Consider the following 109953-nt stretch of genomic DNA (forward strand, 5'->3'; position numbering starts at 1 on the left):
GGATTTGCAATCCGTGCCCACAAACAAAGTCAATAACTCAAATAACTTTACCCTCAAAACCAAACCAAACCACCTTCCAGCGGTTTTTTTATACTTTAAAAACACCTTCAATTATAACGTTAAACAATACATTAATACATTGTCAAATAACCATCAGCCAATGTATTACGTGGCTAATCCTCGCAGAGTTTTAAAACCTGCGAGGATTTCGCTTTTAAAAACCAAAACCATTTCATTTTTAGCCATTTCATCTAAAATCCTGTAGTAACTCCATCCAGTAAAAGAAGAGTAAAAAAGGTTTAAAACACATAGTTTTTTATAAGAGTAACAATCTAGTTTTATTAGTTAAAATATATTCAGTATTTATTCATTTTTAGAAAGTTAGAGAAAAAAATAAATTTTTTATAAGAAAAGTAATTAAAAAGGTAAGAAAAAATAAAAAATAGCAATTCAGTATTTTAATAAAATAAATAAAAAATCCTCAATTAAAGTGTTTAATAAAATTAATTTGTTAAAAAATAATTAATAAAATTACTATTTAACATTAATTTTAATAAAAATGCATTTGAAGTTTGTTTCGTATTAAAAAACTCGTTTAGCTTTTTAACATGCTGAAAGTCAGACGTAGTACCCAAACTACTATTTACTAATTTAAAAACTATTATTATGGACGCTAGAAAAGAAAACACTTTCTCTATGCAAAGAAGTGTGGTATCGTTCAACTTAACGGTACCAGAAACAATCAAAGCCTTAATGCCTGATTACGTAACCCTATTAGACGAACTGGAGAACAAAAACGCTCAAATCGGTACGCTAAACGGTTTACAAAGCTCAAGCAACAAAGGATTTCATGCCGACAAGATCGACACAAAAGTAGAGTTAATTGAGCTAACCCTCGATGTAGTTGCGGCATGTAGAGCGCTGGCGCTCAAACAAAAAAACAACGTCCTTTTAGCCAAAATGGACCAAATGCAAAAATCCAAACTCGAAAGAGCAAGAGATTCAACCACCGCCGATTATTGTGAAGAAGTCCACAATATCGCTTTCAACATCCAGCCAGACATCCAGCCTTATGGTGTAACCGTTACAACATTAGCGGAACTGTCTGCTAAACTCACTCTTTTCAGAGAAGAGTTGTCAAAACCTCGTAACAAAATCGTTTCTCGCAAACAAATCAATAGAGAAATCGGTGAGTTATTCATAGAATGTGCAGAAATTTTAGAAAACCTTGATGCACTTGTAAATACAGTCGCTAGAAGACAACCAGCCTTCAAAAACGAATACTACGATAATAGAAAAATTATCGATTACCACGGCAAAAAACTTTCCCTTCGTGGTTTCGTTTACGATGTAAATGGTTTACCTATCGAAAATGTAGAAGTAACAGCACTAAATGCAAAACTCTCTACACTTACAACTGCCAAAGAGTATTTTGAATTCAAAAGCCTTCCTGCCGGTTTAGATTCCTTTACGTTCAATAAAGTACTATTCCAAACGGTCAACCAAGCCATCGGAATAGTGAAAAACGAAAGAATAGATATTAACATCACCATGGCAAACGCTTCTTCTCAACAAGAATCTGCTTAATAATTTGTAAAACCAAAAGAAAAAATCCGCCAACCAGCGGATTTTTTCATTTCACAACAAACCATTTATATAATCTAATATTGTTTTCTAATTTAATATTCAAAATCTTGACAAGCTTTTTAAAGCTTTTCAATAGGGTTTAAAAACTTTTCAATTTCAACAATTGACAGGTAGAAATCAATACAAATAAACCTTAAAAAAACGTAATACCGAAAAACTAGATGTTTTTCAGAAAAGTATAATCAAGTAATAAAATAAAAGAATTGTAAAAAGGATAGCTATTCTATGAATAAAAACAATTTTAAATGGATTTATTAAATAGAAACTCCCATCAATAAACTTCAAAAAACAAAAACTCTTTCATACTTTTGCGAAGCTAAAAAAACAAACAATGAACTTTGATAGAAAAGACCTTTCCAATTTAAGATTACTTGATTTATACAAACGATTATTGATGCCGAGAATGATTGAAGAAAAAATGCTAATTCTTCTTCGTCAAGGCAAAGTATCCAAATGGTTTTCAGGAATTGGACAAGAGGCAATTTCGGTAGGAATAACCAATGCTTTAGACAAAGACGAATACATTTTACCAATGCACAGAAATCTTGGTGTTTTTACCTCAAGAGACATTCCTTTGCACCGATTGTTTTCGCAATGGCAAGGAAAGAAATCTGGTTTTACAAAAGGTCGCGACAGAAGTTTTCATTTTGGAACTCAGGAATTCAACATTATAGGAATGATTTCCCATCTTGGTCCACAAATGGGTGTAGCCGATGGTATTGCATTAGCCAATAAATTGAAAAAAAATGGAAAAGTAACGGCTGTTTTCACTGGAGAAGGTGCAACATCTGAAGGTGATTTTCACGAAGCGTTAAACATTGCTGCGGTTTGGGATTTGCCTGTTCTATTTGTGATAGAAAATAACGGTTATGGACTCTCCACACCAACAAACGAGCAATATCGTTGTGAAAATCTAGCCGATAAAGGAATTGGCTACGGAATGGAAAGTCATATCATTGACGGAAATAATATTCTAGAAGTTTATAATAAAATAGCGGAATTAAAAGCATCGCTTGCTGAAAATCCAAGACCAGTTTTATTGGAATTTAAAACCTTCAGAATGCGTGGTCATGAGGAAGCCAGCGGAACAAAATATGTTCCTCAAGAACTGATGGACGAATGGGCAAAAAAAGATCCCGTTTCAAATTATAAAGAGTATCTAATTAATGTTGGAGTGCTTTCGGAAGAATTAGATGCTGAATTAAAATCAGTTATCAAGAAAGAAATCGACAAACATTGGGCAATCACGCAAGCCGAACCCGATTTTGAAGCTGATTTATTCGAAGAATTAAATGATGTTTACAAGCCATATCAATTTGATGAAGTTAATCCATCTTCAGAAGTAGAAAATATTCGTGTAATCGATGCTATTTCATCATCGCTTAGACAATCAATGGAACGCCATGAAAATTTAGTAATCATGGGACAAGACATTGCCGAATATGGCGGAGCATTTAAAATTACCGAAGGTTTTGTAGAGCAATTTGGCAAAGAACGTGTTCGCAATACGCCAATTTGTGAGAGTGCTGTTGTTTCTGCCGCAAACGGTTTGTCTATCAATGGATACAAAGCAATTGTCGAAATGCAATTTGCCGATTTTGTTTCCTCTGGATTTAATCCGATAGTGAATTTATTGGCAAAACAACATTATCGTTGGGGAGAAAAAGCCGATGTTGTCGTTCGAATGCCTTGCGGTGGCGGAACTCAAGCTGGACCATTTCACTCACAAACCAATGAAGCTTGGTTTACTAAAACGCCAGGTTTAAAAGTGGTTTATCCAGCATTTCCATATGATGCAAAAGGATTGTTAAATACCGCAATTAATGATCCAAATCCGGTGCTTTATTTTGAGCACAAGCAGTTGTATCGTTCTGTTTATCAAGATGTGCCTAAAAATTATTATACTATTCCTTTTGGTAAAGCTTCGTTTATTAAAGAAGGTTCAGATGTAACGATTATTTCCTTTGGTGCTGGCGTTCATTGGGTTTTAGATACTTTGTCAAAAAACACAGAAATTAAAGCAGATGTAATCGATTTAAGAACATTGCAACCGCTAGATACTGAAACAATTTTTGCTTCTGTAAAGAAAACTTCAAAATGTATTATTCTTCAGGAAGATACTTTGTTTGGAGGAATTTCAAGTGATATTTCAGCATTAATTATGGAGCAGTGTTTTGAATATCTCGATGCGCCAGTTCGTAGAGTTGGAAGTTTAGAAAGTCCAATTCCATTTGTAAAATCTTTGGAAGATCAATATTTACCTAAAGTAAGATTTGAGAAAGAGTTGTTGGAATTGTTGAAGTATTAGAAATAAATAAGGAGTTCATTTGAACTCCTTTTTTATTTCAAGAATTTGATTACCAGAATATAAATAATTATCAGTATTGGAACACACATAACAAAATACAATCCAAAAAGATTCAGCATATAAAGTCCGCCAAAAGCAAATAGACCAAAAGCAATCCTATTTTGAATTCTTTTATTCACTAATATTTTCCACTCAATAATTCGCCACCAATAGCTGATTTTGCTTCAATTCCTAACTTTTTCATCATTTCAAAGGTAGTACAAACTGCGGCAGAGGTAACAGGAATTCCACATTCCGCCTGAATTAAATCAACAGCTTCCAAAGACGGCATTTGAACGCAGGCAGAAACTACTAAAACATCAACATCAGTCAAATCCAATTGCTTGTAAATTTCCAATAAATTCAACGGATTTTGAGCAGCAACTTCCAAATTATCTGGAATTTCCAAAGCAATACTTTCTTTTACTTTGATGCCTTGATGTTCGATGTAATCTACAACCATATCGGTTAAAGGTCGCATGTAAGGTGTAATTATCGAAATTTGTTTCGCTCCCAAAACTTTCAATCCATTAATTAAAGCTCCAGCAGAAGTAACAATTGGAGTAGGAAAGTCGTTGGCCACAGTTTCCTGGTGCAAATTCACTTCCGATACGCAATGATAACCTCTTCCCATGCTCATAATGGCAACCAAACACGCATAACCCATTACGTCAACATGTGCATCAGAAAGTTCTTGAGCGCATTTCAAACTCATGGCATCCATAGCTTCAAGTTCTTCTTTGGTTACTTTTTTCATTCGCATTCTGCTCGAATGGAAGGTAAAACGTTCTGGCAAAATGGTTTCACGAGAACGAAAGATTGCTGGTATTTCGGTTTCCATCGTAACGTTACTTGATGGAACTATTTGTCCTATTCTATATTTCATCTATATTTTAGTTTGCTGACTCAGTCACAGTAAGCAGTCTGAAAACTGAAAACTGTGACTGAATACTAATTTTATATTTCTTTAACCGTATTCACAATCGTTCCAATTCCTTCAACAGTAGCTTCCACAACATCGCCATCGTACATCCATTCTTGTGGATTTCTTCCTGCGCCAACGCCTGATGGAGTTCCGGTTGCAATGATATCGCCTGGTTCTAAAGTGAAAACGATACTCAAATCTTCAATTAAATCATTAATGTTGAAAAGTAAGAATTTTGTATTTGAGTTTTGTTTCTCAACGCCGTTCACTTTTAATGATAAATTCAGGTTGTGTGGATTTTCGATTTCGTCTTTGGTGACTAAAATTGGTCCCATTGGCGCAAAGGTATCTTGACCTTTTGATACAATCCATTGTCCTTCACGACGACAATCACGAGCCGAAATATCGTTGATTACAGTATATCCAAAAACATAATCCATTGCATCTTCTTTAGCAACATATTTTCCTTTTTTACCAATTACCACTGCTAATTCCACTTCCCAATCCAATTGTTCGGTTAGTTTTGTGTTTTTGATGATTTCGGTATTTGTGGATGTAACGGTTGTTGGTGGTTTTGAGAAAATGATTGGTTTTTGAGGAAGTTTTCCAGTTGTGTCTAATGTTCGAGCACTTTCTGCAACGTGTTCCGTGTAATTTAAACCTATTCCGATGATATTTTTTCGAGGTTTTTCGATAGGAGCGAGGATGGTTACTTCGTCCATTTCATAACAGATTTCTTCGAAGAAATTTTCTGGAGTTTCTGAAATCATTTCGGTGATTTCGGCAATTATTTCATATCCCATGTCGATTAAATCCAACATATCATTTGGCAATGGGAAATTGGATATTTCGCCAAAATCCTCCATGTCAATTACTTGATTGTTATGGATGAAGCCTAATCTTGGTTCGGTGTCTTGTGTTTTGTAGGTAAGTAGTTTCATTATTTTTCAATTTTTATTGTAAAGGTAGTGTTGTCTTCTCTTAAAATTTCCATTTCATAGCTTGATTTTTCTTTAATTAATTGTCTGGTCATTAAAATATCACAAGTGTTCATTTCTCTAAAATTGTAGCTATCCAAACGTATCACTTCATCACCAAATTGAATTTTATCCAAATAATCGTTATTCCATACATGTCCTATAATTATCTTATGATTTTCATTGAATGACAATGACACTGGTGGCTGTTTATCGTTTAAATTGATTTTTTCTTCGGCTTCAAAATAGAATTTTTTGTTTTTAAAATCAATAATAACATCTCCGTATTTCAGTAAATCAAGTCCTATTCGGGAGTTATCGTCATCTGTAGTTGTCGTTATGATATTTTCAAAACTGGTCTGATTAATTTTTAGTGCATTGATTTTTACAAGATGTTGTTCTTTTGAGTCATTAACTCCAAAAAGGCCAATATCGGCGGCTCCAATATTGGAGGCTAATTTTTCAACGATATTTTCTTTTTGAAACAGTGTGTTGATGCGATTTGAAATGTCATATAATCCGTCCATTCCCGTATCTAAAAGTGCATATTCGGTTCCTATATCGCAGTTTTTTCCAGAAATTGTTAAGGCAACAAAAGGCGATTTTTGTGCGCCAACTAGTTTTAATTTTGTGGGTTTGGCGGTAGGTTTAAGTTTTTTAACATCATTAGTAATTACTATTTTTTTATCTTTTAAACTTATTTTAAGCACTGAGTTTTGTAATAAATTACTACCAATAAAACCGTCAATTCCATAACATTTTAAAAGGAAATGATTGTTTAAATCAGATACGATAGCTGCTGAGTTTCGAAAATCTAAATCATTTATTTTAATAGACTTTACAAGTACAAGATTCATCTCTTGCTGCTTATTATTAGCATCTGAAACTGAAATATTTTTTTGATTTTCAATTTCTAACTCTTTTAAAACGGTATTAGAAATTATATTTGGCGCACCAGTATCCAATAAGAATTTATAGGTTTTATTATTTATCGTTACGGGAATTATAATTTTCTTTAAAACTAGTTCAAAATCCAACTCTTGATAATAATCCTTTTGATTTATTGTAATGCTAGTAAAATCAACCTTTTGTGCTTGGTTTACACTTGAAATTAATAGTAAAATAAAAAACAAAAATGTTTTAAATGCTTTGTAGGTAAGTAGTTTCATATTTTTTTTTTAACTGCAAAGAACGCTAAGTTTGACGCGAAGTTCGCAAAGTTTTTTTTAGTGATTATGCAATGTCTATTTTCTTTATTCTTTTCTCTTTATTCTTTTCTCTTTATTCTATTTTCTGATTTCCATTATTTTCTTCTAATTCTCGTGACTGATATAATCCTAATTTTTCAATAACTGGTAAGTCGTTGAACGAGAACAAACATGCATCTTCCGTTTTGGATAAATTATGATGTTCGTGCCATGCCCAACTTGGAACGCAGAAAATATCCCGTTCTTTCCAGTCAAATCGTTTTCCGTTGATGATGGAATAGCCGATTCCTTTGGCACATTGGTACACAAACGAACCTGTATGTTTATGCGCTTTTCCTTTGAAACCAGCTGGTAATAATTGCATCGAAGCACTCATGGTTTGCATGACATGACCACCAGTTAATGGATTGGAATACTGCATTAAAATTCCATCAAACGGATTGATTTCATTGACTTTTACAGCTTCTAATAATGCTGGATAAACAGTTTTCCAAGAATATTTGAATAATGGTGAATAGGGTTTGTCCCAAGCTTTATCCGCAGGAATAAATCCCGAAGTTCCATAAGTTAAAGGTGAATAATTTACTGGAAAATCTAATGGTTGTTTGCCATCATAAACTGCATAATCATTGGCCTCTAAAGCATTTACCAACGGAATATCCAATCCGTCTTGCCAGATGCAGGTTTTTCCGTTTGCATCAACGCCGTGTTCGTGCCAAGTGGAATTTGGAGTAATCACAAAATCGTTGACTTCAAATGTGATTTTGTTTCCGTCAACCACAGTATATCCGCCTTCGCCTTCCATAATGAAGCGCAATGCCGATGCTTTGTGTTTGTGTGCTGATGTACTTTCGCCTGGACGTGTAACTTGAATTCCAGTGTACAACCAACCAACAGCTGCGGAAACGTCTTTTCGTTTGTCGTTTACTAGATAAACAACGCGTCTTCCTGCTTGTTCTGGCGTAACTAATTCGGATGATTTTAGCACTAATTCGCGTAAATCATCGTATTTCCAAAGCATTGGAACTGATGAACTTCTTGGTTCCCAAGGCTCGATATCGTTAGCAACTGTCCATAATGCGCCAGCTCCAAGGGTTTCTAGTTCTTTGTAGTATGCCTCGAGTTCTGGTGTGTCGTGAACTCGCGCTCTTCCTATTTGATCGTCTGAATGATTTTCGTTCATAACTATTATTTTTTTTAACCATTAAGATAGTTAAGAAAATTAAGTTATCTCTTAATGAAACTTAATTCCTTAATGGTTTAATTGCTATCTTTTATTAAATTCTTCATGATTATCAATAAACGTAATTTTCCGAGTAGGAGCAATGTTTACTCGTAAATCGAAAATATCAAATCTATTGTAATGTCCTAGAATGTCGTGCATTTGTTTGGGTTGTATGCATTTCTCCAAATCGATATCGGCGTACACAATTCCATCATCATCAATTAGCGGTGTTCCGATTACAGCACCATTGGGACCAATAAATCCTGAAAAGGCAGAATTTTTTCTAGTTAAAAGTTCATCAACATTTGGAACATCTTCTCGTAAAGCGTCTTTTATTTCTTGAGAAATTGTAGAACACGAAACTATTGTAAATAACTTTCCTTCAAATGAATGAGCTGCTGCACGAATTTTAATTGCTTCAGCCATATTGTAATCTGGTGGCGCAACCGGAAGCGAAATGTAGTTGGCAATATGAATTAATTCACCTTGTGATAATAATGTAAATCTTGCTAATGTGTTTGTATTTTCACCACATGCCAACGTTCCAATTGGTCCAATTTCGGTATCATATACTTTTAAAGAAGAACCGTCGCCCGATGTCCAAGTGAGTTTTTCTGCCCAAGTTGGCACTAATTTTCTATGTTTTCCAATCAGATTTCCGTGATTGTCAATAATAAGATTGGTGTTGTAAATTTCGCCATAACTGTCCCCACGTTCGTTGATTCCGATGACGATATGACAATTAAAATTTTTTGCCGCTTGAAATAACGGTTTCAATGAATTATCGGTAATTTTTACAGATGATTTATATAATTCTTCGTACCATTTGCTTCCTTGCACTGGTGTCATGATCCAATTCCAATAGGGATAACCCGAAATGAAAACTTCGGGAAAAGCGATTAATTGTGCTCCGTTTTGACTGGCTTCTTTGATGAAAGAAATGGCTTTGTCAATCGTTTTTTCTACGTTTAGAAAAACGGGTGATGTTTGGACGGTTGCGGCTTTGAATTTTTTGAAGTCCATATTTTATGTTGTTACACAAAGTTTCACTAAGTTAACACAGAGTTTCACTAAGTTTTTTATGAATTTAAATATATATTAATTTTATCTTTCATTTCCTCATTAAAAGCTTCGGCTTTGATGCTTTGTCTGTCTTCTTGAATGGCTACGCTTACTAGTGTTACTTCGCCTTCGAGTACGGTTTTTTCTTGTTGGTTTATAAATTGAAATCCGCAGATGATGGAGGAGTTTTTTAGTTCTTTTACCCAAAGTGATTTGGTTAGAATTTCGCCAATTCTTGCTGCGTTTTTGAATTGCACTTTTAAATCAACGGTTGGAATTCCGTTGGTTTCGTGAATTTTGGAAAATGGTCTTTCCAATGCTTCTTCAAACCAGTCTTCGACTAAATCGTTGAGCATTTCTAAAAATCGTGGATAGAACACTATTCCGGCGTAGTCGATGTGTTTGAAACGTATTTTTTCTTGTTTTATGAATTTCATTAGTTATTTTTTTACATGAATTGCACAAATTTGCACGAATTCAGATGATTGTGTTTATTTTACTTATTTTTTGCCACGGATTAAACTGATTTTACAGATTAACACGGATTTTAAATTTGTTACTAGTTATTCCTGATGTTTTAGCCCAGATAGTAGTGGAAATCCTTTTCTTTTTTTCTTTAAAAAAAGAAAAGATTGCAACGGATAGCTGGAAATAGCTCCAAAAAATAACTAACTTTTCAATTTAAATCGTTGAATTTTACCAGTTTCTGTTTTGGGTAATGTTTCAACAAAATAAATTACTCTTGGATATTTGTATGGTGCAGCGACTTGTTTGAACCAATGTTGAATGTGATTTTTCATGTTTTCTGTAGCGTTTAATTTTTCTTTTAAAACAATATGCGCACAAACTAACATGCCACGTTCTTCGTCGGGCAAACCAACTACTGCACATTCTAAAATAGCTTCATGGGTTAGTAAAACACTTTCTACTTCAATCGCCGCAATGTTATAACCAGCGGAAATAATCATGTCGTCGCCACGAGCTACGAACCAAAAATAGCCGTCTTCGTCTTGACGAAATATATCGCCTGTGATGTTCCAACCGTTTTCGACATATTCCTTTTGTTTTTCTTCACGATTTAGATATTTGCAACCTGTAATGCCACGAACGGCTAATCTTCCGGCTTGATTTCTTGGGACTTCATTTCCGTTTGTATCAATAATTTTTGCTTCGTAACCTGTTATTGGTGAGCCAGTTGCACCAGGTTTGATGTTGGTTTCGTTGGACGATATAAAGATATGCAAAAGTTCGGTTGCGCCAATACCATCGATGATTCTCAAGCCAGTAGCTTCATACCAATCTTGCCAAACTTTCAAAGGTAAAGTTTCTCCTGCTGAAACACATTTGCGTAAGCTGGAAATATCAAATTCATTTACTTTAGTTGTTATAATTCGCCAAGCTGTTGGTGCTGTGAAACATACGGTTATTTTGTAATCTTGAATGGCTTGTAGCAAAAGGTCTGGCGAAGGTTTTTCGATTAAAAATGTTGATGCTCCAAAATACATTGGGAACAAAACCAATCCACCTAGACCAAAGGTAAATCCAATTGGCGGACTTCCTGTAAATACATCGTTTTGTGTTGGTTGTAATGAATAATTTGGAAATGCTTCGCAAATATTTAAAATGTCTCTATGATAGTGAGCCGTCATTTTTGGCAAACCTGTTGTTCCCGAAGTAAATCCGATTAGCGCAACACTGTCAGCTTTGGAATGAAAATTATCAAAAGTTTTGGGTTTGGTAGTCATTAATTGTTCCAAATTTCCATTTCTGTAGAAGCAGACTTCTTGTAGAAAATCTGATTTTACAAAATTCATTTCTTCGGATAATTCGCTGTCGCAAAAGGCATGACTGATTTCGGCACAATTAATTATGGTTGTTAATTCTTTGGAGCGAAGAAGTGGCATGGTTGCGACTACAATTCCGCCGGCTTTTAAAATAGCAAACCAACAAGCGACCATCATTGGATTGTTGGCAGAACGAATTAAAACTCTATTTCCAGATTTTAATCCCAAATCATCCACTAAAACATGAGCAATTTGATTGGCTTTTTCGAATAAATCTTGATAGGTCCAAGTTTCTGTGAATGTACGAATGTAAATGTTGTTACCGTTTCCAATTTCAATTTGATAATCCAATAATCGATGAACACAATTTAGTCCCGAAATTTCGGGATCTGAATGACTGAATTGCGGTAAATCCAAGAAAGTATAATCAGGTTGTAAATCCTGATTTGGAAGATTGTTGTGTGCAAAATTATCTTCGTAATGTTTCATTTGAAAAATTGTATATTGTATAACAGTATATTGGTACAACTTTACAATATACAATCATACAATATTCAGCTTTTTACTTTTTATTACTCTTCGGTTTCAACGCTTTTTTCATACCTTCGGTTTGTCTTCGTTCTGAAGCTTTTAATGGATATAAATGTGAAATTCCCATTTTGTATTGATTTGGTATATCTTCAGGTTGAAATTGTTCATAGGCTTGTGCGTTGCGCACAAAATTAGCATCGAGCAACAACGGTTTTCCTAAAGCCACTAAATCAGCTTTACCATTTAAAATTATGGTGTTTATTTGATCAATATCGGTTATGTTTCCGACGGTAATTGTTGAAATATGTACTGTATTTCGAATAGTATCTGAATACGGAACTTGCCACATTCTGCCTGTTTGGGGTTTTTGATTAGCTACAGTATTTCCTGTGGAAACATTAATAATATCTGCTCCAGCGTTTTTAAAAGCGGTTGCGATGGCAATTACATTTTTCTCTGAAATTCCTTTTTCTGCCCAATCGGTTGCTGAAATTCGTACAGACATTGGTTTTTCTTTTGGAAATACGTTTCGCATTTCGGTGAAAACGCGCAATGGAAATTTCAATCGGTTTTCGATGCTTCCGCCAAATTCATCATTTCGAATATTGGTCAATGGCGATAGAAAGGAAGCTAATAAAAATCCATGATGCGCTTGCAGTTCAATCATGTCAAAATCGGCTTCGGCGGCATTTTTTGTAGCTTGAACGAATTGAGAACAAATCAAATCCATATCTGACAAAGTCATTTCTTTTGGTGTTGTAAACTTTTCATTAAATGGAATTGCTGATGCGGAAAGTAATTCCCATTTTTCATCCAAATCATTTTCTTCCCAAGGTTTTTTAGTAGCACCTTTTCGACCAGAATGACCTAATTGTATTCCGATTTTTGTTTGTGTATTTTGATGAATAAAATTAGTTATTCTTTTCCATTCAATAATTTGATTTTCATTATAAATACCTGCACAACCTAAAGTAATACGTCCAGTTTCTGAAACAGCCGTCATTTCAGCCATTATTAATCCTAAACCACCAATTGCTCTCGATGTATAATGTTGAAAATGCCAATCGTTTACCAAACCATCTTTTGCTGAATATTGTCCCATTGATGACATGACAATTCGGTTTTGCAATTGTAAATCTCGAAGTCTAAAGGTTGAAAAAGCAGCCGATTGATTTTTGTTATTGATATTGCAATTGCCATTGAATTCTTCTATAACTTTATTTGTAAAACTTTCATCTCTTAATTTTAAATTTTCGAAAGTTACTTTTTTAGAACGTGTCATGCATCCGAATGCAAATTGGTAAAATGGATGTTGGTTATTTCTATCCATATTTTCAAACCAATCCAGCGATACCAAAGCTGCATGTTGTATCATCTCAACGGTATTTCTTCGGGATTTGTCATACTGTTTAAAAGCAGCTTGAACATCGTTTGGATTTGCTAAAACTGCATCAGACAGACCGATGGCGCTATCCATTGCTAATTTTGTTCCTGAACCGATGGAATAATGTGCCGTGGCTTTGGCATCGCCGAGAAGAACGATGTTTTTATGATACCATTTTTCGTTGGTAATATGAGGGAATTGACGCCAATTGGATTTATTAGTAATTAATGAATGACCATCTAATTCTTGAGCAAAAATAGTTTCGATTTTTGAAACAGTATCGGCTTCATTGGTGATTTCAAAACCATGTTTTTCCCAAGTGTCATTACTACATTCAAAAATCCATGTGCTCATTCCAGGTTCGTATTGATAAGAATGAGCTACAATCAATCCGTGTTCTGTATTTCTAAAAAAATAAGTAAACGCATCGAGCGGTTTTGTTGAACCACACCACACAAAACGATTTTGTTTCATTACTATTTTGGTTCCAAATTGCTCTTGAAACTGCGTTCTGACCTGACTTCCGATACCATCACAAGCGACAATGATATCTGAGTTTGAAAATTGCGATAAGTCGTCTACATTTTGTTCGAAGTGCAGCTTTACGCCTTCTTCAAGGCAACGTTGATGCAATAATTGTAACAATTTTTTTCTGGAACAGCCACAAAATCCATTTCCTGCAATATTTACACTTTGTCCATCGCGAGCAATGATGATATCATCCCAATAAGCAAAATTCGAACGAATTAAATCGTAGGATTGCATGTCTCTTTTTAGAAATTCGCTTAAGGTTTCATCTGAAAAAACAACTCCAAAACCGAAACTGTCATCAGGTTTATTGCGTTCATAAACGGTTATTTCCCAATCAGGACGTGCTTTTTTTGTTAATATCGAAAAGTACAATCCGCCTGGACCGCCACCAATTACTGTTATTTTCATGTTGTCATTGCGAGGAAAGAAGCAATCTTATCCTCATTTTATATTTTTATTAAACACAGTTTTTTCAAATTTTCACAAATTATTGAAGTTGAATTTTGAGTTTGACTTTTGATATTGTCAACTTCTTTTTATTGAAAAAATCTCACCTATTTTACTATAATTTGAACCGGCTAATCTCGATACAGGTTTGTATGTTTCTAAGTTGATTTTATAGTCTTCTAGCAATACTTGATCATCAAAATGCATCATGACGATACGTCCAATAACTACGCAAGCGCCACCTTGTTGATGTCCTTCAAGAAAATAATGATGCACTAATTCACATTCAAAATGAATTTTACTTTCTTTGACGCGCATTGGTTTTACTTTTATAGATGGAATTGGTGTAAGATTAGCTAAATCAAATTCACTTTCATCAGCAGGAATACTTTGGGATGTGGTGTTCATTTGCTCAACAACATCTTCGGTAACCATATTCACGACAAATTGTTTAGTTGCTAGAACATTGTTTAATGTGTCTTTGTTTTTGTTATTATCTCTTCGTGTTGAAAACATAACATGTGGCGGATCATCACCAAGCATGTTGAAATAGGAAAAAGGAGCAAGGTTATTAATTCCGTCTTCGCTAATGGAAGAAATCCAACCAATTGGTCGAGGAATAATTGAACCTGTTAGTAATTTATATATAGCACTTGCTTCTAATTCGTTTGGATCGAATGTCATTTTGTGTGTTTGGTTTAGTTAGTTTTAAATAGGTCATAAAAATACTAAAATAAAAATGGTAAACAAATGGATTAAATTGTCATTTATTTTATTATATTCTAAAAAACTTTGTGACCTTTGTGCTAAATTCTCAAAAAAACAGATGAAAGCAACGATAGTTACCATTGGCGACGAAATATTGATAGGTCAAATAATAGATACCAATTCTGGATATATTGCTAAAGCTTTAGATAAAATTGGAGTTCAAACGCACGAGATGATTTCCATTTCGGATGATAAACAACACATTGTTGATACTTTTGAAAAACTTCAGAATAAAGTAGATTTGGTTATTATAACTGGCGGACTTGGACCAACCAAAGACGATATAACCAAAAAAACATTTTGCGATTATTTTGATGATGTTTTAATTGAAGATAAAGCTGTTTTAGCACATGTAACCGAATTGATAGAAGGAATTTACAAACGACCAATTTCACAACTAAACAAAGAACAAGCGCTTGTTCCGTCCAAGTGTACTGTTTTATATAATAAAATGGGAACAGCACCAGGAATGTGGATGAAGAAAGAAAACACCGTTTTTGTTTCGTTGCCCGGCGTTCCTTATGAAATGAAGTATTTGGTTGATAACGAAATTGTTCCAAAAATCGTCCAAGAATACGAACGACCTTACATAATTCACAAAACCATTTTGACTTATGGTCAAGGCGAAAGTTTAGTAGCCGAACGAATTGAAAATTGGGAAAATAATTTACCCGAATTCATAAAACTAGCCTATTTGCCAAGTCCAGGACGGGTTCGTTTACGATTAACAGCTCGAGGCAAAAATCAAGAAATTCTCGAAAAAGCTATTCAGGAAAACGTAGAAAGTTTAACCAAAATCATTAATGATATAATTGTGGGTTTTGACGAAAACGAAACCATTGAAGTTGTCGTTGGGAGATTGTTAGCTTCTCAAAATAAAACCATTGCCACTGCCGAAAGTTGCACCGGAGGAAAAATAGCCCAAATGTTAACATCGGTTTCTGGCGCATCTAATTATTTTAGAGGAAGCGTTGTAAGTTATGCAACCGATACTAAAATTTCTGTTTTAGATGTTTCGTCTGATATTATTAAGGAGAAAACAGTTGTCAGTCATGAAGTTGCTTCAGCTATGGCAATTGGCGTTCAAAAAGTAATGAAAACCGATTATGCCATTGCAACAACAGGAAATGCCGGACCAAACAAAGGCGATTCAAATGCCGAAGTTGGAACCGTTTTCATAGCATTAGCAACACCAAATGAAATTATTGTAGAAGAATTTAATTTTGGTCAACCACGTGAAAAAGTGATAGATAGAACTGTAAATAAAGCTTTAGAAATGCTTCAAAAAGAAATTTTAAAAAATCTGCAATAATTTTTTTGTTACAATGATTTATTTTGCGTAAGTTTGCACCCTGATTTTGAATAACGATAAAAGAAAAGCATAATGTCAAGAGTTTGTGACCTTACAGGTAAAAGAGCGATGGTAGGAAATAATGTTTCTCACGCTATGAACAAAACTAAGAGAAAATTTTCTGTAAACTTAGTTAAAAAACGTTTCTATCTTGCTGAAGAAGACAGATGGATTACGCTAAGAGTAGCTGCATCTACAATTAAAACTATTAACAAAAAAGGTTTAGCTGCTGTATTGAAAGATGCAAAAGCTAACGGATTTATCGGATAATTCGATAACCTATTTAAAAAATAAAGTACGATGGCAAAGAAAGGTAATAGAATCCAAGTAATTTTAGAGTGTACAGAACATAAAGCAACAGGACTTCCTGGAACTTCTCGTTATATCACTAAGAAAAACAAAAAAAATACTCCAGACAGATTAGAGATTAAAAAATTTAATCCAATCTTAAAGAGAATGACTGTTCATAAAGAAATTAAATAATTTAGAAATTTTTTTAACCAAAAGTTTCCAATAAAACATATAAGTCATGGCAAAGAAAACCGTAGCAACGTTACAAACAGCATCAAAAAGATTAACCAAAGCAATCAAAATGGTTAAATCTCCAAAAACTGGTGCATACACTTTCCAGGAAGCAATCATGTCTCCAGAAGATGTAGATACATTCTTAACAAAGAAATAATCAAACAAACTCAATATATCAAAGCTACTTTCGTTCGGAAGTAGCTTTTTTATTTTTATATTTGTCGAACAAATTTGAAGCCAAGCCAATAGCATTTTTTAAATGTAGTTCCTGCTTTCCGTTGCAATCTTTTTTATAAAAAAAAGGATTTCCACTAAATCAGGGCTAAACTAAAGCAAAAGGCTTCTATTTAAACCATGAACAAAAAAGTATGAGTTTTTTTAAAAGAATATTTTCCTCCGAAAAAAAGGAAACTTTAGATAAAGGTTTAGAACAAACCAAGACATCATTTTTCTCCAAGCTAACCAAAGCCGTAGCTGGAAAATCCAAAGTAGATGACGAAGTTTTAGACAACCTAGAAGAAGTATTAGTTTCATCAGACGTTGGTGTAAACACAACCCTAAAAATCATTGAGCGAATAGAAGAACGCGTTTCTCGAGACAAATACCTTGGAACCGAAGAACTAAACCAAATCCTTCGCGAAGAAATCGCTGCATTACTTTCTGAAACCAAATCAGGTGAAGAAACCGAATTCACTATTCCAGCCAACAAAAAACCATACGTAATTATGGTAGTTGGCGTAAACGGCGTTGGAAAAACCACAACCATTGGTAAACTAGCCTATCAATTCAAAAAAGCAGGATACAAAGTTGTACTTGGTGCAGCCGATACTTTCCGTGCCGCAGCAATCGACCAATTACAAATTTGGGCAGATAGAGTTGGCGTTCCAATTGTAAAACAACAAATGGGAAGCGATCCAGCGTCAGTAGCATTTGATACTTTACAAAGTGCCGTTGCTCAAAATGCCGATGTGGTAATCATCGATACTGCAGGAAGATTGCACAACAAAATCGGGTTGATGAACGAACTTTCCAAAGTGAAAAAAGTAATGCAAAAAGTAGTAGAAGATACACCAAACGATGTACTTTTAGTACTTGACGGTTCAACCGGACAAAACGCATTCGAACAAGCAAAACAATTCACCGCAGCAACCGAAGTTTCCTGTCTAGCCGTTACAAAACTCGACGGAACAGCAAAAGGTGGCGTTGTAATAGGCATTTCCGATCAATTTCAAATTCCTGTAAAATACATTGGAGTAGGCGAAGGCATTGAAGATTTACAGGTTTTTAACAAACACGAATTTGTTGATTCTTTCTTTAAATAAATAGTAAAAATGAATAAAGCGGTTTCAAATTTTAAAAATACTTCACCATTAAAGTTTATTCTAATTTCAATTGCACTTGGAATAATCGCTACTTTTTTGGAAGACTCATTCAAAAATATATTTCTATTTTTAAGAATAGTGAGTTTTGGATTATTTGTTTATGCTGTTATAAAATATTTTAATTCAAAGAATTAAGCTGTTTTTATTGATAAAGCGCATTAATTTTTTGCCATAATTCATTATCAAATCCTGATAGTGCAAAAGTTGGATTGTCTGGATTGGCAACTTCACCCATTCTTATGATGACCATTTTTTTACTCGGAACAACATAAATTTTTTGATCATTTTTACCCAAAGCGGCAAACATATCGCTTGGTGCATTTGGAATTAATGTTCCGTTGAATTCAAATTGTGTTTGCGGTAAATGATAACTCGATTTTCCATTCAACCACCAAAGAAAGCCATACGCTTTATTAATTTCCTGTGAAGTTGACGTTGCGTGAGAAATGTAATTTTCATTAATAATTGTGTTGCCGTTCCATTTTCCTTGGTTTAAAATCAACAACCCAAAACGTGCCATATTTCGTGAAGTACTTCGATAAACACTCAAGTTATTCAGGTTAACCCAATTTCCGCCAGTCATTCCAATTTTATCTCTCAACTTGGTGTTGAAGTAATTTGACCAGGTTTGTCCGCTAGTTTGCGCTACAACATCTTGCAGTTTTACATATACATTATGATATGCCCAACGCGTTCCTGCATCGGCAACATATTTAAGATTTGCTGGCGAAACATCATCACCTAAAGCATCGTTCAAACCCGAACTCATCGATAAAAGATGTTTAACCGTAATCAAATTTTCTTTGGTAATCGGTGCGCTTGTCCAGCCTGTTCCTAAATAATCTGAAACTTTATTGTTGATATTTAATAAACCTTCATCTTGAGCAATTCCGGTAACAGTTGCTGTTAATGTTTTTCCAGCACTTGCCCAATACCAGAGAGAATTAGCAGTATGACCATTGAAATAATTTTCTAAAACTATCTTTCCATCCACTAAAACAATAAACGATTTGGTGTTTTTTTCTTCCAAATATTCCAAAAGTGGCAAAACAGCTTCTTGATTCCATCCCAATTCTGAAACGGATTTTGTTGCCCAAGTTGCATTTCCATCATTTGGCGGAAAATACATTTGTTCATCTGTAACTTCAGTAGTAGAATCTGAACTACAACTAAATAATGTTGCAAAAAGTAGAGGTAAAATAGTTTTCAACATGACAATTGGTTTCGTTCTTTGACTTTAAAAGTATAAAAAGGTTTAATGTTGATAATATTAATTTCAATAAATAATTAGTTTATGAATATAAAAATTAAATTTGTGACAATAAGTAACATTCATGACAACATTAGGTTCATTAGCTATAAATTCTATTCATCAAGGCGATTGTGTTGCTTTGTTAAAACAAATTCCAGACAATTCGGTTGATTTAATTTTTGCCGATCCGCCATATAATTTGCAACTAAACGGTGAATTAATTCGTCCTAATCAAACTAAAGTTGACGCTGTAAACGACGAATGGGATAAGTTTGAAAGCCTTAGTGTTTATGATACTTTTACAGAAAATTGGCTTAGAGAATGCAAGCGAGTTTTAAAAAAAACTGGAAGTGTTTGGGTTATTGGAACTTATCATAATATTTTCAGAGTTGGAGCAAAACTGCAAGATTTAGGATTTTGGATGTTAAACGATGTCGTTTGGATAAAGTCGAATCCGATGCCAAATTTTAAAGGAACGCGTTTCAATAATGCACATGAAACCATGCTTTGGGCAACCAAATCGGAGAAATCAAAATTTACGTTTCATTATCATTCGATGAAAACAATGAATGAAGATTTACAAATGAGAAGCGATTGGTTAATTCCAATTTGTCAAGGAGATGAACGAATAAAAGTCAACGGTCAAAAAGCACATTCCACTCAAAAACCTGAAGAATTGTTGTACCGAGTAATTTTGTCAACGTCTAATGTTGGCGATGTTGTGCTCGATCCATTTTCGGGAAGCGGAACAACAGCTGCGGTTGCCAAAAAGTTGGGTAGAAATTTTATTGCTTTCGAAAGAGAACAATTTTATATTGATGTTGCCAACGAACGATTGCAAAATATCAAACCAATTGATTTGAATTTATTACAATATAAAGTTGAGGTCAAAAAACCAAGAATACCGTTTATCAATTTAATCGATAAAGGATTTATAAAAGTTGGCGAGCTTTTGTTTTCAAAAGACGAAAAACTTACTGCAAAAATTCAAGCCGATTCGTCTATTGAAAGCAATGAAATTGTGGGTTCGATACATAAAGTTAGTGCTAAATTGTCTAATAAAGAAAGCAGCAACGGATGGACTTTTTGGCATGTAAAACGAAAAGGAAAACTAGTTTTAATTGATGATTTAAGAGAAGAATTTGCCAAACAATATTTAAAATAATGAAGAATATAATTTCAATTTTTACCCTTTTGCTTCTAGTTTCTTGTCAGTCGGAAATTAAGAAAGAAGATTTGTCAAAACTCAATGGTTATTGGGAAATTAAAGAAGTTTCAATGCCTTCGGGAGAAAAAAAAGACTATAAAGTTAACGAAACTATTGATTATTTTCAAGTGAAAAATGATGTTGGTTTTCGTCAAAAAGTAATGCCTCGATTTGATGGTAAATTTGGAACCAATGACATCAAAGAAGAAATAAAAATCATTGAAAAAGATGCTCATTTTTTTATTGAATTCAAAACCAATTATAGCAAATGGCAAGAAGAAATCATCACGATTGAAGATTCTACTTTGGTATTAAAAAACAAAGAAGAATTGATTTATGAATACAAACGTCACATTCCTTTTAGTTTAAAATAATGGCAAAACGATTAAGCAACCAAAGTTCAATTAGCGATGTTTTAAAAGAGTTTATTGAAGTAAACAAACTCCAAAGTGGCATGGACAAAATCGATGTCGAAGCAGCTTGGAAATCGTTGATGGGAAATGGCGTGAATAGTTATACCAAAGAAGTAATTCTGAAAGGTTCAACGCTTTATGTATCGTTAACTTCGGCAGTTTTGCGTGAAGAATTAAGCTATGGCAAAGAAAAAATCATCAAAATGATTAACGAAGAACTCCGAAAAGAAGTTGTTACTGCAATAATTCTCCGTTAAGTATTGATAGTTAAATCTTTGATATAATCTTCGTTTTCATAGAAAAAGTACTCAAACTGCGACATTGTTTCGTTGAAAAAGTCAAAAATCGCTTCCCAATTGTTTTTATTATTCAAACTAACGCCCGTTTTTTCAACCCAAATTCTACTGATAACTTTGCCACTTTCGAGGTAAAAATTACGTTCAAAAATAGCTTCGGGTAAATAATCTTCGTGCAAAATTGTTTTTAGCGATTCGATTTTTTCGTAGTAAATTTTACGTTTTTCTTCATCTTTGGGTTCGATATCTAAAAGAACTTGCGCCTTTTTGTTATCTACAAAAAATTTAAAAGTAACGTCTTTAATCTTAGTATCATACAACAACCATTTTCTCGGATAAGCTTCGGCAAAAGCAATCCAAAAATCCTTTTTTATTCTAAGAGCTTCTTCTTTACTATACATTTTATTGACTTAAAATTTTAGTGCGTTATTTTTTTGAGGTAACTTTATCTTTTTAATTTCAAAAAAATGATATTCGACGAATTTCTGAAATATACGCCAAAAATAGCAAAAGAAGTTACTTTTGCCAGCATTGCTCATGAAAAAATGTCGCCATCTAATCGGTTGGAATTATTAAAAAATCTTGATATTAACAAAGTTAACCCAAAAAAAGCTGCTGTTTTAATGCTTTTTTATCCAAAAAATGGCGCGACACATTTGGTTTTAATTCATAGAACTTCTTATTACGGTGTTCATTCTTCGCAAATAGCTTTTCCTGGTGGAAAGCCCGAAATTGTTGATAAAAACCTCGAAGCAACTGCCTTGAGAGAAACGCATGAAGAAATTGGAATTCATCCTGATAAAGTTGAAATCATTCGCTCGTTTACCGAAGTATATATTCCGCCGAGTAATTTTATGGTGTATCCTTTTATGGGAATTAGTAATCACGAATTAGAATTTCAGCGACAAGAAGACGAAGTTGCAGGAATTATTGAATTGCCGTTGATAGATTTTTTGGATGAAAAAATTATCGAAACCAAAACAATGGAAACGTCTTATGCTGGATCGATAGAAGTTCCAGGATTTGTGGTTGATAATCACTTTGTTTGGGGTGCAACGGCTATGATGCTGAGCGAGTTGAAAGAAACGCTCAAAAGTGTACTTTAAACATTTAGTTTTTTGTAGTTTTGTTGACCTAAAATTTAAAATTAACATGGGTTTATTTAAACGAAATCCTTTTGGTCATATACTTTTTATAAAAAAATGGTTAATCCGAGTTTTTGGAGTTTTAACCCATAGACGTTATCGTGGATTTAACGAATTGCATATTGAAGGTTCGGAAATTCTAAAAGCGTTACCCGATAAAAATGTGTTGTTTATTTCCAATCACCAAACCTATTTTGCTGATGTTGTAGCGATGTTTCATGTATTTAACGCAAGTCTTTCGGGAAGAGTTGACAACATAAAAAACGTGGGTTATTTGTGGCAACCAAAAATGAATATCTATTATGTTGCAGCAAGCGAAACAATGAAAGCTGGATTATTACCAAGAATTTTAGCTTATGTTGGTGCAATTACTGTAGAACGAACTTGGCGCGCTGGCGGAAAAGACGTTACCGAAAAAAGGGAAGTAAATCCTAACGATACCGAAAATATTAGAATTGCTTTAAACGATGGTTGGGTTATCACATTTCCGCAAGGAACGACAAAATCGTTTAAACCAGTTAGAAAAGGAACAGCACATATTATCAAACAACACAAACCAATTGTAGTTCCAATTGTAATTGATGGTTTTCGACGTTCGTTTGATAAAAAAGGATTGCTAATTAAGAAGAAAAATATTTTGCAATCATTCATCATCAAAGAACCGCTGAAGATTGATTATGAAAATGAAACGATTGAACAAATTGTAGAAAAAGTAGAATATGCTATCGAGCAACATCCATCGTTTTTAAAAGTAATTCCATCCGAAGAAATTGAAGAACAAGAACGTTTAAACAAACTCCGTCAATGGAATATAGAAACAGAAAATCCCGAATAAATCGGGATTTTTTTTGTTATAAATCTATCTTTTTCAGTTCTTTATAATTGTTGCTTAATCGTCTCAATAAGAAACCGTAAAGTAATTTGTAAAACAACCAGAAGATTACTAAAAATACTATCATTACTACACTAAGGATACATACAATTTTGATTATTGTTCCATTGCCTTCGTCGTGAGCAATTTTGTCTTTTATCACACTTAGTTGTGGATTGTATAAAAACTCCATGATAAATCCTATTATCATGCTGACAAACATCATTCCTAAATTATACCAAACATAGTTTTGAACTGTTTTTCTGGTTCTAAGAATATCTTGCATTAATTGTTTTGTAGAAGTTGTAGCAGATATTTTTACATAATTCGTATAGAAACAATACAAAAACCATAATATAACAGCATAGTTTACATAAGTCAATATCTTTAAATAAATCATCATTTCTTCCGCATGCATTTGTTTTATATATTCATCTGTATTGAAAAACACACTTATAAAAGTCCATAATACAAATTCAAGTATGCTAATAATCAAAATCCATTTCACACTTGATGATGAATTTTTATGCAGCATTTTGTAAATTTCGTTTTCAGTAACTTGTTGGAAAGACTGAGTGTCTTTTTGCCAAGCTTTTTTTAATAAATCCAGCTCTTCCATAATCCTTAAGGATTTAGTATTTTAATTAATTTTCCTTTAATTCTGTTCATTTTTACTCTTGCATTTACTTCAGATATACCTAAAGTTTCGGCAATTTCGGCGTAATCTTTGTCTTCGAGATACATATAAACCAGCGCTTTTTCAATGTCATTCAATTGTTGAACAGCTTGATACATTAGTTTTAAACGTTCTTCTTCTTCGTGGTTGTATTCGTCTTGAACAAAGAAATGTTGTTGTGCTTCATAGGTAACAGTGTTTACGGAACGCGTACTTTTTCGATACAAAGTAATTGCCGTGTTCAACGCTACTCGATAAGCCCAAGTTGAAAATTTAGATTCACCTCTAAATTTTGGAAACGCTTTCCATAACTGTATGGTTATTTCTTGAAACAAATCATTATGTGCATCAGAGTCAGTAGTATATAGTCTACAAATCTTGTGAACTATATTCTGGTTTTCTTTGAGTTGTTTTACAAATGATTGTTCTAGCGTTTCGCTCATATTTCGTTAGTTGTACAAAGGATGATTTTGTTACAGTTTCAAAAATATAAAAAAAATAAATTCCAAAAATCAACTTCAACTTCAAAAAGCAAACAGCAAATTTCGAACAAACCTTGGTTTTTGAACTTGAATTTTACTTCCTGTCAGTACAAGTAAACTCAGTGTGACAATTTGAAATTGAAATTGAAATTGAAGTTGAAGTTGATTTTTGAAGTTAAAATATCACTAACTTTGCAACTCAAAAAAATCAAATCAAGACTATGAATATTGGACAATTTAACACGTTAACTATCGCTAGAGCAACCAAAGTTGGACTTTTTTTAACCAATGGAAAAGACGATGTTTTATTGCCAATAAAATATGTGCCAAAAACATTTGAAATAGGCGATGAGCTTACTGTTTTTGTCTATCTTGACCACGAAGAACGTCCGGTTGCAACAACTTTGGAACCTTATGTAACTTTGAATGATTTTGCTTTTCTACGCGTAAATTACATCAATAATTTTGGAGCATTTCTCGATTGGGGTTTGGAAAAAGATTTATTTGTTCCGTTTAAAGAGCAAGCGCGACCAATGGAAAAAGGAAAGCGTTATTTGGTTTACACCTATTTGGACGAAAAAACCAACCGAATTGTAGCTTCCAGCCGAACCAATAAATTCTTGAGTAACGAAGAATTAACGGTTGAAAACGGTGAAGAAGTCGATTTGATTATTTCTCATATTACTGAATTGGGAATTAACGTAATTATAAACAAACTACACAAAGGATTGTTGTATACCAACGAAGTTTATACCGATATCCGAACTGGCGATAAACACGTTGGTTACATCAAAAACATCCGACCTGACAATAAAATTGATGTTTCGCTACAAAAATTAGGATATGAAAGTATCGAACCCAATGCCAAAATTATTTTAGACGAACTTCGAGCAAGTCGAGGATTTCTTCGCTTAAACGACGATAGTCATCCAGAAGATATCAAGACGGTTTTGAAAATGAGTAAAAAAACATTCAAAAAATCAATTGGCTCACTTTACAAAGAAAAGAAAATTGATATTCGTCCTGATGGGATTTATTTGTTGGAGAATTAGTGGAAAGTTGAGTAGATTTATAAGGTAGAAGATAATGTTTAATTGTGAAATTAATAAAGATTACGATATTTTAGTTTCTGAACCTTGGGATTTTGTATCTCTCGACGGGAAGAATTTAATTAAAGGAGAAATTATCAATATTGTAAGTGAAAGTTGTGTAATTTACAGAGCAAATCACAAATTGCAATTTGAAAATATAGAAGGTAATATTTTGATTTTATCACCAAGGCATCGAGAAGACAATTTTGAAAATTTAATCGATGAAAAACTTACTTTTAATTGTGGTTTATTAAAGTCTAATATTGAATTGACAGAAAACGAAAATGTACTTAAAACTAATTCTAAGTTTGTACTTATTGCAAGTTTTAAAAAGTAGAATGGGACTGTTTAGAAAACTTCCTTCAATGTTTTTAATGCCTTAAATGGTTAACTAATAAATCTCAGCCAATTTCATTGTTTCATACGTTCGGGTTGTGTAAACATTTGAAAGGCAAATAATCGTTACGGTATCTTTTTTCATTGGGATAAATGACGAAGTATTTCCGTGCCACCAACCGTTGTGATACCAAAGATTTTCGCCGTTTGGCAATTGTTTCATTCGCATTCCTAAACCATAATCTTTTTTGTGTTTCAGCAAATACGGACTATAACTGCTGTAAGCTTCCTTTAAAACTTCAGGATTTATAAAATCAGGCGAATAGGTTGCTAAATCAAATTTAACCAAATCTCTTGGAGTAGAATAAATATTTTTATCACCGTTTAAATTATCAAATTGATCCCAAGGATTCATTCCGCCTTTTCTGTATGACAACGAAACGGTATCTTTATCTCTGAAATAATCAAAAACGAAGGTGTTTTTCATTCCCAAAGGTTTGAAAATTAATTCATTCATCGCTTTTTCATATTTCAAACCTGTAGCTTTTTCGATAATTAAAGCCAAAATGATATAGTTGGTATTGCAATAATCAAAACGTGTATCGTGTGGCGTAAGTAACCTGAATTTATGCTTTGCCATCAAATCTAAAACATCTTGATTGGTTAAAATCTTCTTTTTGTTCCAACCTGTTTTTAGCAAAGCTGAAAAGCGCGAATAATGCTGCAAACCACTTCTATGATTAAGCAACGTTCGAATAGTAGTACTTTTATAAGGAAAACTCGGCAACCAATCAGTTACTTTTTGGTCGAGCAAAACGTTGTCGTTTTCAACCAATTTTAAAATAGCAGTTGCCGTCAATACTTTACTAACCGAAGCCAAATGCAATGGTGTATTTGCCGTAATCAGTTCTTTAGTTCTTTGATTAGCAAAACCTTGGTATTTTTCGCTGATGATTTTTCCGTTTTTTGCCACAATAAAACTGCCGCTAAAACCTGCTGTTCCAATAAAAGCGTTGTAGAAAGAATCTACTTTGGTGCTTTTTTCCAAAAGATATTCGTCAGAAACTTTACCAAATTTTATTGGAAACGGAATAGAAATTAGAGTGCTATCGGTGTTTTTACGACTAAAATCAATAGTATTGTGTAATGATTTTGGCGAAGAAATAAAGAATAAAAAAAAGGATATAATAGAAATAAATAACGTTTTCATGTGCATTAATCAAGCGGAAATTCTGGGTGAAAATTTTGATTTTCAATCTTTGCAATACTACTACTTTTTGTTGTAAATTGAAATCTTTATGGTAAGTTTTAGTGAAATTTTAGCATAAAAAAACCGTTTCATTTTTTGAAACGGTTCTAAAATAATTTATTTAAACAATTTAGAATGCCTAATCAATTTTCACTTTAATCGGAAGAACATATTCCGTTCTCACATTTTTGCCATTTTTCATACCAGCTGACCATTTGGTTTTTAACGATTTTAAAACTCTAATGGCTTCATTTCCTAATCCATAACCCGGATTTCGTAGTACTTTAATATCGGTCATGCTTCCGTCTTTTTCGATTACAAACGCTACAAGCACAGAAATTACAATTCCAGTTTCTAATTGCTCTGGTTTTTCAAAATTTTTACCTACATATTGATAAAATTTCTCAATTCCACCAGGAAATTCAGGAAGTTTGTCCAATTCTACCGAAGTATAAGAACCTTTTATCGTTTCACCACCAGAAGTTGCTCCAACAGTTGCGGTAGTACTTTGACCTGTTCCGTCTGGAGTTCCAGTTCCTGAACCAGTATCGGTTGTTGGTTGATGTGTCGTCATGTTTTCATTGGTTGGAACATCAACCGAAACATTTGTTTCTGAAACAACCATATTGGACAAATTCGTTGGTTCAACTTGTGTTTCTTGAGTTTTTTCAGTTGGTAATTGTCTTATCGGTTCACTTTCAGTCTCTGGAATTTTAAAAGTTGTAACTCGGATAAGTTCATCAATTATTTCCGTTGGAGTTGTAACAGGAACATCTGATTTTAAGTTAAAAATCACAAACGAAGCTATAAATCCTCCAACAAGTAATGTTCCATAAAATAATGACAACAAAGTTGTTTTGGAATTTTCTTTGCGTAATTGGTAAGCACCATATTCTTGGTTTTTACCTTCAAAAACTAGATCAATCCAGTTTTTTTCATAGATACTAACATTTGACATAAAAATAGTTTTTTAATGGTTAAGTATCAGTTTTACATAAGCGAAGTATTTTAACAGATAACGTAAAAACTTCTTAGAATATTGTGTGAAATGATAAAAAAAATGAAATTATTTTTTCTCAATAATTTCTGCCAATAGTTTTTTGGCACGAAGCAATTTGATTTTTACGTTGCTCAACGGTTCATTGAGTTGTTCTGCAATTTCCTGATAACTCATTTCTTGAAAGTAACGAAGTTGAATAACTTCTTGATAATGAGGTTTTAATTCTTTGATGAATTGTAACAGACGCGAAAGATTTTGTTCTGTAATCAATTCATCTTCTGCCGATGGCGAACTATCTGCAACGTTATATGCTTGTTGATCTTCTTCGTCGGTTATTTCTACAAAAAGTGTTGATTTTTTCTTGCGAAGCATATCAATATGCACGTTTTTTGCAATGGCAATCAACCAAGTATTGAATTGAAAATCAGGATTGTAGCTTGCTATTTTATCGAAAGCTTTTGAAAAAGTTTCTATGGTAATATCTTCGGAATCGGTTTCATTTTCTGTGCGTTTCAGCATAAAACCATATACTTCGTTCCAATAATGGTCAAGCAGCGAAGTGAAAGCAATTTGGTCACCTTTTTTGGCTTGTTCTATTGATTTTTTTATTTCCAATGTACGGGTTTTTTAAATGTGTTTGATATAAAAACATTCAATTGAATAAAAATCAAACAGATTTCAATAATTGGAAACCAATACATTACATCTTTTTCTTTTAATTTTCCTGCGGCAAAACCTAAGGTTACCCAACTGAATAGATACCTAAATCCAATCAAACTGCATACCACAATCCATTGGTATTGAAAAAGTAACAAAATAATTGGTAAAACAAGAAATAAAAATTGAGAAATATAGAACAATCCCAATTGGATTTTGTCGAATGATTTATAATGTGAAGCGGTTGAAACATGTCGTCTTTTTTGGGTAAACCATTCTTTGAAAGACGTTTTTGGTTTAGAATAAGTAAAACTTTCTGGTAAGTAGCAAACCGTTGTATTACTTGAGTTTGCAGCTTGATTGATGAATAAATCGTCATCGCCAGAACGGATTTTCATGTGGTCAATAAAGCCATTGGTTTTGAAAAATTCTTCACGTTTGTATGCCATATTTCTACCAACTCCAGTGTATGGTTTTCCAATTTTTGCCCAAGAAAACATTTGTGTAGCTGACAATAAGGTTTCAAAACGAATTAATTTATTTAAAAATGAACCTGCAATTCTGTCATAAGCACCATAACCCAAAACGATGGTTTTTTGTTGGGTAAACTGCGAACTCATTTTGGTAATCCAATCTTTTGAAGTTGGATAACAATCGGCATCAGTGAAAAGTAAATATTCGTATTTTGCGGCTTTGATACCAAGCGTTAACGCGAATTTTTTGTTTCCCCAAAAAGCTTCGTTGTTCTCAACTTTAACCAATTTTATATTGGAATATTGTTTTTCAAAAGCTTCAAAAAGTTCTAAAGTTTCATCACTCGACGCATCATCGATTAAAACCAACTCAAACTGAGGATAATCTTGTTCTGCCAAAATAGGGATGAAGTTCTTTACGTTTTCTTCTTCGTTTTTGGCACAAACAATTACAGAAATTGGAATTCTTTTTGGAGTAGCATTTTGAGGTTTAGCAAAAGAAAATTTGCCAAAAACCACGATATAATACAGAAATTGAATACAAACAACGGCAATAAACAAACTGAAAATTGATACCAACATAAATGCTTTTTTTGTCTTTTAAAAAGGTTTGCAAATGTAGGCATTCTAAAACCAATAGTCAAGTTAATTTTAACAAATTAAGAACGGTTTTTTTTCATGGCTTTTGCTATTTCAATCGCTTGATTTTCATTGGTTTTTTCAAGCTCAGAGATGATGTTTTGGTAGTTTTTGTCATCTCTATTTTGAGATAATTTCTTTTGGGCTTCGATACTTGAGATTTCTATTTCAAATGAGACAATTCCTCGAGCTTCGCGCATTGTTTTTTCAGATAAATCTTCAATTCGAATGGGTTTCTCCGATTTTGATTCGTATTTATTAATCAGTTTTTTCAAACTTTCGATGCTTTCTTCATAAGTATGCAAACGCACTTTTCCATAAACATGCACGGCAAGATAATTCCATGTTGGAACATTTTCATGGTCATACCACGAAGACGAGATATAGGAATGTGAACCACTAAAAATTGCCAAAACTTCGTCGTTTTGATTGAAACTTTCCGCTTGAGGATTTAATTTAGAAATATGTCCGATTAAAATTTGTTCACCATTGGAATTTGTTCCCAAAATCAGCGGAATATGTGTTGCCCAAAGTTTTCCATTAGTTTGATTAACCAAAATAGCAAAGCCGTTTTCGTGTAGAAATTGCTCAATTTCCGTTTGATTTTCGTTTTTATATAAGTTTGGGATATACATGGTTTTTATATAGTTGTGAATTCAGCCCAATTCAGATTTTCAGGCAATAGCTGATTTGAAAATTCAATATGTATAACTCTTCTTCGATTCTGATTTGTCGTTTTGCCCGAACTATGAAGTAATAAAGGTTTCATAAGCATTACGCCGCCACTTTTTACATTGCAAACAGTTTCTTTTTCAGTATTCCAATCAATAGTTTCCGGACGATAAACAGCTTTTAAATGAGATTTTTCGATTACTTTTAGAGCGCCATTATTTTCATTGGTATCATCAAGATGTATTCGGATAGTGAAAATATTTTCCAAAAAATTTAATGGCGGTTGAACAGCAAATTGATTGTGTTTTTTTGTCCAATTATTAAAATCGGTTTGCTCTATTTTTTTGTCTACAGAAATTGTCAAATCTTGATGATAGGAAACAAACCAATTTGATTTTTCAGGTTTATCGAAATAGATTGATTTTACTACGAAATAATCATTTCCACATATCAAACTTATTAAATTAATCAAGTTTTGGTTAAAAATTAAATTCTTGATTTCTGGAACTTCTTTTAAAAATTGACGAATAGCAAAAAGATCTTCAGATTTTCTGAAAATTGGATTTGAGGTGTCAAGTTCATTAATTAATTTTCCAATTGCTGTTATTTCATGAGTGTTATAAACGTTTTCAACTATACCAAAACCATTTTCTTCGAAAAAAGATTTTGCTTCCAAAAGATTTTCGTTTTTGTATGAGTTTGCAATGTACATTTTAATTGAGAATTACGAATTGTAGATTATGAATTACGATATTTAAAAATCTTAAATTTAAAATCTAATATTAAATCACATTAACCTCTGCTTCAATTTCAATTCCATATTTATCAAAAATGGTTTTTTGGACATATTTTGATAAGTTTAAAATATCTTGACCAGTTGCATTTCCGTAGTTTACTAAAACCAATGCTTGATTTTTATGAACTCCAGCATCGCCGTTTCGGTAACCTTTTAAACCGGCATTTTCGATTAACCAACCAGCTGGAACTTTTACTTCTGTTGGCGAAACTTCAAAATGTTTTACCTCAGGAAATTTGGCTTGGACTTTTTCGAATAGTTCTTTTGAAATCACTGGGTTTTTAAAGAAACTTCCGCTGTTTCCAAGTTCTTTTGGATTGGGTAATTTTGTGTTTCTAATGGCAATCACAGCATTGGAAACGTCTTTTATCGTTGGATTAGTAACGTTATTCTTGGCTAATTCGGCTTTGATGTCGCCATAATCGATATTGATAATGTGACTGTGTTTTTTTAGCTTAAAAACAACCGAAGTGATGATGTATTTATCTTTGACTTCTTGTTTGAAAATACTTTCTCGGTAACCAAATTTACATTCGTCTTTAGTAAACGTTTTTACTTCTTGCGTTTCAATGTTCATTGTATCACAACTCACAAAACTATCTTTGATTTCGGCTCCATAAGCACCAATATTTTGTACTGGAGTTGTGCCAACATTTCCTGGAATTAGTGACATATTTTCTAATCCGCCGAAGTTTTGATCAATCGTCCAAAGCACAAACTCGTGCCAAACTTCGCCAGCTTGACTTTCAACCCAAACAAAATCGTCGTTTTCTTTGATGATTTTTTTTCCTTTCAAATCAATATGAATAACCAAAGCATCAATGTCCTGTGTCAACAGCATGTTACTTCCGCCGCCAAGAATGAATTTTTTTTCTGAGGAATGATTTTTCAAAATAGCTTGTAATTCGGCTAAATTATGAACGGCAACAAATTGCTTTGCTTTGGTTTCAATTCCAAAAGTGTTGTAGTTTTTTAAAGAGAAATTAGTTTGAATTTGCATTTTTTTGAAATTTAACCGCAAAGTTCGCAAAGTTTTTCGCAAAGTTCACAATGAAAAATTAGTTATTGAATTTGATTTTTGAGATTGAGATTGATTTTTGGAATTGTTTGTTATTCTTCTGTTTCGAGTGCTCGTCTCAAAAAATCATTCATTGGTTTCATCAGAATTAATTTTTCAGAAATTATTTTACTAAAATCTTTATCGGTGAAAATTTTGTCGTCAATTTTTTGAGAAACAGTGTAGCTTTTCAGTTTTAAAAACTCAATTGCAGGATGATTTGGATCAAAATCTTTTGGTGCTTTTTTCAGAACATTATTTTCGTCTCTGTCCAAATCGCCAAAAGTTGATTTGAAATTTTTATCCGAAACAATAGCATCCAAATCGTCATGAAAAAACTCGATTTCTTTTCGGATTTGTTTCAACTGATTGGGTTCAGGACACCAAACTCCGCCGGCAATAAATGAATTTCCTTTTTCAAAATGAACGTAATAACCCGGACTATTTTTTTGGAATTTATTTTGAGTAAACCATGCACCCATATTGGTTTTGTATGGCGATTTATCTTTGCTAAAACGAATGTCACGATTGATGCGAAACGTACAGTTTTTTACTTCTAATGGTTCTAATGTTGGATCCAATTTTTTCATTTCGTCCAATAACGAAGCGATAAAAGCATGATAATCTTTTTTGTAGTTTTCATACCTTTTTTTGTTGGCATGCATCCATTCGGTGTTGTTATTTGCAATTAAATCGGCTAAAAACTGAAGCGCTTCTTTTGTAATCATTTTTTTAAGTTTATAAGTTTAGTAGTTTAAAACGTTATGAGTTTAGAGAATTACTTCAAACTTCCATCTTCAAACTTCCAACTTTTTTTTACAGTTGTTTTCTCAAATCTTCTTCGGAAAGAAAACCAGTATTTCTCCAAGTTTCTTTTCCGTTTTCATAAATAATAATGACTGGCAATCCGTCAATTTTCATGTGATTAATCAATGATTTGTTTTCATCAGCATCTAGCCGTACAATTTTTACTTTGTCTTTCAAATCTTCTTGTAAACGACTGATATAAGGTTTCATTTTTTTACACGGCGCACACCATTCGGCACCAAAATTAATCACGACTTTTTTGTCAGAATTAATTAGTTTTTGATATTCATCTGGCGACATTCCAACTAACTTGTCTGACGAAGGTTTTGCCATTCCAGAAGCATTCCATTTCATAATTCCACCATCGAGATTGTAGATTTCTTTGAAACCCAATTCGGCCAATTTATCGGCAGCTTGAGCACTTCTTCCACCAACTTTGCAATACACAAAAACAGGTTTTGATTTGTCTAATTTTTCAACTTGAGCAACAAAATCGGTTCCGTTCCAATTGATGTTTTTAGCATCGTTTATTTTTTCTGAAGCAAATTCTTGTGGCGTTCGAACGTCGATTAATTGCGGATTTTCGGTTTTGTCTAATCTTTCAGCATAGTTTTTTACATCCAAATTTTGAACAACAGCTTTCGAATTTTGACCTTGACAACTGGTTAAAAATGTTGTTACAAAGAATAAAATTGTGATTTTTAGTTTCATATAATATAATGTTTTGAAGCAAAAATAAAATGATAAAAAAATGAGTTCTATAACAAATGTTACAAACTTACTATTTTATAAGATTGATGTGTCGATTTTACAATATTTTCTGTTCGTTCTGCATGCGTATCCGAAATAAAAAGTTGTCCAAATTCGTCGTTGTTAACCATCGAAACGATTTTGGAAACCCGAAACTCGTCCAATTTGTCAAAAATATCATCAAAAAGAAGAATAGGTTTTTCGCCGCTTTGTTTTTTGACAAAATCAAATTGTGCCAATTTCAATGCAATAAGAAATGACTTTTGCTGACCTTGTGAACCAAATTTCTTAATCGGATGATTATCAATTTCAAATGATAAATCGTCTTTGTGAACACCAACCGATGTGTATTGCAACGCTCGATCTTTGCTCAGATTTTCTTCCAAAAGTGCTAGCGTATTTTTTTCAGACAAATCACTTTGATATACCAATTGAACCGTTTCGGAACCATTGCTAATTTCCTTATAATAGTTGTTGAAAATCGGAATGAATTTCTCTAAAAAATCTTTTCGTTTCTCAAAAATTGATTGTCCTAACTCATTTAATTGTTCGTTATAAATGACCAAAGTATCTTTTTCAAAAACATGATTTAAAGCAAAATATTTCAGTAAAGCATTGCGTTGCGCCACCGTTTTTTGATACTGAATTAGTTGTTGTAAATACTGATTATCCAATTGCGAAATCACGCTATCGATAAACTTTCTGCGAGTTTCGCTTCCTTCAGTAATCAAATCTCTATCGGCTGGCGAAATAATCACTAGCGGAATGAAACCAATATGATCAGAGAATTTTTCATAGAGTTTGCCGTTGCGTTTCAGGATTTTTTTTTGTCCTTTTTTTAAACTGCAAACAATTTGCTCGTTGCGGTCGTTTTTTTCAAATTCGCCATCAACCACAAAAAACTCTTCGTTATGCTTTATATTTTGAACAGCAAGCGGATTAAAATAGCTTTTTCCGTTTGCCAAATGATAAATTGCATCAAGAATATTGGTTTTTCCAATGCCGTTTTTGCCAACGAAACAGTTGATTTTGGTATCAAATTCAAAAGTGGCTTCCGAAAAATTTTTATAATTGAATAATGAAATCTTTTTTAAAAACATTGTAATGGCTTGCTATTGCTATAAAGAGACAAAAAAAAGCGTTTTTTTTGAAGTGCTTGTATTAAAGCAGTGCAAATTATTGAAAAATATCGACAAAAATCGCTTTTAAATATGAATAAAAATTTTATTTTTGCGCACACTAAATTAAAAATAGATGGCAACTTTTAACAAAAGAGGTTACAAAGCACCGAAAGAAAAAGAAGAAAAATTAGACAATACTTTTATTGAAGACGTAAACGTTGATGAAAAAGACAGTGCAACTGCAAAAGCATTTGACGCATTGGACGAAACGGCTTCAAAAACGGAAGATTTCGTTGCAAAAAATCAAAAATATATATTAGGAGTTTTAGGTGGAATTGCACTTTTAACAGTTGGATACTTATTATACCAAAAATTTGTAGCAGAACCAAATCAAGTTGATGCAGCTGACGAACTTTTTGTGGCGCAACAAAATTTCCAAAAAGCTATTGATGGTGATGTAAAAGCAGATTCATTATTCAATTTAGTTTTAAACGGTTCAGAAGGGAAATTCGGTGTAATTAAAATCGCTGAAGAATATTCTGGAACTGATGCTGGAAAATTAGCGAACTATTATGCTGGTATTTCTTATTTGAATTTAGGAAAATACAACGAAGCAATTTCAAGTTTGGAGAAATTCAAATCGGAAAATGAAACGTTGAGCACTTTAGCTATTGGTGCAATTGGTGATGCGTATTCTCAAAAAAATCAACCAAAAGAAGCATTAGATTTTTATGTAAAAGCTTCTCAGGCAGCTAAAAATGAATTTACAACGCCAAGATTTTTAATGAAAGCTGGAAAAACAGCGTTAGCATTAGGAAACAAAGCAGATGCATTAAAGTATTTCACAGAAATTAAAGACGTTTACGACAATACTCCAGAAGGACAAGCTGTAGATGCTTTTATTGGATTAGCTCAGTAATCTAATTACGAATTTAAAAAAGCGAATTAAGAATTGTTATCAATTTTTAATTCGCTTTTTTTTGAATTAAAATGGAACAGTTAAATTTGTAACCTGAAACCTGTAACAAAAAATGGCTACCGAAAATAAAAATTTATCCGAATACGACAAAAACCAATTACCAAATGCAAAGGATTTCCGTTTTGGAATTGTAGTTTCTGAATGGAATGATAAAATAACCAACGGACTTTTCAAAGGAGCAGAAAGTGCTTTGCTGGATTGTGGTGTTTCGCCAGAAAACATTATTCGTTGGAATGTTCCTGGAAGTTTTGAACTAATTTATGGTGCCAAATTGATGCTTGAAAAAGTTGAAAAATTAGACGCTGTGATAACGATTGGTTCGGTTATAAAAGGCGAAACGATGCATTTTGAGTTTGTGTGCGAAGGCGTAACGCAAGGAATAAAAGATTTGAATATACAATCAGATGTTCCGGTAATATTTTGTGTTTTGACAGATAATAATGAGCAACAATCCATTGATAGAAGTGGAGGAAAGCACGGAAATAAAGGTGTAGAAGCTGCCATTGCCGCAATAAAAATGGCTGAATTAAGACGAAAAGCTTTTGCTAAAAATAAAATTGGATTTTAATCAAATAAAAAAGGTGTTAGAAATTTTCTAACACCTTTTTGCTTTAGTCATCTTTGATAGTGATGACAACATCTTCATTGAATTTGTATTCTCCTTTTTTATAAATTTCTTTATTTGGTAATACAACTTCATATGTGTAAATGCCTTTTGATAATTCAAATAAGCATTCTTTACCGTCTTTTTGGACAACGAGTTCTTTTTTAATCTCGTCGCCTTCCTCATTTTTTCCTATTATTCTAAAAGTGATTTTGTCAACCAATTTGTTTTTGACACAAACGCTTTCAATTATTTTACTATCCGTTTTTGCACCTGATTTGGCTACTTTAAAAATGCTCAAACCAGAGAGCAAAAGTTCGCCACCTTTGATAGCGGTTTGAAGATCGGATTGGGAATAAGTTAATAAGGGAAATAATGATAGTAAAATAAAAGCTTTTACTTTCATTTTGAAATGTTCTTTAATTTATTGAGTTAAATCAATAAAAATTACTTAACTACATTTGTATTTAGTATTTTATCGTAAAAAACTTCATTCTTTACAAAAAAATAGATTAAAGTTATAGGTAAAAGAATACTGAATAAAAAAAAGCATTTCAACAATGTCCTACACAATCTGTATTGTAAAATATAGTTACTTGATTTCTTTTCAATTTCTAAATTCATTATCTTCTTACCTAATGAAATTCCCTTAGATAAAAAATCACATAAGAAAAAATACAAAATCATTACAATAAAATTGACATTATAATTCAGTGTCCATTTTCTACCAATGAACGAAGTATCAAAAATTTCAAAAAATTTAAATTCAAAGAAACTTAAAATAAAAATTGTTAAGATAGATATGAATAAAAAATCAATGGTCATTGCTAAAAATCTTTCTTTTAATAATAATGATTTCATATTTTTTTATATGTTTAAATACTGGATTATGCAATATTAGTTAATTTTTTCAAATTTCAACTTAATAAATCTCTCTTTTCTATCATTAAGTTCAATCGAGTAGATGTCTTTGACTAAATTGTAACTTCCATCTTCTGTCTCAATTAATTTTTCATTGGAAACTTCTATTTTATCTGTTTCAATTTTTTTATTAATATTTTTTTCAATTTCGTCAATCATAACATATTGGTAAACAGAACTGTTGCTATTTGATGATTTTGAAGTCACTTCTGTGCATGAGATAGAAGGAATTCTCCAATTTGTAGGTACACAGCATAATGTAACTTCTGATGTAGCACTAAATACCCCAATATTGATGCCTATTGTCCAGACTCTGCAACCGTAAGGCCATACGGCACGAGATCCTCTACTTTCAGTTGTTTGTGAATTAACTGTATTTGTTAATGCAATAAAGGCAATTAAGCCAAAAACTAATCTTTTCATTTTTTTTGTGTTTTTTTAAATTATACATTTTTTCTTTATACAAAATTTTTTCGCGATATATATTTTGATGTTGTAAAATTGACACAAGATTTTTGCATTACCAATGTGAATTTTTATGCATATATGTAAGTTTTTAAGCATATATGTTAGCATATTAAATATTTTTTTAACTTTAAAAAAAAAATTTAATTTCATTGTTATGGCTAAAATGACTTTTATACCAAAAGAACGATTAAAGAATGTAAGAATTCAAAGAGGATACAAGCAAAGTGAGTTTGCTGAACGAGTAGCTATGGATCAATCTCAATATAGCAGAAGAGAAACAGGTAAAGTTGCAATTACTGATGAAGAATGGGAACGTTTTGCTAGAGCGCTAGGTGTTGACAAAGAGGAAATAGTTGAAACAGAACCAAGAGTTATAAACATTGTTAATAATTCAAATAATAAAGGTAACTCTATAAATGCTTTTGAAATAACCATCAAAGCTCCTAACCATTTTTTTGATGATATTAATAAAAAAATGGATTTTATTATTGATAAATTCAATTCAGCCCAACAATAAATATAAAAAAAATAGACCGTTAACTTTTTAATTAACGGTCTATTTTTTTATAAAACAATTCAAATAATCATCATGGCTTTTTGGTTCTCTTTGTGTCGTCTACAATAAAACCATAATCTCCCAAAACTTTTGGATTTTTGGCATTAATACTTTTTAAAAGTGCTGCACTATTTTGAACAATCGCTTTTATAGCAGGTAAATCTTTATCGCGTTCACGATAATGCTGTTCCGCTTTTTTTGCTGCTTCTTCTGCTTTTTGATGATTAGTTTTACATGGTGCAATTTTTGGACCATCGTCTGCCCAATTAAAATCTTGCATTGCATTTAGTGGTGATGCTGCACCATCGGCTAGATGTTTGTCATACACTTTTTGAGCCAATACTAATAATTCTTCTGGATTGTTAGGAATAATAATGCGCCCTGATGTTCTTGCTGGCATAATGTTTAAATTTAGTTAATAAATATTGTAATAAATTAGTACTAATTTAGTAAAGATTGAGATTGTAAAAGTTTATTTTAACACTTTGTAAACAAATAATTAGCTTTTTGTGTTAAATAATTGTTTTCTATTAAGCATGAATGATTTTTTTTAAGTAAATCATTTAAATTTATAAATAAATAGTACAAATTTGTATGCTAAGTTGTATAATTTTAATATGAGGTTTCTACATTGATAAATAATTATTTGCTATTATATTTTATAGATATATTATTAATGTATTAATGTTATGTATTGATAAATCAATCTTACAAATTTGTTTATCAGTATTACATATTTATTAATCAATATGTAATATTTAATTATAAATTTGTACTTGATAACTATAAAGTTTAGCTATTTATTAAATTAATGCTTTAATTAATTAACTAATGTTCTTCTCTTTAATAATTTTAAAATAACGAATAGGTTTTTTTATTTTTTAGCATTGGATTAACTAAAAATCACGATACTTTTTGCTTAAATTTGCTCACTTTGGTTTTACAAAAACTTAACACTTATTTCTGAACACTGAAAACTAGAAAATGTCGAGCATAATTCAATTACTTCCTGATCATGTAGCCAATCAAATTGCCGCCGGAGAAGTGGTACAAAGACCAGCTTCGGTAGTAAAAGAATTACTCGAAAATGCTGTTGATGCTAAAGCAACCGACATCAAATTGATACTAAAAGATGCTGGAAAATCGTTAATTCAGGTGATTGATAATGGCGTTGGAATGAGTGTTACCGATTCGCGTTTGTGTTTTGAGCGACATGCTACTTCCAAAATTCGTCAGGCAGAAGATTTATTTTCATTGCATACAAAAGGTTTTCGTGGCGAAGCATTGGCTTCCATTGCGGCGATTGCTCATGTAGAAATGAAAACCAAGCAAGATCAGGAAGAATTAGGAATTCATATCGTGGTTGAAGGAAGCAAATTTGTTTCGCAAGAACCAGCCGTTTTACCCAAAGGAACTTCGTTTGCGGTAAAAAATCTTTTTTTTAATATTCCGGCAAGGCGAAATTTTCTAAAATCGGAAACGGTAGAACAACGCCATATCGTGGATGAATTTCAACGTGTTGCGATGGCACATCCCAATATTCATTTCACGATGTATCATAATGGAAGTGAAATGTTTAATTTACCAATTTCGAATTATCGACAACGAATTGTAAATATATTTTCGGGAAAAACCAATGAAAAACTCGTTCCGGTTAAAGAAGAAACGGAAATTGTAAATCTTCATGGTTTTGTAGGTAAACCCGAATTTGCAAAGAAAAACAGAAGTGAACAATTCTTCTTTGTGAATGACCGTTTTATTAAAAGTGGTTATTTACATCATGCTATTATGGCGGCTTATGAAGGTCTTTTGAAAGATGGAGCACAACCGAGTTATTTTTTGTATCTTGAAGTTCCACCACATACTATTGATATCAATATTCACCCAACAAAAACTGAAATTAAGTTTGATGACGAACAAGCATTATATGCTATTTTACGTTCTGCTGTAAAACATGGTTTAGGTCAGTTTAATGTAGCACCTGTTTTGGATTTTGACAGAGATCCAAACTTAGATACGCCCTATCAATATCAAAATAGAGAGGCTGAATATCCAACTATTCAAGTTGATAGTAATTTTAATCCTTTTGCCAATGAAAAGTCTGTTAAAACAACAAGTTCTTCTTCAACTTCGAGTTATAGAAAAACAGAAGTACAACCCAGTTGGGAAAGTTTATATGTTGGTTTAAAACAAAGTACGCAAGAGATTTCAGAAATAACTTTTGAAGATGATGCTGTTACTTCATCGCTTTTTGAAGAAAATGAGGTAGAGCAAGAAGTGAAACGAACGTATCAAATTCACAAAAAATACATTGTTTCTCCGATAAAGTCGGGAATGGTAATTATCAATCAAAAACGAGCACACGAACGAGTGTTGTATGAAGAGTTTTTGATTAACATGACAGTGCAGCAAGCATCGAGCCAACGATTATTGTTTCCGTTGGAGTTGTTTTTTTCACCGAACGAAATAGAATTGGTTCGAGAATTACAGCTTTCTCTAGAAAATTTAGGATTTATTTTTGATGCTTTTGCCGAAAGTTCAATAGTGATTTCGGGTTTACCAATAACGATTACGGAAAGCAAAGCTTCGATAGTTTTAGACGATTTGCTAACCGATTTACAAAACGGAATTGTAACCGATAGTTTTTCGCAAAACGATACTATTGCCAAATCGATGGCAAAAAGTTTGGCCGTTAGAACCGGAACGTATTTAACCGAAAAAGAACAAGAAAATTTGGTTCACAATTTATTTGCATGCAAAGAACCGAATGTTTCTCCATTTCAAAAACCTACTTTCATAACGATGAGTGTGGAAGATTTAGATAAAAAATTTAGTATATGATGCGAATGACCGAAACTGTTAAGCAGTTACTGATAATTAATATTATATTTTATATTGGATCATATTTTGTTGCAACAGCTTATCCGTTGTTTTCATTGTATTATCCAGAAAATGATAATTTCAGATTTTGGCAACCATTGACGAGTATGTTTATGCATGCGCCAATGCCAAATTTGATGCATATTGCGTTCAATATGTTTGCTTTGGTTTCTTTTGGTTCAGCTTTGGAGCATTTTTGGGGAGCAAAAAAGTTTATCTTTTTTTACATTTCTTGTGGACTTGGCGCAGCTTTATTGCATCTTGGAGTAAGTTATTTTCAAATACATTCAATTTTAGATAGTCTTTCTGGATTAAATCTTTCAGACAGTGATTTAAAAATACTTTTGAATGCAGATTATAGAGCTATTTTTGGTTCAGATGGTCAAATGATGGCAGGAAATGTGAAAACGATTTTGGAAAACGCAAAATGTTCGCAAGAGCAATTTGATTTATTAATTACAGCAGTACAAGAATTTCAAACACCTTCACTTGGTGCTTCTGGCGCAATTTATGGATTATTGACAGCTTTTGCGTTTATGTTTCCAAATGCTGAATTGGCTTTATTGTTTATTCCAGTACCAATAAAAGCAAAATATTTTGTTCCCGGAATTTTGGCTATTGATTTATTCTTAGGTTTCAAAGGAAGTTCTATTTTTGGAAGTGGCGGAACTGGGGTTGCCCATTTTGCTCATATTGGCGGTGCATTGACTGGTTTTATAATGATGTGGTATTGGAAGAAAAATTCGTTTAATAAAAATAGATGGGATTAGATATTATTAAACCACAAAGTTCACAAAGAAGGAACAAAGCACACTATTTTTGTAAATACCTTAGTGAACTTGGTGTAAAACTTCGCGAACTTCGTGGATAAGAAAAAGAATATGAATATTATAGACGATATAAAATTACAGTACAAAATTGGCGGCATTGCTAATAAAATGATTTATTGGAATGTTGGAATTTTTTTATTGTCAGTTCCTTTGTTTTTTCAATTCAAATTGGGATTTTTTGATTATCCTGATTGGTTGGCGGTTTCTTCAGAACCAATGGTTTTTTTATATAAACCTTGGACGTTGTTGACTTATGCTTTTTTTCATCAAGGATTTTGGCATTTGTTTTTTAATATGATGATTTTGCATTTTTCCAGCCGATTATTTCTTACTTTTTTTACTCAAAAGCAATATTTAGGATTGTATTTTCTCAGTGCCATTTTTGCTGGAATAGCATTTGTTTTGAGTTTTTATTTGTTGGGAAATTCAACGTTATTGGTTGGTGCTTCTGGAGCAATTATGGCAATATTAGTCGCTACAACTACTTATCAACCATTGATGAATATTAGACTTTTATTGATAGGAAATTTAAAACTTTGGCACATCACAGCGGTTATTTTGCTATTGGATTTATTGCAAATCCAAATGAGTAATACTGGCGGACATATTGCGCATTTAAGTGGTGCATTTTTTGGATTTATCTATATCAAGTTATTACAAAACGGTACCGATTTGAGTGAAATTGTGTCTAGAACAACTGATTTTTTTACCAATTTTTTCAAAAAAAAAGAAAAAATTCCATTTAAAAAAGTTCACGTAAACCCAAAAAAAATAGTTGAAAATAGGCCAAGTAAAATTGTTATAAAAGATAAAACACAACAACAAATTGACGAAATTTTGGATAAAATTAGTCAGTCGGGTTATGATAGTTTAACTGCCGAAGAAAAAGAATTTCTTTTTAAAGCCGGAAAGTAAAAATATTACATACTTTTTTTTACTTTTAATCCTGAAAATAAGAAAGCATTTGCTAAAATTTAAAATAGAATTTTTTTGAAAAAATTATCTTGGTTCAACAAATTCGTTTATGGCTTCAATATTATCTTGATAGTATTGACCATTTTGGCATATGTTTTACCGTTTTTAGCACCAAAAGCTTTTCCGTTACTATCCGTTTTAACGCTGATTTTACCTTTGTTTTTAATTCTAAATGCGTTGTTTTTTATTTATTGGTTACTTCAATTAAAACGACAACTAATACTTTCAGGAATAATTCTTCTCTTAGGAATTACATTTATCAATAAATTCTATAAATTTTCTTCCAATGAAGTAGCAAAAGAAGAAAAAGATTTCACTGTAATGAGTTACAATGTTCGTTTGTTTAATCTGTTTGAGTGGATAAACGATGATGCTATTGGGAACAATATTTTGACTTTTATCAATGAAAATAATCCAGATATACTTTGTATTCAAGAATATTCAGAAAATGCACATGTAGATTTACGCGTTTATAAGCACAAAGCGGTTTTTATGGAAGGTAAAAAAATCAAAACAGGACAAGCAATTTTTTCTAAGTTTCCAATAATTAATCAGGGAAATCTTCAAATAAAAGATGTTGGAAACAACATTACTTTTGCTGATATAAAAAAAGGGAAAGATACTATTCGAGTTTATAATATTCATTTACAATCGATTAAGATTTCTCCCGATGTTAATGAAATTTCTGAAAATGTAGAAACGATTAATCAAAAAAAATCACAGCAGGTTTTTGGACGAATTCGCGATGCTTTCAAAAAACAAGAACAACAAGCAGAACTATTGGTTAATCATAAAAAAGAATGTCATTATCCAATAATTATAGCTGGTGACATGAATAACAGCGCATTTTCATACGTTTATAGAAGTATAAAAGGAAATCTAAACGATAGTTTTGAAGAAGCTGGAAAAGGTTTTGGACAAACGTATAACTTCAAATATTATCCTGCTCGAATTGACTATATTTTTGCCGATAAACGAATGAAAGTAAAGAGTTTTAAATACTTTCCAGAATTTGAAAATTCAGATCATTTTCCAATAATGGCGCGACTTTCGTTTGTGGAATAAATTAAATTAGATTTTTAGCAAGTCGGCTAATTTCAATTTTTATTTCATTCCAACTTATTTTTTCAAACATAATTGGCATTTCTTCACTGTCAGCATCTTCAAAGTAATTTAAACTTTTTATAACCATAAATTCTGAACCGTCAATATATTTTTGTTTGTAAAAATCGAGCATTTCGTTTAAACTATATTTTTTTAAAAGGAAGTACAAATCAATAAAATCCTTTCGGCTTCCACGACCAGCAATTGCGTTTAGCTTCATCGCAGCAATATCTTTATCAGATACTAATCTTATGTTTTCTATAGTTTTAATATCTTCTAATAATGGATATTTATAGTTTACAAAATCAACTTTTATTCCGTCAATTGATACTATAATGATATTTTTACTTTTCTTCAAAATTGTTGGTTTACCAAATTTCGAAAGTTCTTCAATAAACTCGTATTCATCAACTTCACAATTTCCAAACATATCAATGTCAATTGAAAATCGATGTCCAATTTGCAAAGCTAAAGATGTTCCTCCAACTAAATTAAAACCTCTGAAAACTTCAGAAGACATTATTTTGGTTAATAATTCCAGGAGTTTGGGTTGGATTGTTTGAGTTTGTAACATCTGAAATTTGTTTTATCAATTTCAAAAAGATTGGATAAAAAGGCAAGAGTAACATCATCAATACTTCTAAGTTGAAGTGCAGTGTTTTTGATTGTTTCTAAACCATAAACTTGTTTAACAATATCCCAATCCTTTAGCATTCCAAGTTCAAGAACTTTAGAAATTATTTGTTCCTTCGAATTTTCAAAATCAATTGCATTCTTATCTACATCCCAAAATAGGTGTGACGATAAATCTTCTATGGTATATTGAGATTTCATTAAAACAAAGATATTGAATTAATGTTAAAGAATTATGTCTTGCTTTTTCAAATAATCCGAAGCATATCTACCTTCGTTAAAAAGTAAATCCAAAATGCTTAAATTGTTGAGATAACCATGCTTTTCTTCAAAAACTTGTGTGTAAGGTTCAAAAACAGCAGTATCTTTTTTACCGTTGATTAAAGGACGAAAATCGGTTTTGTCTTTTACTTCGTGGAAATATTCGGTAGTTTCATTGTAATCAAATTCCAGTCCTAAACATTTAGAAACAATAGCCATCGTTTCTAAGTTTAAATCCATCAAAAAGGTGTGTTTTTTTTGAAAAATGGAAGCAATATCATCTTCAAAATATTCAAAGAAAGGCGAACTTCTATAAGCAGCTTCAAGCGATTTGAAATGCTGTTTTTGCCAATCGAAATCATTTTCTATTTTGATTTCTTTGGTTTTTTGATGTGCTGTTTTCGAATGTTTTACCGGAATATTTAATAACTGAATGCCATTTGGACTATAAATGTACATTCGGTTTCGATTGGTTTGTTTTTGGAAATTATCATCCATTTCAAATGTAACCAAATCACATTGTGAAATGGCTACAAAATGACTAATCGATGGAAAATAACTCGGATGAATAAGAATGTTATTCATTGGCTTTAGCTTTTCTTTTTTTCCAGAAATATTCGCCTACAAAGTACAATCCTAGTAAAACTAAGAAATACTTGAAATAGGATTCAGGTTGACCTTCGCCATTAACGGTAGTAAACATTCTATCCCAACGGATTTTGTTCAAACCTTTACCATTACTATCCCAACTCAACCAAATGAAAACGGGTTTTCCAACGATGTGATTTTCTGGAGTATATCCAAAATAACGCGCGTCCAATGAGTTATTTCGATTGTCTCCCATCATCCAATAATAATTTTGAGCAAAAGTATATTTTGTCGCAATTTTATCATTTACATAAATATCATTACCAACAACTTTTAATTTGTTTCCTTCATATTCAGTAATGATAATTTTGTAATATGGAAGTGATTTTAGGTTTAAATCAACTGTTTGTCCTGCTTTTGGAATATATATTGGACCAAAATTATCACTATTCCAATTGTTGATTTTTGATGGAATTCCGTCTGTTAAATCAGGATAAATACCATCTTCAGTATTTGTTTTTATGTATTTAGAAACTTGTTCAATACGTGAGTCTTTCTTTAGCATTTCAGCTTTTTCAGCTGTTAAGTTTGCTTGTATAAAATTTTCAGATAAACGTAGTTTTAGTTTCTCATAAATTTCTTGATCGATAGCACCAATAATTGTAGCTGATGTTGAATCTTTTGATAATTCAACAACTTTAGCTTTTTCTTTTATTAAATAGTCTTTTACAAGATTATTTTCCCAAAGACTTCGGTCAATACTGAAAACTCTATTATATTCATTGATATCATATTGTTGCATTAACTCTGCATCAATTGTTGATTTAAATTTTAAATCATAACAATACTGAGGTTTTGCTCTTTCTGGCAAAATCAATTGTTTTCCATTGATGTAAACATCACCGTTTTTAATTTGTAAACTATCGCCTGGAATTCCAACGCAACGTTTTACATAGTTTGTTTTTTTGTCAATTGGTTTGCTGTAACGTCTATCGGCTGGCAAATACATGTGAAATAATGTATCTCTTGGCCAGTTGAAAACCACGATGTCATTATTTTTAATTTCTTGAAAACCTGGAAATCTAAAATAGGGAAGTTGTAGTTTGTTTTTCCACGATTCTGGATTGTTATCATCATATAAATATGATTTTACTTTAACAAAAGGAATAGTGTCGTGGACCATTGGCGCTGCAACCGTTGTCATTGGTGTTCTTGGACCATAATGAAATTTACTCACAAAAAGAAAATCGCCTATTAACAATGATTTTTCTAACGAAGATGATGGAATGGTAAACGGTTGCATTACATAAGTATGAACCAAAGTAGCTACGATAATGGCAAATAATAAGGAACTAACGGTATCGCCAGTTTTAGTTGGTGCTACTAAACTTCTATCGGCAATGTGTGTTACATTTTGAGTATAGTTCACAAAGTAAATATAAAATCCAAGGGTAAAAATGCCTAAAAAAGTATCAAGTGTAGTGTTTTTGCCAAAACTTCTCAATGTTTCAACCCAAACCACTGGAAACATGACTATGTTGATTACCGGAATAAACAATAAAAATGTCCACCAACTTGGTCGGTTAATGATTTTCATCAAAACGATTGAATTATAAACTGGAACAAATGCTTCCCACGATTTTCTTCCGGCTTTTTGATATAATTTCCAAGTTCCCAATCCGTGAATTAGTTGGATAATTAGGATAAACACTAACCATTGATATGTTGACATAGTATATTAGATTTTAAATATTAGATTTAAGATATAAACTTTAGATAAGTACTTTGTTTACAATCTTTGTTACAATTTATAAGTTTTGTCTATTCTTTTTATTTTAGTTCAAGGACATCTTTCATCGAAAAAATACCTTTTTTGCCAATAATCCATTCAGCAGCAACGACTGAACCCAATGCAAAACCTTCACGATTGTGAGCAACGTGTTTTATTTCGATAAAATCAACTTCGGAAGTATATAAAACGCTGTGAGTTCCGGGAACATTTTCAACTCGTTGTACATCAATAAAAACATCGTCAGCTTTTGGATTTTCAATTGCCCAATTGTTTTTGTCAGTATGATTAATGATTGCGTTTGCCAGTGAAATAGCTGTTCCGCTGGGTTTGTCAAGTTTTTGTGTATGATGAATTTCTTCCATCGAAACGTTGTATTCTTTGAATTTTGACATCATTTTTGCTAAATAATCATTCAATTCGAAAAATAAATTTACGCCCAAACTAAAATTGGAAGCATAAAGAAAAGCGGCATTTTTTGCTTCACAAAGTTGTACCATTTCGTGGTAATTTTCAAGCCAACCTGTTGTACCAGATATTACAGGAATTCCGTTATTGATACAGGTTGAAATATTTTCTACAGCAACCGATGGAAGACTGAAATCTATAGCAACATCGGCATTTTCAAGTCCATCAAAAGTTGTTGTGCTGCTTTTTTTTAATACAATCTCGTGACCACGTTCTAAAGCAATTCTTTCGATTACTTTACCCATTTTTCCGTATCCAAGAAGTGCTATTTTCATTTTAGAATTTATAATTAAAAGTCAAACCAATATTAGGTTTAGCGTTAAAATCAGTTTGATAAACATCTGGCGCAAACGAAAGATTATCGTTGACATTAAATTGCATCAAATGGGCATCAACATTTGCATCGACAATATTTAAAACATAAAAACCTATGGTTACAAGCAATGATAAATCTCGATTTCGTTGATAAAATCGTTGCGCTTGAATTAATCGGTCATTATCATAAATATTTTGGTATTCGTCATCATTAAATCCAGCTAATCGTCGTTTGTAGGCATCACGAACGCTGTGGTATTTTTTATTATTGTCTAAATAGAAGTACATGCTGGTTCCAAGCGCACCATAAACAATTGGAATTTTCCAATATCTTTTGTTGTAAGCTTGACCTAAACCTGGCAAAATAGCCGAAGCAAAAGCTGCTTTTGTTGGTCGTAACGGATCAATTGGAGTAAGTTTTAATTGTGTAGTGTCTTTTGCAATTAATAAATCGCTAGTTTGTTGAGAATAGCAAATACTTGTTCCAAAAAGAAATCCTAATAAAAATATGTAACCAATGTGTTTCACTATTTGTTAATTAGCTTGATAATTCGGTTAAAATCTTCTTCAGAATGAAATGGAATAGTAATTTTTCCTTTGCCATTTCCAGCTACTTTAACTTCAATTTTGCTTCCAAAAAACTCAGTAAAAGCTTTTTTCTGTTCGTCAGCTATAGTAAAATTGGTTGTTTTTTTAGGCTTTGCTGGAGCAGGTTTTAAACCATCTTGATAAATTTTTACCAATGCTTCTGTTTCTCGAACCGAAAGATTTTCGCTTACAATTTTTTGATAAATATCGGTTTGAACGTCTTGATCTTCAATGTTGATAATCGCTCGTCCATGTCCCATTGAAATAAAACCATCGCGAATTCCAGTTTGAATAATTGGATCTAATTTTAATAATCTCAAATAGTTAGCAATAGTCGAGCGTTTTTTTCCAACACGTTCGCTCATTTGTTCTTGTGTCAATTGAATTTCATCAATCAAACGTTGGTATGACAAAGCAATCTCAATTGGATCTAAATCATGACGTTGAATGTTTTCCACCAATGCCATAACCAGCGATTCGTTGTCGTTTGCAATTCGGATGTAAGCTGGAATGGTAGTCAAACCAACCACTTTGGAAGCACGCAAACGTCTTTCACCCGAAATCAATTGGTATTTGTTGAAATCCAATTTTCTAACCGTAATAGGTTGAATTAAACCAAGTTCTTTAATCGAACTCGCTAATTCTTGAATGGCTTCTTCGTTGAAATTGGTTCTAGGTTGAAACGGATTTATTTCAATAGAATCAATGTCAAGTTCGATGATATTTCCAACTACTTTATCTGCATTTTTATCATTAACCGATTTAATATCGTTTTCTGGATCTTTTAATAATGCGGATAAACCTCTTCCTAATGCTTGTTTTTTGACAGCTTTTGCCATATAAATTTGTATCTGAAAAATCTAAGAAGCTAAAACAGTTTTTTTAGCTATAGATTTAATTATTTTTTTTTATGATTTCTTGAGCCAAACTAAGGTAGTTGCTTGCACCTTTGCTTGTTGCGTCAAAGTTGATGATGCTTTCGCCAAATGATGGAGCTTCGCTTAGTTTTACATTTCGTTGAATTATCGTTTTGAAAACCATGTCGTTAAAGTGTTTTTGAACTTCTTCAACTACTTGATTTGATAAACGCAAACGTGAATCATACATCGTTAATAATAAACCTTCGATGTCTAATTCAGCATTGTGGATTTTTTGAACACTTTTAATGGTATTCAGTAATTTTCCTAAACCTTCTAAGGCAAAATACTCACATTGGATTGGAATAATTACACTATCGGCAGCTGTCAATGCATTCAAAGTCAGTAATCCTAATGATGGTGCACAATCAATCAAGATGTAATCATACTCATCTTTTACTTTTTCCAAAGCTTGTTTAAGCATGTATTCTCGTTTGTCTTTATCAACCAATTCAATTTCGATAGCAACCAAATCAATATGTGCAGGAATAACCGAAACGTTTGGTGCTGAACTAGCGATAGTTGCTTCTTGTGGTGTATTGCTATGTTCTAGAATTTGGTACGTTCCAATTTCAACACTTTCTACATCAATTCCTAATCCTGAACTGGCATTTGCCTGCGGATCAGCATCAATTAATAACACTTTTTTTTCTAAAACACCTAGTGATGCAGCGAGATTGACCGTAGTAGTTGTCTTTCCAACACCACCTTTTTGATTAGCAATTGCAATGATTTTACCCATTTGTTCTTAGTAGATTTTGAGCGGTAAAAATACAATTATTTATGGGTTTGTCAACTGTATTTTGTTAACAATCTGGTAAAGTTTTGATTTATAAGGTTTCGGGTTGAAAGTTTCGAGATTAGTAACGTTCAACTCAAAACTTTCAACTCGAAAACTATTTATTTACTTCCTTTATTTTTAATCATTGCTTCGAGCATGTCCCACATTTCTTGCGGAATTTTTTCCAAAATATTGAACTGTCCTGCACCTTGAAGCCATTCACCACCATCAATCGTAATTACTTCGCCGTTAACATAAGCAGAGAAATCAGAAACTAAATAAGCTGCTAAATTGGCTAATTCCTGATGATCTCCAACTCTTCGTAATGGAACTTTTTTTGCCATATCAAATTTTTCGGCCAAATCGCCAGGTAATAATCTATCCCATGCACCTTTTGTTGGAAATGGTCCAGGAGCAATGGCGTTCATTCGTATTCCGTATTTTGCCCATTCAACTGCTAGACTTCTTGTCATGGCTAAAACTCCAGCTTTTGCAGTGGCACTCGGAACGACATATCCAGAACCTGTCCAAGCATAAGTAGTAACAATATTCAAGACATTACAATTGGTTTGTTTAGTTTCAATCCAATGTTTTCCAAAAGCTAGCGTACAGTTTTTTGAGCCTTTCAATACAATATCAATAATAGTATCAAAGGCATTTGCCGATAATCTTTCAGTAGGAGAAATGAAATTTCCTGCTGCATTGTTAAGTAAAACATCCACCTTTCCAAATATTTTCAAGACTTCGGCAAGCATAGCTTCAACTTGGTCATAATGGCGAACATCGCATTGTATTGGCAGACATTTTCCGCTAGTTTCTTTTTCTAATTCAGAAGCAGTGGTTTTTAGCTTTTCTAAATCTCTTGAAGTTATTGCTACATTTGCACCCAATTCAAGAAAATATTTTGTCATTGCTTTACCCAAGCCGCTTCCGCCGCCAGTTACCACAATTGTTTTGCCTTTAAGCGCATCATCGCGAAGCATTTTTGCTGAAAAATCCATAGTTGTTTAATTTGTTTTTCAAATGTAATAAAAATAATTGTTATGCATGCATAGTATTTTTATATTTTACAATTGCAATAATCGTTCGACAGCCGTTTGTAATGTGTTTTCATCTTTTGCAAAACAAAATCGAATGCAGTTAGTTTGTTTTCCATCGGCATAAAAAGGTGAAAGTGGAATAGTAGCCACGCCAAATTCTTGTACCAATCGTTTTGTAAAATCTAAATCATTTTCTGATGAAATAGAAGCATACGATGCTATTTGAAAATAGGAACCTTCGCAAGGCAATAGTTCAAATTTTGTTTGTTGAAGTAAGTTGCGAAAAAAGTCTCTTTTTTGTTGGTAAAATTGCCCCAATTCTTTAACCTGAACAACATCCATATAATCATTGATTGCATATTGAGCTATACTGTTGACGCTAAACACTAAAAATTGATGTACTTTTTTAATTTCTTTCATCAAATGTTCGGGTCCAATCAAGTAGCCAATTTTCCAGCCAGTAATGTGAAATGATTTTCCAAAGGACGACACAATCACACTTTTATCTCTTAATTTTATTCGTTGATTTATCGAAAGATGTTTGTTTTCGAATGTAATGTATTCATAAACTTCGTCGGAAAGAATAAGTAAATCGGGATGTAAATCTGCTATTTTTTCCAGCTGAATAAAATCATTTTCTGTCCAAGTTTTTCCAGTAGGATTGTTTGGGTTATTGATGATTATCATTCGAGTATTTGAATTGATAGCACGTTCTATAACTTCCCAATTTGGTGTGAAATCATCATTTAAATTAATTCGAATTGGTTTTGCGTTGCATAACAAAACTGGAGTTTCATAACAATCATAACTTGGGTCTAAAATTAGAACTTCTTCACCTTTATTTACTAATGCTTGAATGGTTGCAAAAATACCTTCTGTGGCACCAGCTGTTACTAAAATATCAGTTGAAGCAGTAACTTTTCGGTTATAGGATTTTTGTGTAAGTAAAGCAATTTTATCTAACAAAGGTGGAAAACCAGCCATGGGCAAGTATTGATGTACTTCTTCTTTTGCCCATTTTGCAACAAAATTTTTAAGTCGTTCATCAACCGGGAAATTTGGAAATCCTTTTGATAAATTAATCGCTTTGTACTCATTTGCCATTTGCGACATTACTGTAAAAATGCTAGTTGTGATGTGTGGTAGTTTTGACATTTTTTAACTTTTTTTCTGAGCGATAATAACCAAATGAACATCGCTAGTGCTATTTGGTTTTGGATAGTCAATATGAAAAACAGAAACAATATTGAATTGATTTTTTTCCAAAATTTGCATCAGCAAACTTCTGTCGTGGTAATTCACTTCCATTGTAATTTTCCCATCACTACTGGTTTGACTTTCAGAATACGATGTGTCTTTTTCAATACAACTGAAATACAAAATTCCATCGTCATTAAGCAATTGAATGCTATCGAAAATGAAATTTTTAACTTCTTCAGTATTCAAATAAGGGACAACAAATCCGCCTATAATTGCATCAAAAGTTCGATGTAAGTTCTTCATATCACGAACATCCAGTAATTGAAATTGGGCGTTGGGCACGTTTATTTTTCCTAAAACAATCATGCTCGGTGCGGTATCTGTCGCTAAAATAGAGTAGTTGGGTTTTTTATCTAAAATATATTTTGTGATATTCCCTGGACCGCAACCCAATTCCAAAACACTCGCATTGTCTTTTTTAATCGCATCACAAAATTGGTCATAACTATCGTTGTACAAATCTATTTCCATAAATTTATTTTGGTAGGCTTGTGCGAGTTTATTCCAGTTTTCGAGTGTGATTTCGTTACGATTCATACGGTAAATATAAAAAGAACCATCAAATAGTTCTTCAATCATTAACTTTTTACTTTCTTACAATAAAATAGTTCATCTGTAAATAATTTAAATACAGATAGTTAATTTTAGTTTTATGTTTTTTTTAACAAAAAATTAGGAAATTCAAAAAATAAAATTAAATATTTGCACTCGAAAAAATTAATAACCTTTTAAACGAAGAAAAATGTTTGTATTCAAATCATTCTCACAAAGCTTCACACCGGTAGGAACTGGTGCAGCACTTCTTCGTGGCTTATTTCAATCATAGAAATTTACTTTTATTACAATATGAAAAAGCCCGAAGATATTTAGTTTCGGGTTTTTTTGTATTTATTCTAGACACTTCACAAAATTTTCCCGAACAAAGTTCATTTACTCTTTCCTTAATCGGAACGAGATGCCTTGCCGTTATTTTTTGCTTTCGCTGAAATAACAGCACTCACAAATAACAATGTTAAAAATTTATGGGAAATAAATTAACCGGAAGAGACCTAATCAAATTAGGCTTTCCAAAGAACAATAGTATCAATATTGCTTTAGGACAAATAAGCAGATACCGAAAAAGAGAAAAAAAAGACAGTATTATCAACGAAGCCAAAGATGTGCTTTTACATCCCGAGAACTATAAAAACAACGGAACTTGGGGCAAAGTAGCCGAAGGATTGGTTAACCCAGTTCAAGTGCGAATGCATCAATTGCAAACGACTCGTGCACCATTTTCAATATTTGGTGAAAACGAAATCGACGAACAAGCCAAGTTTCAATTGTATGATGCTTTAAAGTTACCGATTTCAGTTGCTGGAGCGTTGATGCCCGATGCACATTCAGGTTACGGATTACCAATTGGCGGAGTTTTAGCCACTGAAAATGCGGTCATTCCGTATGGTGTTGGTGTCGATATTGGTTGCCGAATGAGTTTATCGATTTTCGATTTGCCTGCCTCTTTCATCAAAGGGAAAGACCATCAGTTGCAGGCCATTTTGAAAGAGCACACCAAATTCGGAATGAACGAAACACACGCCATTAAAGCAGATCACGAGATTTTCTCAAGGTCAGAATTTCAGGATATTCCGTTGCTAAAAAGTTTGCAAACTAAAGCCTACAAGCAACTTGGAACATCTGGTGGCGGAAACCATTTTGTTGAATTCGGAATAGTTCAATTGGACGCACCATTACCCGAGTGGAAGTTAGAAGCAGGAAGTTATTTCTGCGTTTTATCACACAGTGGTTCACGCGGAATGGGCGCCAATGTTGCAAAACATTACACGTACCTGGCAACAAAACAATGTCCGTTGCCTAAAAATGTACAGCATTTGGCGTGGCTCGATTTGAACACGCACGACGGTCAGGAATATTGGTTGGCAATGAATTTAGCTGGCGATTATGCCAAAGCGTGTCACGATAACATTCACAAACGCATCGCCAAAGCCATCGGAAAACGCATTGTGGTAACCATAGAAAACCACCACAATTTTGCGTGGAAAGAAATGGTAAACGGCAAAGAATGCATCGTTCACAGAAAAGGCGCAACACCAGCGCACGAAGGAACACTTGGAATCATTCCAGGTTCCATGACTGCACCAGGTTTCATTGTTATGGGAAAAGGAAATCCTGAATCACTAAATTCAGCATCACACGGCGCAGGAAGGTTGTTTTCGAGAGCGAAATGCAAAGCCAATTTCACGCCAAGTCAGATTAAAAAAGTCTTGGCAGACAACGATGTTCAACTCATCGGAGGCAATGTAGACGAAGCGCCAATGGCTTACAAAGAAATCCATAAAGTCATGGCTTTGCAAACCGAATTGGTTACTGTTTTAGGAACATTTACACCAAAAATCGTGCGTATGGACAAATAAAAGTTAAGTGGTTTTTTCTAGGAGCGAATGGCTCGGGCTTTATCAGCCATCCATTTTCCTGCTTTTCGTTGCAATCTCGCCAAGAAAAATGGCGAGGATTTCCACTACAATCAGGGCTAAAAGAAAAACCATTGTAACTTTTGAAACGTAAAAAAAATGGACAAAATAATTCAAATAACAGCGGGTCGCGGACCAGCAGAATGCACTTGGGTTGCGGCTCAAGTGCTTAAAAAAGTGTTGGAAGAAGCACACGAAAATCAATTGGAAGTCAAAGTGCTGCAAAGAGAATCCGGACAAGAAAACGGAACAGTTGCTTCGGCTTTATTAATGCTAAAAGGAAAATCAGTAGATGAGTTTATTGCATCTTGTACAGGAACCATTCAGTGGATTGGTCAAAGCAGTTTTAGAAAAATGCACAAACGCAAAAACTGGTTTATCGGTGTTTTTGAAATTGAGAGTTTACAAATAAAAACCATCTCCGAAAAAGACATTCAATACCAAGCCATGCGAAGTTCTGGCGCTGGCGGACAACACGTCAACAAAGTGAGTTCGGCAATTAGGCAACGCATCTTCCAACAGGAATAAGTGTAGTTGCAATGGATTCACGTTCGCAGCACCAAAATAAAAAATTGGCAACCGAGCGATTGATTGAAAAATTCAAAATTTCCGAATTGGAACAAATAAAACAGCAAGTCAATAACCAATGGGAAAACCAATTGAATGTACAACGTGGCAATCCAACACGCACCTTTAAAGGTTCTGATTTTAAAAACGAAAAAGTAGTAAGAAACTACAAATCAGAACGACAGAGTGCCAAACAGGAATTAATAAAAAATATCAAACAGATAAGCGACTAATTACTCGTCACTAATCACTAATTATTAATAAAAATGAGAACAATAGACAAATACCTTTTTCAAGCTATGGATAATTATCCGTATTGGCTTGAAGGAACCATTGAATCATTGGATTATGCTTTGTCTTATAACGATAAAAATCCAATGACTTTATGCTTATACGGACGAATTCAAACTGAACAATTGCACGATTACGAAGAAGCTAAACGCTATTTTCAAGAAGCCTTAGCTATCGATATCCAAGCTGTTGCTGTTTATCCATTTTATATTGATACTTTGCTTTTAAACGAAGATTACGAAGAAGCCGATAAGTTGATTGCATTTGCATTGACCATTAAAGGTATCAATAAAGTAGAAATCATGCTTAAAAAAGTTTTGTTGCTGGAAAAACAAGTAGCGTTCAAAAAAGCATTTAAAGATTTAAAAGAGATAAAACTTATCGTAACGAATAATGAGCATAACTATCAAATAGAAGAAATAGAAAAACGATTGAAAGCTAAAAAGGAATTAGTTAATAGTAAAAAAAACAAGAAGACAACAGGTAAAAAGAACAAAGGGAAGGAATAAATAAGCATTCATAGGAAATAATTATTTTCTTTTAAACAGAGTTTGATCAAAAAACCGTCTCAAATCTGTGACGGTTTTTAAATTTATTTTTGTTTTTCAATCCAAAGTCTTGCATTCACAAAAGCTTCAATCCAAGGCGAAACTTCATCTTTCTTATCAGTTGGATAATAAGCCCAATTCCAAGGAAATGTTGAACGCTCAATGTGTGGCATCATTACCAAATGTCTTCCTGTTTTGTCGCACATCATTGCTGTGTTGAAATCAGAACCATTTGGATTGGCAGGATAACCTTCGTAAGCATATTTGGCTACAATGTTGTATTTTTCCTCAGCGTAAGGCAATTTGAATTTTCCTTCACCATGCGAAATCCAAACACCAAGAGTTGTTCCAGCCAAAGTATTCAACATCACCGAATGATTTTCTTGAATCGTTACCGAAGTAAATCCGCTTTCGTGTTTGTGAGAATCGTTATGATGCATTTTTCCATGAACTTCATGCTCAGGATTGATTAATTCTAATTCCATAAACAACTGACAACCATTGCAAATTCCAACAGAAAGTGTGTCTTCACGTTCAAAGAATTTTTTCAGAGCAATGTTTGCTTTTTCGTTGTATTTGAATGCTCCAGCCCAACCTTTTGCCGAACCCAAAACATCGGAATTAGAAAATCCACCAACAGCTCCAATAAACTGAATGTCTTCCAAAGTTTCTCTTCCCGAAATTAAATCGGTCATGTGAACGTCTTTTACATCAAATCCTGCTAAGTACATTGCATTTGCCATTTCACGCTCAGAATTACTTCCTTTTTCACGAATAATAGCTGCTTTCGGACGAGGTTTTGTTGCGTCAATCTGAGGTTTCAATCCTGTAAAATGACTTGGAAATTTATAATGTAAAGGTTGATTTGGGATGTTTTCAAAACGCTCTAACGATTTTCCATTTTTAGTTTGTTTTTGGTCGAGTAGGAAAGAGGTTTCAAACCACATTTCACGGTAAATTCCAATATTGAAATTCCAAATTCCAAAATCTAAAGATGGTGTGTTTTGTACAAAACCAATCTTGAAAATTTCCATTCCTTCAAATGCTTTTTCAAAAACAGCATCATCATTTGCTTGAAGCACAATTCCGATATTTTCTGCAAATAGTATTTTTACTAAATCTTTTTCTGCGAAAGCATCAAAGGATATTTTTGCACCCAAATTCACATCTGCAAAACACATTTCTAACAAAGTTGTGATTAATCCACCACTTCCAATGTCATGTCCTGCAACTATTTGTCTATCTTTAATTAACTCTTGAATAGTATTAAATGCTTTCTTGAAAAACTGAGCATCTTTGATAGTTGGAGTTTCTGAACCAATTTTATTTAAGGTTTGTGCAAACGAACTTCCACCCAATTTAAACTCATCTTGCGATAAATTGATGTAGTAAATAGAACCTTTGTTTCTTTGTAAAACAGGTTCGACCACTTTAGTAATATTTGAACAATTTCCAGCAGCCGAAATAATCACTGTTCCTGGAGCAATCACTTCATCATTCGGATATTTTTGTTTCATAGAAAGCGAATCTTTTCCAGTCGGAATATTGATTCCCAATTCGATTGCAAAATCAGAACAAGCTTCAACAGCTTCGTATAATCGTGCGTCTTCACCTTCATTTTTACAAGCCCACATCCAGTTTGCAGACAGCGAAACTGATTTTAAATTATCTTTCAATGGAGCAAAAACAATATTCGATAACGCTTCTCCAATCGCATTTCTACTTCCTGCTTTTGGGTCAATTAATGCCGAAATAGGAGCGTGCCCAATTGAAGTTGCAATTCCTTCTTTACCATTGTAATCCAAAGCCATTACACCAACGTTATTCAATGGCAATTGCAATGGTCCAGCGCATTGTTGTTTGGCCACTTTTCCACCAACGCAACGGTCGACTTTATTGGTTAACCAATCTTTACATGCAACAGCTTCTAGTTTTAAAACTTCTTCTAAGTACGATGGAATATTTTCTTGTGAATAGTCTAAATTACTATAATTTCTAACAATAGTTTTGTCAGTAATAATCGTTTTTGGCGAACTTCCGAAAAAGTCTTCAAGCGCATAATCCATTGGTTTTGCACCAGTAGTTTTCGACTCAAAAGTAAATCGATGGTCATTAGTAACATCACCAACTTGATACATTGGAGAAAGTTCTCTGTCGGCAATTTTTTGAAGGGTATCGATATCTTTTTTACCAATAACCAATCCCATACGTTCTTGCGACTCGTTACCGATAATTTCTTTAGCAGAAAGCGTTGGATCTCCAACAGGCAATTTATCTAAATCTATTAATCCACCAGTTTCTTCTACTAATTCTGAAAGACAATTCAAATGCCCACCAGCACCATGATCGTGAATAGAAACAATTGGGTTGTTATCGCTTTCTACCAATCCACGAATGGCATTGGCAGCACGTTTTTGCATTTCAGGATTCGAACGTTGGATAGCATTCAATTCAATTCCAGAACCAAAAGCTCCAGTATCTGCAGAGGAAACCGCAGCGCCACCCATTCCGATTCTATAATTTTCACCACCAAGAATTACAATTTTATCGCCTTCTTGTGGTTTCTTTTTGATGGCTTGATCTAATTTTCCGTAACCAATTCCACCAGCTTGCATGATTACTTTGTCGTAACCTAATTTTCTGTTTTCTTCTTCGTGTTCAAATGTTAAAATCGAACCAGTAATTAAAGGTTGTCCAAATTTATTTCCAAAATCGGAAGCTCCATTGGATGCTTTTATCAAAATATCCATTGGAGTTTGATACAACCATTTTCTTTCAGGCATACCATTATTTTCATACGAACGATTGTTGGTCAATCTTGAATACGATGTCATATAAACCGCAGTTCCAGCTAAAGGCAACGAACCTTGTCCGCCAGCTAATCTATCTCTAATTTCTCCACCAGAACCAGTTGCAGCACCATTAAAAGGTTCAACAGTTGTTGGAAAATTATGCGTTTCTGCTTTTAAAGAAAGTACCGAATCAAATTCTTTTTCCTGGTAAAAATCAGGTTTGTCAGCGCTTTTAGGAGCAAACTGAGTCACTTTTGGACCTTTTACAAAAGCCACATTATCTTTATATGCCGAAACAATGTCGTTCGGGTTTTCGGCTGAGGTTTTTTTAATCAGTTTGAATAAAGAAGTTTCTTTTTCTATGCCATCGATAATAAAAGTTCCATTGAAAATTTTATGACGACAATGTTCTGAATTGGCTTGTGAGAAAGCGAAAATTTCTGAATCAGTAAGTTTTCTGTTTAATTTTTTTGATAAATTTTCTAAATAAATTACTTCTTCATCGTTTAGCGCCAAACCTTCTTGCTTGTTATAAGCAGCGATGTCTTCAATTTGTATGATAGCTTCGGGTTGAATGTTTATCGAGAAAATATCTTGATTTAACTCAGTATATTTTTGCGAAAGCATTGGATCAAATCCCGAAGTTTCGGGAGATAAATCAGAAGAAATTTTCTCAAATTCTTCAATTCTGATAATGCCTTCAATTCCCATATTTTGGGTAATTTCAACAGCATTTGTACTCCAAGGTGTAATCATTGTGGCTCGTGGTCCAACAAAAAAATCCGTCAGGACGGATTTTTCTATTTTATCTGCGTTGCCAAATAACCAATTTAATTTTGAGATAGTTTCTGCTGAAAGTTCGTTTTGCGTTTGAACGGCAAAAACGGTAGTACTTTCGTTTCCGAAGAAATGAATCATTGTGTTGTTATTAGTTGTTGTTGTAGTTGCAAATTTAGTTTAAAAATGCGAAACAAAAAAAAGGTTTATTAACAATTAATCTTCAAAAATAACAGAATTGTATGCGCCAGCATCAATGGTTGTTCTTGGATTTCCTAATATATCATTGGTAACTCCAATATTAACTCCAAAACCTTTTGCTGAAGAATCATCACCAATAATCAATTTGTTTTTGGAAACATCAAGAAAATCTGGGTTTTCACTTCTTTTTATATTGTTTTCATCATATATAAAAGAATAAAGTTGGTTTGATGTTGTACCAAATTTGATAACACATTTTGAAAAAGAAGTGTTAAAAGCTGCACCTGAATCTGGATCTAAAAGCAATTCGTTGGTGTTACTTCCATAAATGATGCAATTTTTAAAATCGGCTTGGTCTAAAGCTTCGGTTTGAGTATTTCCATCAATGTCTTTGTAATAATTGTTTAACCAAACGGCAACTTGTCTTGAACTTGCCCAATTGTTATTAAAAGTACAATGTTTGAACTCATAGCTTCCGCCAATTCCGCAGTATAAAGAAGTAATTCCAGCATTGTTTATAACTAGATTTTCTCCTTGAATTTTCGCTGTTTTGGCATATAAACCAATCAGTGATGAGTTGTAGATTTCGGTGTTTTTTATAGGCATAAAATTACCGTCGTTACTATCAATATTCAGTCCGACAACAGCATTTTTAATGATTACGTGTTCAATTTCATTATTGGTACTTCCAGCGGTAAGCCAAATGGTTTCCCATTGACCAGCAACATTTGAAAATCCAGGTTCTAATCGGTCGCCTTCAAAAATAATTTTATCTTCCAAAGTTCCTTTGGCTTTTAAAGTTGCGCCATTACCTATAATCAAACCAGATTCGGCGTGAAAATGTATTCGTGATCCAGGTTCAATTTCGAGAATTTTATTATTGGGAACAGCTGCATATCCATAAATTACATAAGGTTTGTCGTTTTTCCAAAGGTATTCATTACCGTTTACTGGATCATTTTCATCCAAGAAAAATCCATAGATAGGTTCTTCAATTCCTTCTATAGTGAGTGTTTCCGTAGTTCCATCACTAAATCTTTTTGGATATAAAAAGTAAGCATCTTGTATTAAAGTTACCAATTCTACTTTTTGCTGATTAGTTCCTTCGTCAAAAAGAATTTGATCAGTATATAAAAAATCAGTTGGATTACTTGAAGCAACATCGGCAGTTACTTCAATGAAAATATACATACTGTCTTTTGCCAACAATTCTACATCTCTAAAAGTGTGATTATTTTGGTTTTCGCCTGTCATTCCGTCAACCGTAATTCTGTATTTAGAATCAGGTCTTGCTAATCGAATGGTTGGAATTTTGATGTCTTTGTTGCTTCTATTATATACTTTCAACGAATAGGTACTTGAACTAATATTGGTAAAAACCGTATCACAATAAACCGTGTCTTTTGAAAAAGTTAAATCGCCGGTACTTGGTTTAAATTCAAAGTCTTCGCGACATGAACTCATTGAAATGGCAAATCCTATAAAAAGTAAAAAAATAAAAGTACGCATTGGTGTTATGAATTTTGGTAAATGTAAGTATTAATTTCAAAATTGAAAAGCTTAAAAAAGATAACGAAAAAAATAGTTTTTTAGTATTATTTGGTTAAGATTCTGAGATTTTTTAAACACATAGAAACATAGTTTTGTGTGAACTTTGAAAGTCATTTCACTAAATTTTAGAAAAGTATAGTTATTTGAACCGAATAATTAATTTATTTTTTGACTTATAAATAAGTAGTATTTTTACAAAAAAAATAGCCATGTCATTTGATAAAGAAAAAGTATTGAATTTGTGTAAAGAATGGAGTAAAAACACTTTAATGGAAACGCTAGAAATTGAATATATTGATGCTGGCGAAGGATTTTTAACCGCAAAAATGCCAGTAAATAGTCGAGTGCATCAACCGATGGGATTACTTCACGGTGGTGCAACGGTTGCGTTGGCAGAAAGTGTTGGAAGTGCAGCATCGATTATGTTTATTAATCCCGAAAAACAAGAAGTTCGCGGGATTGAAATCTCGGCTAATCATTTGAAAAGTAAACGAGAAGGAACTGTTTTTTGTACCGCAAAAATTATTCATCAAGGTAGAAGTATTCATCTATGGGAAATAAAAATCACGGATGAAAATGATAAATTGATTTCGCTTTGTAAGTTGACTAATATGATTTTACCAAGAAGATAAAATGACTGATTTATTTCTTAAAATTAAAACACAACAAGAGCAAAATCTACCTTACGTAATTTTTTGCAAGCCCAATTCCGATAAAATTGTTGGTTTGTTTCAAAGAAATGACCATTTGTATTTCTTAGAAAATTTTGAAGAAAAAGGATTCGTTTTTGCTCCGTTTGATGCCAATGATTTTCCGTTTATACCTTTGGAATATTCCGATGTTTTTGTGGAAAATGTAAATAGTAAGGATTTTTTTGTTTCCAATGTTACTTCGGTTTCTGAAAATTTGGAAGCAAAAAACGATTTTGAAAACTTGGTAACCAAAGGCATTCATGCGATAAAAAACAATCAGTTTCAAAAAGTAGTTTTGTCTCGAAAAGAAGAAATTTTGGTTACTGATTTTGATGCGGAAATTACATTTAAGCGATTGCTGTCAAATTATCCAACGGCTTTTAAATATTGCTTTTTTCATCCAAAAATTGGAACTTGGCTTGGTGCAACACCTGAACAATTGCTGCAAACTAAGGGAAATGCATTAAAGACAGTTGCTTTGGCTGGAACACAACTTCATAATGAAAACAAGAAAGTTGTTTGGCAAGAAAAAGAAAAGAACGAACAACAATTAGTTACTGATTTTATTGTAAATGGTTTGGAAGATTTGGTCAAAGAAATCATCATTTCAAGCCCATATTCGGTAAAAGCAGGAAATATTTGGCATATAAAAACGGATATTTCAGCAACGGCAAAAAATAAAAATGCTTTTCAAAAAATAATCAAAGCGTTGCATCCAACATCAGCTGTTTGTGGATTACCAAAAGATGTAGCTAAAGCATTTATTTTGGAAAACGAAAACTACGAAAGAGAATATTACGCTGGATTTTTAGGCGAAATGAATATAGATTTGATTACTTTTAAACTGCAAAAAACCGATTTGTTCGTTAATTTGAGGTGTATGAAAATCGAAGAGAAAAAAGCAAATTTGTATATTGGTTGCGGCATTACCGAAGATAGTATTCCTGAAAACGAATACATTGAAACGATAAATAAATCGATGACGATGAAAAAAGTAATTTAATCTGGAAGTTTGGAGTTGGAAGTAGAAAATAAAGTTTAGAAAATATGAAATTAAATATACTTGCCTTTGGCGCACATCCCGATGATGTAGAATTAGGTTGCAGCGGAACGATAGCCAAAGAAGTTTCGTTGGGTAAAAAAGTTGGAATTGTTGATTTAACTCGTGGCGAATTAGGGACTCGTGGTTCGGTTCCTATTCGTGATGCAGAAGCCAAAAAAGCAGCAGAGATTTTAGGAATTTCGGTTCGTGAAAATTTGAGTATGCGTGATGGTTTTTTTGTCAATGACGAACAACATCAGTTGGAAATCATTAAACGAATTCGAAAATATCGTCCAGAAATTGTGATTTGCAATGCTATTGATGATCGACATATTGATCACGGAAAAGGGAGCAAATTGGTTTCGGATGCTTGTTTTTTATCAGGTTTAAGAAAAATTGAAACGGTTCACGATGGTGTTTCTCAAGAAGCATGGCGACCAAAAGTAGTCTATCATTACATTCAATGGAAAAACATCGAACCAGATTTTGTAGTTGACATTTCAGAATTTATCGATAAAAAGACGGCTGCGATTATGGCTTATTCATCACAATTTTATACTGAAAACTCAAACGAACCGATAACGCCAATAGCAACAAAAAACTTTTTAGAAAGCATTCATTATCGTTCTCAAGACTTAGGACGAATAGTTGGAGTAGAATATGCCGAAGGTTTTACAGTAGAAAGATATTTGGCGGTCAACAGCTTAGCAGATTTGAAGTAAAAAAGATAAAATAATTTTTGCAAGAACTAACTTTTACATTATATTTGCACTCGCTTAACAAATGGTGATTGTAGCTCAGTTGGTTAGAGCGTCGGATTGTGGTTCCGAAGGTCGCGGGTTCGAGACCCGTCTTTCACCCAAAAAGCAAAAGTCCTGAGATTTCTCAGGACTTTTTTTGTTTTTATGCTTTTTACGATTATTGTGCGTCTTTTTTATCTACAATCAATCGGTTTTCTCTGTTAGCAATTTCCCAAGCAATGGCAAATGCATATTTTGTTCTTGTAGTTACAGCATCAAATTCAATTTTATCGACATCATCGGTTGGTTGGTGGTAATCTTCGTGAACGCCACTGAATAAAAAGACTGATGGGATTCCGTTTTTAGCAAAGTTATAATGGTCAGAACGATAATAGAAACGGTTTTTATCATTCTTATCGTTGTATTTGTAATCCAAAGTTAATAACCCATGTTTTGTATTAGCATTTTCACAAATATTATACAAATCAGTCGAAAGATAATCGGAACCAATAACATAAACATAATTATTAGAGTCTTTGTGTAACTCATCACGACGACCAATCATATCGATATTTACATCGGCAACTGTATTTGCAAGTGGAAATAATGGGTTTTCAGAATAATATCTCGAACCGTGTAAACCAACCTCTTCGGCAGTTACGTGAAGAATTAAAATAGAACGTCTTGGTCCATTTCCGTCTTCTTTTGCTTTTTGAAAAATACGAGCAATTTCCATTAGAGCAACCGTTCCAGAACCATCATCGTCAGCACCATTGTAGATTTCACCATTCTTCATGCCAACATGATCATAATGAGCCGAAACTACCACGATTTCATCTTTTTTATCAGAACCTTCGATGAAAACCCAAATATTTTCAGAATCAGGTAAATTCAGATTTCGTTTTGCGTTTAAAAATGATGCAGGAACAGCTTGATAATAATCTTTTGCACCTTTAGGAAACGAAACGTTCATCTTCTTGTATTCATCAATCATATATCGTCCGGCTTTTTTTTGACCTTCGCTTCCCGTATTTCTGCCTTCCATTTCGTCAGAAGCAATGATTGTTAGATGTTTTTTTAGATTTTCAGTATTAATTTGATTGACATATTTTGCTTCGATTCTATCATAATCAATAGTCTTTTTAGTTGTAGAACAACTAATGAAAAATGTTAAAGCAAATAAAGGAATGAGTTTTTTTATCATGGTTTTAATGTATGTTAATGAATGAATAAGCAGCAAGTGCAGTAAGTATGAAGCCAAGGATAATCATGTTGATGACAAATATGATTGAACCTTTTATAATTGTTATTAATCTTGATTGACCATAAAAGCGATGATGAGCAGGAAAAAAATAATATAACATGTAAACGATGACAATCAAATCCAATATTCCAACGATTGACTGAAATAATACATTTTCTCCTGCTAATCCAAAGAAATAACTATACAATTCCATAATTAGAGATGCGAGCAAAAGGAACGAAAAGTAGTGTAATGTAAAAATTCCATGATCAAAATAATACCAGCGTTTTTTATCTTGAAAAAGCCATAAAACAAAGGCAAATAAAGGCATGTAGATAAATAATGCTTTTGGAATGTTCTTGAAGAAAGCATCCTGAAACTTTTCTTTAACTTCTTTTTGGGTTTTACCTTTTTGGGCAAGAATGAATTTTTTGTTAAGCCAATAATAAAAATCACCTAGCTTGTCTTCTTCTTTTGCAAATTTTTGGATAGAATCCATTTCTTCAATCGAAGCATATCCAATATTTACAATAAGTTCTTCATTCCATTTCTTCTTTCTAGATATTTCCATTTCTTTTTGAATAGAATCAACTTCTTTTTTGTTAAGGAAACCTTTCTTTTCTAAACTTTTTATGAAATTATCAGCTGCGATACTGTCTTTTTTTATTTCAAGAGAATCGATTTTCTTCGCTTCTTTCATTTTAGCATCGTGATCATAATATTTATTGCCACTAAAATTATTTTTAACATTAACAGTTTCATTATTCTCATTTTCTGGTACAATTGACATGACAAAAAAAGTAACAAAACTGATGAAAATATACAATCGAATTGGAGCCAAATAAGACATTCTTTTTCCTGACAAATATTCTTTTGTAAGCGATGATGGTTTGAAAATTAAGTTTCGTATCGTTTTCCAAAATGAATTTTCATAATGCGTTAAATCTTCAAAGAAATGGACAAATAGTTGAAAAATGTCTTTCGAGTATCGATGTTTTCTTGACCACAATTGGGACAAAATCTTTGTGCCACTACATGATTACAGTTTAAACAGGTTTTGTCTTCTCGAATAGTATTGTGTGACATAATTTGGAAAGTGTTATCAATCGTAAAACTATTAAAATAATTTCTATTTTTGAAGAACAAATTAAACAACTATGCAGTCTACAGCAAAAACACCATCGGAATATGTCGATTCACTTCCAGATGAACGAAAAAATGTAATTGAAAATATCAGAAAAACGATTTTGGACAATTTGCCAAAAGGTTTTGAAGAAACAATAAGTTATGGAATGTTAGGCTATGTTGTGCCACATTCTATTTATCCAAGTGGTTACCATTGTGATCCAAAAACACCTTTACCTTTTATATCAGTTGCTTCGCAGAAAAATTTTATTGCAGTTTATCACATGGGAATTTATGCCGATGAAACGTTGTTAAACTGGTTTGTTGCCGAATATCCAAAGCATTGTAAAACTAAATTAGACATGGGGAAAAGTTGTATTCGATTTAAAAAGGTGAATGATATTCCATTGGATTTATTAGGTCAATTGGTTACTAAAATGACGGTTCAGGATTGGATTTCGTTGTATGAAAAAAAATTAAAACGATAAGATGATTGAAATTATTGAAGCCAATTTGGAACAACTTGATATAGTTCAGGATATTGCTCAAAAAACTTGGCCAATTGCTTATAAAGATGTGATTTCATCGGCTCAAATTGAGTACATGCTGGAAATGATGTACAGCAAATCAGCTTTAAAAGAACAGATGGAAGTTAAAAAGCATCATTTTATTTTGGCAAAAAAAGCAAATGAAGTTTTAGGTTTTGCTTCGTATGAATTTAATTGTAATTCAGTAGGAAAAACAAAATTGCACAAATTATACGTTTTACCCGAAACACAAAGTAGCGGAATAGGAGTGAAGTTGGTTAACTTTTTATCCGAAAAAGCGAAAGAAAACCATCAGTCGATTATTTTTTTGAATGTAAATAAATACAATCCAGCTCAAAATTTTTACAAGAAAATTGGATTTGTTATTGCTTATGAAGAAGTAATCGATATTGGTAATAATTTCATCATGGATGATTTTGTAATGGAAAAAGAGATATAAAAAAAGTCTTCACTGCTAAGTGAAGACTTTTTTTGTTGTGAAATCTTTTTATTTCAATAAAAAATCTAAAATAACATTCACTTTTTTAGAAACCTTTTTACTAACAACACTAGGTATTTCAATATCAAAATCATCTGTATTTACTAAAAAGTTTGAATCAATTTCTAAGCCAGCTTCTGTTTTTTTTAATTTAGCTATAATGGAAATATCTTTAGTTTTTCCATGCATTTCTAATTTCCCTTTTATAGTATATTCTTTAAAAGTTGCTCCTACTTTAGTATAGTCAAAGTTTTCTATCTTTCCTTTGAATGTTGCTTTTGGATATTTATCACTTTCGATATAATTTTCATTAAAATGTTCTTCCATTAAAGCAATCTTAAATCGAAAACCTTTCGTTAAGGCTAAAGCTGCAATCTCACCATTTTCAGTATTTAAGACACAAGTTACACTCTCGTTTTTAGCTTTTACTTCTTCAAATGCAGGAACCGAGGCTTCAAAAGTTACTTTTCCATTTTTGGTTATTAATTTTATTTGAGAATAGCCAATGATACTTGTCAATAAAAGTGTGTAAAGAAATTTTTTTTTCATGATTTATATTTTTTATTCATTAAATCCTTCTGAAGCCCAAGTTGATATTTGATCTATTATAGGTTGAGGTAATCTTGTTCCACCACTTGGCATCATGCTTGGATCGCCTTGATTTCTCGATATTCTATCTAGTAATTCTTGGTTTAAAATTGCATCTTTAACATTTTGATATGTAGTTAAAGGAATTGATGCACCATTAGTAGGTATACTACCGTGACAAGAAATGCAATTGTTATCAATAATTGATTTTACAGTATTTGAATAACTGATTTGATCAATATTCGTATTTATCAAATCTGAAGTACTATCATTAGTACATGAAAAATGCAAAGCAGACAGGAATACTATAATTAATAATGATTTTTTTTTCATAGTTTTTTTATAAATGTATAATTATTTTTCAATTATTCAAAAAAACGTAATATAATTACATAAACTTAGTTACGCTTTCTCATATATTTACGTAAAAATTTATTTTTAAGTTTTTAATCCAAAATATAATTAATATCGTATTTAATAAATATTATGCTAATATAAATTAACCTATGAAAAAGAAAATTTTTATTTTATTATTTTTTGTCCTTTTAGTATTTATTATAATGTATTTATATGTTTATAAACAGCACAGAAACATAACGGATGAAGTGTCTGCATATAATGTAACAGTTGAAATTTTTGAAAAAGATTTTAAAGAGAATGATAGTTTGGCTAATGTTAAATATTTGGACAAAACAATAGAAATTAATGGTAAAATTACTTCTTTGGAAGAAGAAAATAAATCAATTATCATTGATGAAAAAGTTTATGCAACATTTAGTGAAAATTTTCCAAAAGGATTAACAAAAGGAAAAAATATAAATGTTAAAGGAAGATTTGTTGGTTATGATGATTTGTTAGAGCAATTTAAACTAGACCAAATTACTATTGAAAATTAATTTTATAAATATGAAAAAGTACTTATTATTATTCTTGTTTCCGGTTTCTTTATTTGCACAAGATGATTTGTTAAATGAAATTGATGCAGTTTCAACTGAAAAAAGTAAAGTAGAATCTGCATTTAAAGGTTTGAAAATTGTAAATCTAGAGTCTACAAAACTTGCTGCAAAAGGAGATTTATATTTTATTGTTGCTCATAGATTTGGTTCAATAAAAGATGGTTTTGAAGGTTTTTATGGTCTTGACAATGCAAATACACAAATTAAGTTTGTTTATGGTTTAACAAAATGGTTTACTGTTAGTGGTGCAAGAAGTGAATTAGCATATGATTTTTCAGGTAAAGTTTTAATTAAAAGTCAAGAAAGAGATGGTTTCCCGTTGGCTATTGTTGCTTTTGGGAGTTTGGGTTTAAACAATACATTAAAAGAAAGTTTATATCCAAAAATGACTTTCGAAAATCGATTAATTTATGTTTCACAAATTTTAATTTCTAAGAAATTTTCTGATAATTTGTCCTTGGAATTAGCACCAACTTTTTTTCACGAGAATTTTGTTCTAGATGATAATCAAGAAAATAGCCAATTAGCAGTTGGATTAGGTGGAAGATATAAGTTTGCTAAACGATGGTCTTTAAATATTGATTATGCTGCACATTTGAATAGAGCAAATAACTCTCCTTTTAAAAATCCACTCTCAATCGGTGTTGACATTGAAACTGGTGGACATGTTTTTCAGATGCATTTTAGTAGTTCTCAAGGTATTCATGAGGCAGGTTTTTTGGGTAATTCCACAGGTGATTGGACAAAAGGAGATGTTTTCTTTGGATTTAATTTATTGAGAGTTTTTTAAACTCTTTTTTTTACATAAAAAAAGTCCCGAATTTTTCGGGACTTTTTAGCTTTTTATAATTTGTTATTCTTTTATAAACTTTTGAGAATATTCTCTGCTGTATTCATCTTTTAGTTTTAGAATGTAAGTTCCTTTAGCCAAAGTATCAACATTTACGGTTTTGTTTTCAACTTTAGTTTCTTGAACCATTCTGCCATTTAAGTCATAAATTACAGCTGAATTAAATTCAACAGGATTAGTTGTGTTAATATTGATGTTGATGATGTTTTTCACTGGATTTGGATAAACTGTAAATACAAAGCTATCATATGAATTGTTTCCTAAGGTTTGTCCTTCTACAACGTTTAACACTTGGTTTGAATTTAAATTTGTAAATGTATCTACAACTCCAGATGGCCATTTGATTATAACTTGGTCAATTGTTGTTGCTGTACCAAGACCAAAATGAGTGTTTAAAGTACTTCCAAATTCAAATCCTTCACCACTTCTTACTTCTCTAATTTGTTTTCCCCAAGAACCGTGAATTTCTATTCTTGCTCCAATTCCATTTCTATTACTTGAAATTCCTCTTGTAGTAAGTTTTAGCCAATTATTTCCATTTGGAACAGCATATCTAACTGTTCCGCTGTTACTTAAAATATCTAAGAAACCATCGTTATTTAAATCACCAATTGCTCCAACATCAATTCCAGGATAATTAACGGCTTCAAAAGTATTATTACCTTTATTAAACATAATTTTATTTCCTCCACCCATCATATCAATAAGTCCATCGTTATCAAAATCATAAGCAATATAGTCTCTATTATCTGAAGCGTCTAAATCTAATCCTGAACCATTTGTGATATTTACAAAAGGCTCTTCAACTTGATTGGTTTTGTCTAAATCATTTCTAAAGAACATGTGTCCAACACTACCATTTGAACCAATTACAATATCCATATCACCATCATTATCAAAATCTGCAACAGCCGATGACCATGATTGAACAGGTGTTACGTTAATTTGAGCTATCGCCGAGATGTCTGTGAAAACACCATTACCATCATTTCTATGTAATTCACTTGGTGGACCAGAACATTTAGAAATAAACAAATCTACATCTCCATCATTATCATAATCAGTCCATAAAGAAGCATAGTTTCCGCCAGATTGTGTAATACCTAGCATATATGCACCAGGAGTTGTGCCTGATTGGTAATAAGTTAAACCTTCATTACCGTCATTTAAGTAATAAACATTTGGATCAATATCATGACATGAAAATATGTCCAAATTACCGTCATTATTAAGGTCTACAAAATTTGTTCTTTGGCAAAAAATATAATCTTCTGGCGTAACATTAGTATAAGCTGTTCCAGTGTTGTTTGATTTCCATAAAGTTAAACCATTACCAGCACCAAGTATTAAATCATTATAGCCATCTTTATTGAAGTCACCAGCGGTTATACTCCAAGATGGCATTCTACTTGCACCAGTTACAGGAAAATTGTTTACTGAAAAGTTTCCATTTGTTCCTTGTACATGAACTTTTAAATTGTTTGCACTTACGCCAACAATATCATCCAAATTATCACCATTCATGTCGACTACACATGTATTATATGTGCTGTTTACTGTTGAAATAGTTTGTAAGTTGTAGTTTATTGGTCTAAAAATTTCTTGTTCAATTAGTTGAAAATCAAATCCATCTGAACTCCATTGATTATCCCAAACTATATAATAGGTTGTACCTGATTGAACTTCAAAAGTTTTGACAGATAAGAATGAATTAGTATTTCCAACATTACATTGAAGTATTCCTGAATTGTCATCGCTTGTAATACATGTAAATGTTCCAGGACAAGTTCCTGTATAAACACTAAATTTTGTGTTTTTACATATATTTTGTGCTAAATCTGATGTTATAGTAAGATTGTAGTTACTAGTTGGTGTATATGAATACCATTTTGCAGCAGTTGCATTAGAACATGAAGTTACAATATTATTACCATCTATTGCTGCTACTGAGGTAATACCAGCAGTTATTACTGTTGCAGAAATACATGGGTTTTCTACAATTGGTGCTTCAGTAAGTCTAAATGAAAAGCCAGTTGAAGTCCATCTATTATCCCATGCAATATAATATGTATTTCCTTGAGCAACGTCAAATGATGCAGTCGAAGATAAACCAGCACCACTGTCATCATCACCTTCAACACATGTTAAATTTGCACATGTTCCAGTGTAAACGTGAAATCTAGTATCTCTTAATGGGTTGTTAGCTGGTAAATCAGAAGTTACAGTCACTGTAAAATTTCCTGTAGCTGTGTAAGCATACCATTTTCCTGAAGGATTATCCTCAGCAGGTACTTGTCCATATTGAGTTTCACAGAGAGGTTGCGGTACTTCTGTTCCATTTACTGCATCAACAATATGTGTTCCAGCAATAATTGGTAACGCAGTTGTACAAGTTTGTTGAGCTTTTACAGATTGTAAAGTAAAAAGTAAAAATAAGATAAGTAGTTTTTTATTCATAGGTTATATTATTTATTATTGACAAGGTTCTAGGGTTTCTATCCAAGAACGGATTAGATTAACTCCTTCGGTGTGTATTTCAGATCTACCGTGTAATGGCATTCTATATGTTTGGTCATTTGTATTAATTCTGTAAAACAGCATTGATCTATTCGGACTTCCAGGATTAATGATTTTACTTAAGTTTGATGGGAATCCTTGCATATCTTCAGTATTGACACATACGCCGAGATTGGTTAAACCTTGGTCTCCTTCAGTTGCCGAAAATAAAAAATTCATAGGTCTGTAACTACAATGTCCTTCAGGATTATGACAATGAGCACAGTTGATATCTAAATATGACCTAACTCTATCAACCAATGGTTTTGAGCTATCTTTATAATCAACTGCTGACGTAATGTTTGAAGGTAAGTTTGAAGAGTCTAAATAACCAACTTCAATCCATTTAGTCAATTGATTTTTTGTTCCTTCAGCAAAAGTAAAATCATTGTTTAGGTTTTGAGGTTTTATTCCAATTGGTTGAGCCACATTGTTTATTTTATGACAAACAAAACATTCTGTTTCAGATGGAATTCTGTAGTTAGCAACTGTTTTTGGAGTTCCATTTTCTTGAGTCCATGTAATACTTGTAAAGGAACCACTTAAATCATAGAATGCTTCCGTTTGTTCATCATTCCAAACATACTCGGCAAAAATCCAACCGGTAGATTTTCTTATCATTAATCTTGTTTCAATGATTCTTGTAGTATTAGAAGGTAAAACATTTTCATAATAGAAGTTTTTTATTAAGACTGCTCCAACGGGTAACTCTAGGAGTTTTCCATCACCATTATAAGTTGCTTTACTTCCTTCGGGCATCCAAACAAATCTTTTTTTGAGTGCATAATCTGTAAACAAAGTACTTTCAGGTTCTAGTGGTAAAACGTTAAGTGAAGGAATTTGATTTTTTAATAATCCTGCAAAAAACTTATAATCTGAAAGTTTTGGATATGGAACTTGTGTTAAATCTAAAACAACTGATGGTACAAGTACTAAAGATACAGTTGCTTCGTTTGAGATATTTCCTTGTGCATCCTTTGCAGTGTATTTTACCAAAGTTGGTGTTCCTGTGAAATCCATATTTGGTGTGAATGTTATTGAGCCAGTTGTTGTGTCAACAGTCCATGTTCCTTCATTTGAAATCACTAACTTGTCCAGAGTTCCATTTGCATCTGTGTCACTTCCGCCAACCAAACTTACAGTTGTTGGAACAATTGCATCACCAGATGTGTCATTTAGCAAAATATTTACAGTAACAGAAACTAATGTCTCATAATTTGCAACATCATTTGTTGCTACAGGTAGAACATCTTCGTAATCACTATCATCATCTGAACAAGAAATAAAAGTGAGTGAAGTGATAAGTAGTATCAAAAAATAAATTTTCTTCATAGTAATTTTAAAAAATCGAACCAAATATAGTAATTTTTTTAAAATAATAAAATCTTTGAAGATACAATATTAAAATATAGTTAAAATTGATTAAATTGTAGGTTTTTGAATGTATTTTAAGAGAAATCAATAATTTTTATTCCTCTTTTTCGGCTCTGCTAAGTATGTTTTCGGGCAATGCTTTTTTAGCTTTTGCGCCCATTTTTTTGAGTTTTTCAACACTAGTAATTAGGTTTCCTTTACCGTCAATTAATTTATTCATCGCATCAGAATATCCAGCTTTGGCATCATCCATTTTTTTTCCAACTGAAATTAAATCGCTCAAAAGTCCGTGGAATTTATCATACAAAGCTCCAGCTTGTCGCGCAATTTCTACGGCATTTTCCTGTTGCTTTTGGTTTGTCCACATACTGTCGATGGTTCGCAAGGTTGCCAAAAGCGTTGAAGGCGTAACAATCACAATATTTTTCTCAAATGCTTTGTTGTATAAAGTTGTATCTTCGTTTAAAGCTAGAGCAAATGCCGATTCTATTGGAATGAAAAGTAACACAAAATCTGGACTTTCCATTTGATACAAATCGTGATAATTTTTTTCACTCAATTGATCGATATGTCGTTTTAATGAAATTAAATGTTCTTTTAGAAATTGCGATTTTAAGTTGTCATCTTCTTCGTTGATGTATTTTTCATAAGCTGTAAGTGTTACTTTTGAATCTACAATCATTTTCTTTCCGTCAGGAAGATTAATCACAACATCGGGTTGCACACGATTGCCTTCTTCCGTTGTAAAGCTTTGTTGCACTTCATATTCGCGACCTTTTTCCAAGCCTGATTTTTCTAAAACACGTTCCAAAATCAATTCGCCCCAATTTCCTTGCATTTTACTGTCGCCTTTCAACGCTTTGGTCAAATTCAGCGTTTCTTTACTCATTTGCTCGTTCATTTCACGCAAACCTAAAATTTGCTGACGTAAAGCTGCATGATAATCAATACTTTCCTTGTGCGTATCTTCAACTTTCTTTTCAAAAAGCTGAATTTTGTCTTGCAATGGCGAAAGAATATTTTTCAGATTTTCTTTATTTTGTTCTGTGAATTTCGTGGTTTTCTCTTCCAGAATTTTATTTGCCAAATTCTCAAATTCTTTAGTAAATTTCTCCTGTAGCTTTTCTACTTCTTCTTTTTGTTCTTTATTCCGCTCCCAAAGATTTTCAAAATCAGTTTCTTTTTTTGATAATTGTATTGCAAGCGACTCTTTTTCGGTTCGAATAAATTCTCGTTCTTGAACGGTTTGATTTACTTGCAATTTCAATTGTTCAATTTGTTGCAATAAACCATTTATTTTTTCTTCCAAAGAAGCTTTTTCGGTTTTAGAATTGGCAGAAAAAATGATTTTGCCAATAAAAATACCAAATACCAATACTACTAAAATACTAAAAATAAAAATCAATTTATCGTCCATAAAAAAAATAACTATTTAAAGAGTTAAAGATACATAGTTTGAAATAAAAATATTGTTAGTTTTAAAAATACTTTTTTACTTTGGCATTGTTTTTGAAAAAACGTAAATAGAAAAAAATTATATTTACCACAAAAAAATAAAGATTTATGATTAGAAAAATTACACTTTTAGCATTTTTATTGATTTCATCAATAAGTTTTTCACAAATTGGACCTGTTGGACATTTAACCATTTTTTCTGAAGATGGTGATAGATTTACTTTAATTCTAAATGGAGAAGTAATAAATGATACGCCTCAAACTAACCTTAGAGTTGAAGATTTAAATCAACCATATTACAATGCAAAAATCAGATTTGAAGATAAAACTTTAGCTGATATCTCAAAAAATAACTTAATGATTGCTGATGTTGATGGAATTTTTTCTGATGTAACATACAAAATTAGAAGAGATAAGAACAACAGAACCAAAATGAAGATGAACTATTTTTCAGCTATTCCTGTTCAACCAGATTTTATTCCACCATCCAACGTACATGTTGTTCATTATGGACAACCAAGACCAGTTGCAACACAACAAGTAATTGTGCAACAACCTGTTGGTGGCGTTTCTCAAACAACAACTACTACAACCACACAAACTGGTGGAACCAATGTTGGAGTTGGAGTTAATATTGGTGGAGTTAATATGGGAATTTCTATAAACGACGGAATGGGAACAGGTGTAGTTACTCAAACCACAACAACTACAACAACAAATAATAGTTCTCAAGTAATAGTTGTTGACGAACCAATTAGAGGTTGTGGTGGAAGATCTTGTATGACATCGAGTAATTTTAATGCTGCGCTAGCAACCATAAAAAAACAGAATTTTGAAGATACACAACTAAAAACAGCAAAACAAGTCATTGCAGCTAATTGTTTAAATGTAGATCAAATTATTCAAATTGCTAATACTTTTTGTTTTGAAGACAATAAATTAGAATTTGCCAAATTTGCCTATGATTATTGCATTGAGCCAAGAAATTACTTCAAATTAAACGGAATTTTTTCTTTTAGTAGTAACGTAGACGAACTTTCTGACTATGTTCAGAGTCGTCAGTAAATTTTAAAAATATAAGATAATGAAGACCATCCAAATTAGGATGGTCTTTTTTATTTTTGTCCAAATAAAAAAAGCAATGCACCGTCATTTTCTACTTCACAAACCGCATGGTTATTTATCGCAATTTGTTTACGAAAAAAAGCGACATAAAAAGCTGTTGGGCGAATTGTATAATTTCCCCGAAAATACCATGGCAATAGGTCGATTGGACGAAGACAGCGAAGGTTTACTTTTGTTAACTACTGATGGAATGATGAGCGAAATCGTCAGAAGTAAAACCGTTGAAAAGGAATATTTTGCTCAAGTAGATGGAATTATCAATCAAGAAGCGGTCGAAAAATTAAAAAATGGTGTCGAAATTGGTTTCAAAGGCATTCGATATACAACCAAAAAATGTGAAGCCAAAATCATAACCGAACTTCCAACTTGCATTGGCGAAGGCAGAAGAATTCGAGATGAACGTCACGGACCAACTTCTTGGATTTCGATTACGTTAACCGAAGGAAAATTTCGCCAAGTTAGAAAAATGACAGCTGCAGTTGGATTTCCAACGCTTCGATTGGTTAGAATTCGAGTAGGAAACCTACATTTGCAAAACTTAAAAGCTGGAGAAGTTTTAGAAATTGATAAATTCAATGTCTAACAATCTAATAATCTAACAATCTAAATTAATGCTAAACATCGTTCTCGTTGAACCCGAAATACCTAACAACACCGGAAACATTGGTCGCCTTTGTGTTGGAACCGAAAGTCGTTTGCACTTAATAAAACCATACGGATTTGAAATTACTGATAAAAATTTAAAGCGTTCGGGTTTGGATTATTGGGTACATTTGGAATGGAACGAATATAATAATGTGGACGAATGGATGGCTCAAATTCCTGATAAATCAAGAGTTTTTTTGATGAGTTCTCATGCTTCTCATTCGATTTATGATGTGGAATATCAAGATGGTGATTGGTTGGTTTTTGGCAAAGAAAGCGTAGGTTTAAGCCAAGAAGTTTTAGCAAAATTTGAAAATCACCTCAAAATTCCAATGTCTAATCTGATTAGAAGTTATAACATTGCCAATTCTGTAGCATTTGTTATTGGCGAAGCGAGAAGACAGATTTCTTTGTGAGATTGAGAGATTGTAGGATTGAAAGAAGTATTTTGTCTTCAATCTTTAAATCCAAATGTCTTTATGTCTTAAAATTAGCATCTCGTATAACAAACTTCCCTTTTTGACTATCAAAAGTTATGGTTTCGTCTTTAAAAAGTGAATTGAAAACTCCTTTTGAAATCAAGTTACAAGGTTGATCTTGAACGATATTTTCTTCGGTCATGACAATCATTTCATCCGAAAGTTGAATAGCTAAATCAATATCATGTGTAGAAAAAAGAATACATTTATTAGTTTCTTGTGATAGTTTTTTCAAAAGTTTAAAAACCGAAACTTTATGAAATAAATCCAAATGCGTTGTTGGTTCGTCTAAAATAATAATGGAAGTTTCTTGTGCCAAAGCGCGTGCAATCATCACTTTTTGCAATTGTCCATCACTTATTTCAAAATGTTTTTTTTCGGCTAAATGCTCAATTTGAACCAAATGCATTACATCGTTTACAACTTTCAAATCATCATCAGAAAGTTTTCCCAGCCAATTGGTATAAGGTTGTCTTCCCAAAGCAATGAGTTCAAAAACGGTCAAATTGCTTGGTGGTAATTTTTCGGTTAAAACTAAACTTAAATTTTGAGCTAATTCTAATGTGTCAAACGAATTTATATTTTTTTCGGCAAAAAAAACATCGCCTGAAAGTGGCTTTTGAATTCCGGTTAAGGTTCGTAAAAGCGTTGATTTTCCTATTCCGTTGGCACCAACAAGCGTGATTAATTTATCCGAAGTCAGTTCCAAATTTAAGTTTTTGGCAATGACAATGGTTTCCTTTTTGGTTTTATAACCAATGGATAAATCGTGAGTTGCTATGATGGTTTTTTTCTCCAATTCTATTGAATAGTTATAGTGTACTCTTTTGAAACAGTGTCGTTTCCGAAGCAAATTCTATTATCATCTTCCCAAAAACCTTGCTCTTCATTATAATATTCTGGATAATCGATAGTAACAGTAACTTTAAAAGTATAAACGCCACCTTGATTTGCCGCACCGCCAAAATATAATCTTCTTCCTTGTTCAAAATAAGTCATTCCTGGTGGAAAATTTCCAGAAACTGAAAAATAATAGTCATAGTCATCATCATTGGAATCATTTTTTACCGATGCTGATATAAAATTACTGTAGCTTTGATTTGTATATCCTAATGGTAATGATTTTGAGTTCAATTCAGGTTTTGTACTTGCTATGCAATCAATTAATTCACTACAACTATTGAATGTTAGGAACAAAATTAATAAAGCGAGAAAATTTAAAATAGTTTTCAAATTCTATGTGTTTTTAAAAAAAAAAAATTAAATAGTTTTCCGTTTAATAATCAACCAAATAACAATCGGTGCGCCAACTAATGAAGTAATCGCATTAATCGGTAGCGTAAAATCACTCATCGGCATTTGAGAAATTAAATCACAAAGTAACATAATTATCGCTCCAATTAAAATCGTTCCAATAAAGAGTGTTTTATGATTACTAGTTTGAAATAATAGTTTTGTCAAATGTGGTACAGCCAATCCAATAAAAGCAATTGGACCAACAAAAGCGGTAATGCTTCCCGTTAAAATACTGGTTGAAAGTATGATGATGTTTTGCGTTTTTTTGAAATTCAAACCCATACTTTTGGCATAATTTTCTCCAAGCAATAATGCATCCAAAGGTTTCAAGGAAGTAATACTCAATAGTATACCAATAAAAATTACAATCGACAGAAAACCAATATTTTGCCAACTGATATTTCCGATGTTTCCCATTGACCAAAAAGTGTATTTCTGTAATTGTTCTGCCGTACTGAAATAGGTTAAAATATTGACTATTGCACTCGTAAAACTACTGAACATCAATCCTACAATCAAAATTGACATCACATCACGCAGGTATTTTGAAACTAAAATGATAAGCAATAAAACGAATAAACTTCCAACGCACGAAGCCAAAATTATTCCATAGGAAGAAACAAAAAATTGCGCAATTACAGCGGGTAAAAAACTAGAACCTAAGACTACAAATGCTACGCCAAGACTTGAACCCGAACTCAATCCCAAAACATACGGACCAGCAAGTGGATTTCTAAAAAAAGTTTGCATCAATAATCCACTAACAGAAAGTGAAATTCCAACTAAAATTGCAGTAACTGCTTTTGGTAAACGATAATTGGTAATGATATATTCCCAAGTTTCTTTTTCGACAGTTGAACCCAAAATACTTTTTACCACTTCTTTAATCGGAATGGAAACCTGACCAAAGGAAATGTTCAATAATAATGTCAATAGCAATAGCAATAACAAAAAAGTAAAAAGAGATATGTTTCTTTTTGAATTCAAATCTGTGATAATTTGTGTTTATTGTAACTTCTCAAAAAAGAAAGGTTCATAACCAACCAATAATTCCGGATGTAAAATTTTCACCAAATCTTTCAGCACTATATCCGGACGATTTGGTGCTAATTCGTAATATAAAACGCCACCAGTTTTTCCTCTTTTTCTTGTGAACGAATATACGTTTTTGTTTTTAAATGCATCAAATTGCGTATAATGTGGATTGGTATCAGTCATTTCTTTTAAGGTAGAAAATTGTCCCGAAGTTAACCAAATATCGGCATTTTTGGCTTTTTCAAAAACTGTTTCAAAGGATAACGACAAACTTCCGGTTCCAGTTGTTTCTTGCCATAAATAGTTGGCATTGGCTTGTTTTAACAGCAAACTTCCCCAACTTGTTCCGCGTGGCAAATACCATTTGTCTTCAAACATATCGCCAGCCAAAACCGTTGGAGTAGCAGTAGCTTGTTTGGCAATTTCGATGGTTTTTAAATAGTCAGTTTCAATTTTGTTAAATAATTCTTCGGCTTTTTTCTGTTTGCCAAAAATAGCTCCGAAAAATTTAATCCATTCCGCTTTTCCCAATGGTGTTTCTTCATTCCAATCGCCGTTAAGCATTACTTTTAAACCACTTTTTTGCAAATTATCTAGCGTTGGATTGTTGTTGTCAATGCCATAACCAATGATGACATCGGGTTGCAAATCGAGTATAACTTCAGTATTGAGTGATTGATTATTTCCGAGTTCTTTAATCTTTTTTTGTTCTATTAGCGTTCTCACTTTTTCCGAAGAAATATAATCCAAATTAGGAAAACCAATTAGTCTTGTCTCTTCGTCAAGCATTTCCAATGACGGAATATGTGTTGTTGAGGTAACCACAATTTTCTGAATTGGAACGCTGATAATTGGATTTTGAGATAAACTGTCAGGAACAATTCCATTTTTCTCTTTTAGGATGTAAGTGTATGTTTTTGTAGCTTTTGGCCAAGGATTTTTAACCGTAACGATGCTAAAGCCATCATAATTTTCAATGGAAAAACCTTTAGCATATTTTACCGTATTTTCAACAGAAATTGTTTTATCGAGTTTGGTTTCGGTTTTGCATTGAACGAATAAAAACAGCACAAAAATTTGTGAAAAGGTTTTGAAAATGGATTTCATTGGAAAATTTTTAGCAAAAGTAATCTTTTGTTATTAATAATTTAATATACATTTGCACTCGAATTTTGGTTGCATTTTTAGTATTTAAAATTGCATTAAAAGGGAATTTGGTTAAAATCCAAAACTGTACCCGCAACTGTAAGCTATAAACGAGTTGTTAACTACATGTCATTGTTTGCCACGGCGAATGAGAAGACGAACAACATCGATGCAAGTCAGGAAACCTGCCTTTATTCATTGAGTAACAAACTTTCGGGAAAAAAGGTTTGGGTATGGGTAAATTCTATGCTTTTCTCCCAGTATTTTTAAATTATTGTTTAACTAAAAAATGAAAAAAACAGTAAAAATCAGTGCGTTTTTTGCATTGGTATCGACTTGTGTTTTGGCACAAGAAAAAGATTCTCTAAGTATCAATCCATTGAAAGAAGTGGTAATTTCGGATACTAAATTTGCTCTCAAAAAAGAAAAATCGGGAAAAGTTATTGAAGTGATAACTGCAGAAGATTTAGCAAAAAAATCAGGACAAAGTTTAGCAACCGTTTTAAGTCAAGTTGCTGCTGTTGAAATCAATGGAAATCAATCGGCTAACGGAAAGAATTTGGGTTATTACATTCGTGGCGGAAAAAATCGCCAAGTTTTAATCATGATTGATGGAGTTCCTGTTACTGATGCTTCTGGAATTAATATTGAATATGATTTACGTTTATTACCTGTAGAACAAGTGGAACGCATTGAAGTAATGAAAGGTGCGGCAAGTACGCTTTATGGAACTGGCGCAGCAACTGGAGTTATCAATATTACGTTGAAAAAATCGGCTAAGAAGGAAATTCAAGGAAATGCTTATGTAAATATTGGTTCCAATAATACTTCGGAAAACAAAAAATACAACGGTCAAGATTTTAATCAAGGAATTTCGGTGAATGGCGAAGTTAAAAAAGTGAATTATTTTGCAGGTTTCAACAGCACTGAAACTAGCGGAATGTCGCAAATTGCTGAACCTGTTGGAACAAAATATGAAGAAGATCGTTTTTCGAGACAAAATGCAATAGCAAAATTAGGTTTCAAAGCCACGGAAAAATTGACGCTTGATTTCTTCGGAAATTATGACAGAATTAAAAATGGTTATGATTTTGCTTTTGACAATACCGGCTTTAATGATACCGATGTAAACGAAACAACTTCGGAGCAAGTTCGTTTTGGGTTTTTGCCAAAATACAAGTATAACAAAGGTGAATTTGTATTAAATTCAGGATTTACCAAAATAAAACGAGATTACAATGAGTTGAATTCATGGACAAATACTACCGATTATTCTTTGTACGAATCGCGAAGTGTTGTTTTAGACGGATTTAATAAGTATAATTTTAATAATGAATTTGCTTTGATAGTAGGAGCAAATTATCAGTTTCACGATATGTTGAGCCAAACGCCATTTACAACTATTGAAAATGAAGCGGCAAAATTTAATATTTTGGATGGTTATACAACTTTAGTTTATAATTCAAGTTTTGGATTGAATGTAAATGCTGGAGCACGATTGAATACGCACAGTCAATATGGTAACAATGTAGTGTATAATTTTAATCCTTCATATAACTTCAAAACGAGTTTTCCGTTGAAAGTTTTGGCTTCCTATAGTACAGCTTTCATCACGCCAAGTTTGTACCAATTGTATTCAGAATATGGAAATACTGATTTAACTCCGGAAGAAAATGCAACAATCGAAGCTGGTTTTGAAACCGAATTATGGAACAAAAAGATAAAATTAAGCGCAGTAGGTTTTTATCGTGACCAAAATGATGCTATTGATTTCTTCTATAATCCAGATACTTTTGAAGCTTATTATGTTAATGTTGATGGAAAAAGTAAAGCAAAAGGAGTTGAAACTACGGTTTCAGTTGCTTTAACCGAAAAAGTTAGCTTAAACGGAAATTACACTTTTACACAAGTTGATAAAGTGTTGGACAGATTAATTCCAAAGCACAAAGCCAATGCAAGTATTGATTTTCAACCAACCAAAAGAACTTTGTTTAACCTAAACTACCAATATTTTAATGCTAGAAATGATGCTTTTTATAATGGAACAACTTTTGCTGTGGATACAATCCAATTGGGTTCGTATCAGTTGTTAAATGCTTTGGCAAAATATGAATTAATTCAAAATAGACTAACTGTTTTTGGAACAGTAACAAATATCTTTAACGAAGAATTTGTTGAAAATGCGGGTTATTCCACACGAGGAAGAAACTTTAAATTAGGTGTAAATATTGTTTTATAAATAGAAAAAGCGGCTTTCAATTTGAAAGCCGTTTTTGTTAATAGTATTATGGATTAATTTAAATTATTAATTTTGAAAAAAAAAATGAAACTCGTTTTTGCTTCCAACAACAAAAATAAAATTAGAGAAATTCAAATTTTGGTTCCAAATGATATTCAAATTTTGAGTTTGGAAGAAATTGGTTGTGTTGAAGAAATTCCCGAAACGGCAGACACTATCGAAGAAAATGCGATTTTGAAAGCCAATTATGTTACCCAAAAATATGGTTACGATTGTTTTGCTGACGACTCGGGTTTAGAAGTCGATGCATTAAATGGCGAACCAGGCGTTTTTTCAGCAAGATATGCAGGCGAACCTAAAAATGATGATAATAATATGGATAAATTATTATCAAATCTAAAAGATAAAATCAATAAAAAAGCCAATTTCAAAACGGTTATTTGCCTGAATTATAAAGGAAATCAGCAGTTGTTTACCGGAATTATTAATGGTAAAATTATTGAAGAAAAAATAGGAAACAATGGTTTTGGTAATGATCCAATTTTTGTTGCCGATGGATATTTAAAAACCTTCGCTGAACTTTCTATTGAAGAAAAAGCAAGCATCAGTCATCGTGGAATTGCTGTAAAAAAGTTAATAGATTTTCTTAAATAAAAGTAATGTTTTGAATAAAAATAACTTCTTACTAACTGGTTTTCTAATTGTTATTGTAAAGTTAAAAATAATAACACATTGATTTTCAGTAAACGACAAATTAGTTTATATCGTTTTTAAAACCTACCTTTGCACCGAATTTTAAAACAATATATGAATAAATTTGAACAATTAGGTCTGAATGAGTCGTTACTGCTGGCGATCAAAGATCTAGGATTTGAGAATCCGTCAGAAGTACAAGAAAAAGCCATTCCAGTCTTATTGGAACAAGAAACAGACTTAGTCGCTTTAGCACAAACAGGAACGGGGAAAACAGCAGCTTTTGGTTTTCCGCTAATTCAAAAAATCGATGCCGAAGACAGAAGTACACAAGCGTTAATTTTATCACCAACGCGTGAGCTATGCTTACAAATCACCAACGAGATTAAACAATACTCAAAATATGTAAAAGGTTTACATACAGTGGCAGTTTATGGTGGTGCAAGCATTACAGAACAAGCCCGAGAAGTAAAACGTGGAGCACAAATCATTGTGGCAACTCCAGGTAGAATGCAAGACATGATTAATCGTGGATTGGTAAACATCAAAAACATCAACTATTGTATTCTTGACGAAGCAGATGAGATGTTGAACATGGGTTTTTATGAAGACATTGTATCGATATTATCCGATACTCCAGATGAAAAAAGAACGTGGTTATTCTCTGCAACAATGCCTACAGAAGTAGCTAGAATTGCAAAGAGATTTATGCACGAACCTGCAGAAGTTACTGTAGGAAGCAAAAATTCAGGTTCAAAAACAGTTTCTCACGAGTTTTACGTAGTAAATGCTCGTGACAGATACGAAGCATTAAAACGTTTAGCCGATGCTAATCCAGATATTTTTTCAGTAGTTTTTTGTAGAACAAAACGTGATACACAAGCAGTTGCAGAAAAATTAATTGAAGATGGATATAATGCTGCTGCTTTGCACGGTGATTTATCGCAAGCGCAACGTGATGGTGTAATGAAATCATTTCGTGGACGTCAAATTCAAATGTTGGTTGCAACCGATGTTGCTGCTCGTGGTATTGACGTTGATAATATTACTCACGTAGTAAACTATCAATTGCCAGACGAAATTGAAACCTACAATCACCGTTCTGGTAGAACAGGTCGCGCAGGTAAATTAGGAACTTCAATTGTTATTGTTACCAAAAGTGAGTTGCGTAAAATCTCTTCTATTGAAAGAATTATACAACAAAAATTTGAAGAAAAAACTATTCCATCAGGAATGGAAATTTGCGAAATTCAATTGTTGCATTTAGCAAATAAAATTCATGACACTGAAGTTGACCATGAAATAGATAGCTATTTGCCTGCAATAGAAGAAGTTTTTCAAGATTTATCTAAAGAAGAATTGATCAAGAGAATGGTTTCTGTTGAGTTCAATAGATTTATCAATTATTACAAGAAAAAACGTGATTTATCTGGTGAAAAATCAGAAAGAAGTTCATCTGAACCAAGAGAAAATAGAGCTGGCGATCCAGTTCGTTATTTTGTAAACATTGGTGCTCGCGATGATTTCGATTGGATGCAATTGAAAGATTTCTTGAAAGAAACATTGGATTTAGGCAGAGATGATGTGTTTAAAGTTGATGTAAAAGAAGGTTTCTCTTTCTTTAATACCGATGGCGAACATACCGATAAAGTTATGTCAATTCTAAACGGATTTGATCTTAACGGAAGAAGAATAAACGTAGAAATTTCTAAAAACGATGGCGGAAGTTCTTCAAGACGTGACCACAACGGAAGAAGTACTGGTGGAAGACGTGATGGCGGATTTAGAGGAGACAGAAATTCTGGTGGAGAAAGAAAATCATCAGGCGGTTTTGGACCAAGAAAAGAAGGCGGTTTTAGAAGCGACAGAAATAGTGATAGAAGTTCTTCAAGAAGAGAGCCAGGTTCATCTCAAAGAGAAGAAAGAGTGCCAAGACGTTCCTCAGAAGGAAGTTCTGATAGACCAGCAAGTCGTTCTTTTGACGCAGCAAAAACAAGAAGACCAAGAAGAAGTTAATTCTTTAAAATAACAATTTTTATAAAATCCAAATTTTAATACTGAACTGTTGAAATTTGGATTTCCCTTTTTAAATAAGCTTCTTTTTGTTAATTTTCTTCTAAATCTCAGCGCAACTATAAAATATCTTAAAAGAGTTTCATACTTTTAAACCATCAAAAACAACTATGAAATATTTTACACTTTTATTTTTACTTTTTATTTCTTCAAACATCACTGCTCAAGAAGATAGTAATGTTCAAAAGGTAATTGGAACAATTGTTAACGATAATACTTTGTTTCCAATTCCAAATGCTAATGTTATTAATATTAACAAAGTAAAAGGAACAGTGACAAATCCTCGTGGTTATTTTGAGCTTGAAGCAGAAGTAAACGATACGTTGCATATTACTTTATTAGGTTATCAATCTTTGCGTGTTCGCGTAACTAACGATTGGATTAAAAACGGGAATGCAAAAATTCAGTTAACCGAAAAAGCCATTGCATTAGAAGAAGTTATCGTAAAAAAATATAACTTAACAGGATATCTTGAAGTCGATTCAAAGCTAATTCCTGAAAAGGAAAATTATCGTTACAGTATTTCTGGTTTACCAACAGCTTATGAAGCTGGTGAACGTTCGCCAAATGCTTTTACAAGAGTTTTAGGTTCGATTTTCAATCCAGCCGATATGTTATATAATTTCTTTGGAAATAAACCTAAGGAATTGAAGAAATTGAAGCAGATGAAAAAAGACGATACGGTTCGATTACTCTTAGAATCTAAGTTTGATAGAGAAATGATATCCGTTTTACTTGGTGTTGATAAAAAAGAAATAGCCGAAATATTACAACGTTGCAACTACTCAGAATCGTTTGTACAAACGGCTAACGATTTGCAAATTTTGGATGCTATCAGCGAATGTTATGAGCAATACAAAGTATTGACTAAAAAGCACGAGAAATACGTGAAAGAGTGATTTTTTTGTCAAAAACTATAATGAAGCGTAATATCGTTCTTCGATTCGCTTGATATCTTTAATTGAATTTTTTGTCCAAGTTAATCGTTTTTCTAAAATTTCCTCATCATTTAATTTCCAATTAATGTTGGATTGGCGTAGGCGAGAAGTAATATCTTGAATAATTATCGCTGCCGAAACCGAAATGTTCAAACTTTCGGTAAAACCAACCATTGGAATTTTCAAGAAACCATCGGCTTGCTCAATAACTTCTTGAGACAAACCTTGTTTTTCGGTTCCAAAGAAAATCGCACTTGGTTTAGTAATATCAAACTCGTGAAGCATACAACTGTCGTTATGTGGTGTTGTAGCAATGATTTGATAACCTTTTGCTCTAACGTTATCAATGCAGTTTTGCATACTGTCAAATCGATTGATATCAACCCATTTTTGCGCACCCATTGCAATTTCGGTATCAATTCGTTTTCCAAATTTTTGTTCTACAACATTCAATTCCTGAATACCAAAAACCTCACAACTTCTCATCACAGCACTTGTATTATGAAGTTGATAAACATCTTCCATGGCAATAGTAAAATGATTGGTTCTGTTTGCCAAAACTTCTAAAAATCGTTCTTTTCGGTTTTCGGTTAAAAAATCTTCTAAATAGTCGAGGAATTTAAGGTCAATCGCCATAATTTTAGTATTGATTTGCAAAATTAGTATAAAAAACTATTCACTAATGACTATTCGATAATCACTAATCACTATTTTTGCATTCGCTTTAATTTAAAACTACTACAAAATATGGCAATGAATAAAAATACAGTACTAGCTTGGGCTACATTTATCATGATTGTAATGGGTTTAATTCTAATTGGTTTAGGTGTTTACCGTTATGCAGATGTTGCTGGTTGGGGTTTTGGCGCAGTTGGTGTTGGTTTTTTAGCTAACGCATGGGTTTTCAATTCGTTAAAAGGAAGAGTGTAATGAAATTTTAAATTTTAGATATCCAATATTAAATATCTAAAAATGAACATCAATATTTAAAATCTAATATCAAATATTTAATATAAAATGTCAGACGATAAAAAAGTAATATTTTCAATGCAAAAGGTAAGCAAAGCTTATCAAGGCAGTGACAAACAAGTTTTAAAGAATATCTATTTGAGCTTTTTCTATGGAGCAAAAATTGGTATTTTAGGTCTAAACGGTTCGGGTAAATCATCTTTACTTCGCATTATTGCTGGAGTTGATAAAAACTATCAAGGTGATGTTGTTTTTCAACCAGGTTACACGGTTGGATATTTAGAGCAAGAACCACAATTAGACGAAACCAAAACCGTAATCGAAATTGTTCGTGAAGGTGTTGCAGAAACAATGGCTATTCTTGATGAATTCAACCAAATCAACGATATGTTTGGTTTGCCAGAAGTTTATGAAGATGCAGATAAAATGCAGAAATTGATGGACAGACAAGCAGATTTGCAGGATAAAATTGATGCTGCTGGAGCTTGGGAAATCGATAATAAATTAGAAGTTGCTATGGATGCGCTTCGAACTCCAGATGCTGATACGCCAATTAATGTATTATCTGGTGGAGAAAAACGTAGAGTTGCACTTTGTCGTTTATTATTACAACAACCTGATGTATTGTTATTGGATGAGCCAACAAACCACTTGGATGCAGAAAGCGTACTTTGGTTAGAGCAACATTTAGCACAATATGCTGGAACTGTAATTGCAGTAACGCACGATAGATATTTCTTAGATAATGTTGCTGGATGGATTTTGGAATTGGATAGAGGTGAAGGTATTCCGTGGAAAGGAAACTATTCTTCTTGGTTAGACCAAAAATCAAAACGAATGGAACAAGAAGAAAAAGTAGCTTCTAAGCGTAGAAAAACTTTGGAACGAGAATTAGAATGGGTTCGTCAAGGTGCAAAAGGAAGACAAACCAAGCAAAAAGCTCGTTTACAGAACTATGATAAACTCTTAAATGAAGACCAAAAAGAATTAGACGAAAAATTAGAAATCTATATTCCAAATGGTCCAAGATTAGGAACAAATGTAATTGAAGCTAAAGGTGTTGCAAAAGCATTTGGGGAAAAATTATTGTATGATAATTTGAATTTTACGTTGCCACAAGCAGGAATTGTTGGGATTATTGGTCCAAATGGTGCTGGAAAATCAACTATTTTTCGAATGATTATGGGCGAAGAAAAAGCCGATGCAGGCGAATTTCAAGTAGGTGAAACAGTTAAGATTGCTTATGTTGACCAATCGCATTCGAACATTGATCCAAATAAATCGATTTGGGAAAACTTTTGCGACGGACAAGAATTAATTATGATGGGCGGAAGACAAGTAAATTCAAGAGCTTATCTTTCTCGTTTTAATTTTGGCGGAAGTGATCAAAACAAAAAAGTTTCAGCACTTTCTGGTGGAGAAAGAAACCGTTTGCATTTAGCAATGACGTTAAAAGAAGAAGGTAATGTTTTACTTTTAGATGAGCCAACTAACGATTTAGATGTTAATACATTACGTGCATTGGAAGAAGGTTTGGAAAACTTTGCTGGATGTGCTGTTGTAATCAGTCACGACAGATGGTTTTTAGACAGAATTTGTACGCACATTTTAGCATTTGAAGGAAACTCAGAAGTATATTTCTTCGAAGGAAGTTTTTCTGAATATGAAGAAAATAAAAAGAAACGTCTTGGAGTTGATGCAACACCAAAACGAATTAAGTATAGAAAGTTAATCAGAAATTAACATTTATTATAACAAAATCCTGATTTTATCGGGATTTTTTTTTGTAAAGTATATATATTTGTCTTTTAGTCTAGCCAATGAATAATTTTAAAAATATATTCTTTTTAGTTTTTTTATTACAGTCTTTTTATACCACTTTTGCCCAAAGTGATTTTAAAAATGAAAAGAATCAAATTAAAAAGGATATACAAAAATCTGTAATTGAATTTAATAACACAGATTATACAAAAGCACTTGAGTACTCAAAATATGCTTTAATCAATTCTTTTGCTATTAATGATAATCTTTTAATTGCACAATCATATAATACTATAGGAGTGATTTATGATGAATGTCAAGAGACACAAAAAGCAATTGAGTTTTATCATAAAGCCTTACGATATGCATCAGAAGTAAAAAACGATACACTAAATAACTGGATTTATAGTAATTTAGGAAGCGTTTATTATTTCAACGAGATAGATGTAAAAAAAGGAATTGGCTATTATAAAAAGGCTTTGAGATTTGCAGAAAAAGTAAAAGATTCTTCTCAAATAATTTATACTAAATTAAATCTTGCGAGTGCTTATTTTTCCATAGATAGTATAGTTCAAGGTGAAAAACAAATAAGTCCAATTAAAAATACTATTTTAAGAAAAGGAAGTGATGATGCTAAAATCTCATTGTATATCTTATTAGGACTTCAAGCTTCTTCTAAAAAAGAAAATGATTTAGCTGAAAGTAATTATTTTAAAGCAATGAATTTGGCTAAAAAAAATAACTACATTTCTTATTTGGTTAATGTTTATGAAAATTTGTCTAAGCATTATAAACAAAAAAATGAATTAGTAAAGAAGGATATTTATCAAGCAAAGATCGATTCAATAAATAACATTATTTTTTCTGAAGAGAAAGTTGATAGCCTGAAAAAAGGAGTGTTGCAAATTGAATTAGATGAGCATAAAATTCAATTAGAAAGAATAGAACAAGAAAATTTTAAAAACCAAAAAGTAGCTCGAGACTCTAAATTAGTGGTAATCCTTTTTATCATAGGAATTATAATATTATTACTATTGTTATTAACATTATATAAAAACATTAAATTTAGAGAACAAGCCAACGAGGAATTAAAAAAAGCCTACGAGGAATTAAAAATAGCCAAAGAAAAAGCAGAAGAAGCTTCGTTACTAAAATCGCAATTTGTTTCTACAATTACCCACGAATTGCGAACTCCTTTATATGGTGTAATTGGAATTACCAATATTATTTTGGACGAACACAAAGAATTAAATAACAGTCCGCATCTAAAATCACTAAAATTTTCTGCTAAATATTTATTATCATTAGTAAACGATATTCTTCAGATTAATAAAATCGAAGAAAAGAAAATCGTTCTGGAAAGTTTGATTTTTAACCTATCTGATGAAATCAATACTATTTGTAATTCAGTTGAATATATTGCGGATAAAAATAATAACAAACTTATCGTTGAAATCGATACTGAAATTCCTGAATTTTTAATTGGAGATAAACTAAGATTGTCTCAAATTATTATGAATTTGGTTAGTAACGCATTAAAATTTACTAAAAATGGCGAAGTAATTATTTCGGCCGATTTGAAAAATGTTAGCGATACAATTTACAACATTGAATTTAAGGTAAAAGACAATGGGTATAGGTATTCCAAAAGAACATCAAGGTAAAATTTTTGACAAATTTGTTCAAATTGAAAGACGAGAAGAAGACTATCAAGGTACAGGACTCGGACTATCAATCGTTACTAGTTTGATAGAACTATTCAAAAGTGAGATTCATTTAGAAAGCCAAGAAAATGTAGGAACAACATTTAGTTTTACTATCGGTTTTGAATTTAATGAAGAAAAATCCAGAGAGATAATTAATAATATAGAAGTTGATTTATCTTCAAACTATGTTTACAACATATTAGTTGTTGAGGATAATAAAATCAATCAAATGGTAACCAAAAAGATAATTCAAAATAGCAATTTGAATTGTACGATTGTTGATGATGGCTATGCCGCTTTGGTTGCCTTAGAAAGAGAACATTTTGATTTAATTTTGATGGATATTAATATGCCTTTGATTAATGGTTTTGATACTACTAGAAAAATTAGAGAAAAAGGAATTCAAATACCTGTAATAGCTTTAACGGCATTTGATAAACAAGAAGTTTCTGAAGAAGCAATTGCTGCTGGAATGAACGATATTTTAATAAAACCATTTGAGCCAACAAAACTGTATCAAATAATTTCTAATCAAATTATTAAAAAAGAAAACGCTGATTAATACCAGCGTTTTTTTATAGTTTATAACTAATAGAAAACAAAGCTATTCGCGGTAAAACAAAGGTGCTTCGCTGACTAATTACAAAATCGGAGAATGAAAAATCGTTCTTGGCTTTTATATCAAATAAATTATTGATGGATAATTCAAAACCAAAAGGACTGTTCTTTTTTTGATATCGTAACGAAGTATTAGCCACTTCAAAAAAGTTACTTTGGTTGCTGTTGTCTGAATTTTTTAGATTGTAATAATCTATTTTATAAATCCAATTTTTTAAGATACTGATTTCAAAATCGGCATTGATGCCTTCTGTTTCAAAGTTGGATTTGGTTAAACCCGAAAATTGACTAAAACCTTTGGTGTAACCAATACTAAAATCGGGCCATTTTTTGTAAGCGGTTTTTATTGAAATTCCTAAATCTTGACTGTTTCTATTGTTGGTTGTTGTCACGGAGTTTAATTCTTGAATGTAATTGAACCAGCTCAAATTACTATCAAATTTTAATGAAAATCGGTATATTTTTTTACTTATGGAACCAAAAAAACGATAATTTGTTTCTGGATTATCTGTTAGTATTGGTGTGTTGAATTGATTAATTCCGTCAAGTTCTATGACGTTTCTAGTAGTTTTTACTTTCTTGTTCATACTTGCGTTGGCAGTAACTATTATGCCACGATACATATTCATTTTGGAATAACGCAAGCTTGCCGAATGGTATCTTTCGTTTTCTAAAAGTGCATTTCCTTTGAAAACCGAGTTGTAACTTTGTAAACTAAATCTATTTGCCAATTGACTAACTTCGGGAAAGTCATTTACTAATCGATAGGTAAAATTTAGATTTTCCGATTTATTGAATTCAAAATCACTATTCCATTGAGGTTGCAAAAGTGTTTTTGACAACGAATAATTACCATCCAACTGATTGGTTTTTAGATCATATTGATGTAAGTACAAACCCGGTTTGTTCGTCCATTTACCAATTTTGAATTTGTATTCTACACCAACATAAGCATCATTTAAATTATAAATGCTATTGTTTCCAAATCCTGCGGAAGCAAAATCATTAATTGTACCATCGGTTAATAATTGTTTTTCTGAGGTTAACAAATTAGAATAGCCATAATTATTTCCAATAACCGAATACATATGATTAAAATTATTGATAATCCAATAATGTTTAAATAACGCATCAACGCTGTTGTTTTTTACTTTTTTGATTTGTTCTATGGTATAATCAGTATCGCTTTGCAACGGAATTAATCCTGCTAAAAACGGTTGATCAGTCAACCAAAGTTTTGAAGGTCTATTGTTTTCATACGCTTGATTGACTACAAATGTTGTGGTATGATTACTGTTTTTGTATTGTTTGTGCCATTCGACATATTGTTTTATAGAAACGTTGTCGGCTTTACTAATTGTCTCAAAAGTATTCGAGTTAATATTGGTAATCGAGTTAATCACGTTGTCCATATCATTGGTACTCGATTGATATTGGGCGTTGTAGTACCATTTTTCTTTTTTGTTAGGATTGTAATCTAACTTGACATTACCAATTCCTAAAACCGAACGATTATCATTGTTTTGAGTTTGATTTTCAAAAGCAACTGTACTATTTTGAAGGTATTCATTGTTGCTTTCTGATTTGGATGCCATAAACACTTTAGAAAAAATAGAATAACCCGAAATGGCTAACTTGGGCGAAGCATCAATACTAAAATTGAGTGCGCCAAACTGAGATTTGTTTTCCACTACATCGGTATTGTCATTAGTAAACGAATACAAATTAGTAAACGATTTTCTACCCGAAAGAAAACTACTCACACCACCATCAAAACGCATTAAATCTTCAAACGTGAATGTGCTTCGACCAATGTTGTTGCTATCGCCAATGAAACTCAGATTGGTTTTTGGCGAATAATAAAACAAACCTGAATGTAGCAAATGATAACCAGTATCGTTTGCCACGCCAACGCCAGCTTCAATATCGCCAAAGATGAATTTCTTTTTGTCTTCTTTTAGTTTTACGTTCATCGCAAGGTCTTCACTGTCGGACACTTGTTTCATAAAACCTACTTCGTTAAAATGATCAATGACTTCTATTTTGTCTAGCGCATCAGCAGGAATATTTTCTACGGCAAGCTTGCTTCCGCCACCAAAGAATGATTTACCTTCCACAAGCATTTTAGTTACTTTTTTTCCTTGAACGGTAACATTTCCTTTTTTATCTACTTCAACTCCAGGAAGCTTTTCAAGTACTTCTTTCATCTTCCTTTCGTTACCGTTAGCAAATGATTTTACGTCATAGGTAAGCGTATCTTTTTTAATAATGATTGGTTTATACTCGTGCTTGATTATGATTTCTTTGAGTTGTTGACCTGTTGCTTTTAGTTTGAAATTATGGGTTAAAACTGTAGAATTTGGCTCAATAAGTAACACTTGCTCATTAAAGCCAATATAAGAAGCCGTTACTTCATACTTCACGTTTTTCTCTAACTCTAACTTGTATCGACCTTTGTTATCAGCAATAGCAAATTTGAGTTGTGCATTTTCGCTCTTGGGCAAGGCAATGATATTAGCACTTTCTAAAGGATTGTTTAAAGAATCAGAAACCACACCAGTGATAGTGTGGGTTTGGGAGAAGGAAAGAGTAGAAATGAGAAGGAAGAAATATAATTTAATCACTACAGTAATTTTTATCTCATTTCATTCATTTTTTTATAATTTTCTGCGAGTACTTTTCTGAAATCTTCTTCAGTAACATATTTACCATGTACTGGTCTTTCTATTTTCGTTAAAGTTTTATCATTTAAGTCAATACTCGTTGCATAAAAATAAACTCTACCATTAAAAGTCCCCTCAAGCACTAAACCTGGTAATCCGTCAAGACCCATAGGTCCAAAACTATAAGGTAATGATGGAGCAAACCAAACTACAGGATTAAAACTTAAACTCATTTTCCTATTATCGTCATATTCTTCATAATGGCAAGTAGCTTTGTAACAAGTATATCCGTCAATAACTTTTGTTTCACTACTAACAACCCATTTGTATTGCTCAAATGATTTTACAACATTAAATAATTCATCCAAAGAAGTGGTTTGTTTAATCTTCTCCTTTTTTAGTAAATCTTTATAATATAATTCATTTGAAAGTCCTCGGGTTATTTGGTATTCTATACTTTGGTCATCAAGATTAATATTGTCAACTAGTCTGTAAATACTTTTGGTTTTATCAAAAAACAACTCAAATTCAAATGACTCTTGATATTGAGTAATTTTATCTCTTAATTTAGAGTCTTTTACGCTCTCGGAATCCTTATATAAACTAGATTTATATATTACTTTAAAAATATCATTTTTGCTTTCATTTTTTTGTTGAGCAAATGAATTGAGGCTCATAAAAGTCAAAAATGAAATGATTATTTTATTCATAATTTTAAAATATTAAACCATCAGCAATCAATTATTGATTGTTGATGGTTGTTCTTTTATCCTTCAATTAAGCGAACTGTTTTAGTTAATGATCTGCAATAGTTTAAGTAAGCTTGATAGATAAACGCTCTTACCTCAGATGACAAGCACCCATAAGCTTGTTCGTAGTTATCCGTATCCATTGCAGCTTGAGTTGCACACGTTGGTGTTACTTCAATTTCTTCTAGGTCAATAGTATTTGCAATACTAACACTACTAAACGCTACTAGTGCTACTGCACTAAAAAATAATTTTTTCATTTTTTCTAATTTTTAAATTTATAAATAATTTCTTGGTTAACCAATGTAAAATTGAAAAAAAAAAAAAAAGATTTTTTCACATTTTTAGAAATTATTAACATAAATTTAACGAGAATAATAGTGATTGGTTTAATGTTTAAACAAAATAATAAATACTAATTTCAACCGATATTTTTCTTTGTTATCAGCAATAGCAAATTTTAATTGTGCATTTTCGCTCTTAGGCAAAGCAATAATATTGGCACTTTCTAACGGATTGTTTAAAGAATCAGAAACCACACCAGTAATAGTGTGGGTTTGAGAGAAGGAAAATGTAGAGAAAAGAAGAAATAGAAGTATTTTTTGCATTTAATTTCCTGACAATACTTTACGTTCATATTCTTCTTGAGTTATTGTTTTTCCTTTTGGGAAATCTATTTTTATCTCTTTATCAAAAAGTTCAATTTTGGTTGCTAGAAAGGTTGTATCCCAATCTTGCAGTTCTAATATCAAACCAGGTAATCCATTATAATTTTTTGGACCATAAGAAAATGGTAAATTTGGTGCAAACCAAGCTGTAATTATTCTTGTTTTTATTTTTTTATCTCTTGCTAAATAGTCATACTCATATATTGCTTTGTAGCAAAGATAATTGTCGATTGTCTTTGTTTCGGTTGTGATTTTCCAATCCTTTTTTAAATAAGTGTTTTCGATAGTATAACCATCATTTTTTAGAAAAAATTCTTTATTTTCATTACTGTTTAGATAGTAATGAAAATCACTTGTAAACCTCTTTGCTGCCAATTGGTAGATTAGATCTTCTTTTAATTCTTGATTACTTAAATCTTCCATATAATAGAATGCAGATTGATGTGAATTAAACTCTAAAATGAATTTTTGTTTTTCAGCATTTTTTATAATTTCATTAACTATTTCTTTTTGCTTAGCATCTTCTTTAACTTCGAAAGCAATTGGTTTTATAATGTATGTTACATTACCTGATTTCTGCCCACTTAAATAAGCTACATTTACAAGTAATATGAATGTTAAAATTTTAAACTTCATGTTTTTATAAATAAAAATACTGTCCAAAAAAATATTTATATCTTTTCTTTGGACAGTAAGAATAATATTAATGTTTTATTAGAGTTGTATTCTTTAAACATAGATTTAATGCATCTTGGTACATAGCATTATAAGTAGCATCTGGAAGATTACATCCTGGATCCACAGAAATCATAACATCAGCTGCAACATTAGAGCAAAAATCAGTTTTTGGATCATCCATTACTTTTTTCTCATCAATCTCAATAGTATTCGCCATCGAAACACTGCTAAAAGCTACTAGTGCTACAGCACTAAAAAATAATTTTTTCATTTTGTTTTAAAATTTAAAGTTAAAAATATTTGTTTGGTTAACCATTGTAAAAGTGAAAAAAAAAAAAAAAAATAGCTTTTCAAAATTTTTATATATTTTTAACAATAATTTAACAAGCTCTACCTTAGTGTAGAATTAGTTTTATGTTGTACAAGCATAAGAAGAGTTATTCTTTCTGTTGGATTATTGATACTATCCGAAACTACACCGGTAATAGTGTGGGTTTGAGAGAAGGAAAATGAGTAAAAGAGTAATAAAAAGCAAAAGCCACAGGTTATTTTGCAGAAACTCAAAATATTCATCAATCTGAAAAACTTATTGAACAGTATGAATTGCGTATTAAAGATAAAGAAACTATTATTTCAAATCAAATAGAAATGATTAAACAGCTCAAAGAATTGCTTGATAAAAAACAATAATTGTTTTTTTGTTAACTAAAATATACTTTCTCAATTATAGATTATTCTTATAGTGTTTTTAGTTTTATTTTAACATAATCTATAATTGCTTAATGCAAACTAAAATATACTTTCTCAATTATAGTATTTGCTTATACCTTTTTTAGTTTTGCTTTAACAAAATTTATAATTGCTTATTATAAATTTAAAATAGTTTATTCATTTATTATTTTCGTTTAAGTGTTTTTAATAATCATTTAAGTTGTTTTTATGTTTTATTAAATATTGTTTTTAAGTGTTAAATATTTGATAAATTTTTAATTTTTGTTTCTTTTGGTATATGATTTGTAAATTTTTTACTAATTAAAATAATGTTTAACTAGTAAAAAATTAGAAATCATGGCACGTAGAAAATTAGGAAGAGTGTTAGACCTTGAAAAAGGTAAGAAAAGATTAGCGGCAGTAAAAAGTATTGATCCACTTTTGGATTTAGGTAACGGAATTGAAGTTCCAAAATATGAAGCTGAGGTTACTTCATTAGAAACAAAATTGCAGGTATACAATACTGCATTAAGTACTATTGATGGTTTGTATAATGATTGTATTGCTCAAATAGATGTGTTAAAAGATTGGAACGAAAGAATTCTTACTGGAGTTGCAACTAAATATGGAAAAAATAGTTCAGAGTATGAAATGGCTGGAGGTGTAAGAAAAAGTGAACGTAAAAATGCAAAAAACAAAAATATTTAAAACGTATTGTTAAGATTAAAAAAGAAAACGCTGATTAATACCAGCGTTTTTTGTTTTTCTTTGAAGCTTCCGATTTTCTTGAGTTGTTCTTTCCGTTTTGTTTCTTTTTGTTTCTCAAATCAGGTTTTGCATCTGGATTTGGAACAGTCTCTTTCCAAGGAAACGGATGATCTTTTATCGTTTTTACGTTTACTTTAATCAGTTTTTGAATGTCTTTCCAGTAAACTTCTTCGTCTTTTCCGCAGAATGAAATTGATATTCCACCGTTTCCAGCTCGACCAGTTCTTCCTATTCGGTGAACATAGGTTTCTGGAATATTAGGCAAATCAAAATTGATAACGTAAGGTAAACTTTCGATGTCAATGCCTCGAGCGGCAATATCGGTAGCAACTAAAACGGTAATTTCTTTATTTTTAAAACTGTCTAAAACTCGTTGACGCGCCGTTTGCGATTTATCGCCATGAATAGCTTCGGCATTTACACCTTGCTTTTTCAAAGCTTTAACTACGTTATCAGCACCGTGTTTGGTTCTAACAAAAACCAAAACATTACTCAGATTTTCATTTCTAATCAAATGATATAACAAACCGCGTTTATCTGATTTGTCAACAAAATAAACTTGCTGTTGAATGATTTCGGCGGTAGAAGAAACTGGCGTAACCGAAACATATTCGGGTTTTGTTAAAAAACTATCAGCCAATTCACGAATTGCCATTGGCATTGTTGCCGAAAACAAAAGTGTTTGTCTATTAGTTGGAACCAATTTGACGATTTTTCTAACATCATTGATAAAACCCATGTCGAGCATCAAATCCGATTCGTCTAAAACTAAGTAGTGAAGGCTATCAAAATTAACAAAGCCTTGTTTGTGCAAATCCAATAATCTTCCTGGTGTTGCAATTAAAATATCAACACCTTTTTTTAGTTGGTCAACTTGCGGCACTTGAGAAACGCCACCAAAAATGGTTAGTTGTCTCAAATTAGTATATTTTCCATACGTATCGAAGCTTTCACCAATTTGAACTGCAAGTTCGCGAGTTGGTGTTACTACTAGACAACGAATTTCTTTAGTTTTTTTTGATGAACCCACCATTCGGTGAAGGTTGTGAATAATAGGAATGGCAAAGGCTGCCGTTTTTCCGGTTCCAGTTTGTGCGCAACCAACCAAGTCTTTTCCAGCTAAAATAAATGGAATAGCTTTTTCTTGAATTGGTGTTGGGCTAGTATATCCTTCTTCAAAAACGGCTCTTTGAATACTTTTGGACAATGATAAATCTTCGAATAACATAAATATTACTTACTATTTTTTGTAAGTTGGGGCAAAGATAGGTTTTTTAAAATGAATAGATTTCAGCAGATTAAATAATGTCTTTTCTAGATTTGATAAAATCCGTCACAAGATAACCAATCAGTTTTCCAATAAGATGATTGTTTTTTTCTTCACCAAGTTCTGGCGCGCCTTCACATATATGAAGATAACTTGCATTTTTATGTTTGCCAAAAAAGTAAACAAACTGGCGTACTTCTTCAATAGAAAATCCGCTTAAAGTCATTGCGCTACTGGCAATATTTGGCAATGAATCTAAATCGATTTCAATACCAAAAGCGTCGTTTTTAATAAAATCTAAAGCCGTGTTGAGTTCTTGTTGGAAGTTTTTTTGTTGGCGAACTTTAATTTCGTCATACGTATTGTATGTAACTCGATCTTCCATTTTCTTAAGAATATCAAGAACATTTTTTGACGTATAATTTTCGTGTAAACCAAAAATGAAATATTTTTTCAAAAAACCTTCTTCAAATGCATACGAAAATCCGTTTCCGCTGTGTCTTCCTTCCAAAATTCTAAAATCGGAATGAGCATCAAAATTCACGGCATTGATAGGTTTTCCATGAGCAAGTGCTGTTCCTTTTATATTTCCGTAGGCATTGTTGTGTCCGCCGCCAATAATGATTGGAATTTTTCCTGTTTTTACGATAGAAGTAATGGTATGAACGACTTCTTTATCGATTTGATTGACTAATTCGCTTAGTTTTTTTCGGTCATTGGTAGCATTGAAATCTAAATTTTTAGCTTCATCCATTTGATTTTTAAAGTCCAAAGTGCCAAGAACTATAATTTGACTTCCTTTACAAAAGCGATTGTGCTGAATATTTGCAATGCTTTTTATAGTGCTTTCCCAAGCCGATGCTGCTCCTGGACGACCATAATTTGCTCTAACGCCAACATCTTCAGGAATTCCAATAAGTACATATTTTGCCTCGCATTTTTTTAAAAACTCAATGCAATTTTCGCCTTTTGGAACGGTAAGCATTTTTTCTCCAAATTTTACTTCACCACTTCTGTGATTAGTAACTTTTGCCAAATCGGAAATTGAAAAAGGAATTAAATTATCCATTTTTAGACGTTAAATTTTTCCCAAAAATATAATATAATTATCTATCCTGCGTTAGTATATTAAATATTATTACATTTGTTTATCTAATTTAAATTAAAAATTATGGAGAATCAAAACAGTAACTCAAAATTGAAATCAATTATTGCAATATTAGCAGTTTTATTGATTGGTAGTTTGATTTATATCTTTAAGTTAACATCTGATGCTAAAGAATTGCAAACCGTTGTTACAACAACTAAGTCTGATAAAGAGGCTGTTTTAAAAGATTTAGCAGCATTAAAATCTTCATATGACCAAGCTATTGCTGAAAACACTTCTATGTCTGATGAATTAATTGAAGAGCGAGATAAAGTTGTCAAATTGATGGAAGAATTAAAAAAATCTAAAGGAGATGTAGCTTCATTGTCAAGGTTTAAACAACAGTACAATGCTCTTGAGGTAAAAATGAAAAACTTAATGGAAGAAGTTGCTGTTCTAAAAGTTAAAAATCAAGAATTAACAACTAATTTGGACAGCACTAAAGTAGTTTTGGAAGACTCAAAAAAATACAATCAGGTATTAGTTGGTCAAAATGAAGAATTAGCTAAAACTGTTGAAAAAGGTCAAAAGCTTAGTATAACTAATTTAAAAACTGCGGCCTACAAACTAAGAAGTTCAGGAAAACAAATAGAAACCGATAAAGCAAGTAGAGCAGATGTTTTACAAATAAAATTTACAATAGCCGAAAATAAAATTGCTAAATCTGGCGATAAAGTTTATTATGTTCAGGTTATAGACGCTAAAAATAATGTTTTGGGTGATAAAGCAACAATTACTTTTGGAGACACATCTTTAACCTATAGTTTCACCTCTACAGTTAAATATGAAAATAAAACAGTAGATGTAACAGAGCAACTTAAAGGAAAAGATTTTGCTAAAGGAACTTATTTTGTAAATGTATTTGACAAAGAAGAACTGATATCAAAAAGTAGTTTTAGTTTAAGATAACTAAATAAAAATAATTTAAAAAAATCCCGACTTGTCGGGATTTTTTTATGTAATAACTTTTCCATTTAGTATAACACTTTCAATTAAATTACTACCAAAACAATAGGGTATTTCATAAAATGAATTTAATGGTTTTGTAATAATCAAATTGGCTTTTTTTCCTTTGGAAATGCTTCCATGTGTTTTAGAAATATCCATGGCATAAGCTCCGTTTATCGTAGCCGCATTTATGGCTTCTTCTGGTGTCATTTTCATTTTAATACAAGCCGTTGCCACCACAAAATTCATATTTCCCGATGGTGTTGTTCCAGGGTTAAAATCAGATGCTAAAGCCAATGGTAATCCTGCATTTAGTATTTTTCTTGCTGGTGTATATGGTATGCTGATGAAATAGGAACAACTTGGTAAAGCAACAGCAATGGTTTTACTGTTTTTCAATGCTTCAATGTCTTCATCGGTTACAATTTCAAGATGATCAACCGAAAGCGCATCATGTTTTACACAGGCTTCAATTCCGTTGATTGCGGTAAATTGATTGACATGAATTTTTGAAATTAAACCATATTTTTTTCCGGCTTCCATAATTCTTTCGGTTTCTTCTACCGAAAAGTATCCTGTTTCTAGGAAAGCATCTATAAAATCAGCCAATTTTTCTTCAGCTATTTTTGGAAGCATTTCATCAATGATTAAATCGATGTAACCCGAATGATTTTCTTTATATTCCTTCGGAAAAGCATGTGCACCAAGAAAAGTTGATTTTATAGTAATTGGATAATTTTGGGCTAATTTTTTGATGACACGAAGCATTTTTAGTTCGCCTTCTATCGTTAAACCATAGCCCGATTTAATTTCAACAGCTCCAGTTCCTTGACTAATGACTTCTTCCAAGCGTTTTTTGGATTGGTTATAAATTTCTTCTTCAGAAGTTTTATTTAGCTTTTTTGCAGAATTTAAAATTCCACCACCACGATTGGCAATTTCTTCGTATGATAATCCATTTATTCTGTCCACAAATTCTTGTTCCCGATTTCCAGCATAGACAATGTGTGTATGACTATCGCACCAAGATGGTAAAACAATTTTTCCAGAGGCATCAATAGTAATATCAGCGTTTATTTTTGGACAGTTATCCATTGTGCCAAAATCTTTTATCATATCATTTTCCAATAAAACAAAAGCATTTTTTAGTGTTGGTAAAATAGCCATTTCATCGCCTGAAACTTTGTCAATATTATTTTCTCTAACTTGCAATAATTCTTTTATGTTGATGATAAGTGTTTGCATAAAATGATTTTTGGTAAAATTACTTTGAAAAAAATAAATATTCTTAATTTTAAACAAAATTAGAGTTCGTGAGAAAAATTAAATATAAAAAAGGCAGAAAAGTTAAGCCAACAATTTTGGAATATACGGGAATTCATAAACAAGTAAAGTCAGAAATGCAGTTGTTTGTTTATGATACCGATGATTTAACCGAATATGCTGAATTTGAAGTTTCACAAATGCAATATTGTTTGGAAACTTTGAAAGTAAATTGGTTGAACATACATGGATTAAATGATATAGAGCTCATTAAATCTTTAGGTGAATATTTTAATATTGATCAATTTACATTAGGTGATATTTTGAACACAACAAAAAGAACTAAACTAGATGAATATCATGATGTTTTGTTTTTTAATATTAAATCGTTGTTACCAATTGAAAATACTGATAATATAGGTGTTGAGCAAATTAGTTTTTTACTAAAAGATGGTGTATTAGTTTCTTTTCAGGAAAAGAGAAGTGATTTTTTTACGCATATTCGAGAACGAATTAGAACACACTCAGGTATTGTTAGAGATAAAAAAGCAGACTACCTTTTGTATTTATTGCTTGATGCAATAATTGAAAATTTCTACATAACAATCGAGAATGAGGAAGACAGAGTGGAAGAACTAATCAATTTATCAAAGTCAAGCACAAAACCACAAGTATTAGAGCAAATAGAGCATCATAGGGACAATTTTAATTTTTTAAAACGTTCAATTATTCCGCTTCGTGATTCATTGTATTCAATAAAAAGTATCAAAGATGATAATGTTTTTAATGCTATTGAGCACGAGAATTATAGTTTTTTCTCTCGATTACATCAAAAATGTTTGGAATTATTGGAGCAAATTGAGTATGATTTAATTTCGCTTGACAGTGCATCTAATTTTTATTTTTCTTCACAAAATCAAAAGTTGAATGAAGTAATGAAAACTTTAACAGTAGTTTCTGTTTTCTTTATGCCTCTCACATTCATTGTTGGAGTTTATGGAATGAATTTTGACAATATGCCTGAGTTACATTGGAAATATGGTTATTTTTATATTCTTGGATTTATGTTCATTTTATTGATTGGGATGATTGTTTATTTCAAAAAAAGAAAATGGTATTGATTTAAGAATGATTTATATAACAAAAAAAGCACTCAATTATGAGTGCTTTTTTTTGAATATAATAGTAATTACAGAGCTGTAATTATAAACTCACTTCTTCTGTTAGCTTGATGTTGCTCTTCGGTACAGTTTGTTACGTTTGTTGGTTCACAGCCACAATCGTTTACCAATCTTGACTCGCCATAACCTTTTCCTGTTAATCTAGATTTATCAATTCCTTTACTAACTAGCCAAGCCATTGTTGATTTTGCTCTTCTGTCTGATAAAGCCATATTGTATTTTGCAGTTTGTCTACAATCGGTATGAGAACGAACATCAATTTTCATTGATGGATATTGTTCCATAACATCCAATATTTTGGCTAATTCAATTTCAGCATCAGGACGAATATTTGATTTATCTAAGTCAAAATAGATTAATTTTATTCCAAAAGCTTTTGCTAAGTCATCGCCAACTTGTACAGGTTTAACAGTTTTTTCAATTTCTATATTGACTTCAGTTTTTCCTTCTTCTTTTCCTGTTATTACTGGTACTTCTTTTGTGTCGTATTCAGTTTTTTCTGTTCTTAAATAATACTTAGTCCCAGGTTCTAATTTCAAAAACTCATAATAACCTTTTTCATCAGTAGTAGTTTCAGCTATTTTATTGAACTTTTCATCAAGTAGAGTGATTTTTGTATTTGGCAATACTTCTTTTGAAGCAGCATCAGTTACAATTCCAAAAATTGCTTGCTCAATAAATAATTCTCTAGTTTCAAGAAATTTATAGATATCATCATTTCCATCTCCACCATCACGGTTTGAACTTAAAAATCCTCTTTTAGTTTCTGAGTTAATGATATAAGCGAAGTCATCTTTAGAGCTATTTGCTTCCTCACCAATATTTACAATTTTTTTGAAGATACCATCTTCAGGAATTTGAGTTGCAAAAATATCTAATCCACCAAGTCCAGGATGTGCATCTGATGAAAAGAATAGTTCATTTTTATTATTGACAAATGGATATGTTTCTCTTCCTTCTGTGTTAATTGTTTTACCCAAATTCACTGGTGTTCCAAAACTACCATCTTCATTAATTGTTACTTTATAGATATCTGATTTTCCAAAAGTACCAGGCATGTCTGATGCAAAATACATTGTTTTGCCATCAGGACTTAAAGCAGGATGAGCGGTTTGGTAGCTATCACCATTGAATGGTAGTGGAGTTACATTTATCCATTTTCCTTTTTCATCGACTGTAGCTTTGTAAATTTTTAATAAAGTTACTTTTGATGCGTCATAACCTCTTTTGTCTAGATAATTATTTCTTGTAAAGTAAACTGTTTTTCCGTCTTTGCTAAAAACAGGAGTTGCTTCATGGTATTTAGAATTAAGTTTATTACCAAATTTTTGAACTTCCCCAAGAGAACCATCTTCAGCTAAATCAGCACTGTATAAATTAGTAAAATATTCCCCAGTCCATGTATGGATTCTTTTTGAGAAATTTCCGGTATCTCTAGCAGAACTAAATACTACTTTTTTGTCCATAAACGACGGACCATAATCAGAGTATTTTGAGTTTATTCCAGCATTTTCAATTTTATATCTTCCAGAATTTTTCTTAATTTCAGCAAGATAGTTTCTGTTTTTATCAAAAAGCTGTGCTCTAGCGTCATTACCACTTTTAGCATTGAATTTATTCATCATCTCATCTGCTTTACTGTAATTTTTTGTTGCTCGAAGAGATTGAGAAAAGCGATAATAAAACTCAGCTTCTTGTTCAGGATTAGTAGTGTATAACTCATCATACCATTTAGATGCTTTTTCTAAATCGGCATTAAAATAATATGAATTACCAATTTTTAAAAGCATGTCTGGGGATTTATATCCTTTTTCGTATAAACGCTCATAAGTTTTTATAGCATCAACATAAGCATATTGATCGTAGTTCTTATTGCCCCTAGATTCTTTGACTTTAGTTTGTGAATAACCGCTTAATGAGGTTATTGCAGCGATTACTAGATATATAATTTTATTTTTCATGACTGTAGTGTATTAGAAGAATCTAGGTGATACCATTTTATTAACTTTACTGAATAATTCAAATCTTAAGAAGACTTCATGTGAACCTGAATTAAAATTTCTAAGATTTGTAGTTTCTCGATCATATCCATAACCAACGAATAAACCATCAGAAATTTGGAAACCAGCCATTCCACTGAAAGCAGCATCCCATCTGTAAGCAGCACCTAACATTAACTTGTCAAAGAATAAAAAATTACCCGATAAGTCAACTTGAAGAGGTGAACCTTGTACAGCTTTTGTTAAAAATGCAGGTTTAAATTTTACAGTAGGAGAGACATCAAATACATATCCTCCAATAATATAAAAATTCATTCTTTCTTGAAATACTACATACTCATTATCATTGTATTTTTTATCTTGCATAAAATTTGGTACAGACAATCCTAAATATAATTTGTCAGAGTGTAAATAAACTCCAGCTCCAAAATTTGGTGAAAATTCATTATTGAAGGCTTGTAAATTATCATCGTTTGGATCGGCTGGGTTTAATTTATTTACATCTAGATTGAAAAAGTTTCCTGATGCTTTTATACCAAATGATAATTTATAAGTTTCTGAAGTTTGAATTGTATATGATAAATCAGCAGAGATAGTATTATCTGAAGTTGGACCTATTCGATCATTAACAACAGAAACACCTAGTCCGATATTACTATTATTTATTGGTGTATTAATAGAAAAAGCATTTGTTGTTGGTGCTCCTTCTAGACCAACCCATTGGGTTCGATGAAGTCCAAATATACTCATTACTCCTCTAGATCCAGCATAAGCAGGATTGATGTTAATTGTATTATACATGTATTGGGTGTACTGTGCGTCTTGCTGAGCAAAACTTGTATAACACACTAACGACAAAGCGAAAATTAAAAATTTTGTTTTCATATTTTTCTTTTTTTAACTCGAGGATAAGATATCCTCGAGTTGTTAGTAGGTTTATCGTGTTAAATATAAGTATTTTGATTCCGAAATTACTTTTCCATTACCATCATTATATTGAATAATGTAAAAATAAGTTCCAGTAGGTAACTCAGCATTTTTATCAACAGTTACTCTTCCTTCAGAAATACCAACAAATTTTTTGGTATTATTATCATAATTATCAGCTTCATAGACTAACACACCCCAACGGTTGTATATTTCAACTCTATTTGGTAAGTGACATTCTTGGTTGATGTTATCAATTTGGAAGTGTTCATTAACTCCATCTCCATTAGGTGTAAACGCATTATGTACAAAAACTGTTTCACAGTCTAACGGTAAACAATCATCATTAACATTTACAATTACATCAATTTGACTTGGACAATCTGTACCATCATCAAAAACATAACTAAATGTATAATCTCCAACAGGAACTTTATTTCCATTATTAAATGCGCTAAAGATTACTCCATTTAAACCACCCGCGTTATTAACATTAATCCATGTTCCACCAGAAGGAGTACCGTTTGGTAAAACTAATGATAAATTAATAGTATCAAACTCAGCAGCATTACAAATTTCTCTATTTTCCGTTCCAATTGTTTCTGCCGAAACTTCAACATTAATTACTTGTTCAATTATTTCAGAATCGTTTCCGCAATTATCTTTTGCTACCCAAGTTCTTGTTATAGAATATTGGTTGTTGATAACATCAGATTGTGTTTCATTAAAAGTAACTGATAATACACCAGAACAATTGTCGATAAACGATGGTTCAATTGGTTGAGGAATTTCATCACAAGTAACATTTAAAACAGCATCAACTGTTGAATTCAATTGAGGTCCTTGATTGTCAACAACAGTAATCAGCTGAGTTAACTCAACAGGTGGATTAACTCCATCAGTTACTGTCCAAGTTCTTACAATCAAATAATTACCTTGACAATCACCATTAATTATTTCTTCATCTGGAACTACGCTAACTGGACCGCAATTATCAGTTGCAGTTAAGATATCCATTGGCGGAATATTATTACATGATACTTCAATATCAGCTGGAGCACTTTGATCAAATACAGGAGGAGTATTATCAGGTATCACAGCAATTGTTATTTCTGTGGAAGTTGACGACTCACATCCATTAAATGAGGCAATAACTGTATATGTCCCTACAGGAGCAGTTACTGTACTTCCATTCATTGTCACTCCATTTGAAGGAGAAACTAAATATACATTATTTACATCATAATTAATTATGTTAAAACTACCCAAAGTTTCTGAACAATTAGGTTGTGTAACATTTCCTAAAACTGGAACTATAATTGGATTACCTGTAACATCCCATTGACAAGTAGTTGTATTGAACGTAGCCGTTTCATAACAAGCCAATGTTGGTTGAACTGGTTGCGTACCTGTAACATCCCATTGACAAGTAGTTGTATTGAACGTAGCCGTTTCGTAACAAGCTAATGTTGGTTGAGTAGGTTGTGTACCCGTTACATCCCATTGACAAGAAGTCGTATTGAACGTAGCTGTTTCATAACAAGCCAATGTTGGTTGAGCAGGTTGTGTACCCGTTACATCCCATTGACAAGAAGTCGTGTTGAACGTAGCTGTTTCATAACAAGCCAATGTTGGTTGAGCAGGTTGTGTACCCGTTACATCCCATTGACAAGAAGTCGTGTTGAACGTAGCTGTTTCATAACAAGCCAATGTTGGTTGAACTGGTTGTGTACCTGTAACATCCCATACACAAGTTGTTGTATTGAAAGTTGCTGTTTGGTAACAAGCTACAGTTGGTGGTGTTGGTATTATACCACAAGGGCCAATTCCACAAGTATCATCAACTGTCATATCAAGATTGTATGTAAGTGGACACGGGAGATGATTGTTTATAAAATAACTGAACCTATAAACCCCTAAAGAAATGCCATTAGCATTGAATGAATTGCCATTAGTGAAACCGCCTACATTGTTAACATTGATCCATACACCGCCAGTTGTTCCTGGTGGTAATAAAGAATCTAAATTAATTACTAAATCTTGAAATGTGCAACTTCTTTCAAGTATTAAAGCTGGTTGTACTGGTTGTGTACCTAGGTTTACCCAGCTACATGAAGTAGTATCGAATTGGAAGTTATCCCAACAGTTTACAGCTGGTGGTTGTACCGGTTGTGTACCTTGGTTTACCCATGAACAGCTCGTTGTGTTGAATTGGAAATTATCCCAGCAGTTTACAACTGGTGGTTGTACCGGTTGTGTACCTTGGTTTACCCATGAACAGCTTGTTGTGTTGAACTGGAAGTTATCCCAACAGTTTACAACTGGTGGTTGTACCGGTTGTGTACCTTGGTTTACCCAGCTACATGAAGTAGTA

The 109953-nt window shown here is 32.3% G+C and carries 108 protein-coding genes, 1 tRNA gene, 2 pseudogenes and 1 riboswitch; of the genes and pseudogenes, 47 read left to right on the top strand and 64 right to left on the bottom strand.

All coding sequences use genetic code 11. From position 1 onward, the window contains the following. The 3 genes from IAI56_RS16100 to IAI56_RS01300 all read left to right on the top strand — a co-directional run. On the top strand, window positions 1-265 hold a 265-nt coding region (locus IAI56_RS16100), incomplete at its 5' end, for a hypothetical protein (protein ID WP_222940955.1). A gap of 401 nt (window positions 266-666) precedes the next feature. Next, window positions 667-1587 (top strand): carboxypeptidase-like regulatory domain-containing protein, encoded by a 921-nt coding sequence (locus IAI56_RS01295; protein WP_187656156.1) that lies wholly within the window; start codon window positions 667-669, stop codon window positions 1585-1587. A gap of 391 nt (window positions 1588-1978) precedes the next feature. Then, the gene (locus IAI56_RS01300; RefSeq protein WP_187656157.1) at window positions 1979-3955 is read left to right on the top strand and encodes an alpha-ketoacid dehydrogenase subunit alpha/beta; all 1977 of its coding nucleotides are present in this window, start codon (window positions 1979-1981) and stop codon (window positions 3953-3955) included. 178 nt (window positions 3956-4133) lie between these two features. Here the strand turns inward: IAI56_RS01300 and IAI56_RS01305 are convergent, their stop codons facing one another. The 9 genes from IAI56_RS01305 to IAI56_RS01345 all read right to left on the bottom strand — a co-directional run bounded on the left by IAI56_RS01305 (window position 4134) and on the right by IAI56_RS01345 (window position 14752). Next, on the bottom strand, window positions 4134-4880 hold the full coding sequence (locus IAI56_RS01305; protein WP_280527435.1) for a maleate cis-trans isomerase family protein: 747 nt from the start codon (window positions 4878-4880) through the stop codon (window positions 4134-4136). 71 nt (window positions 4881-4951) lie between these two features. Then, on the bottom strand, window positions 4952-5860 hold the full coding sequence (locus IAI56_RS01310) for a fumarylacetoacetate hydrolase family protein (RefSeq protein WP_187656158.1): 909 nt from the start codon (window positions 5858-5860) through the stop codon (window positions 4952-4954). Beyond that, window positions 5860-7065 carry a retropepsin-like aspartic protease gene (locus IAI56_RS01315; RefSeq protein ID WP_187656159.1) on the bottom strand — a complete coding sequence of 402 codons (1206 nt, stop codon included), beginning with the start codon at window positions 7063-7065 and terminating at the stop codon, window positions 5860-5862. Before IAI56_RS01315 ends, IAI56_RS01310 begins: the two co-directional genes overlap by 1 nt. A gap of 112 nt (window positions 7066-7177) precedes the next feature. Then, a complete protein-coding gene (locus IAI56_RS01320; RefSeq protein WP_187656160.1) occupies window positions 7178-8287 on the bottom strand; it encodes a cupin domain-containing protein in 1110 nt (369 codons plus the stop codon). A gap of 84 nt (window positions 8288-8371) precedes the next feature. Continuing rightward, the gene (locus tag IAI56_RS01325; RefSeq protein ID WP_187656161.1) at window positions 8372-9352 is read right to left on the bottom strand and encodes a carbon-nitrogen hydrolase family protein; all 981 of its coding nucleotides are present in this window, start codon (window positions 9350-9352) and stop codon (window positions 8372-8374) included. 56 nt (window positions 9353-9408) lie between these two features. Next, complete coding sequence (locus tag IAI56_RS01330; RefSeq protein WP_187656162.1) at window positions 9409-9828, bottom strand: acyl-CoA thioesterase; 420 nt, start codon at window positions 9826-9828, stop codon at window positions 9409-9411. 231 nt (window positions 9829-10059) lie between these two features. Then, window positions 10060-11664, bottom strand: a complete 1605-nt coding sequence (locus tag IAI56_RS01335; RefSeq protein ID WP_187656163.1) for an AMP-binding protein — start codon at window positions 11662-11664, stop codon at window positions 10060-10062. 73 nt (window positions 11665-11737) lie between these two features. Beyond that, a complete protein-coding gene (locus IAI56_RS01340) occupies window positions 11738-14029 on the bottom strand; it encodes an oxidoreductase (RefSeq protein WP_187656164.1) in 2292 nt (763 codons plus the stop codon). A 117-nt stretch (window positions 14030-14146) separates the two neighbouring features. Beyond that, window positions 14147-14752: a flavin reductase family protein gene (locus IAI56_RS01345; protein ID WP_187656165.1), complete on the bottom strand. Its 606-nt coding sequence runs from the start codon at window positions 14750-14752 to the stop codon at window positions 14147-14149. A gap of 142 nt (window positions 14753-14894) precedes the next feature. On the opposite strand from IAI56_RS01345, the gene IAI56_RS01350 reads away from it, so the two are divergent. From IAI56_RS01350 to ftsY, 5 genes are all read left to right on the top strand, one after another. Beyond that, the gene (locus tag IAI56_RS01350; RefSeq protein ID WP_187656166.1) at window positions 14895-16148 is read left to right on the top strand and encodes a CinA family nicotinamide mononucleotide deamidase-related protein; all 1254 of its coding nucleotides are present in this window, start codon (window positions 14895-14897) and stop codon (window positions 16146-16148) included. 72 nt (window positions 16149-16220) lie between these two features. Continuing rightward, entirely contained in the window at window positions 16221-16457 is a 237-nt protein-coding gene (gene rpmB / locus IAI56_RS01355) for a 50S ribosomal protein L28 (RefSeq protein ID WP_169524749.1), read from the top strand. Window positions 16458-16487: 30 nt separating this feature from the next. Further along, entirely contained in the window at window positions 16488-16670 is a 183-nt protein-coding gene (gene rpmG / locus IAI56_RS01360; RefSeq protein WP_112112007.1) for a 50S ribosomal protein L33, read from the top strand. A gap of 46 nt (window positions 16671-16716) precedes the next feature. Further along, window positions 16717-16869, top strand: coding sequence for a DUF4295 domain-containing protein (locus IAI56_RS01365; protein ID WP_187656167.1), 153 nt, complete (start codon window positions 16717-16719; stop codon window positions 16867-16869). Between the two features lie 211 nt (window positions 16870-17080). Further along, window positions 17081-18034, top strand: a complete 954-nt coding sequence (ftsY, locus tag IAI56_RS01370; RefSeq protein ID WP_187656168.1) for a signal recognition particle-docking protein FtsY — start codon at window positions 17081-17083, stop codon at window positions 18032-18034. Between the two features lie 202 nt (window positions 18035-18236). Here ftsY and IAI56_RS01375 read toward each other — a convergent pair whose 3' ends face one another. Further along, window positions 18237-19307, bottom strand: coding sequence for a serine hydrolase domain-containing protein (locus tag IAI56_RS01375; RefSeq protein WP_187656169.1), 1071 nt, complete (start codon window positions 19305-19307; stop codon window positions 18237-18239). A 121-nt stretch (window positions 19308-19428) separates the two neighbouring features. Here IAI56_RS01375 and IAI56_RS01380 point away from each other — a divergent pair, with 121 nt between their 5' ends. The 3 genes from IAI56_RS01380 to IAI56_RS01390 are packed head-to-tail and all read left to right on the top strand — an operon-like array spanning window position 19429 to window position 21223. Next, window positions 19429-20511 carry a site-specific DNA-methyltransferase gene (locus tag IAI56_RS01380; protein WP_187656170.1) on the top strand — a complete coding sequence of 361 codons (1083 nt, stop codon included), beginning with the start codon at window positions 19429-19431 and terminating at the stop codon, window positions 20509-20511. Then, the gene (locus tag IAI56_RS01385) at window positions 20511-20927 is read left to right on the top strand and encodes a lipocalin family protein (protein ID WP_187656171.1); all 417 of its coding nucleotides are present in this window, start codon (window positions 20511-20513) and stop codon (window positions 20925-20927) included. The genes IAI56_RS01380 and IAI56_RS01385 overlap by 1 nt, the downstream gene beginning before the upstream one ends. Next, window positions 20927-21223 (top strand): DciA family protein, encoded by a 297-nt coding sequence (locus IAI56_RS01390; protein ID WP_187656172.1) that lies wholly within the window; start codon window positions 20927-20929, stop codon window positions 21221-21223. Before IAI56_RS01385 ends, IAI56_RS01390 begins: the two co-directional genes overlap by 1 nt. Here IAI56_RS01390 and IAI56_RS01395 read toward each other — a convergent pair. Next, window positions 21220-21663: a DUF4268 domain-containing protein gene (locus IAI56_RS01395; RefSeq protein WP_169524756.1), complete on the bottom strand. Its 444-nt coding sequence runs from the start codon at window positions 21661-21663 to the stop codon at window positions 21220-21222. The two genes, IAI56_RS01390 and IAI56_RS01395, sit on opposite strands and share 4 nt — an antisense overlap. Window positions 21664-21729: 66 nt before the next feature. Here IAI56_RS01395 and IAI56_RS01400 point away from each other — a divergent pair, with 66 nt between their 5' ends. Both IAI56_RS01400 and IAI56_RS01405 read left to right on the top strand, forming a co-directional pair. Further along, on the top strand, window positions 21730-22368 hold the full coding sequence (locus tag IAI56_RS01400; RefSeq protein ID WP_187656173.1) for an NUDIX hydrolase: 639 nt from the start codon (window positions 21730-21732) through the stop codon (window positions 22366-22368). Window positions 22369-22414: 46 nt separating this feature from the next. Beyond that, window positions 22415-23242 (top strand): lysophospholipid acyltransferase family protein, encoded by an 828-nt coding sequence (locus tag IAI56_RS01405; RefSeq protein WP_187656174.1) that lies wholly within the window; start codon window positions 22415-22417, stop codon window positions 23240-23242. 16 nt (window positions 23243-23258) lie between these two features. Here the strand turns inward: IAI56_RS01405 and IAI56_RS01410 are convergent, their stop codons facing one another. Both IAI56_RS01410 and IAI56_RS01415 read right to left on the bottom strand, forming a co-directional pair. Next, a complete protein-coding gene (locus tag IAI56_RS01410) occupies window positions 23259-23897 on the bottom strand; it encodes a hypothetical protein (RefSeq protein WP_187656175.1) in 639 nt (212 codons plus the stop codon). Window positions 23898-23902: 5 nt separating this feature from the next. Then, the gene (locus IAI56_RS01415) at window positions 23903-24397 is read right to left on the bottom strand and encodes an RNA polymerase sigma factor (RefSeq protein ID WP_187656176.1); all 495 of its coding nucleotides are present in this window, start codon (window positions 24395-24397) and stop codon (window positions 23903-23905) included. A gap of 260 nt (window positions 24398-24657) precedes the next feature. On the opposite strand from IAI56_RS01415, the gene IAI56_RS01420 reads away from it, so the two are divergent. Continuing rightward, window positions 24658-25488 (top strand): CvfB family protein, encoded by an 831-nt coding sequence (locus tag IAI56_RS01420; RefSeq protein ID WP_187656177.1) that lies wholly within the window; start codon window positions 24658-24660, stop codon window positions 25486-25488. A gap of 34 nt (window positions 25489-25522) precedes the next feature. Then, on the top strand, window positions 25523-25864 hold the full coding sequence (locus tag IAI56_RS01425) for a hypothetical protein (protein ID WP_187656178.1): 342 nt from the start codon (window positions 25523-25525) through the stop codon (window positions 25862-25864). A 54-nt stretch (window positions 25865-25918) separates the two neighbouring features. Here the strand turns inward: IAI56_RS01425 and IAI56_RS01430 are convergent, their stop codons facing one another. The 10 genes from IAI56_RS01430 to recF form a co-directional block, all read right to left on the bottom strand. Continuing rightward, window positions 25919-27073 (bottom strand): serine hydrolase domain-containing protein, encoded by a 1155-nt coding sequence (locus IAI56_RS01430; protein WP_187656179.1) that lies wholly within the window; start codon window positions 27071-27073, stop codon window positions 25919-25921. A 178-nt stretch (window positions 27074-27251) separates the two neighbouring features. Continuing rightward, on the bottom strand, window positions 27252-28070 hold the full coding sequence (locus IAI56_RS01435; RefSeq protein WP_187656180.1) for an energy transducer TonB: 819 nt from the start codon (window positions 28068-28070) through the stop codon (window positions 27252-27254). Between the two features lie 108 nt (window positions 28071-28178). Further along, the gene (locus IAI56_RS01440; RefSeq protein ID WP_187656181.1) at window positions 28179-28727 is read right to left on the bottom strand and encodes an RNA polymerase sigma factor; all 549 of its coding nucleotides are present in this window, start codon (window positions 28725-28727) and stop codon (window positions 28179-28181) included. Next, window positions 28718-29824 (bottom strand): glycosyltransferase, encoded by a 1107-nt coding sequence (locus IAI56_RS01445; RefSeq protein ID WP_187656182.1) that lies wholly within the window; start codon window positions 29822-29824, stop codon window positions 28718-28720. Before IAI56_RS01445 ends, IAI56_RS01440 begins: the two co-directional genes overlap by 10 nt. A 77-nt stretch (window positions 29825-29901) precedes the next feature. After that, window positions 29902-30516: an FMN-binding negative transcriptional regulator gene (locus IAI56_RS01450; protein WP_187656183.1), complete on the bottom strand. Its 615-nt coding sequence runs from the start codon at window positions 30514-30516 to the stop codon at window positions 29902-29904. 5 nt (window positions 30517-30521) lie between these two features. Further along, the gene (locus IAI56_RS01455; protein WP_187656184.1) at window positions 30522-31265 is read right to left on the bottom strand and encodes a phytanoyl-CoA dioxygenase family protein; all 744 of its coding nucleotides are present in this window, start codon (window positions 31263-31265) and stop codon (window positions 30522-30524) included. Window positions 31266-31335: 70 nt separating this feature from the next. Continuing rightward, window positions 31336-32349, bottom strand: a complete 1014-nt coding sequence (murB, locus tag IAI56_RS01460; protein WP_187656185.1) for a UDP-N-acetylmuramate dehydrogenase — start codon at window positions 32347-32349, stop codon at window positions 31336-31338. A gap of 110 nt (window positions 32350-32459) precedes the next feature. Beyond that, entirely contained in the window at window positions 32460-33134 is a 675-nt protein-coding gene (locus IAI56_RS01465) for a DUF2461 domain-containing protein (RefSeq protein WP_187656186.1), read from the bottom strand. An 88-nt stretch (window positions 33135-33222) separates the two neighbouring features. Then, the gene (locus tag IAI56_RS01470; RefSeq protein WP_187656187.1) at window positions 33223-33924 is read right to left on the bottom strand and encodes a thioredoxin domain-containing protein; all 702 of its coding nucleotides are present in this window, start codon (window positions 33922-33924) and stop codon (window positions 33223-33225) included. 59 nt (window positions 33925-33983) lie between these two features. After that, a complete protein-coding gene (gene recF, locus IAI56_RS01475; protein ID WP_187656188.1) occupies window positions 33984-35063 on the bottom strand; it encodes a DNA replication/repair protein RecF in 1080 nt (359 codons plus the stop codon). Between the two features lie 154 nt (window positions 35064-35217). On the opposite strand from recF, the gene IAI56_RS01480 reads away from it, so the two are divergent. After that, a complete protein-coding gene (locus tag IAI56_RS01480; RefSeq protein ID WP_187656189.1) occupies window positions 35218-36003 on the top strand; it encodes a tetratricopeptide repeat protein in 786 nt (261 codons plus the stop codon). Window positions 36004-36115: 112 nt separating this feature from the next. Continuing rightward, window positions 36116-36631, top strand: coding sequence for a 6,7-dimethyl-8-ribityllumazine synthase (gene ribH, locus IAI56_RS01485; protein ID WP_187656190.1), 516 nt, complete (start codon window positions 36116-36118; stop codon window positions 36629-36631). A 43-nt stretch (window positions 36632-36674) separates the two neighbouring features. Here ribH and IAI56_RS01490 read toward each other — a convergent pair whose 3' ends face one another. From IAI56_RS01490 to IAI56_RS01500, 3 genes are read right to left on the bottom strand one after another with little or no spacing between them, the layout of a single operon-like run. Further along, window positions 36675-37073, bottom strand: coding sequence for a hypothetical protein (locus IAI56_RS01490; RefSeq protein WP_187656191.1), 399 nt, complete (start codon window positions 37071-37073; stop codon window positions 36675-36677). A gap of 41 nt (window positions 37074-37114) precedes the next feature. After that, window positions 37115-37528: an RDD family protein gene (locus tag IAI56_RS16420; RefSeq protein WP_187656192.1), complete on the bottom strand. Its 414-nt coding sequence runs from the start codon at window positions 37526-37528 to the stop codon at window positions 37115-37117. Window positions 37529-37564: 36 nt separating this feature from the next. Beyond that, window positions 37565-38011, bottom strand: a complete 447-nt coding sequence (locus tag IAI56_RS01500) for a hypothetical protein (RefSeq protein ID WP_187656193.1) — start codon at window positions 38009-38011, stop codon at window positions 37565-37567. Window positions 38012-38210: 199 nt separating this feature from the next. Here IAI56_RS01500 and IAI56_RS01505 point away from each other — a divergent pair, with 199 nt between their 5' ends. After that, window positions 38211-38573 (top strand): helix-turn-helix domain-containing protein, encoded by a 363-nt coding sequence (locus IAI56_RS01505; RefSeq protein ID WP_187656194.1) that lies wholly within the window; start codon window positions 38211-38213, stop codon window positions 38571-38573. Between the two features lie 70 nt (window positions 38574-38643). Here the strand turns inward: IAI56_RS01505 and IAI56_RS01510 are convergent, their stop codons facing one another. Next, window positions 38644-39012, bottom strand: coding sequence for a hypothetical protein (locus IAI56_RS01510; RefSeq protein WP_187656195.1), 369 nt, complete (start codon window positions 39010-39012; stop codon window positions 38644-38646). A 584-nt stretch (window positions 39013-39596) separates the two neighbouring features. Between IAI56_RS01510 and mutL the strand changes: the two genes are divergently transcribed. From mutL to IAI56_RS01530, 4 genes are all read left to right on the top strand, one after another. Continuing rightward, window positions 39597-41453 (top strand): DNA mismatch repair endonuclease MutL, encoded by a 1857-nt coding sequence (gene mutL, locus IAI56_RS01515; RefSeq protein ID WP_187656196.1) that lies wholly within the window; start codon window positions 39597-39599, stop codon window positions 41451-41453. Continuing rightward, window positions 41453-42262, top strand: a complete 810-nt coding sequence (locus IAI56_RS01520; RefSeq protein ID WP_187656253.1) for a rhomboid family intramembrane serine protease — start codon at window positions 41453-41455, stop codon at window positions 42260-42262. Before mutL ends, IAI56_RS01520 begins: the two co-directional genes overlap by 1 nt. 111 nt (window positions 42263-42373) lie before the next feature. After that, window positions 42374-43237 (top strand): rhomboid family intramembrane serine protease, encoded by an 864-nt coding sequence (locus IAI56_RS01525; RefSeq protein ID WP_187656197.1) that lies wholly within the window; start codon window positions 42374-42376, stop codon window positions 43235-43237. Between the two features lie 75 nt (window positions 43238-43312). Further along, window positions 43313-44362, top strand: a complete 1050-nt coding sequence (locus tag IAI56_RS01530; protein WP_187656198.1) for an endonuclease/exonuclease/phosphatase family protein — start codon at window positions 43313-43315, stop codon at window positions 44360-44362. 1 nt (window position 44363) lies between these two features. On the opposite strand, the gene IAI56_RS01535 is transcribed toward IAI56_RS01530, so the two are convergent. The 11 genes from IAI56_RS01535 to IAI56_RS01585 all read right to left on the bottom strand — a co-directional run bounded on the left by IAI56_RS01535 (window position 44364) and on the right by IAI56_RS01585 (window position 53620). Continuing rightward, on the bottom strand, window positions 44364-44921 hold the full coding sequence (locus tag IAI56_RS01535; RefSeq protein WP_204158782.1) for a nucleotidyl transferase AbiEii/AbiGii toxin family protein: 558 nt from the start codon (window positions 44919-44921) through the stop codon (window positions 44364-44366). An 8-nt stretch (window positions 44922-44929) separates the two neighbouring features. Then, entirely contained in the window at window positions 44930-45235 is a 306-nt protein-coding gene (locus IAI56_RS01540; protein WP_187656200.1) for a DUF6922 domain-containing protein, read from the bottom strand. Window positions 45236-45259: 24 nt separating this feature from the next. Then, window positions 45260-45880: a WbqC family protein gene (locus IAI56_RS01545; protein WP_187656201.1), complete on the bottom strand. Its 621-nt coding sequence runs from the start codon at window positions 45878-45880 to the stop codon at window positions 45260-45262. Next, window positions 45873-47615 carry a signal peptidase I gene (lepB, locus tag IAI56_RS01550; RefSeq protein WP_187656202.1) on the bottom strand — a complete coding sequence of 581 codons (1743 nt, stop codon included), beginning with the start codon at window positions 47613-47615 and terminating at the stop codon, window positions 45873-45875. The genes IAI56_RS01545 and lepB overlap by 8 nt, the downstream gene beginning before the upstream one ends. Window positions 47616-47713: 98 nt before the next feature. Continuing rightward, on the bottom strand, window positions 47714-48415 hold the full coding sequence (gene dapB, locus IAI56_RS01555) for a 4-hydroxy-tetrahydrodipicolinate reductase (protein ID WP_187656203.1): 702 nt from the start codon (window positions 48413-48415) through the stop codon (window positions 47714-47716). Window position 48416: 1 nt separating this feature from the next. Further along, a complete protein-coding gene (locus IAI56_RS01560) occupies window positions 48417-48983 on the bottom strand; it encodes a DUF5683 domain-containing protein (protein ID WP_187656204.1) in 567 nt (188 codons plus the stop codon). After that, on the bottom strand, window positions 48983-49882 hold the full coding sequence (locus IAI56_RS01565; RefSeq protein WP_187656205.1) for a ParB/RepB/Spo0J family partition protein: 900 nt from the start codon (window positions 49880-49882) through the stop codon (window positions 48983-48985). Before IAI56_RS01565 ends, IAI56_RS01560 begins: the two co-directional genes overlap by 1 nt. 55 nt (window positions 49883-49937) lie before the next feature. Then, window positions 49938-50702, bottom strand: coding sequence for a ParA family protein (locus IAI56_RS01570; RefSeq protein WP_187656206.1), 765 nt, complete (start codon window positions 50700-50702; stop codon window positions 49938-49940). 158 nt (window positions 50703-50860) lie between these two features. Continuing rightward, the gene (locus tag IAI56_RS01575; protein ID WP_187656207.1) at window positions 50861-51742 is read right to left on the bottom strand and encodes an SDR family oxidoreductase; all 882 of its coding nucleotides are present in this window, start codon (window positions 51740-51742) and stop codon (window positions 50861-50863) included. 66 nt (window positions 51743-51808) lie between these two features. Further along, window positions 51809-52936 (bottom strand): methionine aminotransferase, encoded by a 1128-nt coding sequence (locus IAI56_RS01580; RefSeq protein WP_187656208.1) that lies wholly within the window; start codon window positions 52934-52936, stop codon window positions 51809-51811. A gap of 3 nt (window positions 52937-52939) precedes the next feature. Next, window positions 52940-53620, bottom strand: a complete 681-nt coding sequence (locus IAI56_RS01585; protein ID WP_187656209.1) for a class I SAM-dependent methyltransferase — start codon at window positions 53618-53620, stop codon at window positions 52940-52942. Window positions 53621-54063: 443 nt separating this feature from the next. Here IAI56_RS01585 and IAI56_RS01590 point away from each other — a divergent pair, with 443 nt between their 5' ends. The 3 genes and pseudogenes from IAI56_RS01590 to IAI56_RS01600 all read left to right on the top strand — a co-directional run bounded on the left by IAI56_RS01590 (window position 54064) and on the right by IAI56_RS01600 (window position 56879). Next, window positions 54064-55455: an RtcB family protein gene (locus tag IAI56_RS01590; RefSeq protein ID WP_187656210.1), complete on the top strand. Its 1392-nt coding sequence runs from the start codon at window positions 54064-54066 to the stop codon at window positions 55453-55455. Window positions 55456-55611: 156 nt separating this feature from the next. Then, window positions 55612-56312 (top strand): annotated as a pseudogene (gene prfH, locus IAI56_RS01595) (peptide chain release factor H). Between the two features lie 33 nt (window positions 56313-56345). After that, window positions 56346-56879: a tetratricopeptide repeat protein gene (locus IAI56_RS01600; RefSeq protein ID WP_187656211.1), complete on the top strand. Its 534-nt coding sequence runs from the start codon at window positions 56346-56348 to the stop codon at window positions 56877-56879. 83 nt (window positions 56880-56962) lie between these two features. Here IAI56_RS01600 and purL read toward each other — a convergent pair whose 3' ends face one another. Both purL and IAI56_RS01610 read right to left on the bottom strand, forming a co-directional pair. After that, window positions 56963-60628: a phosphoribosylformylglycinamidine synthase gene (gene purL, locus IAI56_RS01605; RefSeq protein ID WP_187656212.1), complete on the bottom strand. Its 3666-nt coding sequence runs from the start codon at window positions 60626-60628 to the stop codon at window positions 56963-56965. Between the two features lie 75 nt (window positions 60629-60703). Beyond that, complete coding sequence (locus tag IAI56_RS01610) at window positions 60704-62197, bottom strand: hypothetical protein (protein ID WP_187656213.1); 1494 nt, start codon at window positions 62195-62197, stop codon at window positions 60704-60706. A gap of 251 nt (window positions 62198-62448) precedes the next feature. On the opposite strand from IAI56_RS01610, the gene IAI56_RS01615 reads away from it, so the two are divergent. The 4 genes from IAI56_RS01615 (at window position 62449) to IAI56_RS01630 (ending at window position 64834) form a co-directional block, all read left to right on the top strand. Further along, entirely contained in the window at window positions 62449-62871 is a 423-nt protein-coding gene (locus tag IAI56_RS01615; RefSeq protein WP_187656214.1) for a PaaI family thioesterase, read from the top strand. Window position 62872: 1 nt separating this feature from the next. After that, window positions 62873-63934, top strand: coding sequence for a chorismate-binding protein (locus IAI56_RS01620; RefSeq protein WP_187656215.1), 1062 nt, complete (start codon window positions 62873-62875; stop codon window positions 63932-63934). 44 nt (window positions 63935-63978) lie between these two features. Continuing rightward, window positions 63979-64695, top strand: coding sequence for a bacillithiol biosynthesis deacetylase BshB1 (gene bshB1, locus IAI56_RS01625; RefSeq protein ID WP_187656216.1), 717 nt, complete (start codon window positions 63979-63981; stop codon window positions 64693-64695). Between the two features lie 63 nt (window positions 64696-64758). Further along, window positions 64759-64834: transfer RNA gene (locus tag IAI56_RS01630), tRNA-His, on the top strand. A 57-nt stretch (window positions 64835-64891) separates the two neighbouring features. On the opposite strand, the gene IAI56_RS01635 is transcribed toward IAI56_RS01630, so the two are convergent. Both IAI56_RS01635 and IAI56_RS01640 read right to left on the bottom strand, forming a co-directional pair. After that, window positions 64892-65914 (bottom strand): M28 family metallopeptidase, encoded by a 1023-nt coding sequence (locus tag IAI56_RS01635; RefSeq protein ID WP_317192466.1) that lies wholly within the window; start codon window positions 65912-65914, stop codon window positions 64892-64894. Window positions 65915-65921: 7 nt separating this feature from the next. Continuing rightward, entirely contained in the window at window positions 65922-66965 is a 1044-nt protein-coding gene (locus tag IAI56_RS01640) for a DUF3667 domain-containing protein (protein ID WP_239107006.1), read from the bottom strand. Between the two features lie 148 nt (window positions 66966-67113). Here IAI56_RS01640 and IAI56_RS01645 point away from each other — a divergent pair, with 148 nt between their 5' ends. Further along, window positions 67114-67569, top strand: a complete 456-nt coding sequence (locus IAI56_RS01645; protein ID WP_187656218.1) for a DUF1801 domain-containing protein — start codon at window positions 67114-67116, stop codon at window positions 67567-67569. A 1-nt stretch (window position 67570) separates the two neighbouring features. Further along, entirely contained in the window at window positions 67571-68068 is a 498-nt protein-coding gene (locus tag IAI56_RS01650) for a GNAT family N-acetyltransferase (RefSeq protein ID WP_187656219.1), read from the top strand. A gap of 48 nt (window positions 68069-68116) precedes the next feature. On the opposite strand, the gene IAI56_RS01655 is transcribed toward IAI56_RS01650, so the two are convergent. Together IAI56_RS01655 and IAI56_RS01660 are read right to left on the bottom strand one after the other, a co-directional pair. Beyond that, window positions 68117-68656: a YceI family protein gene (locus IAI56_RS01655; RefSeq protein ID WP_187656220.1), complete on the bottom strand. Its 540-nt coding sequence runs from the start codon at window positions 68654-68656 to the stop codon at window positions 68117-68119. A 12-nt stretch (window positions 68657-68668) separates the two neighbouring features. Then, the gene (locus IAI56_RS01660) at window positions 68669-69028 is read right to left on the bottom strand and encodes a hypothetical protein (protein WP_187656221.1); all 360 of its coding nucleotides are present in this window, start codon (window positions 69026-69028) and stop codon (window positions 68669-68671) included. Window positions 69029-69201: 173 nt separating this feature from the next. Here IAI56_RS01660 and IAI56_RS01665 point away from each other — a divergent pair, with 173 nt between their 5' ends. Further along, window positions 69202-69591 (top strand): OB-fold protein, encoded by a 390-nt coding sequence (locus IAI56_RS01665; RefSeq protein ID WP_187656222.1) that lies wholly within the window; start codon window positions 69202-69204, stop codon window positions 69589-69591. Window positions 69592-69601: 10 nt separating this feature from the next. Beyond that, entirely contained in the window at window positions 69602-70441 is an 840-nt protein-coding gene (locus IAI56_RS01670; RefSeq protein WP_187656223.1) for a DUF5777 family beta-barrel protein, read from the top strand. Between the two features lie 63 nt (window positions 70442-70504). On the opposite strand, the gene IAI56_RS01675 is transcribed toward IAI56_RS01670, so the two are convergent. From IAI56_RS01675 to IAI56_RS01685, 3 genes are all read right to left on the bottom strand, one after another. Further along, window positions 70505-72958 carry an FG-GAP-like repeat-containing protein gene (locus IAI56_RS01675; RefSeq protein ID WP_187656224.1) on the bottom strand — a complete coding sequence of 818 codons (2454 nt, stop codon included), beginning with the start codon at window positions 72956-72958 and terminating at the stop codon, window positions 70505-70507. Window positions 72959-72973: 15 nt separating this feature from the next. Further along, on the bottom strand, window positions 72974-74389 hold the full coding sequence (locus IAI56_RS01680; RefSeq protein ID WP_187656225.1) for an Ig-like domain-containing protein: 1416 nt from the start codon (window positions 74387-74389) through the stop codon (window positions 72974-72976). A 136-nt stretch (window positions 74390-74525) separates the two neighbouring features. After that, window positions 74526-75848 (bottom strand): DNA recombination protein RmuC, encoded by a 1323-nt coding sequence (locus tag IAI56_RS01685; protein ID WP_187656226.1) that lies wholly within the window; start codon window positions 75846-75848, stop codon window positions 74526-74528. Window positions 75849-75994: 146 nt separating this feature from the next. On the opposite strand from IAI56_RS01685, the gene IAI56_RS01690 reads away from it, so the two are divergent. From IAI56_RS01690 to IAI56_RS01700, 3 genes are all read left to right on the top strand, one after another. Beyond that, window positions 75995-76951 carry a proline and serine-rich protein 1 family protein gene (locus IAI56_RS01690; protein ID WP_187656227.1) on the top strand — a complete coding sequence of 319 codons (957 nt, stop codon included), beginning with the start codon at window positions 75995-75997 and terminating at the stop codon, window positions 76949-76951. A 76-nt stretch (window positions 76952-77027) separates the two neighbouring features. Continuing rightward, a complete protein-coding gene (locus tag IAI56_RS01695; protein ID WP_187656254.1) occupies window positions 77028-77594 on the top strand; it encodes a pseudouridine synthase in 567 nt (188 codons plus the stop codon). Between the two features lie 28 nt (window positions 77595-77622). Continuing rightward, on the top strand, window positions 77623-78072 hold the full coding sequence (locus IAI56_RS01700) for a tRNA (cytidine(34)-2'-O)-methyltransferase (protein ID WP_187656228.1): 450 nt from the start codon (window positions 77623-77625) through the stop codon (window positions 78070-78072). A 61-nt stretch (window positions 78073-78133) separates the two neighbouring features. On the opposite strand, the pseudogene IAI56_RS01705 reads toward IAI56_RS01700, so the two are convergent. The 4 genes and pseudogenes from IAI56_RS01705 to IAI56_RS01720 form a co-directional block, all read right to left on the bottom strand. Next, window positions 78134-78865: pseudogene (locus IAI56_RS01705) on the bottom strand (ABC transporter ATP-binding protein); the annotation flags it as partial. A gap of 71 nt (window positions 78866-78936) precedes the next feature. Next, window positions 78937-79368, bottom strand: a complete 432-nt coding sequence (locus tag IAI56_RS01710; RefSeq protein ID WP_187656230.1) for a hypothetical protein — start codon at window positions 79366-79368, stop codon at window positions 78937-78939. A 27-nt stretch (window positions 79369-79395) separates the two neighbouring features. Next, a complete protein-coding gene (locus tag IAI56_RS01715) occupies window positions 79396-80418 on the bottom strand; it encodes an iron ABC transporter permease (protein WP_187656231.1) in 1023 nt (340 codons plus the stop codon). An 18-nt stretch (window positions 80419-80436) separates the two neighbouring features. Beyond that, window positions 80437-81573, bottom strand: a complete 1137-nt coding sequence (locus IAI56_RS01720; RefSeq protein WP_187656232.1) for an ABC transporter substrate-binding protein — start codon at window positions 81571-81573, stop codon at window positions 80437-80439. 49 nt (window positions 81574-81622) lie between these two features. Then, a riboswitch (cobalamin riboswitch) is annotated at window positions 81623-81819 on the top strand. A gap of 82 nt (window positions 81820-81901) precedes the next feature. On the opposite strand from IAI56_RS01720, the gene IAI56_RS01725 reads away from it, so the two are divergent. The 4 genes from IAI56_RS01725 (at window position 81902) to IAI56_RS01740 (ending at window position 87516) form a co-directional block, all read left to right on the top strand. Then, a complete protein-coding gene (locus IAI56_RS01725) occupies window positions 81902-83851 on the top strand; it encodes a TonB-dependent receptor plug domain-containing protein (RefSeq protein ID WP_187656233.1) in 1950 nt (649 codons plus the stop codon). Between the two features lie 84 nt (window positions 83852-83935). Continuing rightward, on the top strand, window positions 83936-84505 hold the full coding sequence (locus tag IAI56_RS01730) for a non-canonical purine NTP diphosphatase (protein WP_187656234.1): 570 nt from the start codon (window positions 83936-83938) through the stop codon (window positions 84503-84505). Between the two features lie 153 nt (window positions 84506-84658). Further along, window positions 84659-86560: a DEAD/DEAH box helicase gene (locus IAI56_RS01735; protein WP_187656235.1), complete on the top strand. Its 1902-nt coding sequence runs from the start codon at window positions 84659-84661 to the stop codon at window positions 86558-86560. A gap of 167 nt (window positions 86561-86727) precedes the next feature. Further along, window positions 86728-87516 (top strand): carboxypeptidase-like regulatory domain-containing protein, encoded by a 789-nt coding sequence (locus IAI56_RS01740; RefSeq protein ID WP_187656236.1) that lies wholly within the window; start codon window positions 86728-86730, stop codon window positions 87514-87516. A 15-nt stretch (window positions 87517-87531) separates the two neighbouring features. On the opposite strand, the gene IAI56_RS01745 is transcribed toward IAI56_RS01740, so the two are convergent. After that, a complete protein-coding gene (locus tag IAI56_RS01745) occupies window positions 87532-88191 on the bottom strand; it encodes a TrmH family RNA methyltransferase (protein WP_187656237.1) in 660 nt (219 codons plus the stop codon). A gap of 111 nt (window positions 88192-88302) precedes the next feature. Here IAI56_RS01745 and IAI56_RS01750 point away from each other — a divergent pair, with 111 nt between their 5' ends. From IAI56_RS01750 to IAI56_RS16350, 4 genes are all read left to right on the top strand, one after another. Further along, window positions 88303-88485 (top strand): CAL67264 family membrane protein, encoded by a 183-nt coding sequence (locus IAI56_RS01750; protein ID WP_187656238.1) that lies wholly within the window; start codon window positions 88303-88305, stop codon window positions 88483-88485. An 87-nt stretch (window positions 88486-88572) separates the two neighbouring features. Then, window positions 88573-90267 carry an energy-dependent translational throttle protein EttA gene (gene ettA / locus IAI56_RS01755; protein ID WP_169523254.1) on the top strand — a complete coding sequence of 565 codons (1695 nt, stop codon included), beginning with the start codon at window positions 88573-88575 and terminating at the stop codon, window positions 90265-90267. A gap of 77 nt (window positions 90268-90344) precedes the next feature. Continuing rightward, complete coding sequence (locus IAI56_RS16345; RefSeq protein WP_239107005.1) at window positions 90345-91949, top strand: tetratricopeptide repeat protein; 1605 nt, start codon at window positions 90345-90347, stop codon at window positions 91947-91949. Further along, window positions 91915-92553 carry an ATP-binding response regulator gene (locus tag IAI56_RS16350; RefSeq protein ID WP_239107004.1) on the top strand — a complete coding sequence of 213 codons (639 nt, stop codon included), beginning with the start codon at window positions 91915-91917 and terminating at the stop codon, window positions 92551-92553. Before IAI56_RS16345 ends, IAI56_RS16350 begins: the two co-directional genes overlap by 35 nt. 13 nt (window positions 92554-92566) lie before the next feature. Here the strand turns inward: IAI56_RS16350 and IAI56_RS01765 are convergent, their stop codons facing one another. The 6 genes from IAI56_RS01765 to IAI56_RS01790 form a co-directional block, all read right to left on the bottom strand. Then, complete coding sequence (locus IAI56_RS01765; RefSeq protein WP_317192465.1) at window positions 92567-95233, bottom strand: TonB-dependent receptor; 2667 nt, start codon at window positions 95231-95233, stop codon at window positions 92567-92569. A gap of 11 nt (window positions 95234-95244) precedes the next feature. Further along, complete coding sequence (locus IAI56_RS01770; protein ID WP_187656239.1) at window positions 95245-95982, bottom strand: GLPGLI family protein; 738 nt, start codon at window positions 95980-95982, stop codon at window positions 95245-95247. Window positions 95983-96038: 56 nt separating this feature from the next. After that, window positions 96039-96281 (bottom strand): hypothetical protein, encoded by a 243-nt coding sequence (locus IAI56_RS01775; protein ID WP_187656240.1) that lies wholly within the window; start codon window positions 96279-96281, stop codon window positions 96039-96041. A gap of 129 nt (window positions 96282-96410) precedes the next feature. Further along, complete coding sequence (locus tag IAI56_RS01780) at window positions 96411-96629, bottom strand: hypothetical protein (protein ID WP_187656241.1); 219 nt, start codon at window positions 96627-96629, stop codon at window positions 96411-96413. After that, complete coding sequence (locus tag IAI56_RS01785) at window positions 96630-97325, bottom strand: GLPGLI family protein (protein WP_187656242.1); 696 nt, start codon at window positions 97323-97325, stop codon at window positions 96630-96632. It lies immediately after the preceding gene. A 67-nt stretch (window positions 97326-97392) separates the two neighbouring features. After that, window positions 97393-97638, bottom strand: coding sequence for a hypothetical protein (locus IAI56_RS01790; RefSeq protein ID WP_187656243.1), 246 nt, complete (start codon window positions 97636-97638; stop codon window positions 97393-97395). A gap of 797 nt (window positions 97639-98435) precedes the next feature. Between IAI56_RS01790 and IAI56_RS01795 the strand changes: the two genes are divergently transcribed. Continuing rightward, window positions 98436-98786: a hypothetical protein gene (locus IAI56_RS01795; protein WP_187656244.1), complete on the top strand. Its 351-nt coding sequence runs from the start codon at window positions 98436-98438 to the stop codon at window positions 98784-98786. 34 nt (window positions 98787-98820) lie between these two features. Here the strand turns inward: IAI56_RS01795 and IAI56_RS01800 are convergent, their stop codons facing one another. Both IAI56_RS01800 and IAI56_RS01805 read right to left on the bottom strand, forming a co-directional pair. After that, window positions 98821-100074 carry a DEAD/DEAH box helicase gene (locus IAI56_RS01800; protein WP_187656245.1) on the bottom strand — a complete coding sequence of 418 codons (1254 nt, stop codon included), beginning with the start codon at window positions 100072-100074 and terminating at the stop codon, window positions 98821-98823. Between the two features lie 70 nt (window positions 100075-100144). Next, the gene (locus tag IAI56_RS01805; RefSeq protein WP_187656246.1) at window positions 100145-101182 is read right to left on the bottom strand and encodes a formimidoylglutamase; all 1038 of its coding nucleotides are present in this window, start codon (window positions 101180-101182) and stop codon (window positions 100145-100147) included. A gap of 102 nt (window positions 101183-101284) precedes the next feature. Here IAI56_RS01805 and IAI56_RS01810 point away from each other — a divergent pair, with 102 nt between their 5' ends. Then, window positions 101285-102169, top strand: a complete 885-nt coding sequence (locus IAI56_RS01810; RefSeq protein WP_187656247.1) for a hypothetical protein — start codon at window positions 101285-101287, stop codon at window positions 102167-102169. A 45-nt stretch (window positions 102170-102214) separates the two neighbouring features. Here IAI56_RS01810 and hutI read toward each other — a convergent pair whose 3' ends face one another. Beyond that, window positions 102215-103453, bottom strand: coding sequence for an imidazolonepropionase (hutI, locus tag IAI56_RS01815; protein WP_187656248.1), 1239 nt, complete (start codon window positions 103451-103453; stop codon window positions 102215-102217). Window positions 103454-103521: 68 nt separating this feature from the next. Between hutI and corA the strand changes: the two genes are divergently transcribed. Beyond that, window positions 103522-104592 carry a magnesium/cobalt transporter CorA gene (corA, locus tag IAI56_RS01820; RefSeq protein ID WP_187656249.1) on the top strand — a complete coding sequence of 357 codons (1071 nt, stop codon included), beginning with the start codon at window positions 103522-103524 and terminating at the stop codon, window positions 104590-104592. Window positions 104593-104660: 68 nt separating this feature from the next. Here corA and IAI56_RS01825 read toward each other — a convergent pair whose 3' ends face one another. The 3 genes from IAI56_RS01825 to IAI56_RS16200 all read right to left on the bottom strand — a co-directional run. Beyond that, window positions 104661-106613: an OmpA family protein gene (locus IAI56_RS01825; RefSeq protein WP_187656250.1), complete on the bottom strand. Its 1953-nt coding sequence runs from the start codon at window positions 106611-106613 to the stop codon at window positions 104661-104663. A 12-nt stretch (window positions 106614-106625) separates the two neighbouring features. Beyond that, window positions 106626-107537 carry a PorP/SprF family type IX secretion system membrane protein gene (locus tag IAI56_RS01830; protein WP_187656251.1) on the bottom strand — a complete coding sequence of 304 codons (912 nt, stop codon included), beginning with the start codon at window positions 107535-107537 and terminating at the stop codon, window positions 106626-106628. Window positions 107538-107588: 51 nt separating this feature from the next. After that, the coding region (locus IAI56_RS16200; protein WP_244970328.1) for a T9SS type B sorting domain-containing protein at window positions 107589-109953 on the bottom strand (2365 nt) is incomplete at its 5' end.

The sequence above is a fragment of the Flavobacterium macrobrachii genome (assembly GCF_014486675.1).
Lineage (GTDB): Bacteria > Bacteroidota > Bacteroidia > Flavobacteriales > Flavobacteriaceae > Flavobacterium > Flavobacterium macrobrachii.

Bases quoted from the DNA above. Each gene is read 5' to 3' on its own strand.
- IAI56_RS01295 (WP_187656156.1), top strand. From the start codon at position 667: ATGGACGCTAGAAAAGAAAACACTTTCTCTATGCAAAGAAGTGTGGTA.
- IAI56_RS01300 (WP_187656157.1), top strand. From the start codon at position 1,979: ATGAACTTTGATAGAAAAGACCTTTCCAATTTAAGATTACTTGATTTA.
- IAI56_RS01305 (WP_280527435.1), bottom strand. From the start codon at position 4,880: ATGAAATATAGAATAGGACAAATAGTTCCATCAAGTAACGTTACGATG.
- IAI56_RS01310 (WP_187656158.1), bottom strand. From the start codon at position 5,860: ATGAAACTACTTACCTACAAAACACAAGACACCGAACCAAGATTAGGC.
- IAI56_RS01315 (WP_187656159.1), bottom strand. From the start codon at position 7,065: ATGAAACTACTTACCTACAAAGCATTTAAAACATTTTTGTTTTTTATT.
- IAI56_RS01320 (WP_187656160.1), bottom strand. From the start codon at position 8,287: ATGAACGAAAATCATTCAGACGATCAAATAGGAAGAGCGCGAGTTCAC.
- IAI56_RS01325 (WP_187656161.1), bottom strand. From the start codon at position 9,352: ATGGACTTCAAAAAATTCAAAGCCGCAACCGTCCAAACATCACCCGTT.
- IAI56_RS01330 (WP_187656162.1), bottom strand. From the start codon at position 9,828: ATGAAATTCATAAAACAAGAAAAAATACGTTTCAAACACATCGACTAC.
- IAI56_RS01335 (WP_187656163.1), bottom strand. From the start codon at position 11,664: ATGAAACATTACGAAGATAATTTTGCACACAACAATCTTCCAAATCAG.
- IAI56_RS01340 (WP_187656164.1), bottom strand. From the start codon at position 14,029: ATGAAAATAACAGTAATTGGTGGCGGTCCAGGCGGATTGTACTTTTCG.
- IAI56_RS01345 (WP_187656165.1), bottom strand. From the start codon at position 14,752: ATGACATTCGATCCAAACGAATTAGAAGCAAGTGCTATATATAAATTA.
- IAI56_RS01350 (WP_187656166.1), top strand. From the start codon at position 14,895: ATGAAAGCAACGATAGTTACCATTGGCGACGAAATATTGATAGGTCAA.
- rpmB (WP_169524749.1), top strand. From the start codon at position 16,221: ATGTCAAGAGTTTGTGACCTTACAGGTAAAAGAGCGATGGTAGGAAAT.
- rpmG (WP_112112007.1), top strand. From the start codon at position 16,488: ATGGCAAAGAAAGGTAATAGAATCCAAGTAATTTTAGAGTGTACAGAA.
- IAI56_RS01365 (WP_187656167.1), top strand. From the start codon at position 16,717: ATGGCAAAGAAAACCGTAGCAACGTTACAAACAGCATCAAAAAGATTA.
- ftsY (WP_187656168.1), top strand. From the start codon at position 17,081: ATGAGTTTTTTTAAAAGAATATTTTCCTCCGAAAAAAAGGAAACTTTA.
- IAI56_RS01375 (WP_187656169.1), bottom strand. From the start codon at position 19,307: ATGTTGAAAACTATTTTACCTCTACTTTTTGCAACATTATTTAGTTGT.
- IAI56_RS01380 (WP_187656170.1), top strand. From the start codon at position 19,429: ATGACAACATTAGGTTCATTAGCTATAAATTCTATTCATCAAGGCGAT.
- IAI56_RS01385 (WP_187656171.1), top strand. From the start codon at position 20,511: ATGAAGAATATAATTTCAATTTTTACCCTTTTGCTTCTAGTTTCTTGT.
- IAI56_RS01390 (WP_187656172.1), top strand. From the start codon at position 20,927: ATGGCAAAACGATTAAGCAACCAAAGTTCAATTAGCGATGTTTTAAAA.
- IAI56_RS01395 (WP_169524756.1), bottom strand. From the start codon at position 21,663: ATGTATAGTAAAGAAGAAGCTCTTAGAATAAAAAAGGATTTTTGGATT.
- IAI56_RS01400 (WP_187656173.1), top strand. From the start codon at position 21,730: ATGATATTCGACGAATTTCTGAAATATACGCCAAAAATAGCAAAAGAA.
- IAI56_RS01405 (WP_187656174.1), top strand. From the start codon at position 22,415: ATGGGTTTATTTAAACGAAATCCTTTTGGTCATATACTTTTTATAAAA.
- IAI56_RS01410 (WP_187656175.1), bottom strand. From the start codon at position 23,897: ATGGAAGAGCTGGATTTATTAAAAAAAGCTTGGCAAAAAGACACTCAG.
- IAI56_RS01415 (WP_187656176.1), bottom strand. From the start codon at position 24,397: ATGAGCGAAACGCTAGAACAATCATTTGTAAAACAACTCAAAGAAAAC.
- IAI56_RS01420 (WP_187656177.1), top strand. From the start codon at position 24,658: ATGAATATTGGACAATTTAACACGTTAACTATCGCTAGAGCAACCAAA.
- IAI56_RS01425 (WP_187656178.1), top strand. From the start codon at position 25,523: ATGTTTAATTGTGAAATTAATAAAGATTACGATATTTTAGTTTCTGAA.
- IAI56_RS01430 (WP_187656179.1), bottom strand. From the start codon at position 27,073: ATGAAAACGTTATTTATTTCTATTATATCCTTTTTTTTATTCTTTATT.
- IAI56_RS01435 (WP_187656180.1), bottom strand. From the start codon at position 28,070: ATGTCAAATGTTAGTATCTATGAAAAAAACTGGATTGATCTAGTTTTT.
- IAI56_RS01445 (WP_187656182.1), bottom strand. From the start codon at position 29,824: ATGTTGGTATCAATTTTCAGTTTGTTTATTGCCGTTGTTTGTATTCAA.
- IAI56_RS01450 (WP_187656183.1), bottom strand. From the start codon at position 30,516: ATGTATATCCCAAACTTATATAAAAACGAAAATCAAACGGAAATTGAG.
- IAI56_RS01455 (WP_187656184.1), bottom strand. From the start codon at position 31,265: ATGTACATTGCAAACTCATACAAAAACGAAAATCTTTTGGAAGCAAAA.
- murB (WP_187656185.1), bottom strand. From the start codon at position 32,349: ATGCAAATTCAAACTAATTTCTCTTTAAAAAACTACAACACTTTTGGA.
- IAI56_RS01465 (WP_187656186.1), bottom strand. From the start codon at position 33,134: ATGATTACAAAAGAAGCGCTTCAGTTTTTAGCCGATTTAATTGCAAAT.
- IAI56_RS01470 (WP_187656187.1), bottom strand. From the start codon at position 33,924: ATGAAACTAAAAATCACAATTTTATTCTTTGTAACAACATTTTTAACC.
- recF (WP_187656188.1), bottom strand. From the start codon at position 35,063: ATGTTTTTAAAAAAGATTTCATTATTCAATTATAAAAATTTTTCGGAA.
- IAI56_RS01480 (WP_187656189.1), top strand. From the start codon at position 35,218: ATGGCAACTTTTAACAAAAGAGGTTACAAAGCACCGAAAGAAAAAGAA.
- ribH (WP_187656190.1), top strand. From the start codon at position 36,116: ATGGCTACCGAAAATAAAAATTTATCCGAATACGACAAAAACCAATTA.
- IAI56_RS01490 (WP_187656191.1), bottom strand. From the start codon at position 37,073: ATGAAAGTAAAAGCTTTTATTTTACTATCATTATTTCCCTTATTAACT.
- IAI56_RS16420 (WP_187656192.1), bottom strand. From the start codon at position 37,528: ATGAAATCATTATTATTAAAAGAAAGATTTTTAGCAATGACCATTGAT.
- IAI56_RS01500 (WP_187656193.1), bottom strand. From the start codon at position 38,011: ATGAAAAGATTAGTTTTTGGCTTAATTGCCTTTATTGCATTAACAAAT.
- IAI56_RS01505 (WP_187656194.1), top strand. From the start codon at position 38,211: ATGGCTAAAATGACTTTTATACCAAAAGAACGATTAAAGAATGTAAGA.
- IAI56_RS01510 (WP_187656195.1), bottom strand. From the start codon at position 39,012: ATGCCAGCAAGAACATCAGGGCGCATTATTATTCCTAACAATCCAGAA.
- mutL (WP_187656196.1), top strand. From the start codon at position 39,597: ATGTCGAGCATAATTCAATTACTTCCTGATCATGTAGCCAATCAAATT.
- IAI56_RS01520 (WP_187656253.1), top strand. From the start codon at position 41,453: ATGCGAATGACCGAAACTGTTAAGCAGTTACTGATAATTAATATTATA.
- IAI56_RS01525 (WP_187656197.1), top strand. From the start codon at position 42,374: ATGAATATTATAGACGATATAAAATTACAGTACAAAATTGGCGGCATT.
- IAI56_RS01535 (WP_204158782.1), bottom strand. From the start codon at position 44,921: ATGTCTTCTGAAGTTTTCAGAGGTTTTAATTTAGTTGGAGGAACATCT.
- IAI56_RS01540 (WP_187656200.1), bottom strand. From the start codon at position 45,235: ATGAAATCTCAATATACCATAGAAGATTTATCGTCACACCTATTTTGG.
- IAI56_RS01545 (WP_187656201.1), bottom strand. From the start codon at position 45,880: ATGAATAACATTCTTATTCATCCGAGTTATTTTCCATCGATTAGTCAT.
- lepB (WP_187656202.1), bottom strand. From the start codon at position 47,615: ATGTCAACATATCAATGGTTAGTGTTTATCCTAATTATCCAACTAATT.
- dapB (WP_187656203.1), bottom strand. From the start codon at position 48,415: ATGAAAATAGCACTTCTTGGATACGGAAAAATGGGTAAAGTAATCGAA.
- IAI56_RS01565 (WP_187656205.1), bottom strand. From the start codon at position 49,882: ATGGCAAAAGCTGTCAAAAAACAAGCATTAGGAAGAGGTTTATCCGCA.
- IAI56_RS01570 (WP_187656206.1), bottom strand. From the start codon at position 50,702: ATGGGTAAAATCATTGCAATTGCTAATCAAAAAGGTGGTGTTGGAAAG.
- IAI56_RS01575 (WP_187656207.1), bottom strand. From the start codon at position 51,742: ATGGATTTTTCAGCAAAAATGCTTCGCGATGATGCGCTTAAAGGCAAA.
- IAI56_RS01580 (WP_187656208.1), bottom strand. From the start codon at position 52,936: ATGTCAAAACTACCACACATCACAACTAGCATTTTTACAGTAATGTCG.
- IAI56_RS01585 (WP_187656209.1), bottom strand. From the start codon at position 53,620: ATGATTGAAGAACTATTTGATGGTTCTTTTTATATTTACCGTATGAAT.
- IAI56_RS01590 (WP_187656210.1), top strand. From the start codon at position 54,064: ATGGGAAATAAATTAACCGGAAGAGACCTAATCAAATTAGGCTTTCCA.
- IAI56_RS01600 (WP_187656211.1), top strand. From the start codon at position 56,346: ATGAGAACAATAGACAAATACCTTTTTCAAGCTATGGATAATTATCCG.
- purL (WP_187656212.1), bottom strand. From the start codon at position 60,628: ATGATTCATTTCTTCGGAAACGAAAGTACTACCGTTTTTGCCGTTCAA.
- IAI56_RS01610 (WP_187656213.1), bottom strand. From the start codon at position 62,197: ATGCGTACTTTTATTTTTTTACTTTTTATAGGATTTGCCATTTCAATG.
- IAI56_RS01615 (WP_187656214.1), top strand. From the start codon at position 62,449: ATGTCATTTGATAAAGAAAAAGTATTGAATTTGTGTAAAGAATGGAGT.
- IAI56_RS01620 (WP_187656215.1), top strand. From the start codon at position 62,873: ATGACTGATTTATTTCTTAAAATTAAAACACAACAAGAGCAAAATCTA.
- bshB1 (WP_187656216.1), top strand. From the start codon at position 63,979: ATGAAATTAAATATACTTGCCTTTGGCGCACATCCCGATGATGTAGAA.
- IAI56_RS01645 (WP_187656218.1), top strand. From the start codon at position 67,114: ATGCAGTCTACAGCAAAAACACCATCGGAATATGTCGATTCACTTCCA.
- IAI56_RS01650 (WP_187656219.1), top strand. From the start codon at position 67,571: ATGATTGAAATTATTGAAGCCAATTTGGAACAACTTGATATAGTTCAG.
- IAI56_RS01655 (WP_187656220.1), bottom strand. From the start codon at position 68,656: ATGAAAAAAAAATTTCTTTACACACTTTTATTGACAAGTATCATTGGC.
- IAI56_RS01660 (WP_187656221.1), bottom strand. From the start codon at position 69,028: ATGAAAAAAAAATCATTATTAATTATAGTATTCCTGTCTGCTTTGCAT.
- IAI56_RS01665 (WP_187656222.1), top strand. From the start codon at position 69,202: ATGAAAAAGAAAATTTTTATTTTATTATTTTTTGTCCTTTTAGTATTT.
- IAI56_RS01670 (WP_187656223.1), top strand. From the start codon at position 69,602: ATGAAAAAGTACTTATTATTATTCTTGTTTCCGGTTTCTTTATTTGCA.
- IAI56_RS01675 (WP_187656224.1), bottom strand. From the start codon at position 72,958: ATGAATAAAAAACTACTTATCTTATTTTTACTTTTTACTTTACAATCT.
- IAI56_RS01680 (WP_187656225.1), bottom strand. From the start codon at position 74,389: ATGAAGAAAATTTATTTTTTGATACTACTTATCACTTCACTCACTTTT.
- IAI56_RS01685 (WP_187656226.1), bottom strand. From the start codon at position 75,848: ATGGACGATAAATTGATTTTTATTTTTAGTATTTTAGTAGTATTGGTA.
- IAI56_RS01690 (WP_187656227.1), top strand. From the start codon at position 75,995: ATGATTAGAAAAATTACACTTTTAGCATTTTTATTGATTTCATCAATA.
- IAI56_RS01695 (WP_187656254.1), top strand. From the start codon at position 77,028: ATGCACCGTCATTTTCTACTTCACAAACCGCATGGTTATTTATCGCAA.
- IAI56_RS01700 (WP_187656228.1), top strand. From the start codon at position 77,623: ATGCTAAACATCGTTCTCGTTGAACCCGAAATACCTAACAACACCGGA.
- IAI56_RS01720 (WP_187656232.1), bottom strand. From the start codon at position 81,573: ATGAAATCCATTTTCAAAACCTTTTCACAAATTTTTGTGCTGTTTTTA.
- IAI56_RS01725 (WP_187656233.1), top strand. From the start codon at position 81,902: ATGAAAAAAACAGTAAAAATCAGTGCGTTTTTTGCATTGGTATCGACT.
- IAI56_RS01730 (WP_187656234.1), top strand. From the start codon at position 83,936: ATGAAACTCGTTTTTGCTTCCAACAACAAAAATAAAATTAGAGAAATT.
- IAI56_RS01735 (WP_187656235.1), top strand. From the start codon at position 84,659: ATGAATAAATTTGAACAATTAGGTCTGAATGAGTCGTTACTGCTGGCG.
- IAI56_RS01740 (WP_187656236.1), top strand. From the start codon at position 86,728: ATGAAATATTTTACACTTTTATTTTTACTTTTTATTTCTTCAAACATC.
- IAI56_RS01745 (WP_187656237.1), bottom strand. From the start codon at position 88,191: ATGGCGATTGACCTTAAATTCCTCGACTATTTAGAAGATTTTTTAACC.
- IAI56_RS01750 (WP_187656238.1), top strand. From the start codon at position 88,303: ATGGCAATGAATAAAAATACAGTACTAGCTTGGGCTACATTTATCATG.
- ettA (WP_169523254.1), top strand. From the start codon at position 88,573: ATGTCAGACGATAAAAAAGTAATATTTTCAATGCAAAAGGTAAGCAAA.
- IAI56_RS16345 (WP_239107005.1), top strand. From the start codon at position 90,345: ATGAATAATTTTAAAAATATATTCTTTTTAGTTTTTTTATTACAGTCT.
- IAI56_RS16350 (WP_239107004.1), top strand. From the start codon at position 91,915: ATGGGTATAGGTATTCCAAAAGAACATCAAGGTAAAATTTTTGACAAA.
- IAI56_RS01770 (WP_187656239.1), bottom strand. From the start codon at position 95,982: ATGAATAAAATAATCATTTCATTTTTGACTTTTATGAGCCTCAATTCA.
- IAI56_RS01775 (WP_187656240.1), bottom strand. From the start codon at position 96,281: ATGAAAAAATTATTTTTTAGTGCAGTAGCACTAGTAGCGTTTAGTAGT.
- IAI56_RS01780 (WP_187656241.1), bottom strand. From the start codon at position 96,629: ATGCAAAAAATACTTCTATTTCTTCTTTTCTCTACATTTTCCTTCTCT.
- IAI56_RS01785 (WP_187656242.1), bottom strand. From the start codon at position 97,325: ATGAAGTTTAAAATTTTAACATTCATATTACTTGTAAATGTAGCTTAT.
- IAI56_RS01790 (WP_187656243.1), bottom strand. From the start codon at position 97,638: ATGAAAAAATTATTTTTTAGTGCTGTAGCACTAGTAGCTTTTAGCAGT.
- IAI56_RS01795 (WP_187656244.1), top strand. From the start codon at position 98,436: ATGGCACGTAGAAAATTAGGAAGAGTGTTAGACCTTGAAAAAGGTAAG.
- IAI56_RS01800 (WP_187656245.1), bottom strand. From the start codon at position 100,074: ATGTTATTCGAAGATTTATCATTGTCCAAAAGTATTCAAAGAGCCGTT.
- IAI56_RS01805 (WP_187656246.1), bottom strand. From the start codon at position 101,182: ATGGATAATTTAATTCCTTTTTCAATTTCCGATTTGGCAAAAGTTACT.
- IAI56_RS01810 (WP_187656247.1), top strand. From the start codon at position 101,285: ATGGAGAATCAAAACAGTAACTCAAAATTGAAATCAATTATTGCAATA.
- hutI (WP_187656248.1), bottom strand. From the start codon at position 103,453: ATGCAAACACTTATCATCAACATAAAAGAATTATTGCAAGTTAGAGAA.
- IAI56_RS01825 (WP_187656250.1), bottom strand. From the start codon at position 106,613: ATGAAAAATAAAATTATATATCTAGTAATCGCTGCAATAACCTCATTA.
- IAI56_RS01830 (WP_187656251.1), bottom strand. From the start codon at position 107,537: ATGAAAACAAAATTTTTAATTTTCGCTTTGTCGTTAGTGTGTTATACA.